Here is a 115,343-nt window from a genome sequence, read left to right on the forward strand (position 1 = left end):
GGCGGCGATCACTACGGCATCCAAGGATTCTTGGGACAAGAGGTTCTCGGCCACATCAATACAGCGGGCGACCGATTGCTCGGCCGCTGAAATGGTGAAGGCAGGGCCGTTAAAGTCCCAAAGGGATGCGATACGTGACGCCATGATGTTGCCAATAAAACTGGTGTATTGGTTCAGTTTGGCGGCATCGAGCACACTGTCCATTGCGATTTTTTCAAGGGCGATATACTCAGCTTGCGTGAGTGTTATTCCTTGTTTTTTAAGGCTGTCTGCCAGTTGGGTGTGTAGATTTACGCGGCCACGGAACTGGTGTAATTCCAGTTCGGTTTCCATCGCTACTAATACAGCAACCTTGCCACCGGGTTTTAAGTTTGCATCGCGTATCGCTTCATCGGCCACTTTGATCAGCAGCAGTTGCTGGGAGATCAGGCGATCATCCTCATTGGGCGGCACTTTAAAGCGCAGGAAGTCAAAATCGAACTGGTCGATATACGCGCCTTGCGGTACAGCAGGCAAACCAAAGTTAGCTAAGATCTCAGGGTGTTTATCTAAGCCTTTCCAGCGTTTAGCGGGCAGTGGGATAAAGGCATGTTGCCGAGCATGAATCGTGTTATCCAGTGCATTTATGGAGGATAAAGGCCCGAAGTGTGATGCTAAGCCAATGATATTTAATGGCGTATGCTGGTAACTTACTGTGGCTGCGGGTTGTTCATTCTTTTTGTTTGTATTGGCAGCATAGGATTCCAGCAATAAATGCGCGTTACAGCCGCCAAAACCAAACACAGAAACACCCGCGTGGCGGCGGTCATTGCCGGCTTTATCGGGCCAAGCATGCAGTTCTGTCGGTAGATTTTTAGCGCTAAATAAGCCCTTAGGCGAGGATATCGGCGCTGATAAGTTAATACTTGGCGGCAGTCGACCCGAGCGCATGGCAAAAATCATCTTCATGATCCCCGGCATGCCCGCGGCTGTGAGTAAATGGCCTAAGTTGGATTTTGCCGAACCGATCAGCGGCACCGCTGAACCCGCGAGTTTGTCCTCAAAAAAGCGCTCCATCGAAGCGAGTTCGACTTTATCCCCAAGCGGCGTGCCTGTGGCATGGCATTCAATCACTTCGATATTGGCAGGCAGTGTGTTTGCGGCACTATAGGCGCGCTCGAAGGCTTGCACTTGGCCCTTGCTGTTGGGGCTTAATACAAACTGGCCTTTACCGTCGTTCGACAAACCAATGCCGCTAACGACGGCATAGATGTTATCGCCATCGCGCTCGGCATCTTCTAAGCGTTTTAAGACTAACACCCCAGCGCCTTCTCCGGCGAATAAGCCCTTGCTATTGCTATCAAAGGGCGCCGAGATACCATGATCTGGATAGGCGTGGAAAATCGAGAATCCCATGTTGATAAAGAAGGGATCGGCGCCTGATACTGCGCCCGCTAGCATCATATCTGCCTTGCCTGTTGTTAGGTAATCGCAGGCGAGTTTGAGTGCATAAACCGAGCTGGCGCAGGCGGCGTCCAGACTTAACTGGGTGCCTCCTAAACCGAGTGCATCGCTGACCAGCTTTGAGGCTGTGTGGGCAACCGCGCCATTGGCGACGTTTAATGCTTGGCTATTGGCATTGAGATCGTTAACCGAGTTGCCAAAATCAGCCAGCTGAAATGCGCTTTGGTTAAGTTTGTTTTGCAGCGCCTTTTCAACGGTTTGGTGATACAGAGGCAAAAATAATTCATTGGAGCGGGCCGTGGGGAACGACAAGGTTCCCATCACGATACCTGTGCGCGCCAGTACGGCATCGCTTGGGGTAATCCCTGCGTCTTGCAGAGCTTTACGACTGCAATCGAGTGCCCATAAAAAGCTTTCATCTAACCCGTCAAAGGCGGACTCAGGCAGTTGATAACCCTTGGCATCAAACTCAAAGTGTTGGATATAGCCGCCTTTATCACAGTAAAAACGGTCAGACTGACCCTGCACACCTTGGTAATCGGCGGGATTGGCATTGAGCTTTTCACGGTTAATTTGGGTGCGAGAGTCTTTTTTATCCAGCAGATTTTGCCAAAAGGTTTGCGGATTATCGGCGTCAGGATACTGAGTCGCGAGACCGACAATCGCAATTTTTGATGCGCTTTTTGACGCACTTTTTGACAAAATCATAGGCACGGTAGTTTTATCAATAGTAGGGGAATGCTGAGAACTCACAGGGGTTCTCCTTTTGGTGATACTGCTGATGATAAAGGGGCTGCGTTAGCACTTAATGGCTGCATGAGCGGCGCGAGCGACAGCGGTACTCTGTGGCTTATTAGCTGAGCTAAACACTTGAGTAAGCTGGTAATCGCATCGGCACCCTTGGCATTGCAAGCAATGGCGACTGTTGCCTCGTTCGCCGTGCTTTGGCCTGCATGGGCATGGCTGATTTTATCTATGAGTGTGCTGGTTTGCCTATCGGCGCCCACTTCGACAAATAGCCTTGCGCCTTGCTCAGTGGCATTTTGAATGAGCGCACTAAAGTCGAGTGGCGAACAAAAGGTATCGGCAATCGCGCGGCCAATGCTGTGGCTATCCACGGTTACGGGCGCAGTTTGCGCTGCGCTAATAAAGCGAATAGGCAGATCTTGCGCCGCCGCTTCCAGCGCCTTAGGTTTCAGTGCCTCAGGTTTTAACGCTTGAGTATAGAAATCTTGTACTTGCCCATGGACTAACAGGGCAGGTGCGGTATGCATTGCCGTGACGCGATTGGCGGCAATCCCGCGCTTACCTAACTTGGCAAGCAGGGCTTTACAGCTTGTTTCGCAGCCTGCAATGACGCAAGTATCACCTTGAGTGATGGCTAAGTAAGCGCGGGGGAACTCTGGCAGTGATGCCTTGATTTCATGGCTATCAGCGCGTACCACAAAGCTGTTCCACACTATGGATTCATTATCCTTAAGCTGCCATGCTCGGCGCACTGCGGTTAGCTCGCCAGAAATGGCATGGTTGAAAATATCGCTATTTTCGGTGGCGTTGATCATAGCATGGGGTGTTTGCCACACATCTAGGCTGGCCCACATGGCTGCTTCGCCCATGGAGTAACCCAGCGCCATTTTTGGCTTAATATTAAAGACTTGGGTCAACAGTTTAGTGAATAGATAACTGGCGCCCACGCCACTAATCGCTTGTTGGCTTAAGCTCATGCTTGCTGCGGTTTTTACATCTGCGGCATAAATCTGCGATGATTGCAGCATGGCGCTTAAATCGCCTTCACGTTCTAGCTGGTGATACAGCGCGGGGAAATACTCATGCAAGTTATTGAACATATTGGCGTAAACCGTGCCAACACCGGGATATACAAAGGTAAGTCCTGCATCCCCTAGCGGCTTAGCGGTGAAACAGCTACCCGCTGGCGTTTTAAAGTGTTGACCATGATGACGCACTGCATCATTTTCAAGCGCCGAAAGCATAGCTTTGGCTTCAAGTTTGAGATCATCACTTGATGCCGCCATCAAGACTAATGCCTGTGTTGCGTTGGCATCATAGCGTTCAAACCAAGGTTTGAGTTGCTCAGCGCGAAAGTCAGCGTGCAAGCCGGCGCCATTTCCCAGAGTGTTAACTAGTTGCAATACTTGCGCGATGAGTGAATCAATATTGTCAGCACTTATCGGCACAAACAGCCGGTTTTCATCAACAAGAGCTTTGGGCGCAATAACTTGTGTGCCTTGGGTCAGCACTAGGCTCTGGCAAATATTTTGGCCTGAATCCAGCAAGGTATCTGCTGGGTTTGATCTTGTTGCCGATAGATTCTTTGCTACAAGATTTAGACACAAAACCCGCGCTTGATGTTGGTCGCTAAACCAATAGCCCGCTTGATGATTGGTGCCGTTTGCCTCTTTAATATCAGTTGCGCCATGAAGCGGCGCTTGTGTTCGCGCCGCGAGGGCGGTTACGCCTTGGCGCAGCGCAACAAATGCCTCGTTGAGAGTGTTGGCGACGAGCTGATGCTGAACGGTTTGTGCAGGGCTGCGCTTTGCCGCCACTAACGCCGCATTTGCAACAGCCGCTGCATTAGCAACACCTGCATTTACAACACCAGTAGTTTCATTACCAGCGGCAAAGCCAGCAATAAACGCGTGGGCGTGAAGACGCAGTTTGGCGGCGCGTAAACCATCGAGCAAATACAGAGACTGGGGTAGATTGCCATTATTGAATTTAAGTTCAACGAGCTTGCCTTGCTCAATGGCTGTTGTTGCTTGGCTTAATAACGCAGTGAGCGACCTTTGCTCATGCACTGACGGTTCATGATCTGTCGATTGGTTGGTATCGGCAGCGCAAATCTGAACTCTTTCACGTTCCGCAAACGTCCCTAATACTTGGGCTGAGTGAGAGTCAAGGTTGACGGCATCGCCAAGAAACACTGCAATACGCAGTGGCTTGGCAAGCTTTTCAGTCATAGCCGTGTCAGCTATCGACGTTTCAGTTTGGCCGCTATGTAGCGTTGCTAAAGTGTGGGCTAAATTCACTCGACTTTTGCCTCCACGCTTTCAATGGCTTTATTCGCAGCGGTTTGATTAGCAGCAACTTTATTAGCTAAGAATGCACCGTTAAGGTTTTTGCTGATGGTGACTTTGGCGTTGTTCATCTCGCAGCTTAAGCGGCCATCTTGATGATACAGCGCAATATTGGCTTCAAGGGCACGGCCAGAGTGTTTTACCACATCGAGCACTAGATACCCTTTATCGCCAAAGGCAAATGGCGCATGGGAAATAAACTCACCAATGCTTGATGGCAAACTCGCCGCGCCATATTTGAGTCTCGCCCATACCAGCATCGCCTGCAGCAGCAAATCTTCCGCAAAGGCTTGTGAGCCTTTAGGGGCCAGATTGGGCACAAAACTCCCGCAGTCCGCTAACGCAACATGGGGTAGGCTCACCTTGGCGACTAAGCTCGCATCGTTAAACTTCACCACCGACTCAATACCTTGCAGTCTTGGGCCGTGGAAAAGCGTGCCGTCGCTGTAAAGGCTGCTCGCGGTTGTGATGACAGAAAGTCGCGTCAAGCTTTGCGTGTCAAAGGCTATTGCTTTGCTGTTAGTGGCTAAGTAATCAATAGCCGCGTCATCAACAGCATCATCAACGACTAGGATAGCTTGATATTGCGGACGACCTTCAAAGCTGATTAAGGCATTGAATTGTCCACTCAAGTACTCGTCAGAATCTTTCGCGGCTTTATCCGTTAACGCAATCGGTGCAAGTTCAAGTTCCAGCGTGATGGGGGCTGCACTTTCTAACACTCCATTTTGTAACACGGCAGTGTCGAAAATAATGCCCTTCAATAGCTTGTAGCTTTGCACTTTGACAGGCTGCTTGAGCACATCAAAGGCGGCTTCACGCATCCACTGAATCGCGCACACAGTCGGTAATACGGGATTACCGTTAATGCAGTGATCTTCAATAAAGATCATTGCCTTAGGGTCCAGTGTGCGCTGCAGTTTTAGCGGTCGCGTGAAAGCGATTGCAGCAAGTGTTGATGCCAAAGCATGCGGATCCGACGCGTCAGTGGTCAGATCCGCTTCAGGCTTTTTTAGATTGCTACCTTCAGTTTCTTGCACTTTATTAGAAGTGTCGTCATGAGGTGCGCTGCCTTGCATGTCAGTACCAACCAGCAATTGTGCGCCTGTGTTGCTCAGTAATTGGCTCGCAAATAACTCAGCACCCGCTTTTAACGGGATCACATAAACACCGCGATCCATAAACATCTTTTTCAGCGCAGGATTCACCATGCCGCCGTCCCACGGACCCCAATCGAAGCTCATCACTTTGGCATTTGGCAGTTGCTGCGCCAGTTGCAGTGCGGCTTTGTTGAGTATGTCGTTGGACATGGCGTAATCGCTTTGGCCAGTATTGCCGTAAAAACCCGCCGCCGAAGAGAATAGGGCAATCAGTTTTAATTTATCTAAATCCAGTGCGGCAAGTAGATTGCTTATACCAGTGACCTTAGTGCCATACACCCGTGCTAACTCATCTAAGGTTTTGTCTTGGATGTGTTTATCGGCGAGTACGCCCGCACCATGGATGATGCCAGTAATAGGCGACAACTCGGTGATCGGCACTATCGTGCTGGCGATCGCATCTGGATTGTTAACATCGAGACTTAAGTACTCGGCGCTCGCGCCCACAGCGGTAAAGGCTTCTAGTGCGGCTGCAATTTCTAGGCTGCTTTGAACTGGCCATACTAAGGCATCCACTTGTTTTGGCGTGGGTTTCTCGCCCAAGCTTTGAATGTGGGCAATAGCTGTGGCTTTAAGTTCACTGTTATTCTTACCCTGTGCCCAAGCGGGAATGGCTTGTTGGCTGCTTCTGCCAGCAAGGATAAAGTGCGCCTTGCTGCGTTTGGCTAAACTTAGCGCACATTCAAAGGTTACACCTTTTGCGCCACCGGTCACCAGTATTTTATCTGCACTCGTCAAGTTTGCCGCGCTGTGGCGGGTATCAGCCTTGCCAGCAACTAAGGTTACACGCTCAAGTGCTTGGGCTGCGCCTTGGCTAACACCGACTTCCAATACGTTATCGGTTGCAAAGAGCTCAGCGATCACTGCATTGGCCAGTTGCTTGGCATCAAGTGCTGGCGCGATATCTAAGGCGCGGCAATGCACGCTTGGCCACTCGTGACTCAAAGTTTTAGTCAGACCTGCCAATGCCGCTTGGTTTAACTCGCTGCGGGCAATTTGGCTGTGGTTAAGATAACCAAAGCCACCGTCGATACGACTGACGCTGATAAAACTACTACCAGTATTGGCGGTTGCTGCTGTTGTTAGCAGGGGTTGTAAGTGCTTGGCGAACAAGAATGCTTGCTCGACCGACGCTTTGGCGGCACTGGACAACACTAAACCTTTAGTATCTGCTGAGGTTTTATGTTGTGGTTGCAGATGAATAAAGCCTGCAACTGTACCTAAGCTTTTGATCTCATTAATCACTGCGCTGATGCTGGCATCGTCAATCGCCGCCAATGTGAAGCTGGCAATGTGGCTATTGAGCGGTGATGCACTGGCTACAAGGCTTTCTGGCGAGCGCACAACCGCAACCGTTAGACCTTGAGCATGCAATTTCTCGGCAAGTACGCCAGCATTGTGACCATCATCGCTAATGATAATGCAGGCATCTTTAGCAAAAACGCGTGTCACAGCTTGTTGCGCTGATAGTTGCGACTCACGTTGCGTTAATTCAGCCGCCGCTGGCAACTTTTTTAGCACCACCTCGCTATGGGGTGGTAAATCGATAGTAGGTTCAGGCTGAACGACAGCGCTAACTGGCGCGGCATTCTGGCTTACCGCGTTTTGGCCTAGCTTGCTTTGCATATAGCTAACGATTTCACCTAAGGTACGACACTCGGCCAGATCTTCAGGATTCAGCTCAGGCAAACCCGGTAGCTCGTCTTGCACTGTGCCTAAAATTTCAACGCGCTTGATGGAATCGATACCTAGATCGGCTTCCATATCCATGCTGAGTTCTAGCATTTCAGTGGGGTAGCCAGTCTTGTCGGCCACTACTGACATCATGGTTTGTTGGACAAGTGCAGCACTTAAGCCGTTATTTGTTGTAGCGGTAACAGTGACTTGCGCTGCTGTTGTAGCTGAAATCGAGCCAACCGCAGGTAGTTTGCTGTTCATGTAGTCAACGATTTCACCTAAGGTGCGACACTCGGCCAGATCTTCAGGATTCAGCTCAGGTAAGCCCGGCAGTTCATCTTGCACTGTACCTAAGATTTCAACGCGCTTGATGGAGTCGATACCTAGATCAGCTTCCATATCCATGCTGAGTTCCAGCATTTCAGTGGGATAGCCTGTTTTGTCGGCCACCACTGCCATCATAGTTTGTTGCACTAACGCAGCGCTTAAACCGCTGGCGGCAGGCGCGGCAGTTGTCACATGAGTTGCTACGATAACTGCGCCCGCTGCAGGCCGCTTGTCATTTTGTGTAAGCTTACTTTGCATGTAGTTAACGATTTCACCCAAGGTGCGACACTCGGCCAGATCTTCAGGATTCAGCTCAGGTAAACCTGGTAGCTCATCTTGCACTGTGCCTAGGATTTCAACGCGCTTGATGGAGTCGATACCGAGATCGGCTTCCATATCCATGCTGAGCTCCAGCATTTCAGTGGGGTAGCCCGTCTTGTCGGCTATCACTGCCATCATAGTTTGTTGCACTAACGCAGCGCTTAAACCGCTGGCTGCAGGAGTTGTTGGCGCTGTTGTAGAAACTATAACTTGGTCAGCCGCTGGCAATTTGCTGTTCATGTAGTTAACGATTTCACCTAAGGTACGGCACTCAGCCAAATCTTCTGGGCTGAGTTCAGGCAAGCCCAGCAGCTCGTCTTGCACTGTGCCTAGGATTTCAACGCGCTTAATCGAATCGATACCTAAATCGGCTTCCATATCCATGCTGAGCTCCAGCATTTCAGTCGGATAGCCAGTCTTGTCAGCCACCACAGCCATCATGGTTTGTTGTACTAACGCAGCGCTTAAACCGTTAACGGCAGGTGCGGCTGTTGCCACTTGAGTTGCCACATTTGCAGCAGTAATAGGCGCTACGATAATTGAACCCACTGCTGGAAGCTTGTCATTTTGTGTAAGCTTACTTTGCATATAGTCAACGATTTCACCCAAGGTGCGACACTCGGCCAAATCTTCTGGGCTGAGTTCAGGTAAGCCCGGCAGTTCGTCTTGCACTGTGCCTAGGATTTCAACGCGCTTAATCGAATCGATACCTAGATCGGCTTCCATATCCATGCTGAGCTCCAGCATTTCAGTCGGATAGCCAGTCTTGTCAGCCACCACAGCCATCATGGTTTGTTGCACTAATGCAGCGCTTAAACCGCTCGTTGCTGTTGCCGCAGGTGTCACTTCTGGCATCACTACAGCAGGCATGACTAATGCAGGAGCGGCAGGAGCGGCAGGCGCAACTTGTACTGTCGCAGCAGGCGCATAAGCAACGGGAGCGGTTTGCACAACAGGCGCAACAGGTGTGCTAACCGCGGGTCTCGTCGCAACAGCTTGAGCCGCTACTGGTGCAGCATTATGTGGCATTGACGTTGCAACAACAGGCGCTGGAGCAACAGGTGCAGGAGCCGGCGCAGTTGCTCGTGGCTGACTTGCAACCGCTGGGGTAAAGTTAATCGGTGCATTGTTTAGCATGGCCAAGGCCGTTTGGCTGCTACTGCTTTGCAGTTGCATAAATTCGGCGTGGCTTTGCAGGGTTTGTGCTTGATGCTGGTGGAACATTTCCATCGAGCGTTGCAGGCTTTCAGGGATTGCAATGCCAAGGCTTGCCATCTTGGCTTGTTCTGTCATCAGTGTCGTGAAGGTATCGCCATATTGCTGCGGGATAGCTAAAAACTGTTGATGCAACTGCGCCGCTTGAGATTGTGCGCTGAAAAATGCCGTTAATGCATCGCCGCTGACGCTTGGGTTCAATTGCGCTGTCGCTTGTTGCTGGTGATTGCTTAAGCCTTGCGTCACGCTTGGGGATGTTTGTTTCATTTCAACAGTTGCCACTTGATTCGCTTCCACTTCTATTATTTTTTCAACCACTTTTTCGACGATGACTTCTTTCTCAACGATTTTTTCGACAACCGTTTCAACGATGCGATCCACATATTGCACTTGGCTAGTCACGCTGCCTGTGGCGAGGGATTTGGCCATCTTAGCTTTGGTCGCAGCACTAATATGGTTAGTGGCGGTGAGTTTGATGTTCATCGCCGATGGCGCTTCACGCTCGGCAATCTCTTGTGACGTGACGGCTTGATAGGGGTCAACCTCAGTTAACGCCACACCGGCTACCGCGAGTTGCACTGCGGCTAAGCGTAATTGACTGTCACTGTCGCCCTTAGGATTCGGGTTCATGCTGACAAGGCAAAGCTCATTTAAGTGTTCAACTAAGGTATTTTCAACTAACTTTTGCAGTATGTTCTTAGGGCCAAACTCAACAAACACACGGGCGCCAGCGTCATACATGGCCTGCAGTTGCTCGCTAAAGCGAACCGATTGCAGCATGTGTTGTTTGAATTCTGCTTTAATGGCTTTGCCATCGCTTGGGTGCAATTGACCCGTACCGTTGGCATAAAGTGCGACTGAAGGCGCGCTGAATTTAGCTTTATCAATGGCTTTGGCAAATGGCTTTTGTGCGTGTCCAACCAATGGGGTATGGAACGCGCCTGAGACAGGCAGGGCAATCGCTTTAAAGCCCAGTTCACTAATGGCTTTCGCGGCCAGCTGAGTTTGCTCTGTGCCACCTGCGATGACTAATTGCGTCGGCGCGTTGTAGTTGGCAATTTTAACGCCATCAAACTGGGCTAAACAGCTATTGATCGCATCGATATCATTCTTTTGCTTAAGAATAATCGCGAACATGGTTCCTAAATCAACTTGAGTCCCAGTATCGCTCGGCACTTGCGCCATGGCATGCCCACGGGCGAAGGCCAGTTCGACGTAATCTTCATTGGAAATCACGCCTGCCGCGCAAAGGGCTGACAATTCACCAAAGCTATGACCCGCCACCATATCGGGTGCAAAACCCGCTTGCGTTAATAGCGAATATTGCGCCATTGAAACCGCGCCTATGGCGCTTTGGGCGAACATGGTATTGGTCAGCGCCGCTTCTTGGGCTTTAACTGCATCGGCATCGAATGCCGGAATAGGGTAAAGGATGTTCGATAACGGTGTTTGATCGTGGTGAGCAAATACCTTATCGCTGGCCGTCACTTGTTGGCGCATTTCAGGGAAATGGCAGGCGAGTTCGCGGCCCATGTTCAGGTACTGTGAACCTTGACCGGCAAACAGGGCGGCTACTTTCTTTGATTCATTCTTGGCCACTAAGGCATGAGAGCGGTAGCTGATACCAGAAGGTAATTGCCACGCCTCGCTTGCACTGGTTTCTAGGTGCCCGCTTTCTAAATGCGCACTGCTTTCTAGATGAGAGATGGCTTGATTTAGCTGAGCTTGCAGCTGAGCGATATCCTTAGCCACAAAACCTAAACGGGCATCTGTGCTTGCCAGTGCGCGCAGCGGATATTGCTGAGCGATAGCGTTTAGGCTCGCAGCGCTGCTCTTATTCGCGTTTGCACTCGTGTTCACGCTTTGGCTCAGCGCAGCTTTTAACTCGCTAAGCAGCGCGTTTTTATTGGCTGCGGCAAATAATAGCGTCTGCGGCACACTGCGCTGACGATATTGCTCATCGCGGCTGTGCTCAGGTTTGTATTCTTCTAATACAAGATGGAAGTTCGTGCCGCCAAAACCAAAGGAGCTTACACCTGCACGGCGCGGCGTTGCATCGGCGCGCTGGAACCATGGGCGAGTTTCGGTATTTAAATAGAATGGTGAGCTTTCGATATTCAGTTTTGGATTAGGCTTGCTAACGTTAATGGTCGCAGGCAATACCTTGTGGTGCAGCGCTAGCGCGGCTTTGATCACCCCAGCAGTGCCTGCTGTGGATTTAGTGTGGCCCACTTGGGATTTTACTGAACCTAACGCGATATGTTGATTTGTGTCGTTGCCTTGGGCAAATACTGATTTTAAGCCATTAAATTCAGCCACATCACCTGCGGCAGTACCCGTGCCATGGGCTTCAACTAAGCCAATGCTGTGCGGGGCAAAACCAGCATCGTCGTAAGCGCGCTCCAATGCTTTAGCTTGGCCCTCAGGGCGCGGCGCATAAATACTCTTAAACTTACCGTCCGATGAGGCGCCAACGCCTTTGATGACGGCATAAATTCGGTCGCCATCGCGCTCGGCATCTTCAAGGCGTTTAAGCGCGACCATGCCGATCCCTTCGCCGATCATCATGCCTTTTGAATCGATATCAAAGGGTTGAATGGTTTCATTGGTGGTGAAGGCAGGCGTTTTTGAGAAGCTCATGTACATGGACGGCGAGTTGTCAGTACAGACACCGCCGGTTAACATCATGTCGCTGCGACCTTCGGTCAGTTCAGTTAGCGCCATACGCATAGCGGCAAGCGAGCCCGCACAGGCAGCATCGACCACACAGTTCATGCCGCCAAAATCAAACCGGTTGGCGATACGGCCTGCAATCACGTTGCCTAAGGACCCTGGGAAAGAGTTTTCTTCCCAGTGGATATATTGGTCTTGGAACTTTTTGATCAGCATTTCGCTGTCTTCATCGCTCAGGCCGCTGCTTTTGAATACTTTTTTAAGCACTGGATATTGCAGGCGCGAGTTCAAGCTCTGACTGATTTTTTGACCACCGCCCACACCTAGGGTGATGCCGATACGATCACGATCGTAATCGGTGGGCAGATTGGCGTCGGCAAGCACTTCTTTGGCGACAATCAGCGACAGCAGTTGCGAGGTATCTGTCAGCTCAAGAATATTGGGCGGCAGACCGAATTCCATTGGATTGAAGTCGACTTCTGGTAAAAAACCACCGCGTTTACAGTAGCTTTTATCGGCTTTGCTTTTGTCGGCATCGTAGTAATCTTCGGCGCGCCAATGGGTATCTGGGATGTCAGTAATGGCATCGATTTTTTCGCTGATCAAATCCCAAAATTTATTTAAATAACGCGAGTTAGCGAAGATGCTGGCCATGCCGACGATGGCAACGGGCATATCTTTTAAACGTTTGTTGAGTCGTTTATCTTTTTTTGACTCAGTCGCAGAATTAGGTACAGAAGGGGTATGGCTCATAAAGAGTCTCCACGGGTCGACCTGGATACGGTGACCTTGTTTTGGGATTCAGCCGCGTTTGTCTTTGGCGTGCCATGGGCACCGGGAAAACGGGCTAAGAAGGTGTGATAGTTGCGAACAAGCAACTTTCGTAAATGAAACGGCCCATGTCTGAGGACATAGGTGATATATCTATTGGTCGCTTGGGTATTACTGTCTTGATAAATATCGAGGTAAATCCAATCACTTGCTGTGTCTACGCCTAATAGTACTGAGCTTGGAGCTTGTTCAGTGAGCTGCGGCGGTATGGTGAGTGAGACCACTTGCACCACAGTATTGCCGTCGGTACTCGGCAATGCGAGCGCCTTAGCCAAGGTTTCTGGATTGACCGTATAGGTTTGGATATCGCTGCCTTGAGTCACAGGCAATTGATTAAAATAGCGTTCGGGGACTTGCGGTGCTTCAAATTCATCGAGCCGCGATATGCCATATCGCTTTAAGCAACGGGCAAGGCCGGAGCGCGACACATTGGGATTAATAAAGGTTTGGGTAACCTGAAGTAATCTATCTAAGGTGAGTTTGAGTTGATAGCGTAATCCCACCACCACATATTCTTCCATCGGCGTGAGCGTGGTATTGAGGTGGTGAGGCGTGTTCGAACTGTTGCTAATGGACTCACGCTTCCGCCATTTACGCACCGTTGCCTCGGTGATATTTAAAATTTTTGCCAGCTGGCTGACGCTCAGATCCGATTGCTGGATAAAGAGTCGCATTTCAGGCGTGGTGGTGGCGTTTCGATGCCGAGGTGCGCTGTCTTTTTTCGCCGCTTGAGTTGTGCTCTTGGGGGCGTAAGACGGCGCTTTAGATTGAGAGTCGCGAGCTGCCATTAATAATAATTATCATCCGACATAATCTATTGGGACTGAGAAGCCATTTTGGCTGAGTCAGCTGTGGCACTCTTGACGAACATAGTGACACTCATCGTAAAACCTGTGCTTATCATCTGTGTCACTTAATGGGGATGCAGATTACCTGAGGTTTCGGGTCGATACAATCATCTGGGACTGGAATTTATTGGCTTTCGTTGAGTAATGGTATTTTCTGTGCGTTATGTTGGGTTTTCGCTGACCGCTTGGGCTTTTTAATACTTTGATAGTGGAAGAATTAAATTTTTAGGGGCGATAAAGGCCGCTTTTTTGAGTTCGCGGGGTAAAATAGCCCAATATTGGCTTACGTCCCTTTCGTCATTAATGAGACTGTGCGGCTAAACCTGTTAATTTGGGCGCAAAACCTTGGCGCAATTGCAGCAAAAATTTACGCTTAGGATGGCGTTCAGGGTCGTTCTAAGAATTGCTCTAATTAGAGAGTTGCTCAGAATTGAACTCGGGCTTAGTTGAAACTATTTAAGATGCATAATGAACTCAGATAATGATGAACCTAGACAAAAATGAACCCAGATAAGAATGTTGCTAAGTGCTCTCCAAAAAGCCAGACAATGATAACCATCAGCCGCAAGGCTTTGTCCTGCAAGGCTCTCAAATGACCGACTCCAGAACATCTAGCAAAAACGGCGTGAATGTGGATCTATTTTTTATTCCACTGAGTGATATTTCATTGCCGCAAACATCACTCGCTCAGTCTTGGTTAAGTGATGATGAACTCGCCAAGGTCGCGCGTTATCGCGATCCCAAGGCGCAAATGAAGGGATTACAGGTCAGGGCAGCGTTGCGGGCCGTGTTATCTCGCTATGCGGATTTATCGCCACACGAGTGGTGTTTTGAATATGGCGCTAAGGGTAAGCCGAGTTTAACGGCAAAATTGCAACAGCAAACGGGGCTTGAGTTTAACTTAAGCCATAGCGGCGATTGGTTATTGATTGGTGTGGCTCAGTTTCATGGTGTTGAGTCTGGTTTATTTGGGGTCGATATTGAAAGATCGCGGCCGAAGACGGATATCTATCCAATCCTAAATCATTATTTTTCCGCCCAAGAAACTGCGGCTTTGTTGACCCTTGTCGATGAAGCGAGTCAGCGGCAGCGCTTTTTCGATTTATGGGCGTTAAAGGAATCCTATATTAAGGCGACTGGCCTAGGTTTAGCGCAGTCGCTTAAATCCTTCGGCTTTCATCTTAAGCCATTCGAGCAATTGGTGGCCGGATCGGTTGAGCTTAGATGCCAAGATGCAGCGTTGATGCCGTTCTGTGGTGTAGCGCCTTTGCTGAGTGTCTATCCTAATATTCCGCTGCAAACCATTGATGCAAGTTCATTGTATTGGCAAACCTATTTTGGGCGTTTGACCGAGGAATACCGTTTTGCCGTGAGCTTAGGGCATGCTGGTAACACCGAGATTTCCATAATGCTAACGGCGCAACTGAGCAACATAGAAGCCTTACTTGCCGATTATGGTTAACTTGTCTTATTCATCTTCGGTTAAACATTGCTGGGTATAGTCACGCCCATAATATTTTGAATTTGAATGAAATAAATGAGGTTTAACAATGAAACGGATTAAGTGCCTAATACCTGCCACTATGATGGTGTTGCTATCTGGTTGTGGTTATTTTGGTGGCGATGAAAAGCAGCAATTGGAGCAGGCTTGGTTAGCCCAAGATCCACAGTTGCAGCAAGTGGTTGAGCAAATTCGTACCAATGGCTTAGATGTTGTGGCTCAAAGCGCGGCAGCAGGCACAGTTTCGGCCTGTGTGGCTGAAAAACTCAGCCAAGATCCGCTGGGTAAGTTAGTCAATGTTGAAGGCTCGCTGGTGGAGTCTGCTAAGGTGGCAGAACTGCTGGGTGACTTACAGAAAGTAATGGAGCAAGACATCAGTTTTGATCAGGTCGCGAGCTTGTTACAAAAGGGCGCCGATGCGGCGGCTTATGCTAAAAGTCTTATCGAGCAACAAGGTTTAGATCAAGCCTTACAAAGCCTTAAGCAAATGGTGACCGCGAGCGAGCAATTTGCCCAGCAAGACTTAGGCGCGCATTTTCAGCAGTTATTGCTTGAGTGCAAAACTTCAGTCCCAACGCCAGAGTCTGCGAATTAATTTTCTTACTTTAATCTGGCCTTTAAAGATTGCACGAGAGAACATGTCGTGCAAATGGCTATCCGTACTTCACTCTTGCTTACAGAACACGACTCGCCAAGTGTCAGAATGGTTAGTGCTAGTGTGATTTTTCCATAAAAACGCCCTGAAGGTTCAGGGCGTTGATTTGGTTATTTCGTGCTTGGTAGTGGGACGATTTCAAAGCTTTCATCGAACTTTACTAAGGTCGACGCTATCTTACCGAAGGCATCTTTATCACCTTCTAACTTGGCAGTACCCTTAGCCAGTAACTCTTTAAGTGTGACTTTTCCGAGTAAAATCCCCGTAATATAGCGTTTATCAATATAAAGATTGGCATCGGCCTCTATCGGTTTATCAACCTTAATATTGCTTAAATTACCGTTGCTTAGTTCAACATAGAGCGTTTCTTGGGTGTCGGGGTTAATCACATTAAGCCTGATTAGCCCAAGTTCAGCAGCTTTGAGGCTATCGACTTTTACGGCGAGGAAGTCAAATAGGGTCGATATTTCCATTTCTCCTAAAATATCTGCTGAGGCCGATTTAGGCGCGCCGGGTTGAATGCCTACGCGTAACTCTTGGGCGCCAGTGAGGTAAATGTTGCGCCAGCCAGCCCCTTCGGCTTGATAACCCAGTTGCTCATAGGTATCGGCAAGTAATTGTCTTGCCTCTTTATTATTAGGTTCTGCCATCACGACCTTATTGAGTGCGGTGGCCACAAAACGGTATTCGCCTTGGGCATAGTCGGCTTTGGCGTGTTTCACTACGGCTTTAGCTCCGCCCATATACTCCACAAATTTTGCCGCTTCATCTTTTGTCGGTAGTGGGTTTAAGTTGGCGGGATTCATATCGAAATAGCCAAGGTACATGTTGTACACGGCTTTGGCATTATGGCTGTAGGTGCCATGGTAACCATTGGTGTACCAAGTATCGCGCACAGCCTTAGGGATAGTGGTTTGAATCGCATCGCCAATATCTTGAATACCCACGCCATTATTGGCTAAACGCAGGGTTTGATTATGCACTAGGCCATAGTTATCCCTTTGCATTCTTAAGTATTGGTTTATATCAGTATTGCCAAATACGGGGGCTGAGTGGGCAGTGAATATAACCTGTGCATCATTACCAAAATGGGTCAGTAATTCGTTGATATCCTTAGACCATTTTATCGCATCTCGAACTTTTGCCCCGCGTAAGGTATAAATGTTGTGCATGCCGTGGTAGGTGAGCTCTGCGGTCCACAATGCTTTCATTGAGGGAATATAGGTGGCCATTTCCGAGGCGGCTTCTGTGCCTGAGGCATCCATAAACACCATGTCGATACCATCAATGGTGAGTGTTTCCCACTTGTCTTTGGCATTTAAGGTGACATCGGGTTTAACGTAGGTCACTTCGCCTTTGGATAATCCCTTAGCAAGTGCGGCATCGACAATGCCTTGATCGTTTCGCTCTAATGTTGCGCCGTATTGATAGGCGGCGCGGCGGCTCATGGCATTACCAGCGAGGACGTTTTCGTCGACAATTTCTTTGGTGATGTTATTGGAACCATAGACTTTGACGTTTGGGAACATGTCTTTGATGGCGCGGGATCCGCCAAAATGATCTCCATGACTGTGGGAATAAATCATTGCGACTACGGGTAAGTCATTGCCCTCGGGCAAGTGTTTAAGCGCAAACTCAAGGGATTGCTTTGCTGACTCTTTGGTCAGCAGTACGTCATAAAGGATCCAGCCTGTTTTACCGCGGATAAGGGTTAAGTTCGATAAGTCGGTGCCACGCACTTGATAAATGCCATCTGTGACCTTGTATAAGCCGTTAGACACCATATTCAATTGGGCTTGGCGATAAAGTGAAGGGTTTACTGTGTCTGGGGTTTTGTCGCCAATAAAGCTGAAATCGGCACGTAAAATGGCTGCTGTTGGTTCATCTAGTTCAGCAATAAGATTTTTAGAAAACTCTTCAAAGGCTTTTTTATCGGCAAAATTAAGGCTTGCTGCCGTGGCTTTGTTTACCGCAATGGTTTGCTCGGTGGCAGGCTTTCCCTGATAGTGCAGGCTAATATGTTCATGCTCGTGTTCCGCGGCCACGGCGCTTAAAGAGAAGCTTGCGATAATACTCATTGTCATCAAAGATTTTTGCATTATTTTACCTACTAAAAAGTGGGATAGTGTCGTTGATGGTTTGAGTATAGCCAGCTTGTGTATTTAGATAACTCGAGTTAGCTTGGGTTGTAATATTCATATAGTGAATGAGTGCGCTCCCTTATGCCGACACGAAAGCCATTAGATTTAAATTTATTACGCGTGTTTATGGTGGTTTACCGTACTCGTTCATTCACCCAAGCGGCGCAGGAGTTAGATTTAACTCAGTCTTCCGTGAGCAATGCGATAAGCCGGTTCAGGGCTTGGGTCGGGGAGTCGCTGTTTAATCGAGTTGGACGGGGAATTGAGCCTACATCGGTGGCACGGGAGATGTACCGTAAATTTGAGCAGCCCATGGCGGATATTGAAACCGTATTACTGGGGTTTGAGCATTTTGATCCCAACTCGAGCCAGCGGCGCTTTTATGTATATGCTAATGAGTCGGTTATCGAAGCGCTGCAATCAGGCGTGCAGGCTTTATTACAGAATGCGGATATTGAAGTCATTTTCCGCGAGTCGCCGCCGCAGGAGGATGAGCTATATCGCGATATTTTGCTTGAGCGGGTCGCCGTTGCCATAGACATTAAGCCCGCGCAGCAAAGTTTGCTCTCGAGCAAATTACTCTTCACCGAAACCCTCGTTTGTATCGTCAGTTTGCAGCATCCTCGTATTCAAGGTGCTATCACCCATGGGCAGTATTTTGAGGAGAAACACGTCTTTTTAAATATGCGGCGTTTTAATTTGACTGCAGGGGATTTGTTTACCGAAGGCGTGTTACCAAGGCGCAAAATGTACAGTGAGCAATCATCTTTATTGAGTATGTTTGCAACTGTCGGCAAAAGTGAGACGATAGGCATAGCGCCTTTGCGGTACGCCAGTCAGTACGCTGAGATGTTCGGCTTACAGATTTTACCTATGCCCCTGAAAACAAGGCCAATTGATTTGTATATGGTGTGGAGCAGTAAATATACCCAAAACCCGAGCCACCAATGGCTACGGCGTTTATTGCTCAATGCGAGTGCAAATACTGTGAATAAAAAAGCTCTGAATCTAGCGAGCAGCTAGGGCTAGCGATTCAGAGCTTTGTTGCAGTTTTTAAATTTTATTTTCTATCTCAGATTGTTAATCTAATCGCCTAAGAAGGTCATTACTGTCTTGCGAGTCTGTGGCTTTCACCAGGTTGCTCGAAGTCACTGCGATAAGGGTTGATATCTAAACCACCGCGACGCGTGTAGCGGGCGTAAACTGTCAATTTAGTGCAATGGCAAAAACGTTTTAAATCGACGAAAATTCGCTCGACACATTGCTCGTGGAATTCGTTATGTTGGCGGAAAGAAATCAAATAGCGCAGCAGTTTCTCGCGATCGATTTTAGGGCCTTGATAACGGATCATCACGCTGCCCCAATCGGGTTGCGAAGTGATCAAACAGTTGGATTTCAGCAGGTTTGAATTAAGTGTTTCCGCGACCGTTTGCTTATCGTCTGTACTGTTAACTAAGTAATCAGGATTAAAACTATAATCGCTGACTTCAATATCGAGATCGTCAATACAAGTGCCTGGTAACTCAATAATACGCTGAATACCAAAGCTTTTGGGCTCGATAATCTTAACGCTAACATCACCTTGAGCACACTGACTTAAGTCTTGCACTAAGGTTTTTTGCAGTGAATCTAGGCTATCAAACTTGGTTTGATTAAAGCTATTGAGATACAGTTTGAACGATTTCGACTCAATCAGATTCAGGCTTTCATAACTTAAATGAAATTCAGCTATGGCCACCATAGGCTTACCTTTGGCATTTAACCAAGACAGCTCATAACCCGTCCAGATATCGGCACCATGAAACGGTAACGTCCCAGTGAGTGCAATAGCATTACGGTTTAGTGAGCGTGGAACCCCTTGCAGCAGCGACGCATCATACTCGGCTTGGTAGTCGGTGGCTTTACCTAAAGTCAGGCCAACAAGCGCTTGCGCATCACTATAGGGATCGTGATTCTGTGTCATCAATACTGTTTCCATGTCAAAATAGGCGCACATTATACCTGAAATTGGATTGTGCTTAAGTGTCTTGTCTGCCCGCACTCGATAAATTTTTGCAAAACTATCATCAAGCTTACTTAACGAGTTTAGGTGAACTACCGCGTTATTACCCACAGGGTGAGCCTTCTGTGTGTATTCAAGGCGAATTTCAACCGGATCTTGAACAGGCTGTTTCTTGGCAGCCAGTGAAACGCAAAGTTGAAGGCAGTTTCGCCAATGTAGAGCATGCACTGGAGTTAACTTTATGGCCAGAGATCAATGATTTTTACGGTCATTATTTCTCCGCACCAGTATTATTTGACTCTAAGTGGGGCACGGGGGAGTTACTGCAAGTCTGGAATGATGACGATTTTAACTGCCTGCAACAAAACTTGATTGGTCATCTGATGATGAAGAAAAAACTGAAACAGTCACCGACTTGGTTTATCGGTCTGTTAGATGAGGGAGATAAAATGCTCACCATCAATAACAGTGATGGTAGCGTATGGATTGAAATCCCTGGTGAAGTGCAATCTGAGCAATTGTCCTCGAGTTTGACTGCGTTTATTGAAGCATTATCGCCACGGATAGCACCACCCGTTAAACATGAAGAACTACCTATGCCCGCATTAGAACATCCTGGTATTTTCGCCAGTTTTAAACGTATGTGGCAAAACCTTTTCGGTAAACGTTAACTTCTGTGAGCGACATTTTTATTATCAACCTAAGTATTAACTCAACCTAAGCGTGGCTTATCTTAGGTTGAGTTTTGCAAGGGATAAACAGATGTTATTGATGATCCCAAGACAGATTCGACACTATGCGGCAAGGCTCGCAGCGAAAATGAAACATATCCAATAAAGGTTCATCGAGTTTCCAATCATGACTGCCACAACGTGGGCAAGGTCGCGTTTTTTCTGAGGCCAAATCTTGGCCGCCAACGCGATATAAGTAGTAATAGGTCGGGATCTGAGTGAGATATTCGATACGACCGCGCAAATCCCAACCTCTGCGAAATAAATCACTGTCAGAACTCGATAATTCCTCTAGCGCGGCAAATTCTGCCTTGGTGGCCGCTGCCATTTGCAGCTCGTCGCAGGCTTGCCATTCGCTCTGCCAACGGATAATACGTTTATGATCGCCATTAAAGGTTGCGGGTATACGGTACAGGGGAATGGGCAATAAATTGTCGCCGCTGCGTAGGGGCGAGCACATATGCACAAAACTGGTATATAGCAGTTGCCAGCTGGGTGTTTCGGTATTACTTACTTCAGAATTGATATCCTGACCAATAAACTTTTCCCGCGGCGCGAGTAGTTTAGCGTCGGTTAATTCTACTAAGGCTTTTTTGACCCAAGGGCTGTGATATTTGTGCGCTAAACTGTTTTTCTCTGGCATCAATAAACGCACTCTAAACTCACCGTCATTAAAGGCGACCGCAAATTCTCGTCCTAAGATTTGGCCATTAGCTCGATAGGCTTCAAGGAGCTGATTGATGGCCTTCTCGGCGGCAGATATCGTGGTGTCGGCGAAGCATTCGAAGCGCAGTTCAGTGACAAACATTAAGCTGTTTTTCCTTGGATTTCTAATAAGTTGATGCGTTGTTTAAGTTCAAGCAGTTCGTTTTTTAATTGCATTATTTCTGTTTTTTGCTGCTCAGCATGACGTTCAAAATACGCCTGTTGCATCTGCAGGCGCTCGGCGAGCACTGCAAGGGTTAAGGTATCGTTAGTTGCGGGAGTGTCAGTTGTAGGGCTGATAGTTTGCAACTCAGCTAAACGCTCGCGATCCGCCTTAGGCATAGATTTAAATTGCTGTAAGCCTTGGATCAATATAGGTAAAGGTAGGCTACTACCTAAACGGGTTTTAATTAAGGCAAGGCTCGGTACTTTACCGCAGGCTTCGAGCGAACGTGCGGCCGCTAATACTTGGTCAAGGGGACTCATAATTAGCAAAATTCCTTAATTTGTTGAATTGTTTAAACCAATTTTAAAATAATAATTAATTTTTTCATTTAAAAACAGTGTGTTGTCTTGTGGCATTTATTTTGCTTATTGTCCAGCCGAAATACCATTTTTTAAGCTTCAATAATAATTACACAGGATGTCACATGATGAACCATAAATTGAATAACAAACTTATCGCCATCACTTTTTTAGGGCTCGCAAGCTTAGGTCTTAGCGGCTGCGTGGTCAATGTCGGTGATGGAGAATCGGGCTGGGATAGCAGCGAATCTTGGGAGAAAGTGCAGGATAAAAATCGCACTAACTTAACCAAGCTGAGCTTAGGTATGCCTAAAGACCAAGTGATGATCTTAATGGGCACCGCTGATTTTAGTGAAGCCTATATTCAACAAAGTGCTCAACAAGGTGAAGCCAATAAAGAAGTCTTAGTGTTGTTTTATCGTACCCAGCGTAATAATGGCGATGGAAAAACCACTAAGGATGAATGCACGCCTATCGTGCTGAGCAACAATGCCTTAGTGGGTTGGGGTGAAACGGCTTACGGTAAAATCTGAACCAACGAGTCTTATCGTTTACGTAGCTGAGTGTCTAATTGCTCAATGGGCTCAGTCCAGAGGGCATCGGCTTCTAAACCTTCAATGATAAAGCTCTTTTGGGCTGGGGTCCAAAAGGGCGCTTGGCTTAAATGGATGTGATGGTCGATATCATGGGTTGCAATAAACTGCGCTATGGCCTCGTCGCTACTGTCTAAACCGAGTTGCTCAAACAAGTGGCTTAAGTCTACTGGAGTTGTATCCATCATTATTTCCTTTTCAGTATAGTGCCTTCGTTTAGAGTAAGCGCCTGATTGAAAAATGCAATCTATGATTAAAATTTGCACTTTTTAGTTTCCTTGGTAGATTAACAGTTACGCATAAAAAAGTGTGAGCTAAGTCAAGGAATGCTAACGATGGACAATGAAATTCTGGAGGACTGCCGCGCAGTCTATTTGACCGCGGAAGACTTACGCATTGCCGCTTCTATTCTCTATAACGCTTACCATGATGATCCTTTTTTTGTCGATTCACTCTTTACCTCAGACAAAGCCGCTTATGAGCAAAAATTGCGCGCCGCAATCAGGGAAGAACTAAATACGTTATGGCAACAAAAACAAGCCCTCATTGGTTTATTCGACCATGAAAGACTCTTTGGGTTAGCCTGTGTAGTTACTCAAGAAGTGCCTTTAGGGGAAGGGCGTTATTGGCATTGGCGCTTAAAGATGTTGTTAGGTACAGGTTGGCAATCGACTCAAGCGCTAATGAACAAAGAGTCCAGTATTATTGAACTTTTACCCAGTAAGCACTGCGGTATTTTGCAGTTTATTGCTCTTGCACCAAATGAACAGCACAAAGGACTTGGACATAAGTTAGTACAAGCTGTGGTGAGTTGGTGTGATGAGCAGCCTGATTTGGATGGCATTGGTGTGTTTATCGCTCAGGAGAACCACTTGCAACTGTTTACTCAGCATGACTTTGTATCCATAGGCGAGCTGAGTATTGGCAGTATTCATGGCCAACTTTTATTCTATTCGGTTCAACAAGATGACTAACTCTTATAAACGTTTCGCCGATTTTTATCCTTTCTATTTATCCCAACACCAGCACCCGATTTGTCGGCAATTACACTTTGTTGGCAGTTGTTTAGTTCTGCTGCTGATTGGCATTGCCTTGGTTTCACAAGCCTGGTGGCTATGTTGGTTCATTCCTATTGTTGGTTATGGTTTTGCGTGGGTGGGACACTTCGTATTTGAGAAGAATCGACCCGCGACATTTCAGTATCCTTTTTACAGTTTGATGGCAGATTGGGTGATGTTTGCGCAGATGATTCGCCGCTTTTTTAAACGTTAAAAAAACTGCTCGAGTGAGATGCCCATGCCCGTGTGAGAGATCGCTTACAAACGTTGTAGGACATAATGTTTTCTTTTTGATTGTTTTTTGTCCTATAATATTTAATTTTAAATAGAATCATTGGGTTGTATTTGTTTTTCTTTGGTTGGTCCGTAATTAATTTTGTAGTCCGTTCTTTGAGCCGAACAAAAAAGTTAGGGTTAACGTAGAATTCACTCATGGCCAAAGCAAATGGATAGCAAGGAAAGCGAAACAGGCCAAAGGGACGCAAGAAGCAACGAATTAAGATTTCAAGGTTGAAATCGCTGACGGTAGGAAAACTGTCATTCGCCTCGGATAGGCTAAGGAAAAGCAGGATTGCTTTTCAAGGATGATTAGGGACAGTGAGTTGTATCGTCAGGATGATGAATTTCAGGAAGAATACAGGACACGCTTAAGGATTAAGCATGAACTCGAAACAGGATGTGTCGAGATAAGGATAAAGTATAAGGGTGAACAGCTTGTACTAATCTATGGAAAATAAATTTTGCAGGATGCAATAGGAATACGTCATAGGAAGTGACAGGCTCTGTAAAAAGGATTTACAGGTCAAGGGACTGAGTGTTATCTCACGTAAGTTTGATACACAGGGACGAAAAGGGATTACAGGGACGACGCAGGACGCAAGCAGACGCATGGATGGTGCAGGGAGCACAAATCGAGCAGGACGGCTTACAAAGGATAAATGGGGCGCACTTTAGTTGCGCCCTTTTCTTTGGTTCATTTTCAGCATTAATCTGGCTTTGCCAAGCTATAACGCTATTCACACAGACTTTATCTTAACTCTGCTTAAAGACTTCTCACCGTAAAGCATGTTCACCAGTCCTACTTCTCTTATTGCCCAATGATTTACTCTCTGTGTTGTCTGTGTTCTGGTCATGCGCCGAATGCTTGTCGAATTTTGAGCGATAGCGGTTTATGCATAAGTCCTCAGGGGAGACATCTAGCGTTTTGCTTACTTTTGATTCGAATTGCCATCTTCCGTGTAAGAGATCTCCTACAAGTATGTAAGTAATTTGTAGGTTCAAAGGATGGTTATGTCTTGGGGGTTGTTATTATTTATATTCATATCAGTAGGTTAACCTGTTTGTTATCAGTTGAGCTCACCATTTTTGTTAACATTTTAAATAATCCACAATGAGTACTTTCGTTGGTTGGCGTAGAATTCATCTTGTAGAAGGAATTGCGGGCAACAGGATGTTGGCGATCAGGATGATCGAACAGTGACTAAGGAATGTGACTTAAGGAAAGATAGGGATATAGGCCTTTCAGGATGAAAGAGAGCCAATACCAAGGAAGGGAGACTATCAAGGATTGATAGACTCATTGCATAGGATGGCAATGGCACAGGGAGTGCAATTGAATGGATGCAATACCCGTTTCATGGATGATGATGGAACCGCTCAGGAAAGAGCAAGCTTGGGACTGGATGACCAAGAGATAGGGAAGTACATGAGTACAAGGACCTCAAGGATTGAGCAGGGATGAAGCAGGACGCAGATTGACGCATGGATGGTGCAGGGAGCACAAAAATAGCGGGATAGCTTAACAGAGAATAGGAGGGCGTGGCTTTAGGGCCGCGCCCTTTCTTTTTTAACTTTTACAGTGAGTTATTTTGTAGCACCAGAGAATGACTGATTATTCTCAATTCTGGCTCACATTTTATTTGAGCCAACATTGTCGATAAAAGCTTAATGGCATTTGCCTGAGTTACAACCACTTTGCGTACCACACCCGCCAAACTTACCCTGTGACGTCGGCGCTTCATGCCATTCGGGCTCTGGGAAGATAGGCCATTCAATCTTTTGAATTTTCTTGCCTTGCATCCAAATATGGCCACGGTATTGGTTAATGCCGTCGGTGCTGAATTCAAATAAATATTTCGCCTTCCAGCAGATCCCCGTCGTGCCGCCAATGCTAGGGCGGGCAGTTTCCATAGCAATGGCTAACAGTTGCACTTTTTGTCGCCAACATTCTTTTTCGGCAAAAATACGGCTCAACTCTGCCATTTGGCGTAGTTGCCAAAAGAATGCGGCAATCACGACGAGGCCAATAATTAACAGTAAATCTGACATCATTTGCTAGCTGCCTTAAACAAACCACCTATGGCTTGTGATAGTTGAACACTTCGATTGGGATTTCTTAATTCGCCTAGTAGTTGATTGCGCAAACTAGGAATTGCCACAATATCAGCAAAGACCTGATTAAAAAAGGCTTGGGGCTGCAGTGCCAGAGCTTCTAAGTAAAGACTGCGACTTGAATCTTGTTTTAATACCGACCAGTTACGTCCGGCAATGCTGATGAGGGCATTGGTATCTAAAGAGGATTGGCCGTGTAGATGCGCAAACGCTTTTTGGCTGTGTTTGGCGCTAGAAGCCAAAGCGCGAAGGAAATAGGCTTGGTGTTCTGGCGCTGCGTCTTGAAGTTTCGCGAGAATCTTATCGGCGAGAGTGTCGCTAATCAGTAAGTGTTCAAGACATTGGCATAGGGCGATTTGCACTTCAATGGCGGCTGTATTAAAACTCGATACCAAGTGCTGCTCATGATCAAATTCTTTTGCGCGTACACACACATCGGCTATGCCTTGCATCCCAATATGTTGCCATTGTGATGGGGCAACTTGGCCTGACAGATATTGCACGGCAAACTCGTATTGTGATGAAGCGCGTTGGCCAAGTTGTTTACGAACGAGTGCGTTAAATACGGCCAGTTTTTCCTGGCTTGGCTTGAAATTAAAGGGATTATTTGCGAGTCGTTCTTGCTGCTCATCACTGAGCGGCTGAGTGGGATCTTGCCCTAGTGCCGCTAATATCATTTCGATAAATTGTGAGCGAGGCGCGGGCGACAGTAATCCTTGCTCATCTAACGCCAGTTTTAGAAACCAAATAAAGTGCTGCTGGCTAGCATCCCAAAAGACAATAGCAAATTGTGCATGCCCTTGAATGGGATAAGGATAAGGGGCTGACAGAGATTCGATTTGGTGAAACGCGAGCATATCAATATGTTGCACCCTACGGCCAAGATCATACACTTGGAACTGGGTTTTGGCTGTGGTTAAAAACTGGCTTAAAGTTGTAATTTCAGTCATTTGGCTGCCATATCAATCAAAGAGGCTCAATAAATTGGCGCCATTATAGGGGGAAGTGCGTCTGGATGGTATGATTGCGGCACTTTAATCGACCTATTCGGCCAGTGAATTGTGGGAAGTTTTCGAATCACACAGGGCTAATATGAGAATGGATCTGAAAGCTATGTTATACAGTCAAACCCAAGCTAAATTGGCTCAGATTACTCACGCGCTGCAAGCGGCCGAGTTGTGGTCTGAGCAAGCGCCTTCTGCCGCAGCAATGGCAAGCACAGCACCTTTTGCCTGTGATCTTATGCCCCTTGAGCAGTGGCTGCAGTTTATTTTGCTGCCTAGAATGCAGACTTTAATCGAAACGGGGGCGCCATTGCCGACGCAAATTGCGATTGCCCCTATGGCTGAACATGTTTGGCAGGATATGCTCCCGCGCCAAACTTTAATTAGCGTATTGAATGAATTGGATATGTTGTTAAATGAATCAAGATGATATCTGGCTTGAAACGCCTGAAAATGCAGTGAATGTATCCCAAGAGGATGATTCAGAAGAGCAGGCGCCTGAGATTGAAATTCTTTATGAAGATGAGCACTTAGTGGCAATTCATAAACCCGCAGGCTTATTGGTCCACCGCAGTTATTTAGCGCGTCGGGAGCGATTTTTTGCCATGCAGCTGACCCGTGACTTAGTGGGCTGTCATGTGTTTCCTGTACATCGTCTCGACAGGCCGACATCCGGCGTGCTCTTGTTTGCCAAGAGTAGTGAAGTGGCTAATGCTCTGTGTGAGCAATTTGCTTCCCATACGATTGAAAAACAATATTTGGCTTTAGTGCGCGGTAATATGTATGAGAGCGGTATTTTAGATTATGCGCTTAAGGTTGAGTTGGATGAATTAGGCGATAAGAATGCCGATCCTAATAAAGCGGCGCAGGAGGCTGTGACGGCGTATGAGCCGTTACTCAATACTGAAATTCCGTATCAGTCAGGCCGATATCCCACTAGCCGGTTCGCACTGGTACGCTTGAGTCCTAAAACGGGGCGTAAGCATCAGCTTAGAAGGCATATGGCACATTTACGCCACCCCATCGTCGGTGATACCACCCATGGCGACGGTAAGCAAAATACGTTTTTTCGTGAGCATTTCGGTATTAATCGCCTGTGGCTTATCGCGAAAAAACTCACCTTTACACACCCAATAACTCAAACTCGGCTCAGCATAGAAACCGAGCTTGAGTCCGAGTGGGAAACTGTGTTTGCCGAGCTAGGTTGGGATGAGGCGACCTTGAGTCAGCAAGCTGAGTTATTCATCGCCCAAGAGGCGTGAACAGCAAGCGGCCAATGCTTGATATGGTGATATCAACTTAGCCGCGTGAATAAAATTAAGTGCATTCACTTTGCTTTGTTATTGAAACTAAAGTCATCGAATTAAAAACGAGGTGGATTGCTTAATCGAGGAGTTGTGGCGTTTGTGCTGTTTGTGGCCGCAGCTCTTGCATCATGACAGCTAAGGTTGAGAATCCAGACGTGAGTGCAAGTGGCGATATGAGATTTTGCTGGGCGGAGTGGAAGTAGTTTTTACGTCGAATATGGGTTGTTTTGTGGTGCTGCTTGAGGTGTTTTTGGCGGGTGGACTGTCGCATTAGATATTTTCTCACGCTCAATGGCTTGATTTATAAAAAATTTGCGCCTTAGCTTGCTCATACGCTGAACAATAAAGTAAGGTCAGCCTAATAAGGTTTGCAACGCGATGTGGAGTGTATCATGAAAAAGGTGAATCTGGTGTTTGGCACTGTATATGGTAGTGCACAATTTGCCGCTGAAACCCTAGAGAAAGAAATGCAAGTTTTAGGTTACGATGTCACATTGTGGCAACCTAATGAGGTAGCAAGCTTTATTCCTCCTCAGGATGAATTGTTAGTGGTGGTGACTTCGACGACCGGACAAGGGGATTTACCCGATGATATTCAGTCTTGGTACCATAATCTTAAACATTTAGCTCCCTACTTACCTGAGCTTAGATACAGTGTGATAGCTCTAGGTGATTCAAGTTATGAGACTTTCTGCGGTGCAGGTAAGTCTGTAGATGCACTCTTGAGTGAACTTGGCGCTAAGCCGCTGGTGGAATTACTCGAAATTGATGCCTGTGAAACCATGGAACCTGAGGTTGAAGCGATAAAATGGCTAGAACGCTGGAATCAAGTCGTCAAAACCGAGCTCGTCGCTTAGGTAGTTTCGTCAATCTACAGTGGTTTAAATTTGCCCAGCGCTTAAGCCAAGCGCTGCTTATTCCTATTGCCATTTTACCCGCCGCTGGGGTTATGCTCGGCTTAACCGTTAGTCCAATTCCTTTTATGCCCGAAGAGCTGACAGTGCTGATGCTGGCGGTGGGCAAACTCATTTTCGCCATTATGCCGATGTTATTTGCCGTGGCTGTCGCTATTGGTTTTTGTCGCGATCAAGGCATTGCCGCCTTTTCGGCAGTGTTTGGTTATGGGGTGATGACGGCAACGTTAGCCGCACTGGCTGATTTGTATCGACTTCCAACCCAACCTTTATTAGGAATGGATACCTTAGATACTGGAATTGCAGGTGGCATGATGCTCGGTGGTATTACTTGCCTCGCAGTCCGTTGGAGTCAATATATTCGCTTGCCTGCGATTTTCTCTTTCTTCGAGGGACGTCGCAGTGCATCTTTACTTATTATTCCCCTAGCGATGAGCCTAGGTTATGTACTCGCCCATGTGTGGCCACCCTTAGCTTTATTGATTGAGCGCGTATCCGACTGGGCGGTTTATCAAAAACCGGCCATCGCCTTTGGCGTGTATGGCGCATTAGAGCGGTTACTTATTCCCCTTGGCTTACATCATATTTGGAATGCGCCTTTTTACTTAGAGGTGGGCCAATACCAGTTATTGGGGTATGAAGTCGTTCGTGGTGAGGTGGCGCGCTATTTAGCGGGCGATCCGCAGGCTGGAAACCTTGCCGGTGGTTATCTGATTAAAATGTGGGGATTACCGGCTGCTGCACTGGCAATGTGGCGCTGCGCTGACCCCTCTGAGCGGAATCGCGTGGCGGGCATTATGCTCTCGGCGGGGGCGGCCAGTTGGTTAACTGGGGTGACTGAACCTATCGAATTTGCTTTTATGTTTGTGGCGCCGATTCTATTTATTATTCACGCCTTACTCACTGGGCTCGCTTATTTTGTCTGTATTATGCTGGATATTCACCACAGCATAGTATTCTCCCAAGGGCTGGTGGACTTTACGCTGCTATTTCCATTGTCCCGTAATGCCAGCTGGTTTATTTTCCTTGGGCCTTTAACCGCCATAATATATTACCTGTTGTTTAGACTGAGTATTTTAGCCTTTAATTTGAAAACTCCCGGTAGGCTTGAGCATAACGACAGTAAAGGACCCAAAGAAAGTTTACGGGCGATTATTGCGGCGCTCGGCGGGCGTGAAAATATCGTTGAACTTAATGCTTGTTTGACACGGTTACGCTTGAGCGTACACAAGCCCGAGTTAGTCAATAAGGTGCGTTTGAGTCAGTTGGGCGCTAAGGGCGTGATCGTTATGGGCAAAGGTGTGCAGGTGGTTTATGGCACTAAGGCCGAAACCTTGCGTAAAGTATTGCAGCGTTACTTAGATACTCGGCGCTAGGATTGTGTTTTTACAAAATTAACTGCTTAATTTTTACATTTTATTGATTCAAGCCTCTGAAATATCATTTTTATTTTCGCATTATAGGGTTTTCATACTGTTCAGCATGATTTGCTATGGCAAACTCGATGTAGAGACAATATAGGAGAGCCAACTTTGCAACAAATGACTGAAACTCGCGGTAATACTTCGCCATCCATAGAACGTAAAATCTTACTGACGGATTGCGCTGATGCCCAAGGCCTCATCGCTAAAATCACCAGTGTTTGTTTTACTCATAAACTGAATATCATCAAAAACAGTGAGTTTGTGGATAATGCCCAAGGGCGTTTCTTTATGCGAACTGAATTAGAGGGCATTTTTAACAGCGAACTGTTATTGCAGGATCTGCGTGACGTACTGCCTACGCAAAATCATATGACGTTAGTTAGCGCGGGTAAAAAACGCATTGTGGTGTTAGTTACAAAGGAAGCGCACTGTTTAGGCGATTTGTTAATGAAAGCTTATTATGGTGGTTTAAGTGTCGAGATTGCCGCTGTGGTGGGTAACCATGATGCACTACGTGAATTGGCAGAGAAGTTTAACATCCCTTTTCATCTGGTGAGTCACGAAGGCTTAGACCGAATTCAACACGAGCAAGCACTGTTGGCCGCAGTATCACAATATGAGCCAGATTATCTGGTGTTGGCTAAGTATATGCGGGTGCTAACTCCAGATTTTGTGGCGCAATATCCTAATCGTATCATCAACATTCATCATTCTTTTTTACCTGCTTTTATCGGCGCCGCACCCTATCGCCAAGCCTGGGAGCGCGGGGTGAAAATTATCGGTGCGACGGCGCATTTTGTGAATAATTGCCTCGATGAAGGGCCGATCATCAAGCAAGACGTGATTCCCGTCGACCACAGTTATAGTGCCTTAGAAATGGCGCGAGCTGGGCGCGATGTTGAAAAGAGTGTATTGAGTAAAGCGCTGCAATTAGTGCTCAACGAACAAGTGGTCGTGTACGGCAATAAAACGATCGTTTTCTAAGATGTAGGTGAGTCGTGGCAATGGCATGACATTCAGCGGCGTTTATTTTAACCCGTGTCTGTCATGAAATCAGCTATCATTATGTTTATTGGAGATTTTATAGTGCTCACATTGGGGTGAACATAGCGGTATAGTGTATTACCCATGCTCGAATTACAGGTCGGAGTGCTGGATGTCAACTCGTCAAAGCCTTATCGTTGGAATGAAAGACTTGCCCGATAGTTTGAATTTATCTTGGGCACAGCTAGATGAGCAGTTTTGTGTGCTACGGATGAGCCAAGCCTTTTATAGCCGTTGCAAACGCTCTGCGGCGCAAATCATTAATCAACCGATTAGCCAATTGTTTAGTGCTTTTAATGCTGAACTATGCGCCGATATCGTGAGGCGACGCGGCCAAGAAATAGGTTTTCAATTACAAGATCATCGCGGCATACGTGTGCATCTCGCGCTGCATTCTTTGCCTGAAATGGGATGGTACTTGATTCTATCCGACATCAATTTTGAAGATCCGCAGATGAAGGAGTTGCACTCGGATTATCGTCGAGCGATTCAAGCCAGCGATGCTTGGCTGCAACACATTGAAGATGTGATTAAATCCTCCCAAGAAGAAGTATTTAAAGTCGCAGTTTCTAAGGCGATGTCACTCACTGGCAGTCGATATGGCTTTATTCTGTTGCATAACGAAAAGTTAAAAACACTCACACTCGCCGCGCGTTCTGAGTATCCCCACGCAGAGGCGAATCAAGCCGATTTTGTTGAAGATAATACCCAAGTGTCAGAACTTGAAAGCCGCGTATGGCTCGAATGTGTGCGAGATTATAAGCCGATCATCCAAAATCAAACCGATTCCCAAAGGCGCTTAGGGGATTTGCCCTTAGATAAACTGCTACTTGGAGGGCGTTACTTGGCGGTACCGATTTTATTTCGCAGTCGCTTAGTGGGCATGCTGTGTGTGGTTGACCGTAACGAGCCTTATAGTCGTAATGATGCGAGATCATTACTGACTTTTGCCAGCATTTTATGGCACAGCATTGAACTACCACGCACATTGCGCGCGGTATCCAGGCAGTCCAAAATCATTAAAGCGCAAAAAGAGCAATTATCTCAATCGTTAACCCAGCTTATTAGTGCTATTTCTGAGGCATTAGAACTGAAAGATGCCTATACCGCAGGGCATCAAAAGTCGGTGGCGCAATTAAGTTATTTGATTGGTGAGAAATTAGGTTTAGACCCGCTGCGTTTAGAAGGGCTGAAGATTGGTGCCTTAGTTCATGATATTGGTAAGTTAGCGATTCCATCACAGATTTTGACAAAACCGTCAAAACTTTCAAAAGAAGAATACGCATTAATACAGACCCATCCGCTCCATGGCGCTGAAATTATTGAGGATGTGGAGTTTCCTTGGCCCATTAAAGAGATGATTTTACAGCATCATGAGCGGCTCGATGGCTCAGGTTATCCCGCGGGCTTAAAGGATAAGGCGATTTTATATGAGGCAAAAATTATTGCCGTCGCCGATGTTGCCGATTCGATATTGTCCCACAGGCCTTATCGCCCATCGTTAGGGCTGGAGAAAATGACTGAAGTATTGCGTGCGGGCAAAGGGACTCTTTTTGATCCTGAGATAGTCGAAACCTGTTTAGCGATTTTGATTAATCGAGAGTTGAGTATTAGCGATCATATCGGCGCTGCGCCGCTTGAACCTTTAGTCACGATTTCACTCGACCATGAGTTAGTTGATATTAAGCGTTTACTTACGACTGCCCATGCTAAGGTGGCCGTGGTATTGGATGAGCAACATAAGATACTTGGGGTGATCACGAGTCGCTTACTGGAACATTGGTTTAGCCCATTACTTGGCACTGCGGCTGAGCGTGAACTGGATAGGGCATCTTTACATAAAAAAGCCCATCAGATCATGGAGCATTCAGTGCCTATTATCAGTGAGGTGGCCACATCGGAAGATGCATTACTGCAGTTGAATTTACTAGACTCAGAATATCTTGTGGTGGTGAACAAAGCGCAGCAGCCATTGGGGATTATCGGCTGGCGGGCCATTGCAATGACGAGAAATGCATTCCGTGAAGTAGAGCGTTTGATTTAAGTGTCTTATTAAACACTTTATTTTTAAGCCTGATAATGACAGCGCAACCGTAGGCTAAATTTTACCGACAATAAAAAAGATGCCCTTAGGCATCTTTTTTATGGAACTCATGTTATCGAACAAATGCTGTGACTGTTAATCAACAATACGCAGTAATTCGTTGATACCCACTTTACTGCGGGTTTTTGCATCGACTTTCTTAACGATAATAGCGGCATAGAGGCTGTACTTGCCACAGGCTGATGGTAAGTTGCCAGAAACAACCACAGAGCCTGCTGGCACACGACCGTAATGCACTTCGCCGGTTTCGCGATCATAAATTCGAGTACTTTGGCCGATATACACGCCCATAGAAATCACTGAGCCTTCTTCAACCACAACGCCTTCAACAATCTCAGAACGCGCACCGATAAAGCAGTTATCTTCGATGATAGTTGGGCCCGCTTGCAATGGCTCAAGTACGCCACCAATGCCCACTCCGCCAGATAAATGCACGTTTTTACCGATTTGTGCACATGAGCCAACCGTTGCCCAAGTGTCAACCATAGTGCCTTCATCAACATAGGCGCCTAAGTTCACATAGGATGGCATCAACACGGTATTTTTACCGATAAATGAGCCTTTACGTACTGTTGCCGAAGGCACTACACGAATGGCTTCCGCCTTAAAGCGGGCTTCATCATATTCGGCAAATTTTAACGGCACTTTGTCGAAGTATTTGGTTTCGGCGCCATCGATAACCACGTTATCGAAAATACGGAAGGACAGTAATACCGCCTTTTTCAGCCATTGGTGCACATGCCATTGTCCGTCGATTTTCTCGGCGACACGGACTTCACCTTTATCGAGCATATTGATGACATTTTGCACATCGCTGCGCACACCTGCGTCAACTGTGCTTGGTGTGATGTCGGCGCGCGCTTCAAAAGCCGCCTCAATACGTTGGCGTAAAGCCTCCATTTACTTCTCCCACTGGTCTCGTTAATTAACTGATTCGATATTCTTTGCACTCAGGGCACTGATTAAAGCATCCCTGAGGGTATTCTCTTGGGTTTCGTTAAGTTGCAAGCCATCATTAGTCTGCAGCATAAAAAAGTCTTCGGCTCGCTCACCAATGGTGGTGATTTTGGCCGCGAGTAATGTTGTGTTGCAACGGTAAAAGATATCCCCGACTTTTGCCAGTAATCCTGGCGAATCTAAGGCGATAAGCTCCATCATACTTGTACCATGACGACTGCTTTCGAGGAAACTCACTTGTGTCGGCACATTAAAAGGTTTCATCTTGCGCGATAGTTTTCTAAAGCGCGGCAGTTTTGGACTGTCGCTCGACAGGGCTTTCTCAAGCGCCTTACGGATACTTTGGATGCGTGAAAGCTGGCTAACGGGCTCACCATCCTGCTCTAAGATCACAAAGGTATCGAGGGCATAATTGTCTTTTGAGGTCATGATGTTGGCATCATGGACGTTGATATTTTTATTGTCGAGTACCGCCATCACAGTTGCGAACAATTTAGGTCTGTCTTGGCAATAGACAAATAGCTCAGTACCACCACGGGTGGTGTGTTTGGACACTAAGACTAAGGGCTCATCCTGTTGTTTGTGCTTTAAAATCGCTTCGGCGTGCCACGCGACTTGATTTGGCTGGTGGCGTAAAAAGTAATCGGCCTTAAAACGTTGCCACAGGGCATCGAGATCTTTCTCTTTCAATCCGCGGCGCAGCAGTTCTTTTTTCGCCTTGGCTTGGTATTCACGCACTCTGGCACGAATATCGACGGGTTTTTCTTTACCGCGGGCGAGCACTCTTTGGGTCGAAAAGTACAAGTCGCGTAGCAGTGAGCCTTTCCAGTTGTTCCAGGTTTTTTCGTTGGTGGCGCAGATATCAGCGACCGTTAAGCAGTACAGATAGCTTAAATGCACGGCATCGCGGACTTTATTGGCAAAGTCGGCCACCACATCGGGATCGGAAATATCACGGCGCTGGGCGGTGACAGACATCACCAGATGATTTTCAACCAGCCAAGCGACTAGACGGCCATCGTGATCATTTAATCCATGCAGCTTACAAAAGGCGAGGGCATCGCTGCTGCCCAGTTTACTGTGATCGCCACCGCGACCTTTGGCGATATCGTGGAAGATAGCGCCTAATACGAGTAAACCTTTTTTAGGCAGTTGGTTGATGAGAATCGAGCCTAAGGGAAATTCTTCTTTTTGTTCGGCTTGAGAAAAACGCTCAATATTGAGCAGCAATCTGTGGGTATGTTCATCGACTGTGTAGGCGTGGAACAGGTCAAACTGCATCTGACCTTCAATATTTCGCCATGCCGGTAAATAGGCCGATAACACGCCGTGTTTGTGCATTAAAGACAAGGCAACAATGCCGCGAGGATGGCGCAAAATTTCCATAAAGGCTTGGCGGCAAAGCGGGTTTTCTTGCAAGGCTTGCGGCTGGGCGCGTCTTGCACGGCGCAGTGAACGCAGTGTTGGCGCGTAAATGCCTTTGATGTTGGAGTTTTTAGCGACCAACAAAAATAGCCGCACAATTTCTTCGCCGCTATCGAACAGATCATCGCTTAGCGCTTCAATAAAAGTGCCGCGGCGCTGGTAGTGTTTATCTATCGATTGAATTTCTAAAGCTTTTGTGTGGCCCAGTGTTGCCCGTTTAAACAGCTGCAGCAACATTTCGTTTAGCTCCATCACTCGGCGTACCGTGCGATAGTAACGTTTCATCATTTGCTCAACAGCAAGCTGGGTGGCGTCTTCATACCCCATAAGTTCGGCAACTTGGCGTTGTACATCAAAGAGTAAGCGATTTTCATCGCGACCGACCACCATGTGCAGGGCAAAGCGTATCTTCCACAAAAAGTGCTGGCATTCGAGCAGCTCTTCTAGTTCACCAGGCTCTAAAAAGTCGTATTGGACTAATTCTTCGAGGCGAGCGGCGCCAAAGTGACGCATGGCTACCCAAGCAATGGTTTGAATATCCCTAAGACCACCGGGACAACTCTTGATATTGGGTTCTAAATCGAAGGCACTGGCTCTGGCATGGCGGGCATTTTGCTCATCCCGTTTTGCGATAAAAAAATCGCTTGAAGTCCAAAAGTCACTCTGACGAATCGCATCATAAAGTTGATCGAATAAAAATTCGGGTCCTTCAAGTAATCGTGCCTCTAACAGATTGGTGGCTATGGTGATTTCTTCACGGCCGAGGATAATCGTGTCGTTTAACGTACGGACACTGTGGCCGATTTCCAGATTGGCATCCCACAGAAAGGCAATAAACTGACTGAGTGCCGCTTCGGCGGCGGGTGACAAGATATCATTAAACAGGAACAGCAAGTCGACATCTGAGTGGGGATGCAGCTCCCCACGGCCATAGCCGCCCACGGCAATCAAGGCAATATCATATTCCCTTAGACCGTGCTGTTCCCAAGCTTGCTTGACAAGGGCATCGACAAATTGACAGCGCTGCGTGACGAGCTCTTCAATCGGGGTTTTAGCCTTAAAACTGGCCAAAAGAATCTGATTCTGTTCGATTAATGATTGTTTAGCGAGCAGAGCTATATTCATCGAGTCCCTTGTTTTTATGCTTGTTAGTATGGCCTATCGCTCGTGATTGATGATACGTGGGAAATCCTCATCCTCACGCAGGGTAAGTACTTCAACCCCTTTTTCAGTCACCAGTAAGGTATGTTCCCACTGGGCTGAATTTTTACCATCGGAGGTCGTTACCGTCCACTTATCATCGCGATCGAGTATGGTCGTGTGGCGACCAGCATTGATCATAGGTTCAATGGTGAAACACATGCCTGGGCGTAATACAGTGTTATCGCCGTTACGGTAATGCATAACCTGAGGTTCCTCATGGAAACCCGAGCCAATACCGTGGCCACAATAATCTTGCACGATGGAATATTTCTCAAGGCCTGTTTTACTTGCTTTGATGAATTTTTCGATAGTATTGCCAATTTCACCCAGTTTTAAACCTGGACGCACCTTACGAATAGCCAAATACAAGCTTTCTTGCGCAATGCGGCACAGACGTTTGTCCTTCGCGCTCACTTCACCGATTAAAAACATCATCGAGGTATCGCCGTGATAACCGTCTTTAATCACTGTGATGTCGATATTGAGGATATCGCCTTCTTTCAATGGTGGGTTGTCGTTTGGAATGCCGTGGCAAATCACATGGTTTACAGAAGTACAAATGGATTTAGGAAAACCATGGTAGTTAAGCGGCGCCGAAATCGCACCTTGCTCTTCGGTATATTTGGCGCAGAGGTCATTGAGCTCATTGGTGGTCACGCCCGGTTTAACATGCGGCGCGATCATTTCTAATACCTGTGCGGCTAGTTTGCCCGCAGCACGCATTTTTTCAATTTCTTCAGCGGTCTTGATGACTATACTCATTGCGTTTTCTCTTGTGTCTTTAATGTCTGTTGGCCACGCAACCTAATGCAAAAATTTGTGCTTTAGGGCTATTTATGGTATAAAGCGCGCCGTTATGTTTAAGTCTTGATGAATTGTCCAAGCCAGCTTTTGCGCTGCTTTGATACTTGCAAGACTAAAGATGGCGGCCATTATACATGGCTATTTGTCTAAATACTAAATCACACACGTGTCGACACATTCTTCGGGGTGCCCTCAGTTGTTATATAAGGGGTCGAAGACATGGGATACGTGGAGGTCTAACCCCCTAAATTTTAAGGTAATAGAAATGACTACAGTTTCAATGCGCGATATGCTTCAGGCCGGTGTCCACTTCGGTCACCAAACCCGTTACTGGAACCCAAAAATGAAGCCATTCATTTTCGGTGCTCGCAACGGTGTTCACATCATCAACCTTGAGCATACTGTGCCAATGTTCAATGAAGCGCTAGCTTTCATCAGCAACGTAGCTTCAAAGAAAGGTAAAGTATTATTCGTTGGTACTAAACGTGCTGCTGGCGAAGCGATCAAAGAAGCTGCTCTGTCTTGTGACCAGTACTATGTTGATCACCGCTGGTTAGGCGGTATGCTGACAAACTGGAAAACCGTTCGTCAGTCAATCAAACGTCTGAAAGAACTGGAAAGCCAATCAGTAGATGGTACTTTCGACAAGCTGACCAAGAAAGAAGCGCTGATGCGTACTCGTGAGCTTGAAAAGCTGGAAAAATCTTTAGGTGGTATTAAAAACATGGGCGGCCTGCCAGACGTATTATTCGTCATTGGTGCTGACCATGAGCATATCGCTATTAAAGAAGCTAACAACCTGGGTATCCCTGTTGTTGCAGTTGTTGATACTAACTCTGCGCCAGATGGTGTTAACTACATCGTTCCTGGTAACGACGACGCTATGCGTGCTATCCGCCTGTACACTTCTTCTGTTGCTGCTGCTGCAAAAGCTGGCCGTGGTCAAGATTTGGCTGTTCAAGCTGAGCAAGACGGTTTCGTAGAAGCCGAATAATAATAAGGCGGGATGATTATCATCACCCTTATTAACCAAGATTTTTGATTGGTTAACAGGGGCCATTCGGCCCCTGTTTTATATCTGCAAATTAGTCGATTTTTTATAGAGGATTTAACAATGGCAATTACTGCTGCCCAAGTTAAAGAACTGCGCGACCGTACTGGCGCAGGCATGATGGATTGTAAAAACGCTCTGACAGAAGCTAACGGCGACATGGAGTTAGCAATTGACAACATGCGTAAGTCTGGCGCTGCTAAAGCTGCTAAAAAAGCGGGTAACATCGCTGCTGACGGTACAATTTTGATCAAGAATGGCGAAGGTTTCGCTGCGCTATTAGAAGTTAACTGTCAAACTGACTTCGTTGCTAAAGATTCAAACTTCTTAGCATTCGCGAACGCAGTATTAGATGCCGCTGCTGCATCTAAAGTGACTCTTGAAGATTTAAAAGCACAGTTCGAAGATGCACGCGTTGCATTGGTAACTAAAATCGGTGAAAACATCAACATTCGTCGTGTTGAGTACATCGATGGTGCAAACTTATCTTCATACCGTCACGGTGAGCGCATTGGCGTTGTTGTTGCCGGTGAAGCTGACGAAGAAACCTTAAAGCACATCGCAATGCACGTTGCTGCTTCTAAGCCTGAATACGTGAACCCAGAAGATGTTCCTGCAGAAATCGTTGCAAGAGAACAAGCTCTGCAAATCGAAATGTCAATGAACGAAGGCAAATCGGCAGAGATCGCTGAGAAGATGGTTCTTGGTCGTATGAAGAAGTTCACCGGTGAGATCTCTCTGACTGGTCAAGCTTACATCATGGAACCAAAGAAAACTGTTGGCGAAATTCTGAAAGAGAAAGGCGCTAAAGTCACTAACTTCATTCGTTTAGAAGTGGGTGAAGGTATTGAGAAGAAAGAAGAAGATTTCGCGGCTGAAGTTGCTGCTCAAATCGCTGCTTCTAAAAAGGCTTAATCGCCAACGCTAAATACCCCCAAGACCGCGGCAATAGCTGCGGTCTTGTTATGACCAGGATAAAAATTATGAGCACCAATCCAAAACCCGCATTTAGACGCATTCTTCTTAAATTAAGTGGCGAAGCACTGATGGGCGACGAAGGCTTCGGCATCGACCCTAAAGTATTAGATCGCATGGCTCAGGAAGTGAAAGAGCTGGTTGAGCTGGGTATTCAGGTGGGTGTGGTTATTGGTGGTGGTAATCTGTTTCGCGGTGAAGGCCTAGCAAAAGCAGGCATGAACCGTGTGGTGGGCGATCACATGGGTATGCTGGCAACGGTTATGAACGGCTTGGCAATGCGAGACGCCCTGCACCGTGCCTATGTTAATGCTCGTCTGATGTCAGCTATCCCGTTAAAGGGTGTGTGTGATGATTACAATTGGGCTGAAGCGATCAGCTTGCTAAAATCTGGCCGAGTGGTTATTTTTGCTGCCGGTACAGGTAATCCTTTCTGCACGACCGATTCTGCGGCCTGTTTACGCGGCATTGAAATCGAAGCTGAAGTCGTATTGAAAGGCACTAAAGTCGACGGTGTATACTCCGAAGACCCAATGAAGAACCCTGATGCCGTTAAGTATGATGAAGTGACTTATGCGGAAATTCTGGAAAAAGAATTAAAAGTAATGGACTTAGCCGCCTTTACTATGGCGCGTGATCACGACATGCCTATTTTAGTCTTCAACATGAATAAACCTGGCGCTCTACGCCGCGTTATCATGGGTGAAGAAGAAGGCACGCTGATCAGAGCGAAAAAAGTTATTTAATGACCAAGAAGGACATTTAACGTGATTGAGAACATTAAGAAAGATGCGCAAGAGCGTATGGGTAAATGCGTTGACGCGACTAAAAACCAAATGGCAAAAGTGCGTACCGGTCGTGCCCACCCAAGCCTGCTGGATTCCATTCAAGTCTCTTACTACGGCACTATGACGCCACTAAACCAAGTGGCTAACGTGGGCGTTGAAGATTCACGCACTCTGTCTGTGACTGTGTTTGACCGTAGTGCTATCCAAGCCGTTGAAAAGGCTATTATGAGCTCTGATTTAGGTCTGAACCCTATGTCAGCTGGCGCGACATTACGTATTCCATTACCCGCGCTGACTGAAGAACGTCGTAAAGACTTCATCAAAGTGGTGCGTAACGAAGCTGAAAACGGTCGTATTGCTATCCGTAACGTGCGTCGTGATGCTATTTCTGAAGTGAAAAAGCTTGAAAAAGCTAAAGCTTGTACTGAAGATGATGTGCGTCGCAGTGAAGAAGAAGTGCAAAAGTTCACCGATGCTCACATTAAAAAGGTCGATGAGATTTTAGCGGCCAAAGAAATTGAGTTGATGGAAGTCTAATCTCAGTTCGATAAGCTAGAGTTGATGCGCCGTGTAGGGGTATACTACACGGCGTTTGTCTATTTTAAAGGGCTGTATTAGATGTCATCCACAGTGGAACTTGATCCGCACCCTAGGACGAGTGAGAGTGATTTATACACTCAAACGACCTTGCCGGGACAATTGCCCGAACTCGTGAAACAGTCGTTACCTAAGCATGTTGCTATTATCATGGATGGCAATGGGCGTTGGGCACAAACCCAAGGTAAACCACGAGTGATGGGACATAAGGCTGGTGTTAAGGCCGTTAGAAGAGCCGTAAGCACGGCAAGCCAATTAGGCATTGAATCGCTAACCTTATTTGCATTTTCTAGCGAGAATTGGCGTAGACCCGATAAAGAAGTCAGCTTGCTGATGGAGTTGTTTTTTACCGTATTACAGCGCGAAATTAAATTGCTGGATAAGAATCAGGTTAAGCTCAACATTATTGGCGATATCAGCCGCTTTTCGGCGCGATTACAGAAGCAAATTGCTGCTGCTCAAGAGAAGACATCTCGCAATACTGGCTTGGTTCTGAATGTTGCGGCTAACTATGGTGGCCGTTGGGACATACTTCAAGCAGCACAAAAATTAGCGGAAAAGGTCGAAACTGGCGAAATGACCAGCAGTCAGTTCACCGAAGAAGCCTTAAGTGCACATTTGTGCATGCAAAATCAGAGTGAAGTTGATTTAATGATCCGCACGGGCGGGGACTGTCGCATCAGCAATTTTGTGCTGTGGCAGGCGGCCTATGCAGAATTGGTGTTTACCGACACCCTTTGGCCTGATTTCGATGAACAGGCTTTTCATGAAGCGATAGCCATTTTTGCAAGTCGCCAGCGCCGTTTTGGTCTGACTGGAAGTCAGATTGATGAGATGCGTGCATTGTAAAACCTCATGAGGGATTTTTTTTGCTAAAACAACGAATAATAACAGCAACTTGGTTAGTTCCATTAGTTTTGGGGGCGATATTTTTGCTCCCTGCCAGCTACTTCGCCTGGGCCTTAGTTGCCGTCTTCCTTATTGCAGCAAAGGAATGGGGAAGAATTATCGATAATCAGTGTGATGTCACTCAGTGGAGCTTTACCTTCACAGTCGGCATTCTATTGGTGGCAATTAATCTGATTGTGCCAATTGATGCAGTTTGGTTAAGCCACCAGTTACATCCTATCTATTTGGCCATTCTCTATATTGGTGCATTCTGGTGGTTAGCATCACTATTATTAGTGGTAACTTATCCTAAAAGCGCTAAGTTCTGGCAAAAGAATCCTATGTTTAAGTCCATGTTTGGACAGTTAACCTTAGTGCCTTGCTTTGTTGCTCTTATCGCGCTCAAATCCATTAGCTCACAAACTTCACCCTATTACGGCCCAGTATTAGTACTGTTAGTGATGTTGATTGTGTGGGCCGCAGATTCTGGGGCTTACTTCGTCGGTAAAGCGATAGGTAAAACGAAACTGATGCCTGCAGTGAGCCCTGCTAAAACCTTGGAAGGCCTAGTTGGTGGTTTAGTGACGACTATGCTCGTGGTTGCAGGTGTTATGTATTATTCGCCAGAGCAAGAACTGGGTTTAGTTGTGGCAGTGACCTTATTTGTTGCTTTAGTGTCAGCGCTGGGCGATTTATCTGAGAGTATGTTTAAGCGTGCGGCCTGTATTAAAGATTCTGGCACTATTTTGCCCGGTCACGGCGGCGTGCTCGACCGCATCGACAGCCTGACTGCAGCCTTGCCGGTGTTTACCCTGATCTACATTGCATTCTGGATGTAACGCTATGCAAAATATGGTGATTTTGGGTGCTACCGGTTCAATTGGTGCTAGTACCTTAAGCGTGATTTCGGCTAATCCATTGGCTTATAGCATCTACGGATTGGTTGCCAATGCGAGCGTTGATAAGATGCTGGCTTTGTGTGTAGCCCATAAACCGAAAGTTGCGCATATGGTGGATGAAGAGGCTGCGAAACAGTTACGCGCCGTTTTACCCGCTGCGCTCAATATCCAAGTCACTACTGGCATGAACGATTTACTCGGTTTAGTGACGGCTGCCGATGTGGATACTGTAATGGCAGCGATTGTCGGGGCGGCAGGGCTAGTACCAACCCTTGAAGCCGTGAAGGCGGGAAAGCGAGTATTACTGGCCAATAAAGAAGCTTTAGTCATGTCGGGTGAGTTGTTTATTGAGGCGACTAAGCGCTCTGGTGCTGTGCTCTTGCCCGTGGACAGTGAGCATAATGCTATCTTTCAATGTTTACCCCTAGAAGTGCAAGCTAACCTCGGCCGTTGCGATTTAGCTGCGTCGGGTATATCCCATATTTTGTTAACCGGTTCTGGCGGGCCTTTCCTGCGGTCGGATCTTGCGACACTTGCGGCCATGACGCCTGCCCAAGCCTGTAAACACCCTAATTGGTCCATGGGACCTAAAATCTCTGTTGACTCCGCCACTATGATGAATAAGGGTTTAGAGTTCATTGAGGCGCGGTGGTTGTTTAATACTCAGGCTGAGCAACTTAAAGTGGTTATTCATCCGCAAAGCGTGATCCACTCTATGGTGCAGTACCGTGATGGTTCGGTTATCGCCCAAATGGGTAACCCAGATATGCGCACACCGATTGCCCATTGCATGGCTTATCCGCAAAGAATTCATTCGGGCGTTGAACCTTTAGATTTTTTCAAAGTCGGACAGTTAAGCTTTTATGAACCTGATTTTGAACGTTTCCCTTGTTTGGCTTTGGCTATGGAGGCGTGTGCCCAAGGCCAAGAGGCAACAACCGTATTAAATGCTGCCAATGAGGTCGCTGTTGAAGCATTCTTGCAGGGGCAAATTGGTTTTACGCAAATTGCAAAAGTGAATGAGGCTTGTTTAGTCACTGTGCCTAAACGTCCTATGGGCAGCATAGAAGATATTTTAGCCTTAGATGCGCAAACCCGCGTCTATGCGTGTGAGACATTAGCAAGCATCGCTTAGCAATAGCTGAGTGATTAAATTTATAACGTAAGGAGTGGGATGTTAGATTTTTTATGGAACTTAGGTTCTTTCATCGTTGCACTGGGTCTGTTAATTACTGCCCACGAATACGGCCATTTCTATATCGCGCGACGTTGTGGCGTGAAAGTCGAACGTTTCTCCATTGGTTTTGGTAAGGCTATTTGGCGCCGTGTTGGTAAAGACGGCACTGAATATGTGTTAGCCATGATCCCCCTTGGCGGCTATGTCAAAATGCTCGATGAGCGTGTTGAAGACGTTCCCGATGAATTAAAAGATCAAGCGTTCAATCGTAAAACCGTATGGCAACGTATTGCGATTGTGGCCGCAGGTCCAATTGCTAACTTTATTTTTGCCATCGTTGCTCTGTATTTTATGTATCTGATTGGTGTGCCATCACTTAAGCCTGTGATCACCTCGACGACCCCCGGGACTGCTGCTGCGCAAATTCAAATCACAGAGCCAATGCAAATAACGGCCATTTCCGGTCAGGCTGTGCGTAACTGGGAAGAAGTGAATTTAGCTTTAGTCGGCCACATAGGTGATGAAAGTCTGAGTGTATCGCTAACGCCATTGAATGGTTTGCAAGGTTTAGACTCTAGTGCGCGGTCTTATACCTTAGATACGCGTAATTGGCGTTTTGATCCTGAAAAAGAATCCCCGATTACGGCATTAGGGTTAGGGATTTATCGTCCCGAAATCGTCCCCACCATTGCTGCGATTAGTCCTGACAGTGCCGCTGCGAATAGTGAGCTAAAAGTCGGTGACACCTTAGTCGCAATAAATGGTAAAAATTATACCGATTGGCAGGCTTTTGTTGACATTATTCAACATTCTGCCAATGTGCCTGTGAGTTTAACTGTGCGTCGCAATGGCGAACAGTTTAATGTGGCAGTGACACCCTTAAGCAGTAAAAATGCCGATGGCCAAGAGATAGGTATGCTCGGGGTGAGCCCGACCCAAGCACAATGGCCAGACAATATGCGTTTACAACTTGAATATGGACCAATCGATTCTTTCGGCATAGCAGCAGATAAAACATGGCAACTTGTTGCTGTGAGCTTTAAGATGATTGGCAAATTATTTACCGGCGATGTGTCGGTGAAAAACCTGAGTGGACCCATTTCGATCGCACAGGGTGCGGGCAGTAGTGCAAACTATGGCTTGGTCTATTTTCTCGGGTTCCTCGCGCTCATCAGCGTCAATTTAGGCATCATTAACTTGCTGCCTTTACCTGTGCTCGATGGGGGACACCTGCTGTATTACTTTATTGAAGTAATAACTGGTAAACCTGTACCTGAAAAGGTGCAGGAAATAGGATTCAGATTTGGGGCAGCAATACTGCTGATGTTGATGAGCGTTGCGCTTTTCAATGATTTTGCCCGACTCTGAGCAAGGACAGACTAATAATTAGAAGTGCTCTATGAGATTGAATAAACTTTTTGCCTCGATGTTATTCGTCGGTGCGTCGTTTTCAGGGACTGTGTTGGCTGATACTTTCCAACCGTTTGAAGTGACCGACATCCAAGTTGAAGGTTTGCAACGAGTTGCACTCGGTGCTGCCTTGTTAAGCTTACCAGTAAAAGTAGGTGACACTGTTGATCAGTTAAGAATCCAGCAAGCGATTAAAAGCTTGTATGCATCGACTAACTTTGAAAATGTCTCCGTGAGCCGAGATGGCGGCGTATTAGTGGTGAAAGTCACTGAGCGTCCGACTATTAGTGCCGTGACATTCGATGGCAACAAAGACATTAAAGACGAACAGTTACAGGAAAGTCTGGACGGTTCTGGCGTTAAAGTCGGTGAGTCCCTCGATCGCACTATGTTGACCGGTATTGAAAAGGGTCTGCAGGATTTCTACTACGGCGTGGGTAAATACGGCGCGAAAGTGGAAGCCCAAGTGATTAACTTACCCCGTAATCGGGTTGAGCTGAAATTTAAGTTTACCGAAGGTTTAGCGGCCGAAATCCGCCAAATTAACGTGGTCGGTAATCATGAGTTCACCGATGCTGAGTTGATTGGCATGTTGGAACTTAAAGATTATGTGGCTTGGTGGGATCTGTTTGGTGAGCGTCGTTATCAGAAGCAAAAACTGCAGGCCGATCTCGAGACCATCAAAACCTATTATCACAATAAAGGTTATATCCGCTTCGAAGTCACCTCGACTCAAGTGGCCATGACGCCTGACCGTAAAGGTTTATATATCACCATCAACGTAGATGAAGGTGAGAAGTATAAAGTTAAAGAAGTAAACCTGACGGGTGATTTGATGGGCCGTGAAGAGTTGATGAAATCAATTCTGCCAATCAAAGCAGGTGATATGTACAACGGCGGTGATGTGACTTTCACCGAAGAAATGTACAGCAAATATTTAGGCCGCTTCGGTTATGCTTACCCTGAAGTGAAAACCTACCCTGAAATTGATGATAAGACTAAAGAAGTCACCTTAAACATCAATGTTAAACCGGGTAAACGTGTTTACGTACGGGCGATTAACTTCACTGGTAACACAGTGACTAAAGATGAAGTGATGCGCCGTGAGCTGCGTCAGATGGAAGGGGCTTGGTTAAACTCAGCGCAAGTTGAGCAATCTAAAGCGCGTCTTAACCGTTTGGGTTTCTTCGAAACCGTTGACACTGAAACCATTCAAGTGCCAGGTACCGATGATTTAGTCGATGTTGCGGTTAAAGTGAAAGAGCAGCCGTCGGGCTCATTCAACGCGGGTGTCGGTTATGGTACTGAATCAGGTCTGAGTTTGCAGTTTGGTGTACAACAAAACAACTTCTTAGGCACAGGTAACCAAGCGGGTATCAGCTTGAGCACCAACAAGTACTCTAAAAACGTTAACTTATCCTATACCGATCCGTACTGGACAAAAGACGGTGTGAGTTTAGGCGGGAGCGTTTATTGGAGTGAGTTTGACGCCAATGAAGCTAACTTAGAACGCTATAAAAACAGTTCGTATGGTGTGGCGCTTAACTCGGGTTTCCCGATTAACGAATACAACCGTATCAATGGTGGTATTGGCTATCGTCACAACACGATTTCTGAGATCTCAGCTTATGAGCAGGCACTGCGTTTCTATAACATCTATCGTGATGACGATCCAAACGCGGACTTAAGTTTCGATAACTTCGAACTCAGCCTGGGCTGGTATCGTAGCACCTTGAACCGTGGCACTTTCCCAACAGATGGCTCTTCTCAGCGTCTGAACGGCAAAATGACTTCGCCAGGGTCTGATTTACAGTATTTTAAGACAGACTTTGACACTAACTATTATTTCCCTGTTAACCGCAGTCAGAGCGTTGTGCTCTTGGCCCGTGGTCGATTAGGTTATGGTAACGGTTATGGTCAATTTAATGATAATGACCAAATTCTGCCTTTCTGGGAAAACTATTACTCAGGTGGTAGTAGCTCGCTACGTGGCTTTAAGTCTAACTCTGTAGGCCCTCGTTCATTCTATCTCTATCGAGGTAGTGAACCGTGTGCACCGGATCCATCGGGCGATGGCTGTAGCTTGCCTGGCGATCCTAATAGTATCCAAGTCAGTTCTGGCCGCTCTATCGGTGGTAATGCCCTTGCAACGGCAAGTATGGAGTTGATTGTACCAACCCCATTTTTGGATGAGGCTTACACTAACTCAGTTCGTACTAGCTTCTTCGTCGATGCGGGTAACGTCTGGGATACTGAGTTTGATTACGAGTCATATCAAACACTTCCGGCGGACGAGTTTGCTAAGTTACAAGACTATAGTGATCCAGCTCGCCTGCGCGCCTCTTGGGGCTTGAGTGTGCAATGGTTATCACCTATGGGACCTATGGTGTTCAGCTTGGCGTGGCCGCTTAAAGAATATGAAGGTGACCAAACGGAGATCTTCTCTTTCAATATTGGCAAAACTTTTTAAAAGGCATACACTCGGCAAGTTTTGCTGACAATAACAAGGTAACAAGGAGTTTATTTTGAACAAGATGGTAAATTGCGCGCTGATGACGTTAGTTTTGTTAGGCGCGCCGTTAGTGGCACATGCTGAGAAAATTGCCGTAGTGGATATGGGCGCTGTGTTTGAACAGCTCCCACAACGTGAACAGATCTCCCAATCTCTGAAGAAAGAGTTTGGTGATCGCGTAGCTGATGTCCAAAAAATGCAAGAAGAAATGCGTTCTCTGATGGAGAAGCAGCAACGTGACGGTGCGTTAATGAACGATGCACAAAAAACTGAGCTGGTTCGTAAAATGGAATCGCTAAAATCTGAATATCAGTTAAAAGGCAAAGCATTGGATGAAGACCTACGTCGTCGCCAAGGTGAAGAGCAAAATAAACTGTTAGTTAAAGTGCAAAAAGCCATCAACACTATCGCTGAAAAAGACCAATATGATTTGGTATTACAACGTGGTGCTGTCATTTATGTTAAGCCTAACGCTGACATCAGTGGCAAAGTGGTTGAAGCCTTAAGCAAAGGCAAGTAATAGATGAATAGTGTGACTTTAAAAGAGCTATGCCTGTTATTAGACGGTGATATCCAAGGCGACGAAACGCTAATTATTAATAGTGTGGCGACCTTAGAAAATGCCAAGGCGGGTCAGATCTCTTTTTTAGCCAACAGTAAATACCGCTCTCAGCTTGAGGCAACTCAAGCGAGTGCGGTGTTATTGTCAGCTAAAGATGCGCAGGATTATCAAGGTACTGCGTTAATTGTAAAAGATCCATATGTCGGTTTTGCCCGTGTTGCTCAGTATTTGGACACGACACCCAAAGCGGCGGTGGGCATCCATCCTTCGGCTCAAATTGATCCTTCAGCCCATTTAGGGGAAGGTGTCGCTATTGGCGCGAATGCTGTGATTGGTGCGAACGTCATTTTAGGTGAAAATGTGCAGATTGGTGCCGGTGTTGTGCTGGGACAAGATGTGGTTATTGGCTCAAAAACACGTTTGTGGGCTAATGTCACCGTCTATCACGATGTGCATTTAGGGCAGGATTGTATTATCCATTCGGGTGCCGTATTAGGCTCAGATGGTTTTGGTTATGCTAACGAACGTGGTCAGTGGATTAAAATTCCGCAGACAGGTGGCGTGCGTATTGGCGATCGGGTTGAGATTGGTGCTAATTCAACGGTAGATCGTGGGGCATTAGGCCATACAGAGATCCACGACGGTGTGATTATTGATAACCAAGTGCAAATTGCCCATAACGATATAATCGGCGAAAATACTGCTATTGCAGGCAGTACTACTGTTGCTGGCAGTGTCACTATTGGTAAATATTGTATTATTGGTGGTAGCTGTGCCATCGCAGGTCATTTGAGCATAGCCGATGGTGTGCATGTGTCTGGTGCTACCAATATCACCACTAATATGCGTGAGCCTGGCTTATACTCTTCTGCCACCGTGGCAATGGACAATAAACTTTGGCGTAAAAATACAGTTCGTTTCCGTCAGTTAGATGAACTGTTCCAGCGTGTTAAAACGTTGGAAAAAAATTTAAAAACACCAGATTAATTGCCCCAAGGCAATTTGAGGAACTCGGTTCGTGTCTAATCAAATGAACACTATGGATATTAAAGAAATACTTAAATATCTACCCCATAGATATCCATTCCTATTGATCGATCGTGTGCTTGATTACACTCCTGGTGTTAGTCTGCAGGCGATCAAAAACGTTTCAATAAATGAGCCATTTTTTCAGGGACATTTCCCGATACAACCTGTGATGCCAGGTGTGCTTATTTTAGAAGCGATGGCGCAGGCAACTGGCCTGTTAGCCTTTAAAACGATGAGTAGTGATGTACCACCACTAGGTGTGTTGTATTACTTTGCTGGTATCGATAATGCGCGTTTTAGACGTGTGGTTGAGCCAGGAGATCAAATTCATTTTGATGTCAAAATGATTAAAGAGCGCCGCGGGATTGGCGTTTTCTACGGTGAGGCCAAAGTGGATGGTGAAGTGGTTTGTTCCGCTGAAATCATGTGTGCCCGCAGAGAGATTAGTCAGTGATAGATACATTAGCGTTTGTGCATCCCGATGCAAAAATTGGCAATAACGTCACTATTGGCCCTTGGACCTATATCGGTGCGGGCGTCGAAATTGGTGATGATTGTTGGTTGAGTTCCCATGTGGTGGTCAAAGGCCCAACGATTATCGGCAAAGGGAATCGTATTTTTCAATTCGCCTCCGTTGGTGAAGAATGCCAAGACAAAAAGTACGCTGGCGAGCCGACACGACTGATCATTGGTGACAATAATGTGATCCGTGAAAATGTGACCATTCACCGCGGTACAGTTCAAGATAACAGTGAAACCCGTATTGGGTCGAATAACCTGTTGATGAACTATGTGCATATCGCCCATGACTGTGTGGTCGGCGATAATGTCATCATGGCGAATAACGCATCTATTGCAGGTCACGTGCACGTCGGTGACTGGGCGATTTTAGGCGGTATGACAGGTGTGCATCAGTTTGTGCATATTGGTGCCCATGCATTTACTGCTGGTTGTTCTTTAGTACTGCAGGATGTGCCTCCCTTTGTGATGGCAGCGGGTCAACCGACAGTGCCTCGTGGCTTAAACAGCGAAGGTATGAAGCGTCGCGGTTTTTCTAAAGAAAGCCAGTTAGCCGTGCGTCGTGCTTATAAAACCTTATACCGTAGCAGTTTAACGGTAGAAGAAGCGATTGAAGCATTAGCTGAAGATGCGCAGAACGATGAGCAAGTCAAATTACTGCTTGAGTTTGTAAAGTCATCGAGTCGCGGCATTATTCGCTAACTTGATGACCACATGACAACAAAAGGGCATTTTTATGCCCTTTTGTATTATTGGTTTAAGCCTTTTTTGTGGTAGACGTAGTCGTTAAAAATGCGTTTATTCATCAATGCATTCGACCATAAATGTGCTTAGTCATTAATTGAATCATTAACTTAACATAAGTGTAGGCTTGGAACGATGCATTTTAGGTGCGGTTTACCTCTTCATCCAATGCCATTAATTCATGAGACGTGATTGGTTTATGAGCAATAAAACTCCATTAGTGTTTGCCATGGTTGCCGGAGAACTCTCAGGCGATATTTTAGGTGCAGGTTTAATGGCTGCGCTGCAAAAGACCCATCCCGATGCGCGCTTTGTCGGTATCGGTGGACCCCGCATGGAAGCCCTAGGCTTCAAATCCCTGTTTGCGATGGAAGAACTCGCAGTGATGGGAATCGTTGAAGTGTTATCCCGTCTACCTCGCTTATTAAAAGTGCGGTCATCCTTGATTAGAGAGATCACCGCGCTTAAGCCCGATTGTTTTATTGGCATAGATGCACCGGATTTTAATATAGGCCTCGAGCTTAAACTCAAAGCGCGCGGTATTAAAACCGTCCATTATGTGAGCCCATCCGTGTGGGCATGGCGCCCAAAACGTATATTCAAAATCGCGAAGGCGACCCATATGGTGTTGTCGCTATTGCCATTTGAGAAAGCTTTTTATGACAAGCATCAAGTACCTTGTACCTTTGTGGGTCATACCTTAGCGGATGATATTCCGTTGCGAAGCGATAAAGCGGCGGCGCGCCAGTTACTTGAACTCGATGCCGATGCAGAATATTTAGCGATTCTACCGGGATCCCGTGGTGGCGAGTTAAAGCAATTGGCCGAGCCTTTCGTAAAGGCGGCTTTACTGATTAAACAGAACTTCCCTGATATACGTTTTGTGACGCCACTGGTCAATCAAAAACGCCGTGAGCAATTTGAGCAAGCGCTGAAGGATTTTGCACCGGATCTCGAAATTCATATGGTCGAAGGTCAGTCGCGCGAAGTCATGGCGGCTGCCGATGGCATTTTATTAGCATCTGGCACCGCGACGTTAGAAGCCATGTTGGTCAAGCGTCCAATGGTGGTGGCTTATCGTGTTAGCCCTATGACCTATTGGATTGCTAAGCGCATGATGCAGGTCGAGCGTTTTTCTTTACCGAATCTACTGGCTGGAAAAGATCTCGTCCCTGAGCTCATTCAAGAAGATTGCACGCCAGAGAAAATAGCTGCGGCGGTCACAGTCGAGTTAAATCGAGATTTTACGCCGCTCAAAGCTGAGTTTGATGCCCTGCACCAAGTGTTACGCCGTGATGCGAGCTTAAAAGCCGCTGAAGCGGTAATGGCACTGGTTGAGCCTAAACCAAGTCATGCTAAATCACTGGAGGCTAACTAGTGGCAACTTTTAAAAGTTTAACCGACGCCGATTTGCTGGCCTTTTCGACGGGATTAATTGCTGGTGTGGATGAAGTCGGCCGTGGGCCATTAGTCGGCGATGTAGTGACTGCGGCTGTGATTTTAGATCCAAACAAGCCCATCAGTGGTCTGAATGATTCCAAGAAACTCAGTGAGAAGCGCCGCGAAGCTTTGTTTGATGAGATTTGTGAAAAAGCCCTGTGTTATCACGTGGGCCGCGCAAGTCCTGTTGAAATCGATACGCTTAATATCTTGCATGCCACTATGTTGGCAATGCAGCGCGCGGTTGCAGGGCTTAAAATTGCGCCTGCGTTGGTGTTAGTCGATGGCAATCGCAGTCCGGCATTTGTTGCCCATAATGGCGTCTCACTTACCAGTCACAGTATCATTAAAGGTGATGGTTTAATTGCCAGTATTAGTGCCGCATCGATTATCGCCAAAGTGACGCGGGATCGTGAGATGGATGTGCTCGATGCTGCTTATCCGCAATACGGTTTTGCTAAGCATAAGGGCTATCCGACTAAGGCGCATTTTGAGGCCATCGCCGAACATGGGGTATTTGACCAATATCGTAAAAGTTTCAAACCCGTCAAGGCATTACTGGGACTGTAAGCGCTGATTTTTAGCATTTGACCCAAACAAGCCGAAATAGGTATCTTGAGGTTGTTTGGGTATAAGTTCCCGTTATCCAGCAAAGTCACTGGCTCTGGCTGCGTGACTTTGTTAGTCTGCTTTCTAGTTATTGTTAACCTGCTATTCAAAGATAATCCTAATTATGTCCGATCCTCGTTTTGTGCATCTTCGTGTCCACAGTGACTTCTCTATGACCGATGGCGTGGCCAAGGTCAAGCCTATTTTGGCGCAGGTGGAAGCGCAGGGAATGGCGGCTGTCGCCTTGACTGACCAAAATAACTTTTGTGGTTTGGTGAAGTTTTACAGTGGTTGCCATGGTGCGGGGATCAAGCCGATTATTGGTGCCGATTTTTGGATGCAAGTGCCTGGATTTGACGGTGAATTATGCGCCTTAACCATCATTGCGATGAACAATGTCGGTTATCAGAATCTGACCCAAATCATCAGTCAAGCCTATTTGCGTGGCCAAGTGGCCGGCCGTGTAGTGATAGACCAAGAGTGGTTACTCACTTATAACGAAGGCATTTTGCTGTTATCGGGCGCCAAAGAAGGCGATCTGGGTAAGGCACTGCTCAAGGGCAATGGCACACAAGTCGAATCTTTATGCGACTTTTATCAGACCCATTTCACTGACCGTTATTTCCTCGAACTTATCCGCACAGGTCGCCCCGATGAAGAGCGTTATCTGCATATGGCTGTGGCCTTAGCGCAGGAGAAGGGCATCCCTGTTGTGGCCACTAATCAGGTGGTGTTTCTTAAACCCGAAGATTTTGATGCCCATGAAATTCGGGTGGCAATTCACGATGGCTTTACCCTTGCCGATCCTCGTCGACCTAAAAAATACAGTGAACAGCAGTATTTGCGTAGCGAAGAGGAAATGTGTGAACTATTCGCCGACATTCCTGCGGCGTTGGCGAACAGTGTCGAAATCGCTAAACGCTGTAATGTAACGATCCGTTTATACGAATATTTCCTGCCTAACTTCCCGACGGGCGATATGTCCATCGAAGACTTTCTGGTTGATTGTTCGAAGAAGGGCCTTGAAGAGCGGCTCGAGTTTTTGTTCCCTGATCCTGAGGTGCGCGCCGAGAAACGCGGCGAATACGATAAGCGCCTCGACATTGAACTTAAAGTGATCAACCAGATGGGGTTCCCCGGTTACTTCTTGATCGTAATGGAGTTCATCCAATGGGGTAAAGATAACGGTATTCCAGTAGGGCCTGGTCGTGGCTCGGGCGCGGGTTCACTCGTGGCCTATGCGCTTAAGATTACCGACTTAGACCCATTAGAATTTGACTTACTGTTCGAGCGATTCCTCAACCCTGAGCGGGTTTCTATGCCCGACTTTGACGTCGACTTTTGCATGGATAGACGTGATGAAGTGATCGACCATGTGGCCGAATTGTACGGCCGCGAAGCGGTATCGCAAATCATCACCTTCGGAACTATGGCGGCAAAAGCGGTTATTCGAGACGTTGGCCGTGTGCTGGGTCATCCCTATGGCTTCGTTGACCGAATTTCTAAACTCATTCCACCAGAACCTGGGATGACGCTGGCAAAAGCGTTTGAGGTCGAGCCAGCCCTGCAAGAATCCTATGATGCCGATGAAGACGTAAAAGATCTGATCGACATGTGTCGCAAGCTCGAAGGTGTGACGCGTAACGCGGGTAAACACGCGGGTGGTGTGGTGATTGCACCAACAAAAATTACCGATTTTGCGCCACTCTATTGCGATGCTGAAGGTAAAAACCCAGTAACGCAATTCGATAAAAACGACGTTGAAACCGCAGGTTTAGTTAAATTCGACTTTTTGGGTTTACGCACTTTGACAATCATTGACTGGGCACTGGAAATGGTGAACAAGGTCGAGGTCAAAAACGGTCGCCCACCTGTGCGTATCGAAGCGATTCCGTTAACGGATGCTGCATCTTTCCGCTTGTTGCAAAAATATGAAACCACGGCGGTATTCCAGTTGGAATCCCGCGGTATGAAGGATTTGATTAAGCGTCTGCAGCCCGACTGTTTTGAAGACATGATCGCACTGGTGGCATTGTTCCGTCCTGGGCCTTTGCAATCGGGCATGGTAGATAACTTTATCGAGCGTAAGCATGGGCGCGAGGAAGTATCGTATCCCGATTCTCAGTACCAGCATGAATCCCTAAAAGAACTGCTATCGCCGACCTACGGCATTATTCTGTATCAAGAGCAAGTGATGCAGATTGCACAGGTGTTATCGGGTTACACCCTTGGCGGCGCCGACATGTTGCGCCGTGCTATGGGTAAGAAAAAACCCGAAGAGATGGCCAAGCAGCGCAGTATCTTTAAAGAGGGCGCAATCAATAACGGCATCGACGGCGACTTGTCGATGAAGATCTTCGACTTAGTGGAAAAGTTCGCCGGCTACGGTTTTAACAAATCTCACTCAGCCGCCTATGCGCTTGTGTCTTATCAGACCTTATGGCTAAAAACCCATTATCCTTCGCAGTTTATGGCGGCGGTAATGTCGGCCGATATGGATAACACAGATAAAATTGTGACCTTGGTCGATGAATGCGAGCGTATGGGATTACCGCTCATTCCTCCGGATGTGAACAAAGGCTTGTTCAAATTTACCGTTGATGATGATTTGCGCATTGTTTATGGAATTGGCGCCATTAAAGGCGTGGGTGAAGGTCCAGTTGAATCGATTTTAGAGGCCCGTAAAGATGGCCCCTTCGTGGATTTATTCGATTTCTGTGCCCGTATCGATTTGAAAAAGCTCAATAAGCGCGTGATTGAAAAGCTGATCTGCGCGGGTGCACTCGATACTCTTGGGCCGCATCGTGCGTCTATGATGGCAACCTTGCCAGAAGCGATTCGTGCCGCCGATCAACATGCCAAAGCCGAGGCGATTGGCCAACACGATATGTTTGGTTTGCTCAACAGTGAACCCGAAGATAGTAAGCAGCAGTTTGTCGAATGTACTCCATGGCCAGATAAAATTTGGCTCGAAGGCGAGCGCGAAACCCTAGGCTTGTATTTGACCGGTCATCCGATCAATCAATATTTAAAAGAGCTTAAGCATTACACGTCCGGTCGTTTGAAAGATGTGCATCCCACCGAACGCGGTAAAACTGCTAAGGCTGCGGGGTTAGTGGTGGCAACGCGAGTGATGCTGACCAAGCGCGGCTCGAAAATGGGCCTGTTGACGCTCGATGATAAGAGCGCACGTCTCGAAATCATGTTGTTTACCGAAGCCTTTGAAAAGTTTAATCATCTGCTGGAGAAAGACCGCATCCTCATTTGTGAAGGTGAGGTGAGTTACGATGATTTTGCCGGCGGCAACCGTATGACGGCGCGTAACATTATAGATATCAGTGAGGCGCGCAGCCACTTTGCCAAAGCGCTGGAAATTGATATGGATGGCAGCGAGTTAACGCCATCGGCGTTAGACACTTTCGAGCAAGCCCTAAGCCCGTGGCGTAACGGCGCTGTGCCTGTGGTGATCAATTACACTCAAGCTCAAGCCAAAGGTCAGTTTAGGTTAGCCGATGCTTGGCGAGTGAATCCGACCGATGACTTGATGCTCTCGCTCGAATCGCTCCTCGGGCCAAACAAGGTGAGAATTTTATTCTAATGTTGGTGAATGTCTTAGGTGTAAACAGATGAAGTTAACTTATGTCGGCTAAGTTTGACGAAGCATTGACTGCTGGCGATCTCAGCGCGCATATCTGTGATTTTTTGGCTGCGCAATCCTTAGCGCCTGACAGCAAGTTAGTACTGGCTTACAGTGGTGGGGTTGATTCCGAAGTCTTGGCCTTTGGTTTAAGCCAGTTTGCACGGCAACATCCGGAGTTTAATTATCAGCTAGTGTATGTACACCATGGCCTAAGCGATAACGCTGAGGCTTGGGCACAGCATTGCCTTGAGCGGGGCCAGTATTACGACCTGCCCGTGACGGTTGAGCGAGTCGCGGTTAATCGTGGACCAAGATTGAGCCTTGAAGCCGAAGCTCGAAAAGTCCGTTATCAAGCGATTGAACGGCATTTAAGCGAAAATGATGTGTTATTGACAGCTCACCATGAAGACGATCAGCTCGAAACTATTCTGCTGGCGCTCAAACGTGGTCAAGGCCCGAAAGGGCTGGCGGCCATGGGGCAAGTACAAGCATTAGCACAAGGCAAACAATTGCGGCCGTTATTGGATATCAGCCGTGAGCAGATTGAAGCCTACGCAAAACAGCAGGGCTTAGTGCATATCGAAGATGAAAGTAATCAAGACGATAAGTACGATCGAAATTTTTTACGCTTAGAAATCATTCCCCGCTTAAAAGCGCGTTGGCCGAGTATTGCGACAACTGCGAGTCGAAGTGCGGCATTGTGCGCCGAGCAACAGGCGACGCTGGATTTACAGGTGAGTGAACGTTTACCTTTATGGTTAACCCAAGCGCCTTACCATACTCAAAGTGTATTCAAGCTCGATGGTTTTGCCGAACAGTCAGCCGACTGGCAAGCGTTACTCTTGCGGGGTTTTATTGAATCCCAAGGTTTTGCTTTGCCCTCAAAGGTGCAGCTTAAGCAAATCATCACTCAGCTTCTTAACGCGAAAGACGATGCTAAAGTGCATATTCGAGTGGGTGAGTGTGAAATCCGTCGCTTTGCTAATCAAGTCTATTTATTCAAGAATCAAACTCACAAACGTCACACTCAGCCTGTGAGTTGGACCTTGCCACAGCATGACTTTATTTCTTTATTACAGGGAAATAGTACCGAATTAGTCGTGTCGCCTGCGGGCTTAGCGAATGGTGAGCAGATTAGGCTGATAGTGACAAAACAAGGTCCCAGAGTCCGTTTACCTTGGCCTGATGAAGTCATTAGTGTGCGTTATCAACTTGCGGGGCAATTTCGCTGCCACCCGCATTCTCGGGGTAAGGGGCGAGAATTAAAGAAACTGTGGCAAGAGTTTGCCATTCCGCCTTGGGTACGCGAAAAGGTGGGGTTTGTGTTTTATGGCAAGCAACTGGTGATGGCAATTGGACTGTGGGTTGAAAAGGGCTTTATTGTTGAGTCGAATGGACTTGGTTTACAGGTGTTTGTTGAGGAAGCAAAGGAATTCTAGTCGAGAGTCAATCTTGGAATATTGGTGTGTTCTAGGAAAGCGAGAGGAGAGTGGAACGCAGCGCGTCAGTTTGATTTAGACCTTTATGGGGTACGCGCTGCGAGTGAGTTATCGCATTTCATTTGGCATCCCTGCGCGTGTTAAACCAATTGATTTTGGCTGAGTTTATAGCAGTTACGTCCGGCGGCTTTGGCTTGATAAAGCGCCTTATCGGCAAGTTCATAAAGTTGTTCGGCTTCAATGGTATCGTGTGATTCTGCCGCCCCTAAACTACAGCTCACCCCAAATTGATTGAAACTACTGTGCTGATTGATTACCGAGACAATCCGTTCACATAACAAGCCAGCCGCATGAATATTGCCTTGGACAATAATGACGAATTCATCACCACCAATCCGGAAGGCTTGATCTGTGTTGCGTATGGTTGCACGAATGATGTCACCAAATTCCTTCAGAATATAGTCACCACATTTATGGCCGAATTTATCATTAAGTTGTTTAAAGTTATCAAGATCGAGCACTATGAGAGCGACTGCTCCTTGTTTTCGATGGGCTCTTGCGGTCGCATTACTGAGACTCTGACTGTAATAATGGCGATTGCCTAAGCCAGTGAGCGAGTCAAACATAGCTTGCATCGACATTTCTTGATATTGCAACGCATTTAATAAAGGTTGCAATAACAGCGGTTCAATATCCTGTAAGTTTGAGGTTTGTGATGGCGTAAATGGCGTCACCAGTTGGTACTGAATCGTTAATGGCATTCCTGCACACATGAGCTGTCGTTTGACGCTGATACCATAACGTTTGCCCCAGCTGAATTTGTGCTCACCATAGGTTAAGCGCACGCCTTGGATCGGCAAGTGTTGTCCCAGCACTTTGCCATAGCAGGCAAAGACTGTCCTAGGATCTAAACTGGCGTGCAGTTGTTGGATCACTTGTATTAAGTCCAATGTATTATCATTGGGACTGTAATGTTCTGTTTGATAGCGATATTCGTCGGGATACAGCTCGGTCGCTAGGCCAAAGTCCATAATCATCACTCCAGCAAATGTTAGTGCGATACATCTCTAACCTAGTCTAAGCAAATACCGTGCCGCAATATTTGTTAATAAAATTTGTCTTTGTTAGTCATTCAGTTAAGCTTAAAACTGAGAGTTAGATTTTTTGACACGTCAGCATTTTGACAGGAGTCATAGCGCCCAATGGAACATAGCTTTTTAATCCAAGTATTACTTATGCTCGTGATTGCCATTGTGGCCATTGCTGTGCTGCGCCGTTTGGGCCTACCCGCAATTCTGGCTTATTTACTCACAGGGGTCGTGAGTGGCCCGAGTGGTTTTCACTGGTTTACCCAGCATCAAATGCAATCTGTCGCCGAACTTGGCGTTGTGCTGCTGATGTTTACCTTAGGCTTAGAGTTCTCTGTGCCGCGGCTGTGGGCCATGCGCCGGACCGTATTTGGCTTAGGCAGTGCACAGATGGTGATAACGACCTTGTTGACCATGGGCGTTGCCCTATTGTGCGGCCTGAATTGGGTTGAAGCCTTGGTTATCGGTGCAGCCATCGCGTTGTCATCTACTGCTATAGTCCTTAAATTACTCAATGAACAGGGATGGCTGAGGCGCCGCCATGGCGAACTCTCCGTCAGCGTGCTTTTGTTCCAAGATTTAGCGGTTGTGCCGTTGTTGATCCTATTGCCATTACTGGCCAATGGCGGCGAACCTTTGATGGTCGCGGATATCGCCTTTGCCTTGCTCAAAGGCATATTGGCCTTTTTCCTCTTAATGGCGTTTGGTAAGTGGGCATTGCCGCGGATATTTGATGAGGTTGCGCGTTCTCGCTCCAATGAGCTGTTTGTATTATCGACCTTAGTCGTTGCGCTTGTCACAGGGGCTTTTACTCAGTGGCTAGGATTATCTATGGCGCTGGGGGCATTTATGGCAGGTATGCTGCTGGGAGAAAGCCAGTACCGCCGCCAACTTGAGGCGGATATACGACCGTTTCGTGATCTATTGATGGGGCTGTTTTTCATCTCCATTGGCATGATGCTGGACTTTACCTTAGTGATGCGTTTCTGGTGGCAGATACTGCTGATCTTAGTGGCGGTTGTGCTAGGTAAGGCGCTGATCATTCATGGCATTTTAAGATTAGTAGGCGAGCCTTTTAGAATTGCGATGAGTACGGCTATGAGCTTAGCTCAAGTGGGGGAGTTCAGTTTTGTGGTATTGGCTTTAGCGGTCAACTATCAACTTTTAAATAATGAGATCAGTACCATATTAGTCATGGTCGCCGTGCTTTCCATGGCAATAGCTCCTTGGTTAGTTCGTCATAGTGTGGATATTGCTAAATGGGCGCTGGGGATCCGTCAGGCAAAGCATGTGGATGAAGCTGTGCCATTGATGATGGATGATCATGAGCTGGTGATGATTTTTGGTTACGGCCGAGTAGGACAAACCATTGCCCGTTTTTTAAAAACTGAAGCTGTACCCTATCTGGTATTGGATCTCGATCCAACGCGCGTCACTGAAGCGCGTCGTGCTGGCGAACCTATTTATTTCGGTGATGTGTGTAAACGGGCAATTTTAAAACAAATGGGTGTTAAACAGGCCAAGATGATCGTTATCACTTTTTGTGAGTCACGTAGTTTAGAAGAAGTCTTACCTTTATGTAAGTTATTGGCACCAGAGGCTAAAATTTTAGTTAGAACCAAAGACGACAGTGATCTAGACTTGCTTAAAAAGGCTGGAGCTAATCAAGTGATCCCTGAGTCTTTAGAGGGGAGCTTGATGTTAGTATCGCAGGTACTACACCAATGTGGTGTGCCATTGGCACGGATCCTAAAACGGCTAGAATCTGAGCGGCGCAATCATTATCAATTTTTACACGGCTTCTTTTCCGGCACAGAAACTGATTTTACTTTAGAGTCATTGCATGCGGTGGCATTACCGCGTGGGGCTGATGCGATTGGTAAAACTGTTGCCGATATCCTGTGGGAAACACTGAAAGTAGAGCTAAGGGCGATTCGTCGCAATGGCGCTGAAGTGGAACATCCTGAGCAGGACTGGGTTTTTCGTGCAGGGGATATCTTACTGATAGTGGGTAAACCACGACGAATTGAGAAAGCTGAGGCTAAGCTCCTACATGGCTAAAGGCCTGAGGGTCACTCTTTTGAGATGGATGAAAATGCAGATATAAAAATGCCGACATAGTGTCGGCATTTTTGTCTGGAACTTGTTAACTTAAATTAGACAAAGTCTAATTACAGAATAACTACGTTCGCAGCTTGAGGACCTTTTTGGCCTTGTTCGATGTCAAAAGAAACCTTTTGACCTTCAGCAAGAGTTTTAAAGCCTTCTGAAACGATTGCGCGGAAATGAACGAATGCGTCAGCGCCACCATTGTCAGGAGAAATAAAACCAAAACCTTTATCTTCGTTAAACCATTTAACTACACCAGTAGTTTTAGACATGAATGTCTCCAAAATTTTCAAACAAATAATTCGCAATTATGCGGTATGTTAGCCAGAAATAGAATTATTTACATTGATGATAAGTTATGAGTGGAAAGCTTCATGACAGCAAAAAAAATATTACAGGCGTAGCGAAGGTTTTCAAATACATAATATTGCTTATAAATAGGTCTGAATCACAGGCCGGAGTGCAGATTAACATACTCTAGGGGTTTGTATAGTTTTATTTTTAAATACTTCTCATATTGAAACTGCTTTTTTGCGACTTATTGAGTGCGGAATTAGATATAACTCTTAATATTCAAAGCAATAGGTTTTATGTTTGATTGTTATCTAGTGTAAAAGTTTTTTTATGTTTGCCACGACTGACTTGCGATTAACCTTTCAATCCGTTCCATTAGGTTTAAATGCGGCTTGTATGCTTAGGTAAGGATTCTGTCATGATTCGTTACGTTATTGAATTGTTGCTTATTTGTGGTTAATGGTATTCTCGTCATCCAATAAAAACGTGCTTGAGCTATGGATTCAGGGCGATAACTTTAGATTGAATATAATAAGAATGGAGAATGACGTTGAAAACAGTACTAAAACGGATTGGACTCGGCAGCTTAGTCTTAGTGCTGTTATTAGTGGCGCTGGCCGCCCATGAATGGTTTGCGAAAAAGCCGTTTTTCTTTCGCGCATTTCTAGACCGCAGTGTGGTCAAGATGGCTTTCGAAAGCCCTGAGACCTTAACCTCATTGGGTTTCTTAGAATCGGTAGGGATTACAGGCCATAACGCCGAGTTGGATGACGATAGTCCAGAGGCGATGGATAAGACTTTCGCGCAAGTGCGAGATCTGCGTGAAACCCTATTGAGCTATTCCGATGCGGATTTAGATGAAAATCAACGTATCTCCAAGGATATTGCCCTATATCTTGCCGATTTCGCATTGGTCTCTGAGCCGTATCGTTACCATAACTATCCGCTGAATCAGTTATTTGGCGTGCAAAACGGGTATCCAAGCTTTATGCAGGCGCAGCACCAAGTGCATTCTGTGGGCGATGCAGAAAATTATCTGTCGCGTTTACAAAAGGTGAAACTTAAGTTTGCGCAAACTCTCGAAGGTTTAAAAATTCGTGAGGCTAAGGGGATTATTCCGCCTAAGTTCGTGATTGAGCGGGTGCTCACCGAGATGAATGATTTTGTCGCGACGCCAGTGCAAGACAATATTCTCTACAGTTCCTTCAAAACTAAATTGGCTGACACGGATATCAGTGCCGATGAGCAAGCACGGTTATTGGCAGCGGCGGAAGCGGACATTAAAGGTTACGTGCATCCAGCGTATCAATTATTTATTGATTATTTTACCCAGCTACAAGCCAAAGCTGGGACGGATGATGGTTATTGGGCGCTGCCAAATGGCTCCCTTGCCTATGAGCAACTGCTGAAGTTCTTTACGACCACTAATTACACTGCGGATGAAATCCATGCCAAAGGGCTCGCAGAGGTAGATCGCATTCAAAATGAAATCATGACTATTTTAGCCGCTGAAGGTTACGATATAAGCCAAGGTTTCTCGGTCGCGATTGAAGCATTAGCCGCCGATCCTAAGTTTTACTACGAGGATAGCGATGCGGGTAGGGCGCAAATCCTCGTTGATTATCAAGCGATTCTTGATGAAGTGAATGCGGGACTCGGTGATGCCTTTCGTATTCGACCCGAAGCGGGCATGGAAGTGGTGCGTATTCCTGAATTTAAAGAGAAAACAGCACCGGGTGCCTATTATCAGCAGCCCGCGATTGACGGTAGTCGTCCAGGGCGTTTCTATGCCAATTTATATGATATCAAGGCCACGCCTAAATACGGTATGCGCACTTTAGCCTACCACGAGGGGATCCCTGGGCATCATTTCCAAATTGCGGTGGCGATGGAGTTAGAAGGTATGCCACTTATTCGTAAGATGGCGCCTTTTACGGCGTACATTGAAGGTTGGGCTTTATATAGCGAACGTTTGGCGTGGGAGCTCGGTTTTCAAAAGGATCCCTTTGATAATATCGGTCGTTTGCAGGCAGAGTTGTTCCGCGCTGTGCGTCTAGTGGTAGATACAGGTATTCATCATAGCCGTTGGACTCGCGAGCAAGCGATTGACTATATGAAGAAAAATACTGGCATGTCCGATCGTGATGTCACGGCTGAGATTGAGCGTTATATCGTTATGCCAGGTCAAGCGACAGCTTATAAAGTCGGTATGATGAAAATTCTCGAACTGCGCGAAAAAGCCAAGTTGGCCTTAGGTGATAAGTTCGATCTCAGGGATTTCCACGATGTAGTTCTGAAGAATGGTGCAGTTCCTTTGGATATCTTAGAAACATTAGTCGATCGCTACATTGCTGATAAAAAAAGTGCTGATACAAAAAAGGCTGAGGCTAAAGCCACTGACGCTAAAGCGAAAATTTAGCGTTTGGCGGTAACAGTTAATGCTTGGCTATTAATAGTAAAGCATTGTTTATCAATTGCTTATATCTAAGTAAGGCCAGTTCCATGTCTGCGGATAAGTTTGTTATTTTTATCCTGCGGGCATGGTGGTGCTGTCTATCGTGGCTATCATTCTGGCTTTCGGCCAAGGCTTTCAATACAATCCCACACAACTTATTGATAAATGTCGCGCGGCAATGGCTTGCTATTGCTCGGAGTTGATATTTTTAGTTTCAAGGTTTTTACATGAATCGCTTGTCCCCCCAAGATCCTATCCAATTGACTCGAACCACGATTGAGTCATTATTCACGCCGCCAACCTTAATGCGTGCCCGTGATTATGTGATGAAGGGACGGGTGTTGAGCGCCAAAGCGAACGCCGATTTTCGTCATATTGAAGGTCGTGTCATGGGGACGGAATCCCAGCCCTATCGGCAGGATATTCGCCTTGTCAGCATGAACCATAAGTTGATCATGAATGGCTTCTGTTCATGTCCCGCCACTGGGCATTGCAAACATATTGCTGCCGTACTTTACAGTTTACTGAGTGATAGAACCGTTGAGGATCAACGTATTGCTCAGTGGTTACATCTGCTAGACGAAAGTGATGATCTCACGGTTTCAAATGTCGATTTACTCTACGACGATCGCGTGCTGTACGTGTTATCTAAAGATGATAACGGTGTCTTTCTTGAGCTAAGAAAAGGCAAGTTGGCGAAGAATGGTGGCTATAACAAAGGCTCGAAAATCGCTTTATCCGACGTGCAATATTACATGCCCGCTTGGATTGGCGCTGAAGACGTGCTCATCATCAATCTCATCATGTCAACTCGTCGCCACGGTGCCTCTCGTCTGTATCTTAAAGCTCAGTTAGGTGCCATGGCACTGGAAAAAATGCTCGTCACTGGGCGGTGTTTTTGGGAGGAGAGCCGTTTACCGCTCACCCGAGGTGAAGCGAGCAAGCCCGAATTCATTTGGCTAGATAAGGATGCCGAGCATAAACAAATGCAGTTAAGGCTGCCCAATAAGGACAATTGGGAGCTGATCCCCTGTGAGCCACCGACTTATATCGATTTAGATTATTTTAAAGTTGGCGCATTGGACACAGAGATCAGTGTTGAAAAGCTGTTATTACTCAGTCAGATGCCGCCAGTGCCTAGCTCACAGATTGAACTGGTGAGCCACAAACTGATTAAGCATTTTTCGGTGAAAACGGTACCTACGCCGGCTTTGATTGATTTTGTCGAGCTGCAAGTGCCGCTTCAAGTTAGGTTGACCTTAACCTCGCAGGAGTTACCTGAGTTTGCTATGGCGCAGCCATTAGTGCTGCTGGAGTTTATCTATCAAGATGTGGTGCTCGGCGGTCAGTATCCCGACGAGCCCTTGTCTTTAGTCACCCATCAAGGCAAAACCTATCAAGTCGCGCGTCAACTCGATGCGGAAATGGATGTGATTAATCGTTTGATGGCATTGGAACTGGTGGAGCTTGCGCCTTCTTTTATCCCTAACAGTGGCAGCTATGTCAGTATTTGGGGGTTAGGTTCACTGCCTGAAACGATTGATGCTTGGTTGCACTTTATTCAACAGGAAATCCCGATCCTGGAGGCCTTGGTGGGCTACCAAGTGCATTTTGCCGACAATTTCAGCTTAAATGTCATTGAGACTCCGCTGGCGATTGAGCTGGATGATACGCAAGAGGGGTGGTTTTCTCTGTCACTGAATGCTGATATCGATGGTCAAATAGTGCCTATGTTGCCTTTAATTGCCACTTGGCTTAAGCAGTACGGTGAGCCCGCCGATGATGCAGAACTGCTGTTACCAAGCCCAAATGGTGATTGGTTAAAAGTCAAAGCCAGCGTGATTAAGCCGCTGATCAGCATTATTTTAGAACTGTTCGATAGCCACAAAGGCAACAGCGTGTCTTTGCCTAAATACCGTGCCCACTTATTAAATGATTTTGCCGACAGTGATATTCGTTTGCTTAATGGCGAACGAGTGCGCAGTTTAGCGACTAAGCTCGAAAATTTTAACGGTGTGTTAGAGGTCGCAGTCCCAGACAACTTAAATGCTGAGTTACGTCAGTATCAACAGCAAGGGTTGAATTGGCTCTGTTTCTTAAAGGAATATCAGCTTGGCGGTATTTTAGCCGATGATATGGGGCTGGGTAAAACCATTCAAACCTTGGCTTTTTTACTTAAGCAGCAAGAACTAAAATCCACGGTGGCAAGTTGTTCACCGAGTTTAATTATTTGCCCAACGAGCTTAGTGGGTAATTGGGCGAAAGAAGCCGCGAAATTTGCGCCTTCGTTAAAGCTTGTCGTCATTCATGGTGCTTTACGTAAGCCTTTGCTCGAACGCTTAAATGAGTTTGATATTGTGGTGACGACCTATCCGCTGATCGTGCGCGACAGTGACTATTATCAACAGCAGGTGTTTGAACATATCGTGCTCGATGAAGCGCAGCAGATTAAAAATGCGCAGGCGAAAGTGACTCAAGTGATTAAAGATCTTAAAGCGCCGTTTAGATTGTGCCTGTCGGGAACACCGCTTGAAAATCACTTAGGCGAACTTAAGTCCTTGATGGATTTTAGTTTGCCCGGACTACTTGGTACTAATGCCTTCTTTAACAAATCCTTTAGGCACAAAATCGAACGTTATGGCGATATGGAGCAAGCGCAAATCTTGAGTCAGCGGATTGCGCCTTTTGTGTTGCGTCGAACCAAAGATGAAGTGGTCGGTGAATTACCCCCTAAAACCGAAATTTACCAGAGTTTAGAGTTAGAAAAAGATCAGCGTAATCTCTACGAGAGTATTCGACTGGTGATGGAGAAAAAACTGCGGGATTTATTTGCCACTCAAGGCGTTGGTAGCAGTCATATCGAGTTTCTCGATGCCTTACTTAAGCTACGCCAAGCCTGCTGCGATCCGCGCTTGGTGAAGTTAGAGCAAGCGCAGAAAGTGAAGAATAATGCTAAGTTAGACTGGCTGAAACAGAACTTACCAGAAATGGTGCAAGAGGGGCGTAAGATATTGATTTTCAGCCAGTTCACTAGCATGCTCAGCCTGATTGAAGCAGAGTTGGTGGACCTGGGGCTCGATTACAGTAAACTCACCGGACAAACTCGCCTGCGCCAAGCGCAGATAGATAAGTTCCAAGAGGGCGATACGCCAGTGTTCTTAATCAGCTTAAAAGCGGGCGGCACTGGGCTCAATCTCACCGCGGCGGATACTGTGATCCACTATGATCCCTGGTGGAATCCGGCGGCGGAAAAACAGGCTACGGATAGAGCCCATCGTATCGGCCAAGATAAGCCCGTGTTTGTCTATAAGCTGATTGCTGAAGGTACAGTAGAAGAAAAAATCCAAGAAATGCAGCAGCATAAGCAAAGTCTGGCGGACAGTATTCTCGAAGGTAAAGGCAAGGGCACATGGCAAGGAAGCGCCGATGAACTGTTATCGCTCTTTAGCTAAATCGTGGCCAGTTTTTCTAAATTGATTGAATCATTTGACTGAGGTGAACCATGCAGTACCAAGTCGACACTCATACCCATACTGTGGCTTCGAGCCATGCTTATAGCACGATTCATGACTACTTAGCGGTGGCAAAGCAGAAGGGGATTCGCCTATTTGCTACCACAGATCATGGGCCTGCGATGGCCGATGCACCGCATTTTTGGCACTTTGTGAATTTAAGAGTTTTGCCACGTATGGTTGATGGCGTCGGGATTTTGCGGGGTATCGAAGCCAATATCAAAAATATCGACGGCGAGATTGATTTCTTTGGTGATTATTTAAAGCAGCTCGATATTGTGCTCGCAGGATTTCATGAGCCCGTCTATCCTCCGTCAGATAAAGCGACTCACACAGAGGCCATGATTAATGCGATTAAGAGCGGCAAGGTTGATATCATTACTCATCCGGGAAACCCCGCCTATCCAATTGATATTGAAGCCGTTGCCCGCGCCGCTGCTGAATACGGTGTGGCGCTCGAAATTAACAATTCCTCCTTTGAAGTGTCCCGTAAGGGCAGCGAAGCCAATTGCACTGCGATTGCCAAAGCGGCCAAGGAATTTGGCACGATTTTAGTTATGGGCTCTGATTCCCATGTGGCTTTTAGCTTAGGCGGTTTTGCGCGGGCGCAAGCGATTATCGATGAAGTGGCTTATCCGCCATCACGATTACTCAATCGTAGTCCTTCAGCACTCTTAGCCTTTTTAGCCGCCCGTGGCCATGAAACCGTTGCTGATTTGATCCCCTTATTCAGTGACGATGAGCCATGCTGTTGATTAGTGATGAAAATAGTGGCAACTAAAGTGACGCCACTTCAATGCGGGGCGGCGAGTGCCACAGACGCTAACACTCCTCAAGTGGTGTTAATCACTGGTGCGAAGAGTCAGCTCGCTCAGGCCTTGCTGAGAGTCGCTGCCGATATTGGTGAGCTAGCCCCAAATACCTGCACAAGTACAAGTACAAGTGCAAACTCAGTCGCACCACTTAAGCTTTATGCGCTAAGTCGTAGTCAGTTAGACATTACCGATGCCGCCAATATTGCTGCCGTGTTTACTCAATATCGACCAAGCTGGGTGATCAATTGTGCGGCCTATAATGCAGTGGATGCTGCTGAGCATGATGCAATCGAAGCGAATGGCGTGAATACACTCGGCCCTGAGTTACTGGCTCAGCAATGTTGGCTGTCGGGGGCGCGCATACTGCATGTGTCGAGCGATTATGTGTTTGGTGGTCATGCTGTTCGTGATGTTAGAGAAACTGGCGTTGAGCAGTATCAAAATCCAGACTCAGCTTCAAATCATTTACCAAGGCCATTTGTTGAACTTGATGCTCCCGAGCCGTTGTCAGCTTACGGTACGAGTAAGTTGCTCGGTGAGCAGAAGGTATTGGCCATCTTGGGGGAGCGCGCAGCGATTGTGCGTACCTCATGGCTCTACGGTCAAGATGGGCATAATTTTGTCCAAACCATGCTGAACTTGATGCGCACTCAACCAAGCTTGGAGGTGATAGTCGATCAAATCGGCTGTCCGACGTGGAGTGATGCACTCGCTAAGGTGATTTGGCAATTAGTCATGCAACAGTGCTCGGGCGTATTTCATTACAGCGCCCAAGGCCAATGCAGTTGGTATGAATTTGCCTGTGAAATCCAGCGACAAGCCCTAGCGTTCAATCTGTTAAGTCAACCTGTGGTTATCCAGCCGATTACCAGCGCTCACTATGCTAAACAAGCATTGAATCGCGGCGTGAGTTTGGCAAAAAGACCGAGTTATAGCGTGTTGAATAGTGCCAAAGTGCAGTCCGCTTTGGCTGTCAATACCGCACTGTCTATGCCTGATAACGTCGTATGGCAAGATTGGCGTCAGCAACTGAATTGCATGTTGCGACGCTATCATGACGATAATTAGCGTGACTCACATTTGGGTTTAGGCAGCTTTAATCAGGCGTTAAGCGTTTACGTCATACAGTGATTAACACTTTCGAAAACAATAAGCTCGCCAATAATCAGATTTAAGCGACGGCTTTAGACTATCAATATGAAAACATAGGCTGTGAATACGAATGCAGCTGGACTTAAGCCTCTTCTCAGCGCCAATGGCTTACCTTAGTATCGTAATCACTTTGTGTATCTGTGGTTTTGTGCACCGCGGTTTAAGCTGCGAGTCTTAGTCTATTTTGCTTGATGTATGATGAATTTGTTCTAAATTCCCCTTGGATGACAATGGCATAATGCCAAGATATTTAATGCATTAAGGAAGTTTCAGTGACAGACAAGACGACAATAGCGCAGACATTGACCAAACAAGATCTACAGCAAGTGGTCGCGATTGCCAAAGCGGCGGGCGATGCCATCATGACGGTTTATGGTCAAGATGACTTTTCGGTGAGCCATAAGGGGGACGATAGCCCTGTGACGGCCGCCGATTTAGCCGCGCACCACGTGATAGTGGCGGCATTGGCAAAGCAGTTTGTCGGTATTCCTATTATGTCTGAGGAAGCGGCGGATATCGCGTGGGACGTGCGTCGTCAATGGCAAACCTATTGGTTGATTGATCCTTTAGATGGCACTAAGGAATTTATTAAACGCAATGGCGAGTTTACCGTCAATATTGCGCTTATCCATCAAGGGGTTGCTATCGCAGGTGTAGTATATGCGCCTGTGCTCGATACGTATTATTACGGCGCTAAACATTTAGGTGCGTGGCGCCAACAAGCGGGTCAAGAGAGTCCCTTATTGGGCGCCAACACGCCACGCGAAATGCCGATGATTGTCGGCAGTCGCTCGCACTTGAGCCCAGGCTTAGCGCAATATTTACAACAGTTTGGTGAGCATGACATCTTAAGCGTGGGTAGCTCGCTTAAGTTTTGTATGTTGGCTGAAGGCAATGCCGATCTGTACCCCAGACTTGGCCCAACCAGCGAATGGGATACTGCGGCGGCGCAAGCTGTGCTCGAAAGTGCAGGCGGCACAGTTGTCTGTTATGACTCAGGTGAACCATTAACTTATAATCAAAAACCTGACATTTTAAACCCTTACTTTATTGCCACAGCTCCTGGCTGGGTAAAATAACGATTGCCTTTCACCAATATCACTTGATGAAAGGGTAAGCTAAACACTGGAGTAGTAATTCATGATGCGCATGGGCGTCGATTTAGGCGGAACAAAAATAGAATTAGTCGCACTGAGTGATGAGGGCAATGAGCTATTTCGCAAACGTGTGACGACGCCACGTGACTATCAGGGCACGCTTGCTGCGGTGGTTGATTTAGTTAAGGAAGCGGAAGCGACTCTTGGCGAGAAAGGCACTGTCGGCGTGGGTATTCCAGGTGTGGTATCGCCCTATTCAGGTTTAGTCAAAAATGCTAACTCGACGTGGATCAATGGTCAGCCCCTCGATGTACATTTAGGGGAATTGTTGCAGCGTGAAGTGCGGGTTGCCAATGATGCAAACTGTTTTGCGGTATCAGAGGCGGTCGATGGGGCAGCCGCTGGCGCTTCTGTGGTGTTTGGCGTGATTATTGGTACTGGTTGTGGCGCGGGTGTGGCAATTAACGGCAAAGTTCACGGTGGTGGTAATGGTATCGGCGGTGAATGGGGTCATAATCCTTTGCCTTGGATGACCAAGGAAGAGTTCAATACCACCCGATGTTTCTGTGGCAATCCCGATTGTATCGAGACCTTTATCTCTGGCACTGGCTTTGTGCGTGATTATAATGCGGCTTTGACGGCAGCAGGTACAGTGCGTGCTCCTGCCAAATCAGGTGCCGATATTATGTTGTTAGTCGATGGAGGTGACGCCATTGCGGTTGCTGCGTTTGATCGTTATATGGATAGACTCGCTCGTTCACTCGCCCATGTGATCAATATGCTCGATCCCGATGCCATAGTGTTGGGCGGCGGAATGTCGAATGTCGCGGCGATTTACCCAAGATTACCAGCATTGCTGGCCCATTATGTGGTGGGGCGTGAGTGTCATACGCCTGTGGTGCAGAATCTATACGGTTGTTCATCGGGTGTGCGCGGTGCCGCTTGGTTGTGGGAAAAGTGATCCATTATTGAAGATATAAACTCAACCAGTGAACTCATTACGCTATGAAATCAACGTCTAGTGATATCAGAGTCTTGTAAATAATAGCCCAGTAAAACGCTGGGCTAGCTTTATGTGCGATGTATTCCCCCCGTATTTTGATGCTATGATTGCGCTCCTTTGGATTGCTTGGCATGGACATCATGTTTTGGGTTAAGAAAGTTGTTTCACAGGGGATAATGCCGATTCCCTTTATCCTATTGTTATTACTGATTTCTTTTCTAGTATGGCGCCGTCGCAGTATGGCGAAATACTTAGTATCCTGCGCTTTTTTTCTCTTACTGTTTTTAAGCAGTCAACTGAGTGTGAATACCTTAGTGCGGCCATTAGAATCAGCTTACCCGATTAATTCCTCGCCCATCGCAGGCGCTTGTTTTGTGATGGTATTAGGTTCAGGGCATGCTGATATAGTAGGAGCGACTGCGGTGCAATCCTTATCAGACGTCGCCCTTACAAGGTTAACTGAAGGCATTCGGCAACTTAAGTTGGGTCAAGAGTGTATGTTGATTGTCAGCGGCTGGGGCGGTGAACTCACTCAATTTTCCCATGCTGAAATGATGGCTAAAGCCGCGGTAGAGCTAAGTGTTGATAAAAGCCGAATTATTCAATTTCCACTGGCGCGCGATACGATAGAAGAAGCGCAATACTTAAAGTGGGAGTTAGGGGAGGAGCCCTTTCGCTTAGTCACATCGGCCACTCATATGCCAAGAGCGATGGCTATTTTCGCCGCTAAAGGCTTACACCCCGATGCTGCTCCAACGGATTTTATTGGCCGAGATGATTTTTGGTGGCGGTTAACCGCCGATAATTTAGTGGCTTCTCAACGGGCGATTCACGAATACATTGGCCGTTTGTGGTTATGGATAAAGGCCGTCAGTTAAAGGTGTAGTTTGCCGAGTTCAGTCTAAAGATAGTGAGTTTTAACAGGAAGATGAACAATGACAATTGAGTCAGAAATAGTATCAGTGCGTCCTTTATCGAAACGAAATGGGTTAACCTTAACTTGGCTGGGAGGCTTAAGTCTGGTGCTGGGTTTGGGACTGTTTCTGACGTGGCCGGCCTTGTTTGCTGTCGGTTTGATGTTTTTTAGTTTGGGCGCGATTTCATTAATTCTCGGTTTAGCCAAGGTGTATGAGCCGGAAACGACTCTAGCATTAGATGACAAGGGGCTGACCTATTTTCATCGCCGCGGCAAAGTGTCTATCGATTGGAATAATATTCAGCGGGTCGATATTCCGCGGGTAACTAATGGTTTAGATACTATAGAGTTATCTTATTTAGGCATTAAACTGAAACATTTAAATCCCATTCTCGATAATATTTCCCTGCGTCTAGCAACAGGATTATTAACTGAACAGCGACCTTTGCTGGTGACAGCCGCCTCTCAAGATGCAGACTTAGCGACTTTAGAAACTTATCTCGGCGCTGAGTTTGGCCCTTTAGTGATAGAAGGGGATCGCTATCGTGGCGTATTAGCTATGTTTGGGCATCGCTGCGTGATGTTAGATACGCGTTTAGGGTATCACTTGTATATTCCCCATGACAGTTTAGATAGGGAACCTAAGGACTTTATCAAGTTACTTAGACAACGTATCGCGCAATGTAGCCGCTCAGCTGGTTAAGTCTACAATCTCAATTGAAGATCATCAGCAATAAAAAAGGGGACCCTAGGGTCCCCAATGAGTTGCAGAGATTAAAGTTTGGGTTGTGCAGGGGCAACCCAAAGGTACTAGTGTGCTACCTCTGCGTGTACCTTATCTACACCGTAGGTTTTACCTTCAGCATGACAAGTTGCGCAAGATTCTACTGGTAAGTTAGGATCTGTCATTGCGTCAGCTTCAACCACAGCACCGTTACTTCTAAAGTGAGCGACAGCCGCTGCATCAGAGTGAGCGTGACAGCTACGGCATGATTCAGCTACTGGGCTAATGTAGTTGCTACCCACTTTGATTGAACGTTTCTCAGAGGCTAAACCACCGTCAGTCGCAAACAGTTTTGCATCATCTTTGTGACATGCAGAACATGCAGTTTCTGGTGATGGATAACCGACTAATTCACCATTGGCATCGCGGAAGATCCCTGCGATAACATCAAAGTTACCACTGTGGAAACGGTGAGCGACGGTGAATAAGTCTTTGTTATTGAAAGTGACTTCTGGATTAATGACTTTGCTACCGTCTTCACCTTTAGAAACCACTGTTTTATGGCCTGATGCACCCGTTGTATCGTTGTGACAGTTCATACATTGATCAAAAGTGTAAGTTCCGTGTCTGGTGCCCTTGATATAATCTAAGGTGCCGTGACAGGCGTTACATTTTGCTTCTTCTACGGTAATTCGAGCAGGATCTGTCATTCGAGCTTTAACTACTGCAGAAGCATCTAAGCTATAGAATTTAACAGGAGCAGTGTTACCAATTGGATTTGTTGGGCCAAATTCAAGTCCTGTGGCATTACAGCTACTCACTTTACCTGCTTTGATACAGACGTTGGCTTCTGAACTGACGTAGATAGTACCTACAGCTTGGGCATCGGGAATATCTTTTACGAAGGTTAATACACCATCGGCCAGCGTACCATTTTCAAGCTTAAGAGCGATTGCTGTTGGTTTGACATCTCTCCAAGCATAAACAGTACCATCAGTAGTTACGTTACCCAGTAATAAGCCGTTAGCCACAAACATACCAGTAGGGTTAGTTGTCGCGTTATACACTTTTAAATCGGTTCCGTTAGGAATTGCAGCGCCATTCATGGTCACATTGGCTTTTAATGTCAATGTTTTCATTCCAGGTGCTGCTGAAGTCACTACTGCAGCACTGGTAAAGTCAACTTTGAATAGGCTTGCATACTCAGCGCGTTTACCGACACTGTGTACAGCTTCAGGTGTTAAGCTACCGCTGCCATGGCAAGATTTACATTGAGTATCATCAGCTTGGGCTAAACCAAATTCTGAATGGTTTTCGCCAGTGGTGAAGTTCACATTGATATGACAACCCACACAAGCTTGTGCATAAATATTGGTGTTATAACTTGGTGCACCGTCATGACAAGATTTACATTCTTTCAAATCAGATGGGAAACCAACTTCACCGAAATATTCTTTTGCTTCGCCACTTAAGCTGTCACTGATGTGATGACCTGCGTGGATCCTGTGGATCATGGGAGCAAAATCAAATACCCAACCTTCGGCCAGTTGTGCGTCACTTGGAACGAGATCAGGGTTATGGCAAGTTACGCAGTTTTTAACATCTTGGTAGTTATGGTGGGCTTCAATCTTCGCGATATGGCCGTCTACTTCACCGTGACAGTTTTTACATGCCGCACTAGATACTGTGTCTTTACCCGATACACCTAATTCATCTGTTGCAGGGATAAAATCAACGGGTACAGACAAAATCTTGTCAGATAGGACTACACCAGTACTATCGGCGATGTTGTAAGCACGTAAAAAGACTCTGTGTACTGCGTTTGGATTATCATTTGGATTAATGATTGGCGCTGCGCCACCATAAGTCCAAGTTGCTGTGTAAGTGCCTGGCGTCGCTGTATCTTCGGTTAAAGTACAAGCGTTTTTAGTTCCGTTCAGGCCGTTTAGAGTACAAGTTAACGAAGTGCCAGCGGCATTTGCCGTGGCATTATTTTGCCACTCAATCGGCGCGCCAGTACCTGAGGTGTTTTCATTTGCTGTTAAAGAATAAATTGCAATTTTATCCAGTCCTTTGAAAGGGACTACTTTGCCTGCATTTTTACCCGTAACAGTAAATTTAACACTGAAGCCTTCACTGCTGGTTACTTTAATGTCAGCAGGACTTAACGTGAATGCCAGATCTGTAATGGATTGAGCTGTCGTTGCGAAGGAACCCGCAGGGGCTCCGGGTGTACCTGGTGTTCCGGGAGTGCCTGGTGTTCAGGGTGTACCTGGTGTGCCAGGTGCCCCATCTTGACCATCGCTTCCGTCCCCGCAGGCGGTAAGACTTAAGGTACTGACGAGAGCCAGTGCCAGTAGAGATTTATTGTAGTTTTTCATCATCGCGTCCCTTTTTCTATCTATAAGACTGCGTGTGCAGTGCCTCTAATATAGGAGGATTCATCTACTTATAAAGTGGTATTTGCAAATTTGTATCTGATATGTGAACGATGATTTAACACCTGCGAATGGTAATTCTAAACTTTGCATTTTGATATTTTAAATAGTGAAATTAAGCTGCTAGCCTATGATGTGCATCACAATTTCAATCTTTAAACTTAGGCCGAAATGATGAATTCATTTTCGGTTAAGCAAAATGAACGATGTTAAGAGAGCCTGAATCTTAAGTCGTTATCTTAAGGTTTTGAGCACAAAAGCAATGGGATAAGAGGGCGAGGATAGGGGGACGATATGGCATTTTAAAGTGATTGAATTGTGCCTTGGATAAATAGAAGCCATAGCCCAGTAAACCCACTTAACCCACTTAACATCCATGACGTAAGCTAGGTTGATGAACTTAGTGTGTAATCTATTTTTGTATTAGTGTGTTGGTTCGAGTGCGGCAAGTAAGGAGCGCACGACGAGATCACACTGGCTTTGGCTGTAACGCCGATGAATTGCAGGTTTCTCAATCAGATAATAATGTGGCGCCATCATAGTTTCGTGGAGTCTATTAAGCTCTGTGTCGCTAAGGCGCTCGAGATGTAATCCGGGCATATGTTTAACTGTGTGCATATCAATGCTAGAACAAAAAGCCACACTCTTCATGGTTAATAGATGGGCATACCATTCTTCCCTGTCTATCACTTTCTCTACGGTAGGCAGTAAGATACCTTGGCGCTGGCAAAATAATTCTAAGGGATCGATTTTACTGTTAAAGCCCTTGAGTTCTTGAAATAGAAACGGATGGCGACAAATTTGCTCTAAGGTAATATTCGTCTCAACGTCCCAAAGCGGATGTTGCTTGGCTGCAACGATATAAATGCCATTGATTGAGCCAAGTTTGGTGTAACTTAATTCTTTATTTTCAGCACTTTCAAACGTAATCCCAAAATCAAGCGCACCTGCGTGGATCAACTCAGCGCTATTTTCCTGCCATTTATGTAAGCGTATTTGTCCTAGCTTTTGGGCAAGTTCAGGAGTGCTTAACTGAGGCGCTAAAAAGCTTAGCAGGCCATTACAAGCAGCGATATGCAGCGGTAAGTCGGTATTGATGGCCGCATTTTGTATCTGGATTGCAGATTGTTCGAGGTGATAAACCGATTCAGTAAACTGGCAAATAGCAACATAGAGACTTTCTGCTAAAGGCGTCGGTTTAAGCCCCTGTTGACGACGATAAAATAGTTCATCATTAAAGGTTAGGCGTAATGCATTGAGGCAGCGGCTTATTTTGGGGGCAGAAACATCTAGCGCTTTGGCCGCGCTATTTGCGTGCCCAGTGTCGAAAATACTTTTAAATACAAGCAAGGTAAAAACATCGAGTTCACAGATCTGTTTTAGTAATAAGTTGCTCATTTTGTATTTTGCCCTGTATGAGTCTTAAATGTTTTTGCGGTGCTATTAGGGGAGTTCTGTGTCCTTGCGATTACCCGAACCACCGCGATCAAATATCATGGGTACTAACTACTAAGATTAACATTCAGCATGCGGATTAACTGTGATCCCTCTCGGCAAAATAACAATTATTTAACCATTGTAAAGAGGAGCGTTGGGGGGAGTTAGGTGAGTAGGCGCTATGTTTAACATCGAGCGATAAGGAATGATTGAGCTAAAAGAGTGAGTCAAAGTCTGCTCACCTAAGGCGGCGAGCAAATGATAGTGATGCATTTCGGATTAACGAGATTCTATGACGTCGTTTTGCACGGACGGTAAGTTGAGTGGATCTGCTGTTGGTGTATGGCCTATTGCATGGGAATAAATGGTTGGTGCATCTTCTTTAATCCGCATCCCGATAAATTGGCCACCCTCAAGGATTTGCATTGAGGTACTTGCCACTTCGCCGTCGACAACACCATTACGTTGGATCACTAAACGCTCACAAATGAGTCTGCCTTTGAAGTGCCCATCGACGATAAATTCATGGCACTTTACTTCACCTTGAATTATACCGCCTTGTTCTATGGTGATATTGGCCTCAGAAAGCAGCTGACCTTGGATATCACCGCCAACAAGCACGTCGCCTGTTAATTCGATATTTCCCGTGAGTTTAGTGCCTCGAGCAATAAAGCTAAAAGAGGTACTTTTTTTAGGCGGGAAAAACAGTTTTTTTACAAACATCATCATAAATTAACTTAATTCGAGAAGGGATTAACTGAGTTCAACAGAGGCGCGATACTAGCTTAAAATCCATGAGAAGCACAGCTCTGCATGTGTTAATGCAATTACAGTATTTCTATCAAGTTGGTCGTTTTATCTCAATGGCTTTGCTAGGGCAAGGAGCTACGCAGGCACCGCATCCAGTACAAAGACCAAGGTCTATTTTGGGGCTCGGAGCCTGACCAATACTGAGCACAAAACTGATGGCTCTTGGTTCGCAGGCATCCTTACAACTTTGGCACCAGATCCCTTGAAAGGTTAAGCAGCTTTCTTGAATATGGGCTTGGTATTGCCAAGGTGCTTGAGTCAAATCGAAAATATTTTCAGGGCAAGCCTTAGCACACAGGGTACAAAATGTGCACTCATTGTCCTTAAAGGAGACTTCAGGAAATCCGCCATCACCTTTGATGATAATGTGAGTTTCACAAACCTCAAGACAGGCGGAACAACGAGTACACGCATCGGTAAACTCGATATCATCACGTACCCAAGGCGGCCTTATCGCATTATCTTTACGCCGGCGAAAGAGGCTGCGACGGCTGTGATTAATACTTTGAGTCATGTTGCTCCTCGGGTGGTTAATGCTGTAAAGCGATGGTATTTAGAGGGTAAAGAAAAATGGCTTGGGAGATTTCCACAAGCCATTCAAGTTATTAGCCGTTATAACCATTGGGATTGGTTGATTGCCAATGCCAGCTACTGTTGGCCATATCTTCTAGGGTATGAGTCGCTTGCCAGCCAAGATCTTCCCTTGCGTGGGTTGGATCGGCGTAGCAGGCGGCAATATCCCCTGGGCGACGTGGCGCAATTTGGTAGGCAATGGTGTTACCACAGGCTTTTTCAAAGGCCTTCACCATGTCTAATACACTATATCCTTGGCCTGTGCCTAAGTTATAGGTCACTAGACCAGGTTTAGTGGCCAATTTTGCAAGCGCTTTTAAATGACCATTGGCTAAATCCACGACATGGATATAGTCACGCACGCCGGTACCGTCGTGAGTCGGATAATCATTACCAAACACGCTCAAGGCGGTGCGTTTACCCACGGCAACCTGCGCAATAAAGGGCATCAAGTTGTTAGGGATATCGTTAGGATCTTCGCCGATTAAGCCACTGGCATGGGCGCCAACCGGATTAAAATAGCGCAGACGGGCGATATTCCAGCTCGGATCGGCATTGTGTACATCTGCCAGTATATGTTCAACCATCAACTTAGACTGACCATAAGGGTTTGTTGCCCCTGTGGGAAAGTCTTCGGTGATCGGTAAACTTGCGGGATCGCCATACACAGTTGCCGATGAGCTGAATACGAGATTTTTTACCTTAAACTCTGCCATGACTTGGCAAAGGATAAGCGTACCCGTAACGTTATTCTCATAATACTTCAGGGGTTTTGCGACGGATTCTCCCACCGCTTTTAATCCTGCAAAGTGGATAACTGAATCAATAGCATGATCGTTAAACACTTTCTGCAATAACGCTTTATTGAGAATATCGCCTTGATAGAAAGTAACCGATTTACCAGTGATCCGCTCGACTCGGTTTAAGGCTTCTATGCTTGAATTAGACAAGTTGTCCAATACAATCACATCATTACCAGCATTGAGCAGTTCTACTACTGTGTGGGTGCCAATATAGCCAGCACCACCGGTCACTAAAATCGTCATTACTTAATTCCTTTTACAACGGTTTTTAAATAGTGTGCAAAATCTTCACCGATTTCGCTGTGGCGCAGGGCATATTCAACGTTAGCACGCATATAACCTTGCTTGTTACCACAGTCATGGCTCTTACCTTCCATGTAGTAAGCATTTACGGTTTCTTGCTTCATTAACATCGCAATCGCATCCGTTAATTGAATTTCATCGCCTGCGCCCGCAGGGGTTTTAGCCAGTAGTGGCCAAATGCTGGCTGGTAACACATAACGGCCTACAACGGCTAAGTTAGACGGCGCTTCATCCACGGCTGGCTTCTCAACCAGTTCGACTAATGGCTCAGATTCACCCGGTTGTAAATCATGACCATTCACATCGGCAATACCGTATTGGTTGACGACGTTATGTGGCACGCCTTCCACCATGATTTGACCGACTTGGGTTTCATCAAACAGGGCAACCATAGCGGCTAAGTTATCGCTACGAAGGTCACAGCTGGCTTCATCTATGATCACATCCGGTAGCAATACGGCAAATGGTGCATCGCCGACGACAGATTTAGCACACAAAATCGCATGACCTAAGCCTTTAGCTTGAGATTGGCGCACGCTGATCACTGTTACATCTTTAGGACAAATGGATTGTACGGCTTCAAGTAACTGACGTTTAACGCGGCGTTCTAATTGGGCTTCTAATTCGAAACTGGTATCGAAATGGTTTTCGATAGAGTTTTTACTGGCGTGGGTCACGAGTACAATTTCTTTGATCCCAGCCGCGATAGCTTCACTGACTACGTATTGAATCAATGGCTTATCGACAACAGGTAACATTTCCTTTGGAATTGCTTTGGTCGCTGGAAGCATACGAGTGCCTAGGCCTGCGACAGGAATAACGGCTTTACGAATTTGATGTTGTTTCATTGCGAACCTTTTAGGTCAAGGAGATGCGGTTAATGGCCAATATTGTAAATGACCTGCACAGAAAAGCTATTTAGAAACGCTGAAAACTTAGGATATTTAAGTATTTTTACAGCGAAGTCGACGTAAGTTTTAGCAAAGGTAGCACAGTGCATCTAATCCAGCATGGGTGATGTGCACTTGCATGGCGTTTTTAATACCCTTGTAATATTTGCTTTACGTTTACGTCACAGTAGTGGTGCAAGAATAAAGTGTGAGGGAGTTAACAAATTTAAAGGCTTAGATCACTATGGTTCCATGAGCGCTAGCCACTAAGTGAAGACTATGACGAAAGGAACAGAGTACATCGCTCACAGAGCTGATGACACAGGGTTTATCAACTACCCGCAAGAAGAACATGAGATTTGGAGCCAGCTTTATGCCCGTCAAGCGATAAACCTGCCTGGCCGTGCCTGTAAGGAGTATTTGCAAGGGCTAGATGCCTTGGCTATGCCAAAGAATCGTATTCCGCAACTTACTGAAATTGATACTGTATTGCAAGCGACCACCGGCTGGAAAACGGCAGCCGTACCTGCGCTTATTTCCTTCGGCCGTTTCTTTGAACTACTGGCCAATAAAGAGTTTCCTGTGGCGACATTCATTCGCCGTAAGGAAGAGTTTGATTACCTGCAAGAGCCTGATATTTTTCATGAAATCTTTGGTCATTGCCCTTTGCTCACCAACCCTTCATTTGCTAATTTTTCACATATGTATGGCCAATTAGGTTTAAATGCCAGCAAAGAAGAAAGGGTGTTTTTAGCGCGTTTATACTGGTTTACGGTTGAGTTTGGCTTGCTACAGCCTAAAGATGGCCCCTTGTGTATCTATGGTGGCGGTATTTTAAGCTCACCTGGTGAAACTTTATATGCAATGGAAAGTGACGTGCCAGAACGTCAGCCCTTTGATTTATTGAATGTGCTACGAACCCCATATCGCATCGACATTATGCAGCCGATTTATTATGTGATTGAGCACATTGATATGCTTGATGAAATTGCCCAAATGGACATCATGAGTTATGTCACTAAGGCACGTCAGTTAGGTTTATTGGCTCCTAAATATCCTCCCAAAGCCAAGGCGAGCTAGTCTCGGTTCAATGGATGGTTTGATGTGTCATTTAAGTCGCCATCTAATTTAGTCATGTGATTTAAGTAATTAATAAGTAATGAGTAAAGTGCAACTGAATGTCTCTATTGATGTTGCCAACAGGAGTATGTATGACTGCGTTATCGAATATGAAATGTGAAGCGTGCCAAGCCGATGCACCAAAAGTGACCGATGAAGAATTGGCAGAACTTATTCGTATGATCCCTGACTGGGGCGTGCAAGTGCGTGACGGCGTAATGCAACTTGAGCGCGTCTACAAGTTTAAAAACTTTAAACTGGCGATGGCATTCACGAATAAGCTGGCGGATTTAGCGGAAGAAGAATTCCATCATCCAGGCATTTTTACTGAATGGGGCAAAGTGACTGTCACTTGGTGGTCGCACTCCATTAAGGGGCTACATAAGAATGACTTCATCATGGCCGCCAAGACAGACCAGTTACTAGGTTAATTATTTAATCAATTTAATCAGCATCTTAATGTGTTTTATGATGCTGATTTTTTCTTCCTGTTACAATTCAACTGTAAACTAGGCTTGCCACTTTCAGTTTAACCTTCTAACGTATACGGGCTCTGCTATTTCCCCTCATCGCTGACGTTTTCGTCAAAGGTAACGATTTGCCTAGCAAGCGTTATTTTTGTTGTAAAGCCTAAGGCGAAAAATAGCTCTGCACGGTTTATCCCCAAAATTCAAATCAAAAAAGGGAATATCAGTCATTATGCGCTTGGAAGTCAGCTGTCAGGATCGTGTTGGTTTAGCCAAAGATATCTTAGTCGTGTTAGAGCGTTATGGTATTAATTTAATTGCTATTGATGCCAGTAACCAAGGATTCCTGTACTTACAATTTGCCGAAATCAGTTTTGAAACCTTGAGTGCCTTGATGCCGCAGATCCGCAAAGTGGAAAGTGTGCACGATGTGCGTACGGTGTCATTTATGCCCTCAGAGCAAGAACATTACGCCCTTAAAACCCTGCTCAAAACCTTACCCGACTCCGTTTTTTCTATCGATGCCAAGGCACGTATCCGTATCGTTAATGAGTCCGCCTTGCTCAATATCGGCATGGGTGAGCACGAAGTGCTCGAAGAGTCGTTAAACCATTGGGTACAAGGTTTTAACTTCAGCCGTTGGCTGAGTGAAAGCCAAGTATTGCCACAAGCGGCGCGGGTGCAAATTGGTCCGAATGAGTATCTTGCCGAAATGCTGCCGATTTACCTACCCGATGAGGATGAAAAAACCATCTTGGTTGGTGCTGTGGTGTCGCTGAAATCCCCTGCGCGCGTTGGAAAACAGTTTAACGCGCTGCAGAACCAAACCACTGGCTTTGAAAATGTATTAGCCAGCAGTGACAAGATGAAGGAAGTGCTTAAGCAAGCGCGGCGTATGGCCCAGCTCGATGCACCTTTGTTGATCACGGGTGAAACGGGTACTGGCAAAGAATTAATGGCCAGAGCTAGCCATGATGCGGGGATGCGCCGTGAAAAACCTTTTATCGCCATCAACTGCGCCGCTCTACCCGACAGCGCTGCCGAAGAAGAATTATTCGGTTACGTCAGTCAGGGCAAAGTCGTCAAACGAGGCTTTTTTGAAGAAGCTAAGGGTGGCACAGTATTTCTCGATGAAGTGGCGGAAATGTCTAGGGCAGCTCAAGTTAAGCTGCTACGGCTATTGCAAGATGGCACTTTTAGACGCATAGGGGGCGATGAAGAAGTGCGTGCTGATGTGCGAATTATCTGTTCGACTCAGAAAAATTTAGCTGAACTATGCCAAACCGGCGAGTTTAGGGAAGATTTGTACTATCGCATCCATGTGCTGAGTTATCACATCCCGTCATTACGTGAGCGTAAAGTCGATATCATTCCACTGACGGAAATGTTCCTCGAACATTACAGTCAACAGTTGTCTAGCCCTGTTCGGCGGATTTCGGCCCAGTGCCGCGATCATTTGCTCACCTACGCTTGGCCAGGTAACGTACGCCAATTAAAAAACGCGGTCTTTAGAGCCGTGTCTATGTGGGATGGCTCGGCCGAGTTGACGGTAGAACAGCTGAAATTGCCGTCATACGCCGAAGGTTTTGGTTACTTTGATAATGAGTTTGAGGGCAATCTGGACGATGCAATGAAGCAGTTTGAAGCGAGTCTGTTGCGTCGATTATATCCGGCCTATCCGAGCACTCGCCAGTTGGCGAAAAAGCTAGGTGTATCACACACAGCTATTGCTAATAAACTGCGTGAATACAAGATAGCCAAGCGCCGTTAGCCAGAGTCTCGTTGGGTTGACACAGTCAATGTAACAGTATCGTTCCACTTATGTTGCCGACTTTTCAGGCATATTGCTTACCGAGATATTGATAAGCGGTAACTAGGTTATAAACGTAATGATTAGTTTACAAAATGTGAAATAATTGACCTAAATGTGATTTTGGTCACGCTATAGGAATCTTGAGCTGCATCGGGTATTTCTACGCGCAACAAATACGTTAAAGCAAGTAAAAGAGCATGCCTCGTTGGCGCGAACTGCGTAACATGTATGCCCTTAATGAGTCAAAAAGTTCGATTTAAATCGCCGAATATAAGCTGGGTGACGTCGCGTGTTTTCCAGCACAATAAAATTGTACACCTAGCCGAAGAGCACTGGAGCCAATATGAAACTTGCAAGTTATAACAATGGTCGTCGTGATGGTCAGTTGATGTTAGTCAGCCGCGATCTCACTAAAACGGTTGCCGTTCCTGCCATTGCCCACACTATGCAGCAATTACTCGATGGTTGGGATTTACTGAGACCGCAATTGCAAGAATTGTACGATGCGTTAAATGAAGGCATGTTAGATAACGCGCAAGCGTTCGACGAAGCTAAGTGTTTGTCGCCATTACCGCGTGCTTACCAATGGGCCGATGGTAGCGCTTATGTGAATCACGTTGAGTTAGTCCGTAAAGCCCGTGGCGCAGAAATGCCAGAAACCTTCTGGACAGATCCGTTGTTTTATCAAGGTGGCTCAGACAGCTTTATTGCCCCTAAAGCGGATATCCCATTGGCGAGTGAAGACTGGGGTATCGATTTCGAATCTGAAATTGCGGTTATTACTGATGATGTGCCTATGGGCGTGAGCACTGACAATGCAGCTAAGCACATTAAATTGTTGATGCTAGTTAACGATGTGTCATTGCGTAACTTGATCCCTGGTGAGTTGGCGAAAGGCTTTGGTTTTTTCCAATCTAAACCATCGAGCAGTTTTTCGCCTGTGGCTGTGACACCGGATGAATTGGGTGTCCGTTGGGAGGATTCGAAAGTGCATTTACCGCTGATCACCTATTTAAATGGTGAATTATTTGGTCGTCCGAATGCAGGCGTTGATATGACCTTTAATTTCAGTCAGTTAGTTTCGCATATTGCAAAAACCCGTCCATTGGGCGCAGGCGCGATTATAGGCTCTGGTACTATTTCTAACTATGACCGTAGCGCAGGTTCAAGCTGTTTAGCGGAAAAACGTATGTTAGAAGTGATTGCCGAAGGCAAAGCCACTACGCCATTTATGCGTTTTGGTGACACAGTGCGTATCGAAATGCTCGATGATAATGATGTAACCATTTTTGGTTCTATCGATCAAAAAGTGGTTGAATACAAAGCCTAAGGCTTTCCCTTAAAGGGCGACACCGACTCAAACTAACGGGGCTTAATTGCCCCGTTTTTATACTGACTTTTATAAGGAAATGAAAATATGAAACTTTACGGTTATTGGCGTTCCAGTGCAGCCTATCGGGTTCGTATTGCCCTTAATCTCAAGGGGATTTCAGCCGAACAGTTTTCAGTGCATCTCGTGCGTGATGGCGGCGAGCAACATAAAGCGGCCTACATTGCACTTAATCCTTTAGAGTTAGTGCCAACCTTAGTGGTGGATGATGAGCTGGATGTGGATGCTTTGTCGCAATCTTTAGCGATTATCGAATATCTTGATGAGATACATCCACAGTCGCCATTATTGCCTGCATCGGCTCTTGAACGTGCCCACGTGCGCGCTATGGCACTTACGGTCGCCTGTGAGATCCATCCATTAAACAACTTGCGGGTATTGCAATATTTAACGCAAACCTTAGGTGCTGATGACACCGCCAAAAATACTTGGTATCACCATTGGGTCGCAAGTGGTTTTACGGCCTTAGAAACCTTGTTAACACGGCATAGCGGTCGTTATTGCTTTGGAAATGCAGTGACATTAGCTGATTTGTGTTTAGTGCCGCAGGTGTATAACGCCCAGCGTTTTAATGTGGATTTAACGCTTTATCCCAATATCATGCGCGTGTGGGCCGAGTGTAATCAGCTAGAAGCCTTTGCCAATGCTGCGCCAGAGCGCCAAGCGGATGCGGTGTAACGAATTGCGCGGATACGGTTTTTACGAATAGAAAGAATGGATGATGAGGCTTGCTTTGCGAGTCTTATCTCAGCGATGGAGTTTAAATGCTTTTCAGTAAAAAATGTCCGTATTGCAAAGGTAAACTCGGCGCTAAGGATGTGCCGATTAAGGAAGGACGCTGCTGTCATTGTGATAAGCCGATACTGTACAAACTCAATGTAATAAAATGGATGCTACTGTTCATGCCCATCTTTACTGTTAGCGTTAATCTGCTAGACAAAGATGTCTATGGGTTTTGGATTTGTTTTGCGGTAATGGCACCGATTTATAGTCTCGTTTATTTACTCTGTCATGAGGTCGTAAAGTGCTCAGAAACCGATGGCGAAGTGGAGTAAGCCTAATGTCTTTCCCGTGTTTTTATCTGATATTGAAGCGGGCGATACTGTTATGAGTGGTGCTAGGGGTAATGTCATGAGTGTTGCTACGAATAATGTTATGAATGATGCAATGAGTGAAACAGCGCTAGAGCATCAATTACTCGAATGGATAGCTCAAGACTGCGAGCGGGTGAGGGCGCTTGAACTCGCGCTTCAATGTGCCAAAGTACACTCAATGCCGCAGTGGTGTCTGGCGGCGGGATTTGTCCGTAATTTAGTCTGGGATCGTTTGCACGAATTTGAGTTGAGTCCACTGAACGATATCGATCTGATCTATTTTTGCCCTTTAGATATTAGCCCTGAGCGGGATCTGGCGATTGAAGCCTATCTTCATCAGCTTGCCCCTGAGTTACCTTGGTCGGTTAAGAATCAGGCGCGCATGCATAGTCGCAATCAAGACATGGCTTACACATCTTGTATTGATGCTATGGCACATTGGCCAGAGTTAGAAACTGCGGTTGGGGTGTGTTTAAAATCTCATGTTGAGACAGATACTCAGGTAGATACAGAGACTGATCATCATTCCACATATTACGGTATTGAGCTGGTGATTCCCTTTGGGCTGAACTCCCTGTTTGCCCTCAAATTGAGCGCCAATCCAAAGCGATCATTACCCGTGTTTCATCACAGAGTCGCGACTAAGGGCTGGCTAACTCGCTATCCTTTGCTTACGTGTTGTTATTCAAGCTAATCTTCTCACTTTCTTATTCGTTCAGTCTAAAACTGACTTAACCGCCTCACACTGTCATTCCATGCAATCTAGTTATCTAACATGATAGGTATCATCCTCAAGCCGTTTTTATTTGTCCATTTTTTGTTTTTATCCTCATTCAACTCGTCTCTATAATTTGAAATTAATGTTCAAATAACCTCTTAGTTAAGTGCTTTTTATTGTTACTAAAATGTTTATGGTGTTATTGGTCACTACCTCTTGCGGAAGTCATTAGTGATGGCTAATACAACACTTGGCTCACAGAAAACAAAGGAGTATTATCAATAAATGTTTGAATTTCGTGATTCAGCTCCCATGTGTAGTACCTATAAGTGAGTATTGCTCACTCACTTTGATTTGGATCAATAAATCAGCCGCATATCTCTGGCAGTGTAGGCGTCAATTGTTAAGGATGTAATACAAAACAAAAACCTATGTTGTACATATGGAGTATGATGATGAATAAAAACACTGTTTCTACACTGGTCGCTGCCACCCTTTTAGCCGCTGGTTTTTCTGCCTCTGTATCGGCTCACCAAGCGGGTGACATTATCGTTCGTGCGGGTGCTGTGGTTGTTGCGCCAAATGAATCAAGTGATGATGTTGCGGGTAACGGCGAGTTCCAAATCAGCAACAACACTCAAGTGGGTTTAAACTTTGGCTACATGCTGACAGATAACTTTGGGGTTGAGTTATTAGCTGCCACACCTTTTAGCCACGATGTTTCTTTAAAAGGTGTAGGTAAGATTGCAGAAACTAAACATTTACCACCCACTTTAGTGGCACAGTACTACTTTGGTGATGCGCAATCTAAATTACGTCCATACGTGGGTGTTGGTGTTAACTATACTAATTTCTTCGACAATGAGTTCACCAACGATTTAAATGGTGCGTTAACTGACTTGAGCATGAGCACTTCGTGGGGCTTAGCGGCACAAGCAGGTGTTGACTATCAAGTTAACAAAAACTGGTTAGTGAACGCTTCAGTGTGGTACGCACAAATTAGCAGTGACGTGAAGTTTAAATTAGCGGGCGACACTGTGGTTATCGACACTGATATCAACCCATGGGTTTATATGGTCAGCGTGGGTTACACTTTCTAATCTACGGATCAGATAAGCGTAAAAAAGGAGCCTTAGGCTCCTTTTTCGTTTCTGCACTTTTTATTGCGCTATGTTCTGTTCCACTTAGGCTAAGCCGATTTAGCGCTTTGGCTTTTTAGCTTTCCAGTGGCGAGTGTTATAGATAAATTCGGGTAATAACACAGTAAGCCAAGCGACGAGGCGCCAGCGTTTGGTCACATAGACGCGGCGTTTGCCTTGTTTCATTGCCTTGATGATTTGCGCTGCGACTTGTGGCAATGGTGCAAGCCACATTGCACTTTGCTGCATAGCGGCTTTATCGAGCAAACCAAGTTGGATATCGGTAATCGTAATCGGTAACTTAAGGCGCTGAGCATGCATACTTAAGCCCTCAAGGTAATTCTGGCCAAAGGCTTTTGAGGCGTGATAGGCCACACTCGGCCCGCCGCGAAGGCCCGCAATCGAGTTGATTGCCGCCAGTTGTCCATAACCTTGCTCGCGAAATAGTCTAAATGCCGTATTGCAGATGGCAGCAAAACCTCGCACATTGACATCGATAATGTCTTGCTCCGGTAGCCAAGGCAACTCGGGGTCATAGCTATTGAGGCCTGTATTGACTAAGACTAAGTGCGCGCCGCCAAGAGTTTGCCAGACTGATTCAAGTTGGTTGATGATGGCTTGAGGTTGTTCAATTTGAAGTGCAAAAACTTGTACTTTTGTTGGCAAGGATAAGGCAAAATCGCGCAGTGATTCTGGATCTTGGGCGAATAAGACTAATTCAACCTGTTGATCTGCCAATTGCTTTGCAAGTTCACGACTTAATTGTGAGCTAGCTCCCACAATGATTGCAGTTGCTTGGGTCATAGATTTTTCGGCAACGAAATGGTGGCTTATGATAGAAAGTTATGTTCACCAAGACAAGATTTATAGCTTGGGCGTATGGACATCTAGAAGTCTTTATGTATGATTAGGAGAAACAAAATGAACAAATGGTTGCGTTTAAGCGCGTTGAGATTAACAGCCTTAGCATTAATGGCCATCATGGGGGTGTTATCCGGTTGTGCGACACCTAATGCTATCGTTGAGATAAAAGGCGAGACCTTATATCGCGAACGGATAGCCTTATCTGCCGATGCTAAGGTCATAGTGCAACTGCTTGATGTCTCAAAAATGGATGTGCCAGCCATAGTGATGGCGGAGCGCGTGCAACAAGGTGCTGCGACACCCGCGCCATTCAGTTTTGCGATTGGTAGCGATCAGTTCCAACCCGGTCACACTTATGCCATAGGGGCCCGGATTATGTTGGGTGATAAGTTATTGTTTATTAATACTCAAGCCTATCACATTGATCTCAATTCCACTGAGCCAATGACGATACTGCTAGAGAAAGTCGGTGGCTAGTTAGCCCGCTCAGAAGTGAGCTGACATACGCGCCGAATCCGTTAGTATTTACGAACAGAAGAGGCGCGGTATGCCGGTTAGAATTCCAGATCATCTGCCCGCAGCAGGGGTGTTAGAGTCAGAAAATATTTTCGTTATGTCCGAGACGCGGGCGGCGAATCAAGATATCAGGCCGATGAAGGTGCTGATTTTGAACTTGATGCCGAACAAAATCGAGACAGAAACCCAGTTATTGCGCTTACTGGGCAACACGCCTTTACAAGTCGATGTGGATTTACTGCGCATTCACGACAAAGAATCCAAGCATACTTCCATCGACCACATGAATACTTTTTACCGTGACTTTGAAGCCGTGCGCCATAAAAATTATGACGGTCTTATCATCACAGGCGCGCCGCTTGGGCAAATCGATTTCGAAGATGTGGTTTATTGGGATCATATCCGTGAAATCATCGACTGGTCCCAAGAGCATGTCACCTCAGTGTTGTTTTTATGCTGGGCAGCCCATGCGGGCTTGTATCATCTCTATGGTTTAAATCGAAAAATATTGCAACAGAAGCGTTCTGGCGTATTTGTACATAGGCGCACTTGTCAGCATTTCCCACTGCTACGTGGTTTTGATGATGAGTTCTTTGCACCCCATTCGCGTTTTGCCGAGATGGATGTGGAAGAAATTAGACAACACCCGCAGTTGCAAGTGTTAGCCGAATCTGATGAGGCTGGGGCCTATTTGGTGTTAAGTCGCAATAACCGTAACTTGTTTGTAATGGGTCACCCTGAATATCAAAAATCGACCTTAAACGATGAATACCATAGGGATTTAGCCCAAGGCTTAACGCCAAATGTGCCACAAAACTATTATCGAAATAATAATCCAGAAGCCGAAGCCATTGCCCGCTGGCACAGCCACGGTAGTTTGTTGGTCAGTAATTGGCTCAATTATTACGTTTACCAGTTAACGCCTTATGACTTAAGTGATATGACGGCGATGACGCCGTGGGAATCGCGCTAAGGTTTTTTTTAGCCTTTTATGGTGATGTGGTCACATGGATGTGACCTAAGCTGATACCCAAAAGCCCTTAATTTATCTCTCCCTTAGATTCTGTTGTCCACACTTGACTGTGCTTAATCCCTGCCTCGCTGTAAATCCTTACTGACAATTTTCACCCGATAAAATCGACACATTAGACCAAGGAATACTTGCTTTACGTTCGCGTAAACGTCAGAGTGGTTTTATTGTCGATTTTATTAAACGTCCCAAGGCTAGCACTAGGCCTTGTGGTCAATTTGGGTTGGAGCCTGCATGAGTACTGAACCGTTAAATCAAGATATCGTTATTGTTGCCGCTAAACGCACCCCTATGGGTGGTTTTCAAGGCAGTTTGTCATCTGTTGCATCACCGACTTTAGCCGCGACAGCCATTAAGGGCTTGTTGGCGGAGACTCAATTAGCGGGTGAGCATGTTGATGAAGTCTTGATGGGCTGCGTATTACCCGCTGGTTTAGGTCAAGCGCCTGCGCGTCAGGCAACTTTGGGTGCGGGATTACCCTTATCCGTTGGTGCGACCACAGTGAACAAAGTCTGTGGCTCAGGCATGAAGACGGTAATGTTAGCCCACGATTTGATTAAAGCGGGCAGTGCAAAAGTCGTGATCGCTGGCGGTATGGAAAGTATGAGCCAAGCGCCGTATCTTTTGGATAAAGCTCGCGGCGGCATGCGCATGGGCCACGGCAAAGTGCTCGATCATATGTTTTTAGATGGTCTTGAGGATGCTTATACTGGCGGCGCCATGGGAACGTTTGCCCAGAAAACCGCCGATGAATTTGGTATCACCCGCGAGCAGATGGACGCCTTTGCGCTAAGTTCGCTCGAAAAAGCCAATGCCGCGATTAACTCGGGCGCCTTTAAGGCCGAAATCACGCCTGTCACAGTCAGTGATCGTCGCGGTGATGTTACTGTCGACACCGACGAGCAACCCGGTAATGCCCGCCCTGAAAAAATTCCTACGCTGCGACCAGCCTTTACCAAAGATGGCACTATCACAGCGGCTAACTCTAGCTCTATTTCCGATGGCGCAGCGGCATTGATGCTGACCTCGCGTGGCGAAGCTGAGCGTTTAGGCTTAACAGTATTAGCCACCATTAAAGGCCACACGACCCACGCCCAAGAGCCTTCACTCTTTACCACTGCACCTGTCGGCGCTATGGCGAAATTGCTGGCTAATGTGGGTTGGTCAACGGATGAAGTCGATTTATTCGAAATCAACGAAGCCTTCGCTATGGTGACTATGCTTGCCGTGTCTGAACTGGGTTTAGATGTGGCTAAAGTTAACGTCAATGGCGGCGCCTGCGCCTTAGGTCATCCTATTGGTTGCTCGGGTTCACGTTTGCTGGTGACCTTAATTCATGCTTTAAAAGCCCGCGGTCTTAAGCGCGGTGTTGCCTCGCTGTGTATCGGCGGTGGTGAAGCAACAGCGATGGCCATTGAGGTCTAATTGCAAAGGTTTTAGTTAAATCAACAAGACGGGGCTGGCAAGGGCAATCACTTCCCTTGAGGATAATCATAATATCGCACCGCCAGCCCATCACTCTACAAGGAAAGGATTGCAACATGACCACACAAGTAAAGCATTACATTGACGGCGAGTTTATCCAAGGTACGGGCACATCACAGATTATTGTCACCAATCCCGCGAATAACTCGCCGATTGCTGTGATTAATGCTGCCACTAGCGAAGAAGTTCACGCTGCGATTGCTAGCGCCAAAGCGGCCTTTAAAACCTGGAAAGAAGTGCCAGTGTCTGAACGCGCGCGCGTCATGTTGCGTTATCAACATCTGCTAAAAGAACATCACGACGAATTGGCGACCATTCTTGCAAAGGAAACTGGTAAAACCTTTGAAGATGCCAAGGGCGATGTATGGCGTGGTATCGAAGTTGCTGAACATGCTTGTAACGTGGCGTCATTATTGATGGGCGAAACCGTCGAGAACGTCGCGCGTTCAATTGATACTTACAGTTACACTCAACCACTCGGTGTGTGTGCGGGTATTACGCCATTTAACTTCCCTGCGATGATCCCGTTATGGATGTTCCCATTGTCGATTGCCTGCGGTAACACTTTCATTTTAAAGCCTTCTGAACAAGACCCTATGACGCCGCAGCGCCTGGTTGAGCTGTTTGTTGAGGCGGGCGCACCTAAAGGCGTATTGCAATTAGTGCACGGTGATAAAACAGCCGTAGATATCCTGCTGGCAGACCCTGCGATTAAAGCAATTTCCTTTGTCGGTTCTGTGGCTGTGGGTCAATATATTTATAAAACGGGTACCGATAATTTAAAACGCGTGCAAGCCTTTGCGGGCGCGAAAAATCACTGCGTTATCATGCCAGATGCAAACAAACAGCAAGTGATCAACAACTTAGTCGGCGCTTCTGTGGGCGCGGCGGGTCAGCGTTGTATGGCGATTTCGGTTGCTGTGTTTGTTGGCGCCGCTAAAGAGTGGATCCCAGAATTAAAAGAAGCCTTAGCCAAAGTTCGCCCAGGTTTATGGGACGATAAAGAAGCGGGTTATGGCCCGGTTATCAGCCCAGCCGCTAAGGCGCGGGTGCTTAAACTTATCGCTCAAGGTAAAGCCGAAGGCGCCGAGTGTTTACTCGATGGCAGCGATTTTACCGTAGAAGGTTACGAGTCGGGCAACTGGATTGGCCCAACCATGTTCGATAAAGTCACCACTGAGATGAGCATCTACAAGGAAGAAATCTTCGGCCCTGTTCTGTGCTGCATGGAATCGGACTCATTAGAAGCGGCTATCGAATTAGTCAATGCTAGCCCTTATGGCAACGGCACGTCTATCTTTACCGCTAGCGGTGCAGCTGCCCGTAAATATCAACATGAAATCGAAGTCGGCCAAGTGGGGATTAACGTGCCGATTCCTGTGCCATTACCTTTCTTCTCATTTACCGGTTGGAAGGGCAGTTTCTACGGCGATCAACATGCTTATGGCAAGCAAGCGGTGCGTTTCTATACCGAGACCAAGACCATCACTTCCCGCTGGTTCGAGTCTGATATCGCCGTAGCTTCAACGCCAAATATGAGCATTAACCTACGCTAAGCTCGGTGATTAATCGATAAACCACGGCGTCTTTACGGCGCCCAATTTATTCAATAAAAAAGTGACCACAGAGTCATAGGAGAGCCAAATGGATTTTAATTTCAACGATGACCAACGTCAGTTTGCCGATCTTGCGCGCCAGTTTGCCGCGGAAGAATTAACCCCGTTCGCCGCCAAGTGGGATGAAGAACATCATTTCCCCAAAGACGTGATCCAAAAAGCCGGTGAGCTAGGTTTTTGCTCTCTGTATTCGCCAGAATCCGAAGGTGGCATGGGCTTATCGCGCCTCGATGCCTCGATTATTTTTGAAGAACTTGCCAAGGGCTGCACCGCGACCACGGCCATGCTGACCATTCACAATATGGCGACTTGGATGGTGACGACTTGGGGCACTGAAACTCTGCGTCAGACTTGGTCTGAGCCGTTAACCACTGGGCAGATGTTAGCGTCATACTGTTTGACTGAGCCGGGCGCGGGTTCGGACGCTGCATCTTTGCAAACCAAAGCGGTGCGCGACGGCGATGAATATGTGATTTCAGGCTCGAAAATGTTTATCTCGGGTGCGGGCGCCACTGAGCTTTTAGTCGTGATGTGCCGTACAGGTCAAGCTGGGCCTAAGGGAATTTCGGCCATTGCCATTCCGGCGGATGCCGCTGGTGTTATCTACGGTAAAGCCGAAGATAAAATGGGCTGGAATGCACAGCCGACCCGTCAAATCACCTTTGAAAACGTGCGCGTGCCAGTAGCGAATTTGCTCGGTGAAGAAGGCCAAGGTTTTGCTTTCGCGATGAAAGGCTTAGACGGCGGTCGCATCAATATCGCTACCTGTTCTGTGGGGACGGCGCAGTCGGCTTTAGAGCGCGCAACTCAATATATGAATGAGCGTCAGCAATTTGGTAAACCGTTAGCGGCTTTCCAAGCGCTGCAATTTAAGCTTGCCGATATGGCGACAGAATTAGTCGCAGCCCGCCAAATGGTGCGCCTTGCGGCCTTTAAACTCGATAGTGGTGATCCTGAAGCCACGGCTTATTGCGCTATGGCGAAACGCTTTGCCACTGATGTGGGGTTTCAAGTCTGCGATGCGGCGCTGCAAATTCATGGTGGATATGGTTATATAAGGGAGTACCCGCTGGAACGTCATTTCCGTGATGTGCGTGTGCATCAGATTTTAGAAGGTACTAACGAAATTATGCGCTTAATTATCGCCCGTCGTTTACTCGATGAAAATGCAGGACAAATCCTGTAATTCAACTCGCAATATGCGTGACTTACAGGTCGGCGATAACTGAAAAGGAGTCTATAAAGATGGAATATTTAGTTGAACGTATCGAAGGCCACACGGCGATTCTGACTATGAACAATCCGCCAGCCAATACTTGGACTGCCGAGAGTTTACAGGCGCTTAAAGCCAAAGTGCTTGAGCTGAATGCCAATAAAGATATTTACGCCTTAGTGTTAACGGGCCAAGGGCAAAAGTTCTTCTCCGCTGGCGCCGATTTAAAACTGTTTAGCGATGGTGACAAAGGCAATGCGGCAACGATGGCAAAGCATTTTGGTGAAGCCTTTGAAACCTTAAGCCAATTCCGCGGTGTGTCGATTGCCGCGATTAATGGCTATGCCATGGGCGGCGGCTTAGAAGTCGCGTTGGCCTGCGATATTCGTATCGCCGAAATTCAAGCTGTAATGGCATTACCCGAAGCGACGGTCGGTTTATTACCCTGTGCGGGTGGCACTCAAAATCTGACCGCATTAGTCGGTGAAGGGTGGGCTAAACGGATGATTTTATGCGGCGAGCGTATCGATGCGACTCAAGCATTGAATCTACGTTTAGTGGAAGAAGTGGTCGACACAGGCGAAGCGCTTAATGCGGCAATCGCCTTAGCCGTCAAAGTGGCGAATCAAAGCCCAAGCAGCGTGACTGCATGTAAGACTCTTATTCAAGCGGGGCGCACTATGGCGCGTAGCCAAGCGCTACCGATTGAGCGTGAGTTATTTGTCGGATTATTTGATACTGAAGATCAGGCCGAAGGCGTGAATGCGTTTTTAGGGAAACGTAAAGCTGAGTGGAGAAACCGCTAATGACGAATGTAGTAGATAATGACGTGGTCGAGCATGTCGCAAATCAGGTCACGACCACACAAAATGTGGTGTTTCAAACCTTAGCCACTGCTTCTGGCAAATTGGTTGGGGTGGTCACACTCAATGTGGAAAAAGCCCTCAACGCCTTAGATTTAGTCATGGTGCGCGCTATGACGGCGCAGCTTAATCTGTGGAAGAAAGATCCCCTTATTGCTTGCATCGTATTAGATGGTAGCGGTGAGAAGGCATTTTGTGCCGGGGGTGATGTGCGCGCTTTATACCATGCTTCCATTGCCGCTAATGGGCAAGTGACTGAGGAAGCAAAGGTTTTCTTCGAAGAGGAATATCGCCTCGATTATCTACTGCATACCTTTGGCAAACCTGTGTTGGTGTGGGGCGATGGCATTGTCATGGGCGGCGGCCTCGGTTTGATGGCGGGCGCGAGCCACAGAGTCGTTACCGAAACTTCTCGTATCGCTATGCCTGAGGTGACTATCGGCCTGTATCCCGATGTGGGCGGCAGTTATTTCCTTAATCGTATGCAGGGCAAGATGGGATTGTTTTTGGGATTGACCGCCTATCAACTCAATGCCGCCGATGCCTGTTATGTGGGCCTTGCGGATCATTACCTGAACCGCGACGACAAAGAGCTGATGTTTGATGCCATGGCAACCTTAGATTGGAGTGATACGCCAGCTCTTAATCATCAACGTTTAGATAGCATGATCAACGAGCTGTCTAATCAAGTGGATATTCCTAAGGGCGACAGTGTATTAGCCGAAAGCCAAGACATAATTGACAGGCTTATGGCGGGCAGTCTGCAGGATATTGCAGCACGCATGTCAACTTTGGTATCGGAAGAAAAGTGGTTAATGAAAGCGCGGGACACCTTCCTTGCGGGTAGCCCTATCAGCTGGCACTTGGTTTATATCCAAGGGCAGTTAGGGACTAAGCTAAGCTTAGCTCAATGTTTCAAATGGGAGTTAACCGCGAGTGTTAACGTGTGTGCCCACGGTGATTTCTGCGAAGGCGTTCGTGCACTCTTGATTGATAAAGACAAGAAACCGCAATGGCGTTTTAAGGATGTTAACTCAGTACCCACAGCGGTACTTGAGCAAATATTGGCTTCCCCATGGGGCGAGGCGCATCCCTTTAACCAACTGAGTTAAGCGTTTAAGGGCCGAGTTGGCTAAGCGCTGTGTTTATCTGCTTAGCCAAGCTCGCTTTACTCTGTGATAAAGTCAGCATAATCAATTTGATAGTATTATCACAACACTAAAAAGAACAACACAGGAGTGATGGCATGAGTACAGTAGCCTTTATCGGTTTAGGTAATATGGGCGGCCCAATGGCGGCCAATTTATTAAAAGCAGGCATGACGGTTCGCGTCTTTGATTTAGTCCCCGAGGCTATGCAGCAATTGGCCGAAAAAGGCGCCTTAGTATCAAGTACCGCCTGCGGCGCTGCGGCGGGCGCAACTGTGGTGATTACTATGCTGCCTGCGGGCAAGCATGTAAAAAACTTATATTTAGGCAATGGAACAGACAAAGGCCTACTTGAAGTGGTTGCGGGTGATACCTTGCTCATCGATTGTTCAACCATCGATGCGCAAAGCGCACAATTAGTGGCGGCCGAAGCGGCTAAAAGCGGCATCGAATTTATGGATGCACCAGTTTCTGGCGGCACGGCAGGCGCGGCAGCGGGTACTTTAACTTTTATTTGTGGTGGCTCGGATAACGCTTTTGAACGTGCGCAACCCGTACTTAAGGCTATGGGTGTGAATATCTTCCACGCAGGCGGTCCAGGTGCGGGGCAAGTCGCGAAAATCTGCAATAACATGCTGTTATCTGTGTTGATGGTCGGTACTTCCGAAGCCCTGCAAATGGGCGTCGATCATGGTCTCGATCCCAAAGTGTTATCCGACATTATGAAGGTCAGCAGTGGCGGAAACTGGACGCTAGAGAAGTACAATCCCTGCCCAGGCGTGATGGAAACAGTGCCTTCTTCTAAGGGCTATCAGGGTGGCTTTATGGTAGATTTGATGGTCAAAGATCTCGGTCTGTCACAAGAAGCTGCATTATTGAGCAACTCTAGCACGCCAATGGGCGCTTTAGCCCGCAGCTTGTATGTTAATCATGCAAGACAAGGCAATGGTCGCCGAGATTTTTCCAGTATATTTGAACAATTTGCACCACTTAAAAAATAGACACAGATAACAAGGGATCACCAGATGGATTTAAAAGATAAGGTTGTCGTCATTACTGGCGGCGCGGGTGGCTTAGGCTTAGCAATGGCGCAAAATTTTGCGCAGGCGGGTGCTAAGATAGCGCTTATCGATGTGGACCAAGAAAAACTCGAGCGAGCCTGCGCTGAGCTTGGATCGGACACTGAAGTCCAAGGTTATGCCTTAGACATTACCGACGAAGAAGATGTCGTCGCGGGTTTTGCCTATATTCTCGAAGATTTTGGTCAAGTGAACGTGTTAGTGAACAACGCCGGTATTTTGCGTGATGGCATGTTAGTCAAAGCCAAAGACGGCAAGGTCACTGATCGTATGTCTTACGAGCAATTCCAATCGGTGATCAATGTGAACCTGACCGGCAGTTTCCTCTGTGGCCGTGAGGCCGCAGCGGCCATGATTGAATCGGGTCAAGCGGGGGTGATTGTTAACATCTCTAGCCTTGCTAAGGCGGGTAATATGGGCCAATCAAATTACGCGGCCTCAAAAGCGGGTGTTGCGGCTATGTCCGTCGGCTGGGCGAAGGAGTTAGCGCGCTACAATATCCGTAGTGCAGCCGTAGCACCAGGTGTGATTGCGACCGAGATGACGGCGGCAATGAAGCCAGAAGCGTTGGAGCGTTTAGAGAAACTCGTGCCTGTTGGCCGCTTAGGTCATGCCGACGAGATAGCTTCTACCGTACGTTTTATTATTGAAAACGATTATGTTAACGGTCGTGTGTTTGAAATCGATGGTGGTATTCGTCTTTAGAGCGATATCTTATTGATTTGCATAAAAACCGAGCTTAGGCTCGGTTTTTTTATAGGGTAAATAAAGATAATGGTTCTTATGCCCTAGCTTTCGGATTTATTTAGATTTCACTGTTGGAGTTGACATTTAGTTGTTAACCTTCAACAATCGCTCTCCCGTTTTTTTACATAACTTTACAAACATGTTGATCACATGTAATGGAGCTTGAAATCCGGATGTCTTGGCAGGAAAAAGCCCACTGGCTTGAGAAAATCACTAAGCGCATGATGTTGATCGTGGGTATCTTAGGGTTGGTTGTGATTTATTGCGGTTTCTTTTTTCTGCTCTTTAGTGGCCGCTCTGTGGCCGTGATCCCATGGTTTTTTCTTATCTCACCTTGGGTGTGTATTTATTTTGGTTTAACGCAAGTACAACAAGTGCAAGTGGTAAATTGGTTCTTAAAAAAATTTAAAAAATAACTAATTTACACATAACTCATTTCTGCAAGTTCATATTTTGTTTCGGTTTGTGCAGTTGGCAAACATTGGGGAGAAACAATGAAGCTACATGGATATTTATGGATGCTGGGGGGCTTATTTTGTTTAGGTGCTTGCGAGCGCTCGAACAAAGAGACGCCGCATCTTAGTGATAATGGCGCGCGCATAGTTGCGCCCTATGGTAGTTGGCAGTCTCCGCTATCGGCGACTGAAGTTTTTGAGCAGGCCGATAATGTGGCTGAGTTGCAAAGCGTTGATGGTGCTATTTATTTCTCTGAATCTGATGGTGAAAAACAAGGCAAAGTCGGGATCAAACGCCTCGACCAACGTGGAAAAATTACCGACATAGTACCGCCTGCGTTTAATGTTAAATCCGCCGTTCATGAATACGGTGGTGCCGCCTTTTTGGGGATTGGTCAGAGTCTGTTTGCCACTAAGGCACAGGACCAACTGTTTTATCGTTTTGCCCCTAATCAACCCCCTTTGCCTTTAACGCCAAATGGTACTCGCCATGCAGATTGTATTGCTTACCCCAAAGGGTCGAGGATTATCTGTGTGCGCGAAGATCATCGTCAAGCGGGTGAGCCTAAGGCGAGTCTTGTTACCATTAATCTTAATTTTGCCGGTGAAGGCGATACTTTTGTTTCGGGCCATGACTTTATTTCTTCGCCAGCCATCTCGCCCGATAACAGCCAACTGGCGTGGATCACGTGGGAACATCCCTATATGCCATGGGATAATAGCGTGCTCTGGCTTGGGGATCTGGACCGTAAAGGACAATTACACAATATTCGTAAGGTAAACACGCCCGCAGATTCTTCGGTGTCGCAGCCGTTATTTAGTCCTGATGGACAATTGTATGTCGTATCGGATATCAGTAACTGGTGGAATATCTATCGAGTCACGGCACAAAATACCTTAGACCCAGTGCTAAAGAAAAAGGCCGAGTTTGCGGTGGCTGATTGGTATTTAGGCAATCATAATTATGCCTTTGAATCCGAAAAAACGATTATTGCCAGTTATATGCTTGGTAGTCAGGCCGTTTTAATTCGACTGCATCTAGATTCAGGCCTGACCGAATCTTTGGCCGTCGACTTTGGTGAAATCACCCAAGTGATCCGAGGGGAAGATGCTGTTTATTTTGTCGGCGCTAAGGCGACGCCAGAGAAGGGCATTTATAAAGTGATCGGTCGTGGTACTGAGTTGGTGTATACCCCTAACTTACCAAAACTTAATCCCAATTATATCTCCCGTGCTAAAAATATTACTTTTAAAACAGGTGCTAACCAGCAAGCTTACGGTTATTTTTATGGTCCGGTTAACCCCAACTATACTGCGCCTAATGATACCCGTCCGCCCTTGATTGTAATGTTACACGGCGGACCTACGGCGCGGGCGAGTCTGGCTTATCGCAGTGATATTCAATTTTGGACCAGCCGAGGCTTTGCGGTTCTCGATGTTAATTTCCGTGGCAGCAGTGGTTTTGGCCGTGCTTATCGTCAAAGTATCTACGGAAAATGGGGCCAAGTTGATGTGGAAGATGCGGTCAATGCGGCCCGTTATTTAGTTGATAAGGGTTGGGTCGATGGACAAAAACTGGCGATTCGAGGTGTGAGCGCTGGTGGGTTAACTGTGATGTCGTCATTGGCATTTTATGATGTATTTCAAGCGGGGGTGAGCTATGCGGGGATCAGTGACTTTGAACAGCTCGCCAAGAGTACCCATAAATTCGAGACTGGCTACTTAGATCTGCTCATCGGCCCCTATGGTGAAAATCAAGCCCGCTATAGGGAACTGTCGCCCCTGCATCACCTTGAAGGATTGAATGAGCCTTTATTAATTTTTCAAGGATTACGTGACCAAATCGTACCACCACAGCAGTCGCGGCAGATTTATGAGGCGTTAAAAGTGAGAGGCGTACCCACGGCTTATATCGCTTATCAGGATGAACCCCACGGCGGTTGGAAACCTGAGCACAAGGCCGCAGGATTAGAAACTGAGCTGGCATTTTATGGGCAAGTGTTTAACTTTACCCCTGCGGGTAAGCTTGCAACACTGGTACTGGATAATGCCGCGGCGCTAAAGCCAACCATAGTGAGAAGCCAATAACGCGGTATTTACCGTTATTGAACTTGGCCATCACTATTGCGATTGGCTTTTACTGCAACACTCAGAGCCAGCATTTTGCTGGCTCTTGTGATTTTCATGGCTGCCATGAGTCTCGTGACTTAGGCTGTCGATAATGGCGCAGTGGGGCTGATCGCCGCCTTGGCATTGGGTCACCATGTGCTGTAATTGCGCCCTAAGCTGCTGTAACTTATTGATTTTATGCTCGACATAGGCAAGGTGAGTTTGGGTAAGCTGCTTAACGTCCTCGGCATTACGGCTTTCATTGCCCTTAAGACCAAGCAAGGATTTGCAATCCTCTAGGCTAAAACCTAAGTCGCGACATTGATGCACAAACTTAAGTCCTTCAATATCTTGATGGCGATAAACTCGATAACCCGCCTCATTGCGCTCGCCGCACACTAAGCCAATATCATGATAATAACGGATACTCTTAACACTTAAGCCCGTTTGTTTCGCTACTTCACCTATCTTCATTTTGACCTCTATTTTTCCAACTGAATGGTATCACCCATTTCGCCCAGCAATTAATTGTCGATGTGATCACATTGAGCAAATTCATCCTTGACTCTCCAGTGATGGGAGACTTTATCTTAGACCTATAGTGTGAAACATCAAGTGAGGGATCTCCCATGTCTATGACCAGACTCTATGTCGCCAATATGAATTGCGCTGGCTGCGTCGCAAAAATTGAAAAGGCGTTTGCCGCCCAAGAGGGCGTCGAAGCGCGTGTGAATCTCGCCGATAAGCAAGTGACGGTAGAAGGCAAGATGAGCGCAGATACCGCCTTGACTGTGATGGCGAATGCGGGTTATCCGGCGCAGGTCGTTATTGATGCTAAAGTCGCCGCCGAAGAAAAACGCCTTGAAGATGCCGCCGAGTATCGACTGCGGATGCGCCAAGCTATAGCCGCGCTCGTTGTGGGTGTGCCTATGATGCTGTGGGGATTACTGGGCGGTGAAATGATGATCAACAGCCCAAATCTGCAGTTAGGTTGGGGCATCATGGGACTGGTCACTTTGGCTTTACTCATCACCACAGGTGGCCATTTTTATCAAGGAATGTGGCGGGCGCTCAAAGCCAAAACCACTAACATGGATACGCTGATTGTGCTGGGTACCAGTACCGCGTGGGCCTATTCCATGTTGGTAGTCATTATGCCGAGCGCATTCCCTATGGATACCCGCCATGTGTACTTTGAGGCGAGTGTGATGATTCTAGGTTTAATTAACTTAGGTCATGGACTCGAACTCAAAGCGCGGGGCAAAACCAGCGAAGCGGTGCAGCGACTGCTCGGGTTGCAATCCACTACTGCGATTCGTATTACGGATAAGGGTGATGAAAAGGTTGAGATAAGTCAGTTGAAACTGGGTGATAAGCTGCGTTTGCGCCCCGGTGACAGAGTTGCCCTTGATGGTGAGGTCGAAACAGGACAATCCCTACTTGATGAAGCCATGCTCACAGGTGAGCCTATTCCCGTGCTTAAAAATCGCGGCGACAGTGTGAGTGCGGGCACAGTCAACGGCAATGGCAGCCTAGTTTACCGAGTGACGGCGGGACAACAAGATACTAAGCTCGCCAAAATCATTGCATTGGTGCAACAGGCACAAACGTCAAAATTACCCATAGGTCGATTGGCCGATAAGATCTCCGCGGTATTTGTCCCTACTGTGGTGGCGATAGCACTACTGGCGGCGGCTATTTGGTATTTTGCAGGTCCAGCGCCCGCCTTAAGCCATGCGTTAGTGGTGCTGACGAGTGTGCTCATCATAGCTTGTCCCTGTGCGTTGGGGCTGGCTACGCCTATGTCTATCATGGTGGCTGTGGGCCGCGCCGCCCAAATGGGCGTGTTAGTCAAAAATGGCGAAGCGTTGCAAACCGCCAGTAAAGTTGATTGTGTGGTGCTGGATAAAACCGGCACTGTCACCTTAGGTAAGCCGCAAGTCACTGACTTTGTATTAGTACAAACACTGAGTGATGCCGACAAAGAAACCTTGCTGGGCGAAATTGCAAGCCTTGAGCAGCACTCTGAGCATCCGTTAGCGGGGGCGATTGTCAGTTATGCCAAGGAATCACTGACTCAATTGCCCGATACACAGGCGTTTACGAACCATCAAGGTAAGGGGATTGAGGGCAAGGTCGATGGCGTATCGCTGGCGATAGGTAATCTCGCCTTGATGACGGCATTGAATATTGTCAATTCCGATGGCAGTGCCTTAGATCCTAACGCGACATTAAGTTTTGCGAACCAAGGTAAAACCCCAATTTATATCGCTAAAGCGGGCAAGTTAGTGGCCACTATCGCACTTGCCGATCCGATTAAACCCGATGCCAAAGAAGCCATTGCGGCCATGCTGCAAAGGGGCATTCGCGTGGTGCTGTTAACGGGGGATAACCCACAAACGGCGCAGGCGGTGGCCGACCAAGTGGGTATCACCGAAGTGATTGCTGGTGTATTGCCCGAGCAAAAACAACAGTATGTGCTGGATTTACAAAAGCAAGGGCATGTGGTGGCTATGGTAGGGGATGGTATTAATGATGCGCCAGCTCTGATGAGTGCCGATGTGGGGATCGCGATGGGATCGGGCACTGAGGTGGCGATTGAAAGTGCGGATATCACCTTACTGTCGCAGCAATTGATAGTGATTGCTAACTTATTGGCATTGTCGCGGGCGACGATTACCAATATTAAGCAGAATCTGTTCGGCGCCTTTGTGTATAACAGTTTGGGTATTCCGGTTGCGGCGGGCGTGCTTTATCCACTTACTGGCATGTTATTAAGCCCTGTGATTGCGGGTGCGGCCATGGCTTTGTCTTCACTTACTGTCGTCACGAACGCCAACCGCTTAAGACGGCAGAAGTTATAAGTTGTCGATACCTAAGCTAACTTAAAATGTTGAAACGGGTATCTTGAGCTAACTCTGGGCTATGTCCACATTAACACTTACCACATAAGTCCTTAGCAGATAGTCCCTAAACAGATACTCCTTTAGCATCGCCAAGCTTTGCGACGCTAAGGGTCATCCGATTGTCATTCTGCTCGAATACATTGAAAGCTAAGCCAATAAGGTAAAATTAATTACGCTTCTCATACAGGCATAGTGCGGCGATCTCGGCATTCCCTCTGGCTTTCTAGCCGCCTTTTTAGTTGATAATTTAGCCCAAACTGCTATAGTGCCACGTTTATTTTTACCCCTTCGGCATAGCGTTATTTGGTTTATGCTTATTTAAAGCGGCGCCAACGGGCTCGGCCAACATTACTCGATTTGGAAGTTCATTTTGATCACAACAGCAAATATCACCATGCAGTTCGGCGCTAAGCCACTGTTTGAAAACATCTCAGTTAAATTTGGCGGTGGTAACCGTTACGGTCTTATCGGCGCGAATGGCTGTGGTAAATCGACCTTCATGAAGATCCTGTGTGGTGATCTAGACCCTAGCAGCGGTAACGTCTCGTTAGATGTGAATGAGCGTCTGGGTAAATTAAGCCAGAACCAGTTCGGTTATGAAGAATTCAACCTGATCGATACCGTGATCATGGGCCACCGCGAACTGTGGAAGGTAAAGCAAGAACGTGACCGTATTTATTCTTTACCCGAAATGAGTGAAGAAGATGGCATTACCGTCGCCAACCTAGAGATGGATTTTGCTGAGATGGACGGTTATACCGCCGAATCCCGTGCAGGCGAATTACTGTTAGGTGTAGGTATCGGTATTGAAAGCCATTTTGGTTTGATGTCTGAAATCGCTCCGGGTTTAAAACTGCGTGTATTGTTAGCACAAGCCCTGTTCTCTGATCCAGACGTGCTGCTGCTTGACGAACCTACCAACAACTTGGACATCGACACTATCCGTTGGTTACAAGACATGTTGAACCAACGTAGCAGTACTATGGTTATCATTTCGCACGATAGATATTTTTTAAACTCAGTCTGTACTCATATGGCTGACTTAGACTACGGCGAACTGCGCGTTTACCCAGGTAACTACGACGAATACATGCAAGCAGCGACTCAAGCTCGCGAGCGTTTATTGTCTGATAATGCGAAGAAAAAAGCCCAGATCTCTGAACTGCAAACCTTCGTAGCACGCTTCTCGGCTAACGCTTCTAAGGCGAAACAAGCCACCTCTCGTGCTCGTCAAATCGACAAGATTAAGTTAGATGAAGTAAAAGCCTCTAGCCGTGTGAACCCCTTCATTCGTTTCGAGCAAGAGAAGAAATTATTCCGTAATGCCTTAGTGATTGAAAACCTAACGAAAGGCTACGACACTCCGTTATTCAAAGACTTAAACTTAATTGTTGAAGTGGGCGAGCGCATTGCGGTATTGGGTGAAAACGGCGTCGGTAAAACAACCCTGTTACGTACCCTGATCCATGACATCCCGCAGGATGCAGGTACTATCCAATGGTCTGAAAACGCTAACATTGGTTATTATGCACAGGATCATGAGTCTGATTTCGCTAACGAAATGACCTTGTTCGAGTGGATGAGCCAATGGCGCAAGCCAGAAGATGACGACCAATCGGTACGTGGCATCTTAGGCCGTATGTTATTTGGATCTGACGACATTAAAAAGTCAGTCAAAGTGCTGTCTGGTGGTGAGAAAGGTCGTATGTTATTCGGCAAGCTCATCATGCAAAAAGCCAACATTTTAGTGCTCGACGAACCGACCAACCACATGGATATGGAATCGATTGAATCACTGAACAACGCGCTGGAAATGTACGAAGGGACCTTGATTTTCGTGAGTCATGACCGTGCATTCGTATCGTCTCTGGCAAACCGTATCCTCGAAGTGACTCACACAGGTGTGAATGACTTCAGAGGCACTTACGATGAGTTCCTTGCCAGCAAAGGCATTGAAGTCTAAGGTTATTCGCTCATTTAGCTGCATGTGTAAATACATGCATTTAAATACATGCATTTAAATACAGTGCAGCTAAATGCAACATCAATAAAAACGCCGCAATTCATTGCGGCGTTTTTGTATCCATTGGCTGTCTTTTTATCTAGCGATTAGCTTTTCGCCCACTCGATTTTAGTGCATTGGTGGCACTCGTTAGGGCGCTGACTCTTGCTGCACATAAATCAAATTGTCGGTATTAAAGCCGCGGGCTTTAGACATTTCAACAAACTTTTGCAGCACCTCGGGTGGCACAGTCGGGGTTTTAGCCAATAGCCACAAATAACCTGTGTCGGGTCCCGATATAAAAGCGTATTGATAGTTTTCATGATCTAATTCGAAGACCACATACGATCCATAAAATGGCCCAAAGAAGGAGACTTTCAAATAGCCTTCTGAATCCCCATTCACAAAATAGGCCTTTCCTTCGGCTTCTTTCCATTCGTCTTTAGCCGCGGAAAATCCACGGTTAATGACTCTAACACCGCCATCCTCTTTCAGGCTGTATTCTGCGCTAACTTGGCTTAAGCCTCTTTCGAATGAATGATCTAATCGTGCAATTTCGTACCATTTACCTAAGTATTTATTTAGCTCAAAATCATTCACGGGTTGAACCAGTTTAGGCATGCCTAAGCAACCGCTGAGCAAAAATATACTAATGACTAACAGTAGCTTTCTCAATTTGACCTCCTGATCTTAAGTCTTAGTCGCACGTCTTAAGTGCAATGTTCAATCAATCCTCTGTTGAGCTTACACTATTTTCTTCACATTATTTCAGCTACTTGGCAAAGTGTTGTTGGTTAGCCGCTCGTAATCAATACGTTGCGCTGACTGATAAAGCCTTGGCTAATGCCGGCCAGAAGAATTAAGCCGACACCGATTAATTGCATGGGACTCAAGGTTTCACCAAATATCCACCATGCTAACGTCACTACGATAACCGGTTCCACATAGGCGAGGGTGCCAAAAGTGACAGCAGGCAATTGGCGTAGGGCTTTTACCGCCAGCAAAATGGCTAAAAATCCGGGGAAGAATCCAATCGCAATTAACCAGCCCATTTGCGGCAAACTTGGCGTCAGCGGTGCATTTATCACTAAGGGCAGTAGGCACAAAGCGCCGACACTAAGCTGTACTAAAGTGCTTTGATAGGGCGAACTCAGACTAGGTTTTCGGTTGATTAACATAAAACCGCAGTAGGTTAATAAAGCGAGTAGGGCATAAAAATAGCCTAATAATTCAGTGTGATTGCTCGCTTGCTGCGGCCCTGTGGGGATCATTAACATAAAACCCATTAGTGCGACGACCACGCTTGCCATGCTTAAGCGGGTGAGTTTTTCGGCAAAGAAATAATGGGCGAAAATAGTCGACACCACAGGGGCTAAGTAAATAATCATGATCACTTTGGCCATTTGGGTGTACTGAATGGCTTCAATGTAAAACGCCATAAAGCCCGCGAGCATAGCGCCATTTATATACCCAAGCTACCTCAAGATACGAGTTTCAGAGCGCCTAGGGTGCTTCAATTCAAGGCGCATCAATGACAAAATGTCGGCTACCTTTTGAATTGATGCAACACGGAAGTGGAGTGCCCTAAGCGCTCCGTCCCGGCGGTTTTTAACGCACTTTTTGCTGTGTTGGTTATTTTTAACTTAGTCCACTAGGTCCGCAAATAACCGCCTTGCCTAAAGTGCGTTAAATTTCCGCTGAATCCTGCATTTTGAGGTTGTTTGGGTATAAGTTGCGTTTACTCGGTCTATGGCGAATCTGATGGCCTTTACCTGTAAGCAGCATATAAGCCAATAGAAATAGAGCACCTAGCAGTAAGCGGTAGAAGGTAATATGCTCGGCGGGCAGGGCGGCAAAGCGCGCTAATACACCGATAGTGCCCATAAGAATGGCCGCCAATAGGGCAAAAATGATAGCTAAAGCTGAGCTTGGCATAGGCAACCTGTAACTGAAGAATTTAAGGGCGACACCGTCCTGTGGACGGCGTCGATTTTGCCTTAAAAACTCACCTTAGGCTATGTCGATGTATTAACTTAAATAATGCTTTTACGTGAACGGAAATGGTTAAAGCTATCTTGGCTGTAGGCCGCCTTAATCCGTTTTAACGCGGCGTAATTGTGGTCAAAGTACACATCTGTAGGAATGGCCTTATCTTTGAAACTGATAAAAGCGCCCGAGGTGTTGGGGATGTCATAGTTTCGGCTGGCATCAATCCAATCGAGTGCACGATTAATGCGGGTAAACACTTGGCTATCCTGCAATTGTTGCTTCTCTTGCAGGGCGTTATTCCACCAAGTTTGATATTGAATCGTGTATTGTCTGTCCTTGTAGGGGAAGGCGCTGCGGCTCTTTTGCTCTTCGCCCATAGTGCGATAATAATCACCAGTTATAGCGCCAAGGGTAACATAGGTAAATAGCCCCAATTGACGATTGCCTTCAAGCACATAGCGAGAGGTTAAGCTTTCAAGCAGTGGCTTATAACCGTCCCTCAGGCCCGTTTGATTCACTAAGCGCGAGGTGACTTTATGGGGCGCGGGTTCATCTACATCCGCTGGATTAGGTGAGCGGCTTATGCCTTGTAAGTCAGCTTGCAGATGATGAAAAGATTCCCTTTCCCAACTGGGCATTAGGTTTTCACCGTAGGCTTTGGTGAGTCCGCCCATACCCTCGATGCGAATATCATTGGGGACTAGGCCAAATTCATTAAATTGTGTCTGGATAAAGTGGTTTAGGCTGGCGGAATTGCCCTCCCAAAAACCATACATCAAGCAGTTATGCGTAATCGACTCAGTGTCTATGTCGGGTGTTTTGTGTTGTTCTACGGGTAAATGTTTGGCATTAATCTTGAGATTAGTGCCAATCAAACAGCCAGTGCTGTCGGCATTTATGATGGCTTCCCAGCGCTGTAAAATGTCTTTGGTTGGGGTGTGCTCAATGAGTTCATGGGTTTGTTTATCGTAGCAATTCCATTCTAATTCAAACTTGATAAGGCAAGGCGGTAGTGGAAAGGTTTGAACAAAAAAGCGGGTCACTATGCCGTAACTTAACCCACCGCCACCCTTGAGCGCCCAGAGTAACTCAGGTTTATTGGCAACAGAGACGACTTGGGTTTCACCAATGCCGAGGACGATTTCTGCCTGTAATAGGGATTCGCAGCACATGCCGTATTTGCGGGTCCAAGGTCCTGAGCCGCCTCCCATAATAAATCCCGCTAAGGCAACGCTGCCGCTCGTACTATGGGGGATCATCACGCCTTGTTTGGCAAGGGCTGTGGTGAGATTGATAAAACGATTACCTGGGCCAATGGCCGCAATACCTGTGATGGGATCTAAAGTGAGGCTATCCATCTTCAGCAGATCTAACACTACGGTATTCGTTTCAGTGCTTTCACCTTCGTGATCATTCCCACCCGAGCGCACGCTGATCGGCAAGTTATAATCGATGGCCGCTTTATAGGCGATTTTGACTTCTTCAGTTGACGTGCATTTGATGATCGCCAGTGGTTTTTTTTGTAATCTGCGGTTGAACAGTTGGCAAGCCTGTTGGTAGGCAATCATTTGTTTACCCGTGCTGACCGAGAGTTGCTGCTCACTATAATAATGGCCACCGGTAATAATATTATCGGCCGGAATGTGTGCGCGAACTTCATTGATGAAATTAATAAAGTTTTTGGCTTGAGTGATCACTAAGTTTTCACTAATACGCACTTCAGCACTTAATTCTTCTTCGGTCGATTGAATAATCAGACAATCCCGTTCGAGTTCATTTGCAACGGTGACTTTAATATTAGAGCGATAGGCTGTCAGCGATTTAAACACTTCAACATTGAGTGTAATATCCGCTTGATTACTCGCCGTGTAATTAACTAAATAACTAAAATTAGGCCAAGTGTTATAGTTACATTCAATAATATAGGCTCGGCGTTCGTGGGGTGGAATAATCTTAGGCAGTTGTTGATTATAAGTGTTGCTATCCGTAGTGGTTTTTATGAATTGATATTCAGTGTCATTAAATATGACCAGCAGCACTTTTTGTCTTTTAAGTGGGATAAAGTTTTCACCACGAATATTATGTGCATCTTGATGCTGGTAAATGTAAAGGTTATTTTCGCTAATCGATCTTTGTTGCGCTGGATTACGGTAATAGTCAACGATTTCAGTTCGGGTTAATAATCGATTAAGCAAGGTGATGCCAAATATTTCACCATCGAAATGTGTATCGCGATGATTCGGTAAAGACACGTTTTCAATTAAAAATTCATTGTCGGCAACCAGTGACAGGTTATTGAGTTGTGTATGGGTAATTTCACCATCCACATAACAACTGATTTCATGGTATTCATGGCAGATAGACAATAAGTGCCACTGACCGTCGTTAAGTCCACCTAAGGTTGATATTGCTTCAACCCGCAGTAAGGTGGTATTAATCACGCATTCAATATGCCCAAGTGAATTAATATCCACCGCGAAATAGGTATCTTCTCGATCGGTTTTATAATGGAACACACGCCCACCTGCGCTGGTTTTCAACCAACACTGGTAAGTGAATATGGCAAGGGGTGACGTGCTCACGGGTAAGCTTTTTTCAATCACTGCCCGTATATTTCTTGATGCCTCAAGCTTGTCCATATTCATGAGTCCTTTCGTGTGCTTTGCGTGTTTTCCTCAATGCGCTAAAGCGCCTACTGAGGTCATTCATCCCGTTGTTGATCCATCGCGGATAACTAAGCCGCGGGCAAATAAGTCGCCAATTAATAGGTATTAAAGCGATGTATTGATCCTGTCACGGCCATCAGCTTTGGCGCGATACAATGCGGTATCGGCGGCGCATAGCATGGCGAGTGAGGTACGGAACTGGCCATTAATTTCGCTCGCAATCCCTTGGCTCGCGCTCACAGAGACATAATCGCGCAGCCCTTGCTCGGTAAAGCGCAGGTCATTAATCCCTTGCTGCACTTTTTGGGCAATCGTTAGTGCCATTTTGGCATTGTGGCTTGGTAGAATTAGTGCGAATTCTTCGCCGCCGTAACGCGCTGCCAGGCCAACTTCTATCGGCACTATGTCAGCAATCACTTTGGCAATCTTTCGTAGACATTCGTCCCCTTGGATATGGCCGAATTGGTCGTTGAACACTTTGAAGTAATCCACATCGATAATCACCACGCTGATCGGGCGCAACTTACCTGTGCATTCTTCCCAATAGTGATGCAGCATTTCATCAAAATATCGGCGGTTCGCCAGCCCAGTCAGTGAATCTGTGGCGGCCAATTTACGTAGCTTTTGATTTTCCGCTTTGTGCTGCGTCAAATCGTGCATCATCATCACAAACAGAGGTTCATGGCTGGGGATGTAGGAAATGGAAAGCTCAACATCTTTTGCTTTGCCTGAGGCTGTAATGAGGGTGATTTCTTCGGCGGAGTGCTGCACTGGGATACCGCAATTTTTGCCTAATTTAATATCATTGCTCAGCAGATTGTCGTAGCGAGCTTGGTGGTGTTCAGTCAAAAAGTTGCGCCAATCTTGTCCCTTCAAACTGGCCTGCGGGCACGTCAGTAAGTCAGCACCTTTGCTATTGCTAAAGTAAATGTAACCTTGGGCATTGACGATAATCACCGGCTCAGTCAGATGCTGAATAAATTGTTGAATCGTTTCAATCGAGGCATGTTCGAAGAAGGTTAACGGCAACGAAGGTTCGACCAAGCCTTGCTGCGCAGTGCACTGTGAACCATTGCCTTCACCCACAAGTGATAATGGATGTTGTGAACGTGTCAGTTTAGGTGAGCTTGTCATTGTTATCATTCTCCGTGAACCTAATGTCATCTGCGCTAAGCGCTTTTCTGATGATGACTTTATTCTTCGCAAAGAAAAGATACCTTCTGCTTACCTTCCGATTTAATCTATTGTTTATAAAGGTTTTAAATTTACTCTTCTCACGGTAAATTCTCAGGTTTAGCTGAAACGTGCGAGGTTTTTGGGCATGGCTAAGTTGAAAGAGCGGTACCCATGAGTGGATTTTTGGCTATTAAGCGGCAAGCGCAAAGGATTTTAGTGTCGAAATTTAACTGCAGATAAAGAGTGAGGAACGGTTCGTTTACCCTAAAGGTTGATTTGGATGTAGAGCTTCGCTACTCGATTTTCCTCTACACCATTTACCACCTTGCTGAAGTTTGAAAGCGCACATCGCATCCCAACGACCACTGATGCCACTGTACTGGCGGCGAAAATCTTTAGCAGAGCTGAGCCAAGCATCTGATGCAATCCCTAACTCATTGAGCAGTTTTGGTCGCTGATTATCGATAAAGCCTTTTTTATCATGGCGAATGGCGCGGCCAGTCCAATCGATAAGTTCCAGATAATCCGCAAAATGAAAAGGGATGCCCGTTTGTTGACTAGAGTGTGTCGCCGCATCGAACTTGGCGAGAGATTTGTTTATCGTTTGAGGCTTATTTTTTGCGGATTGGACTGATGCTTGCGGTGAGATGATGGTGTTATTTACCTGCTTGAGTGCACTAATTCTTTCTTGGATCGAGGTGAAATCAGAAGATTGCAAAGAATCGGCAATGCCAGCTCGAATAGGATTCAAATCAACGTACATCATACACGCCAGTAATGCTTGCTCATCTAACAGTGCTTGGGATTTAAAACGGCCTTCCCAGAAGGCACCTTTGCACTCATCTTCTCGATTTGCGTTACGGGCAATCTCTTCATTTAGGCATCGCATAAACCAAGAGATACTGCTTAATCGCTCTTGCCACTCGGCAATTAAGGCATCGAGTAACATGCGTTCACCGTCGATTAATGCATCACCATTCATATATTTAGTGGCAATAGCATGGCCTTTGGTGATTTGACACCAGCGACTGATAATGTCTCTTTGCGTTAACGATTTAGCCTTCTCCACGTCAATCTTAAGCACTAAATGATAGTGATTGCTCATCACCGCATAGGCGCAGATATCGATACAAAAGATGGTGGATAATGCTTTGATTTTATCGACAATCCAGCCACGTCTATGCTCATAACTGCGGCCTGTGAGTTTATCCTCACCGCACAGAAAAGCCCTTCTGACACAGCGATTTATCACATGATAGAAGGGCGTTGTATTAGCATCGATAAGCATTCTTCTGGCCGAGGTCATCATCCGCTCCAAACAGACGCAATCAAGATAATGTAAAGGCTAGTATAAGAGGGGATAAAGCACAAAAAGACATGGCTGTCCCCGTTTTTAGTTTTTACTAGCAACCAAAGATAGTGCTGTTATGGGAAAACGGAGTATAAGCGGATGTCTTGTGAGAAATGCTCTGCCGTAGCAGCAGAGCATTTTGAGCTCATTTCAGGAGGCGTTTATCTAGAAAATATATGGCTGTCCTGAAAGAATTCTTAGGGTGTGAAAGTAGATTGTAAAAGTTTTTTGATAAGCAGAAAAAGGGGACACATTAGCAAAAGCTACCGTCCCCGATTTATTGCGGTTTTGATTAATTTGGGTCGTTGATGATTTCTGGATCAGGACTCAGTAGCATTAGAGTATTGGTACTATTTGTTAATATAAACTGGAATTTTGTTGTGCCTGGTGTGTGGTCCAGATCAACCATTTGCAGCAGTTTACCATCACTGCTTAAGGTTACAGCATCAATAATCTGATCGAATGGGGTTAAAAATCCTGCGCCTACGAACTTTAGATCTTTTCCTGTTTGGTCATCAAGTAGATAAGTGATAGTACTAGCGGCTGTGACTGTAACATCGCCTTGGCATTCAGCGCCTTCGGCATCAGTATAGCTAAAAACAGGTTCACCATTTTCTAGTGTGACGGTAACTTTAATATAGTGCGCTTGACCATAAGTATTTTGCATATAATATTTCCTTGTTGGTTGTTAAAATTTAATATCTTTAATTGACGCTGCTTTAAGTTGCTTAAGTAATGTAGGGGAAGTCTCTAACTCTCCTAAACAATCTAAGGCTTTTGCATAAGGGTATAAGTATTGAGGGTCTTTATCTTTTTTTTGAATGGACTCTAGTCTTCTCTTTGCGCTTAGACAATATTTTTTCATTGAGTTAAGGTCGTTTATATTTTTTGATTGTTTAGCTATTAATAGTTCAGTTTCAGCTAGGCTAGCATAGTGTTTATAATCATTTGGAGCATCTTTAATTAAGTCTTTGAGTGACAAAAATGCTTTATCTAAATATACTAGTGCCTTTTTAGGTTGTTCAAGTATTTGGTAGTAATAAGCTGAGTTTTTAAGGTGGGTGGCCTTAAGTTGTTGGTAACGTTTACTCTTTATAAAGCTTTCACTTTCGCTAGCTAGTTCTACATCTAATGTTTCAGGTGTGTATAGAACTCGTTTATCTTGAATATTTGCATTAAGTAACATTAGTTGGAGTTTTAGATAGTATAGTTTTACTTTCCATGAAGTATTTTGGTTATCTAAATTTAAAGCTTGTTGTATAACTCGTTCGCCTTGTAATGCATTATCGAAAGCTAGGCTTAGTTGTCCTTGATATTCATATAAAAATGAAAGTCTCTGATATCCAATAGATAGCCTGTCAAGTAAATATCCGTCTGCATCTTTTAACTTACGTTGGGCTTCTAATTCCGATTGCAGTTGTAAGTTAATTGTAATTGCAGAGTTTAAATCCCCAAGAGACACTGCCGCACTCGCTAACCAAGATCGTGCATTCGCAATATCCGCAATCAGCTGGCTATCTTGAGGCGCTTTAGCCAACGCCAGCAATTTAAGCCTTAATGACTCTTCAAAATCTTGCTGCGCTTTGGCAAATTCCTGCTGTTTCATCGAAAC

Annotated in this window: 90 protein-coding genes and 3 pseudogenes (2 of these 93 cut by a window edge); 60 read left to right on the plus strand and 33 right to left on the minus strand. The window is 46.4% G+C overall.

Going from position 1 to position 115,343, the window contains the following annotated elements; all coding sequences use genetic code 11:
• The 4 genes in view from HUB64_RS12395 to HUB64_RS12410 are tightly spaced (at most 41 nt apart) and all read right to left on the minus strand, a layout consistent with a single transcriptional unit that may run on beyond the window.
• Nucleotides 1-2,151 carry the beginning of a beta-ketoacyl synthase N-terminal-like domain-containing protein gene (locus HUB64_RS12395; RefSeq protein ID WP_173497915.1) on the minus strand. It extends 3,753 nt beyond the left edge of the window, so 2,151 of the gene's 5,904 nt are visible here — the first part of the coding sequence; the start codon lies at nucleotides 2,149-2,151; its stop codon lies off the left edge, out of view.
• Nucleotides 2,152-2,192: 41 nt separating this feature from the next.
• On the minus strand, nucleotides 2,193-4,490 hold the full coding sequence (locus HUB64_RS12400) for a PfaB family protein (protein ID WP_173497093.1): 2,298 nt from the start codon (nucleotides 4,488-4,490) through the stop codon (nucleotides 2,193-2,195).
• Nucleotides 4,487-12,664: a type I polyketide synthase gene (locus HUB64_RS12405; RefSeq protein ID WP_173497094.1), complete on the minus strand. Its 8,178-nt coding sequence runs from the start codon at nucleotides 12,662-12,664 to the stop codon at nucleotides 4,487-4,489. Before HUB64_RS12405 ends, HUB64_RS12400 begins: the two co-directional genes overlap by 4 nt.
• Complete coding sequence (locus HUB64_RS12410; RefSeq protein WP_173245884.1) at nucleotides 12,661-13,530, minus strand: helix-turn-helix domain-containing protein; 870 nt, start codon at nucleotides 13,528-13,530, stop codon at nucleotides 12,661-12,663. Before HUB64_RS12410 ends, HUB64_RS12405 begins: the two co-directional genes overlap by 4 nt.
• Nucleotides 13,531-14,182: 652 nt before the next feature.
• On the opposite strand from HUB64_RS12410, the gene HUB64_RS12415 reads away from it, so the two are divergent.
• Both HUB64_RS12415 and HUB64_RS12420 read left to right on the plus strand, forming a co-directional pair.
• Nucleotides 14,183-15,052: a 4'-phosphopantetheinyl transferase superfamily protein gene (locus HUB64_RS12415; RefSeq protein ID WP_173497095.1), complete on the plus strand. Its 870-nt coding sequence runs from the start codon at nucleotides 14,183-14,185 to the stop codon at nucleotides 15,050-15,052.
• Nucleotides 15,053-15,140: 88 nt separating this feature from the next.
• Nucleotides 15,141-15,686 (plus strand): hypothetical protein, encoded by a 546-nt coding sequence (locus tag HUB64_RS12420; RefSeq protein ID WP_173497096.1) that lies wholly within the window; start codon nucleotides 15,141-15,143, stop codon nucleotides 15,684-15,686.
• 170 nt (nucleotides 15,687-15,856) lie between these two features.
• On the opposite strand, the gene HUB64_RS12425 is transcribed toward HUB64_RS12420, so the two are convergent.
• Complete coding sequence (locus tag HUB64_RS12425; protein WP_173497097.1) at nucleotides 15,857-17,845, minus strand: alkyl/aryl-sulfatase; 1,989 nt, start codon at nucleotides 17,843-17,845, stop codon at nucleotides 15,857-15,859.
• A gap of 123 nt (nucleotides 17,846-17,968) precedes the next feature.
• Here HUB64_RS12425 and HUB64_RS12430 point away from each other — a divergent pair, with 123 nt between their 5' ends.
• The gene (locus tag HUB64_RS12430; protein WP_173245870.1) at nucleotides 17,969-18,910 is read left to right on the plus strand and encodes a LysR family transcriptional regulator; all 942 of its coding nucleotides are present in this window, start codon (nucleotides 17,969-17,971) and stop codon (nucleotides 18,908-18,910) included.
• An 82-nt stretch (nucleotides 18,911-18,992) separates the two neighbouring features.
• Here the strand turns inward: HUB64_RS12430 and queF are convergent, their stop codons facing one another.
• Nucleotides 18,993-19,850, minus strand: a complete 858-nt coding sequence (gene queF / locus HUB64_RS12435; protein WP_105249734.1) for an NADPH-dependent 7-cyano-7-deazaguanine reductase QueF — start codon at nucleotides 19,848-19,850, stop codon at nucleotides 18,993-18,995.
• Nucleotides 19,851-19,909: 59 nt separating this feature from the next.
• On the opposite strand from queF, the gene syd reads away from it, so the two are divergent.
• A complete protein-coding gene (gene syd, locus HUB64_RS12440; RefSeq protein ID WP_028760624.1) occupies nucleotides 19,910-20,560 on the plus strand; it encodes a SecY-interacting protein in 651 nt (216 codons plus the stop codon).
• Between the two features lie 94 nt (nucleotides 20,561-20,654).
• On the opposite strand, the gene HUB64_RS12445 is transcribed toward syd, so the two are convergent.
• Together HUB64_RS12445 and HUB64_RS12450 are read right to left on the minus strand one after the other, a co-directional pair.
• Entirely contained in the window at nucleotides 20,655-21,428 is a 774-nt protein-coding gene (locus HUB64_RS12445; RefSeq protein ID WP_173497098.1) for a Zn-ribbon-containing protein, read from the minus strand.
• Nucleotides 21,428-21,811 carry a hypothetical protein gene (locus HUB64_RS12450; RefSeq protein ID WP_131523814.1) on the minus strand — a complete coding sequence of 128 codons (384 nt, stop codon included), beginning with the start codon at nucleotides 21,809-21,811 and terminating at the stop codon, nucleotides 21,428-21,430. The genes HUB64_RS12445 and HUB64_RS12450 overlap by 1 nt, the downstream gene beginning before the upstream one ends.
• Before the next feature lie 164 nt (nucleotides 21,812-21,975).
• On the opposite strand from HUB64_RS12450, the gene HUB64_RS12455 reads away from it, so the two are divergent.
• The gene (locus tag HUB64_RS12455; protein WP_028760621.1) at nucleotides 21,976-22,383 is read left to right on the plus strand and encodes a DUF3192 domain-containing protein; all 408 of its coding nucleotides are present in this window, start codon (nucleotides 21,976-21,978) and stop codon (nucleotides 22,381-22,383) included.
• Nucleotides 22,384-22,394: 11 nt separating this feature from the next.
• Here HUB64_RS12455 and HUB64_RS12460 read toward each other — a convergent pair whose 3' ends face one another.
• Nucleotides 22,395-22,628, minus strand: coding sequence for a DUF2789 domain-containing protein (locus HUB64_RS12460; protein WP_028760620.1), 234 nt, complete (start codon nucleotides 22,626-22,628; stop codon nucleotides 22,395-22,397).
• 150 nt (nucleotides 22,629-22,778) lie between these two features.
• On the opposite strand from HUB64_RS12460, the gene HUB64_RS12465 reads away from it, so the two are divergent.
• Nucleotides 22,779-23,417: a GNAT family N-acetyltransferase gene (locus HUB64_RS12465; protein ID WP_131523813.1), complete on the plus strand. Its 639-nt coding sequence runs from the start codon at nucleotides 22,779-22,781 to the stop codon at nucleotides 23,415-23,417.
• The gene (locus HUB64_RS12470) at nucleotides 23,410-23,715 is read left to right on the plus strand and encodes a DUF962 domain-containing protein (RefSeq protein ID WP_168823197.1); all 306 of its coding nucleotides are present in this window, start codon (nucleotides 23,410-23,412) and stop codon (nucleotides 23,713-23,715) included. Before HUB64_RS12465 ends, HUB64_RS12470 begins: the two co-directional genes overlap by 8 nt.
• Before the next feature lie 1,730 nt (nucleotides 23,716-25,445).
• Here HUB64_RS12470 and HUB64_RS12475 read toward each other — a convergent pair.
• Complete coding sequence (locus tag HUB64_RS12475; protein ID WP_105249728.1) at nucleotides 25,446-25,832, minus strand: DUF3301 domain-containing protein; 387 nt, start codon at nucleotides 25,830-25,832, stop codon at nucleotides 25,446-25,448.
• Nucleotides 25,829-26,842 carry a DUF3549 family protein gene (locus HUB64_RS12480; RefSeq protein WP_107946951.1) on the minus strand — a complete coding sequence of 338 codons (1,014 nt, stop codon included), beginning with the start codon at nucleotides 26,840-26,842 and terminating at the stop codon, nucleotides 25,829-25,831. Before HUB64_RS12480 ends, HUB64_RS12475 begins: the two co-directional genes overlap by 4 nt.
• Before the next feature lie 163 nt (nucleotides 26,843-27,005).
• Here HUB64_RS12480 and HUB64_RS12485 point away from each other — a divergent pair, with 163 nt between their 5' ends.
• Together HUB64_RS12485 and truC are read left to right on the plus strand one after the other, a co-directional pair.
• Nucleotides 27,006-27,326 carry a YqcC family protein gene (locus HUB64_RS12485; protein WP_173245855.1) on the plus strand — a complete coding sequence of 107 codons (321 nt, stop codon included), beginning with the start codon at nucleotides 27,006-27,008 and terminating at the stop codon, nucleotides 27,324-27,326.
• Nucleotides 27,313-28,158, plus strand: coding sequence for a tRNA pseudouridine(65) synthase TruC (truC, locus tag HUB64_RS12490; RefSeq protein WP_173497099.1), 846 nt, complete (start codon nucleotides 27,313-27,315; stop codon nucleotides 28,156-28,158). Before HUB64_RS12485 ends, truC begins: the two co-directional genes overlap by 14 nt.
• Before the next feature lie 121 nt (nucleotides 28,159-28,279).
• On the opposite strand, the gene HUB64_RS12495 is transcribed toward truC, so the two are convergent.
• Nucleotides 28,280-28,474, minus strand: a complete 195-nt coding sequence (locus tag HUB64_RS12495) for a hypothetical protein (protein WP_105249725.1) — start codon at nucleotides 28,472-28,474, stop codon at nucleotides 28,280-28,282.
• A 121-nt stretch (nucleotides 28,475-28,595) separates the two neighbouring features.
• On the opposite strand from HUB64_RS12495, the gene HUB64_RS12500 reads away from it, so the two are divergent.
• The 4 genes from HUB64_RS12500 (at nucleotide 28,596) to HUB64_RS12515 (ending at nucleotide 33,629) form a co-directional block, all read left to right on the plus strand.
• On the plus strand, nucleotides 28,596-29,060 hold the full coding sequence (locus HUB64_RS12500) for a flavodoxin (protein WP_113938961.1): 465 nt from the start codon (nucleotides 28,596-28,598) through the stop codon (nucleotides 29,058-29,060).
• The gene (locus tag HUB64_RS12505) at nucleotides 29,012-30,493 is read left to right on the plus strand and encodes a PTS transporter subunit EIIC (protein ID WP_173497100.1); all 1,482 of its coding nucleotides are present in this window, start codon (nucleotides 29,012-29,014) and stop codon (nucleotides 30,491-30,493) included. The genes HUB64_RS12500 and HUB64_RS12505 overlap by 49 nt, the downstream gene beginning before the upstream one ends.
• Nucleotides 30,494-30,658: 165 nt before the next feature.
• Nucleotides 30,659-31,525 carry a formyltetrahydrofolate deformylase gene (gene purU, locus HUB64_RS12510; RefSeq protein ID WP_173497916.1) on the plus strand — a complete coding sequence of 289 codons (867 nt, stop codon included), beginning with the start codon at nucleotides 30,659-30,661 and terminating at the stop codon, nucleotides 31,523-31,525.
• A 172-nt stretch (nucleotides 31,526-31,697) separates the two neighbouring features.
• On the plus strand, nucleotides 31,698-33,629 hold the full coding sequence (locus HUB64_RS12515; protein ID WP_168823188.1) for an HD domain-containing phosphohydrolase: 1,932 nt from the start codon (nucleotides 31,698-31,700) through the stop codon (nucleotides 33,627-33,629).
• A 135-nt stretch (nucleotides 33,630-33,764) separates the two neighbouring features.
• On the opposite strand, the gene dapD is transcribed toward HUB64_RS12515, so the two are convergent.
• Genes dapD through map form a run of 3 tightly spaced genes read right to left on the minus strand, consistent with a single transcriptional unit; the run spans nucleotide 33,765 to nucleotide 38,060 of the window.
• Complete coding sequence (gene dapD / locus HUB64_RS12520; RefSeq protein WP_028760609.1) at nucleotides 33,765-34,589, minus strand: 2,3,4,5-tetrahydropyridine-2,6-dicarboxylate N-succinyltransferase; 825 nt, start codon at nucleotides 34,587-34,589, stop codon at nucleotides 33,765-33,767.
• A gap of 21 nt (nucleotides 34,590-34,610) precedes the next feature.
• A complete protein-coding gene (gene glnD, locus HUB64_RS12525; RefSeq protein WP_173245849.1) occupies nucleotides 34,611-37,196 on the minus strand; it encodes a bifunctional uridylyltransferase/uridylyl-removing protein GlnD in 2,586 nt (861 codons plus the stop codon).
• A 33-nt stretch (nucleotides 37,197-37,229) separates the two neighbouring features.
• A complete protein-coding gene (gene map, locus HUB64_RS12530; RefSeq protein WP_226058787.1) occupies nucleotides 37,230-38,060 on the minus strand; it encodes a type I methionyl aminopeptidase in 831 nt (276 codons plus the stop codon).
• A gap of 283 nt (nucleotides 38,061-38,343) precedes the next feature.
• Here map and rpsB point away from each other — a divergent pair, with 283 nt between their 5' ends.
• The 17 genes from rpsB to tilS all read left to right on the plus strand — a co-directional run bounded on the left by rpsB (nucleotide 38,344) and on the right by tilS (nucleotide 58,357).
• Nucleotides 38,344-39,072 (plus strand): 30S ribosomal protein S2, encoded by a 729-nt coding sequence (gene rpsB / locus HUB64_RS12535; RefSeq protein WP_028760607.1) that lies wholly within the window; start codon nucleotides 38,344-38,346, stop codon nucleotides 39,070-39,072.
• A gap of 120 nt (nucleotides 39,073-39,192) precedes the next feature.
• The gene (tsf, locus tag HUB64_RS12540; RefSeq protein ID WP_028760606.1) at nucleotides 39,193-40,044 is read left to right on the plus strand and encodes a translation elongation factor Ts; all 852 of its coding nucleotides are present in this window, start codon (nucleotides 39,193-39,195) and stop codon (nucleotides 40,042-40,044) included.
• A 68-nt stretch (nucleotides 40,045-40,112) separates the two neighbouring features.
• Nucleotides 40,113-40,850, plus strand: a complete 738-nt coding sequence (gene pyrH, locus HUB64_RS12545) for a UMP kinase (RefSeq protein ID WP_006080981.1) — start codon at nucleotides 40,113-40,115, stop codon at nucleotides 40,848-40,850.
• Nucleotides 40,851-40,871: 21 nt separating this feature from the next.
• Nucleotides 40,872-41,429, plus strand: a complete 558-nt coding sequence (frr, locus tag HUB64_RS12550; RefSeq protein WP_012088724.1) for a ribosome recycling factor — start codon at nucleotides 40,872-40,874, stop codon at nucleotides 41,427-41,429.
• A gap of 81 nt (nucleotides 41,430-41,510) precedes the next feature.
• Nucleotides 41,511-42,338, plus strand: coding sequence for an isoprenyl transferase (locus HUB64_RS12555; protein ID WP_028760605.1), 828 nt, complete (start codon nucleotides 41,511-41,513; stop codon nucleotides 42,336-42,338).
• 20 nt (nucleotides 42,339-42,358) lie between these two features.
• Nucleotides 42,359-43,216 carry a phosphatidate cytidylyltransferase gene (locus tag HUB64_RS12560; protein ID WP_105249720.1) on the plus strand — a complete coding sequence of 286 codons (858 nt, stop codon included), beginning with the start codon at nucleotides 42,359-42,361 and terminating at the stop codon, nucleotides 43,214-43,216.
• 4 nt (nucleotides 43,217-43,220) lie between these two features.
• Nucleotides 43,221-44,411: a 1-deoxy-D-xylulose-5-phosphate reductoisomerase gene (gene ispC, locus HUB64_RS12565; RefSeq protein WP_173497101.1), complete on the plus strand. Its 1,191-nt coding sequence runs from the start codon at nucleotides 43,221-43,223 to the stop codon at nucleotides 44,409-44,411.
• Between the two features lie 39 nt (nucleotides 44,412-44,450).
• The gene (gene rseP, locus HUB64_RS12570; protein ID WP_028760602.1) at nucleotides 44,451-45,821 is read left to right on the plus strand and encodes a sigma E protease regulator RseP; all 1,371 of its coding nucleotides are present in this window, start codon (nucleotides 44,451-44,453) and stop codon (nucleotides 45,819-45,821) included.
• A 31-nt stretch (nucleotides 45,822-45,852) separates the two neighbouring features.
• Nucleotides 45,853-48,333, plus strand: coding sequence for an outer membrane protein assembly factor BamA (gene bamA, locus HUB64_RS12575; RefSeq protein WP_028760601.1), 2,481 nt, complete (start codon nucleotides 45,853-45,855; stop codon nucleotides 48,331-48,333).
• Between the two features lie 64 nt (nucleotides 48,334-48,397).
• On the plus strand, nucleotides 48,398-48,895 hold the full coding sequence (locus HUB64_RS12580) for an OmpH family outer membrane protein (protein WP_028760600.1): 498 nt from the start codon (nucleotides 48,398-48,400) through the stop codon (nucleotides 48,893-48,895).
• 3 nt (nucleotides 48,896-48,898) lie between these two features.
• On the plus strand, nucleotides 48,899-49,924 hold the full coding sequence (gene lpxD, locus HUB64_RS12585) for a UDP-3-O-(3-hydroxymyristoyl)glucosamine N-acyltransferase (protein WP_105249717.1): 1,026 nt from the start codon (nucleotides 48,899-48,901) through the stop codon (nucleotides 49,922-49,924).
• 31 nt (nucleotides 49,925-49,955) lie between these two features.
• On the plus strand, nucleotides 49,956-50,420 hold the full coding sequence (gene fabZ / locus HUB64_RS12590) for a 3-hydroxyacyl-ACP dehydratase FabZ (protein WP_173497102.1): 465 nt from the start codon (nucleotides 49,956-49,958) through the stop codon (nucleotides 50,418-50,420).
• Nucleotides 50,417-51,187 (plus strand): acyl-ACP--UDP-N-acetylglucosamine O-acyltransferase, encoded by a 771-nt coding sequence (gene lpxA, locus HUB64_RS12595; RefSeq protein WP_173245840.1) that lies wholly within the window; start codon nucleotides 50,417-50,419, stop codon nucleotides 51,185-51,187. Before fabZ ends, lpxA begins: the two co-directional genes overlap by 4 nt.
• A gap of 241 nt (nucleotides 51,188-51,428) precedes the next feature.
• Nucleotides 51,429-52,607: a lipid-A-disaccharide synthase gene (lpxB, locus tag HUB64_RS12600; RefSeq protein ID WP_168823178.1), complete on the plus strand. Its 1,179-nt coding sequence runs from the start codon at nucleotides 51,429-51,431 to the stop codon at nucleotides 52,605-52,607.
• Nucleotides 52,607-53,239 carry a ribonuclease HII gene (gene rnhB, locus HUB64_RS12605; RefSeq protein ID WP_173245837.1) on the plus strand — a complete coding sequence of 211 codons (633 nt, stop codon included), beginning with the start codon at nucleotides 52,607-52,609 and terminating at the stop codon, nucleotides 53,237-53,239. Before lpxB ends, rnhB begins: the two co-directional genes overlap by 1 nt.
• A gap of 163 nt (nucleotides 53,240-53,402) precedes the next feature.
• Nucleotides 53,403-56,876 carry a DNA polymerase III subunit alpha gene (gene dnaE / locus HUB64_RS12610; RefSeq protein ID WP_173497103.1) on the plus strand — a complete coding sequence of 1,158 codons (3,474 nt, stop codon included), beginning with the start codon at nucleotides 53,403-53,405 and terminating at the stop codon, nucleotides 56,874-56,876.
• A 41-nt stretch (nucleotides 56,877-56,917) separates the two neighbouring features.
• A complete protein-coding gene (gene tilS, locus HUB64_RS12615) occupies nucleotides 56,918-58,357 on the plus strand; it encodes a tRNA lysidine(34) synthetase TilS (protein ID WP_173497104.1) in 1,440 nt (479 codons plus the stop codon).
• Between the two features lie 140 nt (nucleotides 58,358-58,497).
• Here the strand turns inward: tilS and HUB64_RS12620 are convergent, their stop codons facing one another.
• The gene (locus tag HUB64_RS12620; protein WP_173245828.1) at nucleotides 58,498-59,388 is read right to left on the minus strand and encodes a GGDEF domain-containing protein; all 891 of its coding nucleotides are present in this window, start codon (nucleotides 59,386-59,388) and stop codon (nucleotides 58,498-58,500) included.
• 171 nt (nucleotides 59,389-59,559) lie between these two features.
• On the opposite strand from HUB64_RS12620, the gene HUB64_RS12625 reads away from it, so the two are divergent.
• Nucleotides 59,560-61,506: a monovalent cation:proton antiporter family protein gene (locus HUB64_RS12625; RefSeq protein ID WP_173497105.1), complete on the plus strand. Its 1,947-nt coding sequence runs from the start codon at nucleotides 59,560-59,562 to the stop codon at nucleotides 61,504-61,506.
• A gap of 110 nt (nucleotides 61,507-61,616) precedes the next feature.
• Here HUB64_RS12625 and HUB64_RS12630 read toward each other — a convergent pair whose 3' ends face one another.
• The gene (locus HUB64_RS12630) at nucleotides 61,617-61,826 is read right to left on the minus strand and encodes a cold-shock protein (protein WP_006080998.1); all 210 of its coding nucleotides are present in this window, start codon (nucleotides 61,824-61,826) and stop codon (nucleotides 61,617-61,619) included.
• A 566-nt stretch (nucleotides 61,827-62,392) separates the two neighbouring features.
• Here HUB64_RS12630 and HUB64_RS12635 point away from each other — a divergent pair.
• The 8 genes from HUB64_RS12635 (at nucleotide 62,393) to HUB64_RS12670 (ending at nucleotide 73,501) form a co-directional block, all read left to right on the plus strand.
• The gene (locus HUB64_RS12635) at nucleotides 62,393-64,267 is read left to right on the plus strand and encodes a DUF885 family protein (protein WP_254451414.1); all 1,875 of its coding nucleotides are present in this window, start codon (nucleotides 62,393-62,395) and stop codon (nucleotides 64,265-64,267) included.
• Between the two features lie 263 nt (nucleotides 64,268-64,530).
• Nucleotides 64,531-67,755 (plus strand): DEAD/DEAH box helicase, encoded by a 3,225-nt coding sequence (locus tag HUB64_RS12640; RefSeq protein WP_173497106.1) that lies wholly within the window; start codon nucleotides 64,531-64,533, stop codon nucleotides 67,753-67,755.
• A gap of 50 nt (nucleotides 67,756-67,805) precedes the next feature.
• Nucleotides 67,806-68,570 (plus strand): phosphatase, encoded by a 765-nt coding sequence (locus HUB64_RS12645; protein WP_028760589.1) that lies wholly within the window; start codon nucleotides 67,806-67,808, stop codon nucleotides 68,568-68,570.
• Between the two features lie 6 nt (nucleotides 68,571-68,576).
• Nucleotides 68,577-69,698 carry a dTDP-4-dehydrorhamnose reductase gene (gene rfbD, locus HUB64_RS12650; RefSeq protein WP_173497107.1) on the plus strand — a complete coding sequence of 374 codons (1,122 nt, stop codon included), beginning with the start codon at nucleotides 68,577-68,579 and terminating at the stop codon, nucleotides 69,696-69,698.
• A 356-nt stretch (nucleotides 69,699-70,054) separates the two neighbouring features.
• Nucleotides 70,055-70,861: a 3'(2'),5'-bisphosphate nucleotidase CysQ gene (cysQ, locus tag HUB64_RS12655; RefSeq protein ID WP_173497108.1), complete on the plus strand. Its 807-nt coding sequence runs from the start codon at nucleotides 70,055-70,057 to the stop codon at nucleotides 70,859-70,861.
• A 61-nt stretch (nucleotides 70,862-70,922) separates the two neighbouring features.
• On the plus strand, nucleotides 70,923-71,840 hold the full coding sequence (gene mak / locus HUB64_RS12660) for a fructokinase (RefSeq protein ID WP_173245814.1): 918 nt from the start codon (nucleotides 70,923-70,925) through the stop codon (nucleotides 71,838-71,840).
• A 218-nt stretch (nucleotides 71,841-72,058) separates the two neighbouring features.
• Nucleotides 72,059-72,760, plus strand: coding sequence for a YdcF family protein (locus HUB64_RS12665; RefSeq protein WP_173248661.1), 702 nt, complete (start codon nucleotides 72,059-72,061; stop codon nucleotides 72,758-72,760).
• 57 nt (nucleotides 72,761-72,817) lie between these two features.
• Complete coding sequence (locus HUB64_RS12670; protein WP_173245811.1) at nucleotides 72,818-73,501, plus strand: DUF2982 domain-containing protein; 684 nt, start codon at nucleotides 72,818-72,820, stop codon at nucleotides 73,499-73,501.
• A gap of 107 nt (nucleotides 73,502-73,608) precedes the next feature.
• On the opposite strand, the pseudogene HUB64_RS12675 reads toward HUB64_RS12670, so the two are convergent.
• The 6 genes and pseudogenes from HUB64_RS12675 to galU all read right to left on the minus strand — a co-directional run bounded on the left by HUB64_RS12675 (nucleotide 73,609) and on the right by galU (nucleotide 80,734).
• A pseudogene (locus HUB64_RS12675) lies at nucleotides 73,609-75,906 on the minus strand (OmcA/MtrC family decaheme c-type cytochrome).
• A gap of 477 nt (nucleotides 75,907-76,383) precedes the next feature.
• The gene (locus HUB64_RS12680; RefSeq protein ID WP_028760582.1) at nucleotides 76,384-77,358 is read right to left on the minus strand and encodes a LysR family transcriptional regulator; all 975 of its coding nucleotides are present in this window, start codon (nucleotides 77,356-77,358) and stop codon (nucleotides 76,384-76,386) included.
• Nucleotides 77,359-77,676: 318 nt separating this feature from the next.
• The gene (locus tag HUB64_RS12685; RefSeq protein WP_113938943.1) at nucleotides 77,677-78,126 is read right to left on the minus strand and encodes a polymer-forming cytoskeletal protein; all 450 of its coding nucleotides are present in this window, start codon (nucleotides 78,124-78,126) and stop codon (nucleotides 77,677-77,679) included.
• Nucleotides 78,127-78,238: 112 nt separating this feature from the next.
• A complete protein-coding gene (gene napF, locus HUB64_RS12690) occupies nucleotides 78,239-78,721 on the minus strand; it encodes a ferredoxin-type protein NapF (RefSeq protein ID WP_131523786.1) in 483 nt (160 codons plus the stop codon).
• A gap of 91 nt (nucleotides 78,722-78,812) precedes the next feature.
• Complete coding sequence (gene galE / locus HUB64_RS12695; protein WP_028760579.1) at nucleotides 78,813-79,826, minus strand: UDP-glucose 4-epimerase GalE; 1,014 nt, start codon at nucleotides 79,824-79,826, stop codon at nucleotides 78,813-78,815.
• The gene (galU, locus tag HUB64_RS12700) at nucleotides 79,826-80,734 is read right to left on the minus strand and encodes a UTP--glucose-1-phosphate uridylyltransferase GalU (protein WP_028760578.1); all 909 of its coding nucleotides are present in this window, start codon (nucleotides 80,732-80,734) and stop codon (nucleotides 79,826-79,828) included. Before galU ends, galE begins: the two co-directional genes overlap by 1 nt.
• A gap of 321 nt (nucleotides 80,735-81,055) precedes the next feature.
• Between galU and phhA the strand changes: the two genes are divergently transcribed.
• The 8 genes from phhA to ompW all read left to right on the plus strand — a co-directional run bounded on the left by phhA (nucleotide 81,056) and on the right by ompW (nucleotide 88,477).
• Complete coding sequence (gene phhA, locus HUB64_RS12705) at nucleotides 81,056-81,856, plus strand: phenylalanine 4-monooxygenase (RefSeq protein WP_173497109.1); 801 nt, start codon at nucleotides 81,056-81,058, stop codon at nucleotides 81,854-81,856.
• Between the two features lie 131 nt (nucleotides 81,857-81,987).
• Nucleotides 81,988-82,326 carry a 4a-hydroxytetrahydrobiopterin dehydratase gene (locus tag HUB64_RS12710; protein WP_106650051.1) on the plus strand — a complete coding sequence of 113 codons (339 nt, stop codon included), beginning with the start codon at nucleotides 81,988-81,990 and terminating at the stop codon, nucleotides 82,324-82,326.
• 268 nt (nucleotides 82,327-82,594) lie between these two features.
• Nucleotides 82,595-84,133, plus strand: a complete 1,539-nt coding sequence (tyrR, locus tag HUB64_RS12715) for a transcriptional regulator TyrR (protein WP_173497110.1) — start codon at nucleotides 82,595-82,597, stop codon at nucleotides 84,131-84,133.
• A gap of 385 nt (nucleotides 84,134-84,518) precedes the next feature.
• Nucleotides 84,519-85,505, plus strand: coding sequence for a fumarylacetoacetate hydrolase family protein (locus HUB64_RS12720; RefSeq protein WP_173497111.1), 987 nt, complete (start codon nucleotides 84,519-84,521; stop codon nucleotides 85,503-85,505).
• Between the two features lie 87 nt (nucleotides 85,506-85,592).
• Complete coding sequence (maiA, locus tag HUB64_RS12725; RefSeq protein WP_173497112.1) at nucleotides 85,593-86,243, plus strand: maleylacetoacetate isomerase; 651 nt, start codon at nucleotides 85,593-85,595, stop codon at nucleotides 86,241-86,243.
• Between the two features lie 86 nt (nucleotides 86,244-86,329).
• On the plus strand, nucleotides 86,330-86,620 hold the full coding sequence (locus tag HUB64_RS12730; protein ID WP_028760572.1) for a hypothetical protein: 291 nt from the start codon (nucleotides 86,330-86,332) through the stop codon (nucleotides 86,618-86,620).
• A 76-nt stretch (nucleotides 86,621-86,696) separates the two neighbouring features.
• Nucleotides 86,697-87,353, plus strand: coding sequence for a nucleotidyltransferase family protein (locus HUB64_RS12735; RefSeq protein ID WP_254451457.1), 657 nt, complete (start codon nucleotides 86,697-86,699; stop codon nucleotides 87,351-87,353).
• Between the two features lie 476 nt (nucleotides 87,354-87,829).
• The gene (gene ompW, locus HUB64_RS12740; RefSeq protein ID WP_173497113.1) at nucleotides 87,830-88,477 is read left to right on the plus strand and encodes an outer membrane protein OmpW; all 648 of its coding nucleotides are present in this window, start codon (nucleotides 87,830-87,832) and stop codon (nucleotides 88,475-88,477) included.
• A 99-nt stretch (nucleotides 88,478-88,576) separates the two neighbouring features.
• Here the strand turns inward: ompW and HUB64_RS12745 are convergent, their stop codons facing one another.
• The gene (locus HUB64_RS12745; protein ID WP_028760569.1) at nucleotides 88,577-89,320 is read right to left on the minus strand and encodes an SDR family oxidoreductase; all 744 of its coding nucleotides are present in this window, start codon (nucleotides 89,318-89,320) and stop codon (nucleotides 88,577-88,579) included.
• A gap of 117 nt (nucleotides 89,321-89,437) precedes the next feature.
• Between HUB64_RS12745 and HUB64_RS12750 the strand changes: the two genes are divergently transcribed.
• The 11 genes from HUB64_RS12750 (at nucleotide 89,438) to HUB64_RS12800 (ending at nucleotide 101,620) form a co-directional block, all read left to right on the plus strand.
• Nucleotides 89,438-89,857, plus strand: coding sequence for a YbaY family lipoprotein (locus tag HUB64_RS12750; RefSeq protein ID WP_173497114.1), 420 nt, complete (start codon nucleotides 89,438-89,440; stop codon nucleotides 89,855-89,857).
• 70 nt (nucleotides 89,858-89,927) lie between these two features.
• Nucleotides 89,928-90,869, plus strand: a complete 942-nt coding sequence (gene metA / locus HUB64_RS12755; protein ID WP_173245787.1) for a homoserine O-succinyltransferase — start codon at nucleotides 89,928-89,930, stop codon at nucleotides 90,867-90,869.
• A gap of 291 nt (nucleotides 90,870-91,160) precedes the next feature.
• On the plus strand, nucleotides 91,161-92,351 hold the full coding sequence (locus HUB64_RS12760) for an acetyl-CoA C-acyltransferase (RefSeq protein ID WP_173497115.1): 1,191 nt from the start codon (nucleotides 91,161-91,163) through the stop codon (nucleotides 92,349-92,351).
• Between the two features lie 116 nt (nucleotides 92,352-92,467).
• Complete coding sequence (locus HUB64_RS12765) at nucleotides 92,468-93,967, plus strand: CoA-acylating methylmalonate-semialdehyde dehydrogenase (protein ID WP_105249702.1); 1,500 nt, start codon at nucleotides 92,468-92,470, stop codon at nucleotides 93,965-93,967.
• A gap of 88 nt (nucleotides 93,968-94,055) precedes the next feature.
• Entirely contained in the window at nucleotides 94,056-95,213 is a 1,158-nt protein-coding gene (locus HUB64_RS12770) for an acyl-CoA dehydrogenase family protein (RefSeq protein WP_113938930.1), read from the plus strand.
• A gap of 59 nt (nucleotides 95,214-95,272) precedes the next feature.
• Nucleotides 95,273-96,046: an enoyl-CoA hydratase gene (locus HUB64_RS12775; RefSeq protein WP_173245775.1), complete on the plus strand. Its 774-nt coding sequence runs from the start codon at nucleotides 95,273-95,275 to the stop codon at nucleotides 96,044-96,046.
• Nucleotides 96,046-97,215, plus strand: a complete 1,170-nt coding sequence (locus tag HUB64_RS12780) for an enoyl-CoA hydratase/isomerase family protein (protein ID WP_173245772.1) — start codon at nucleotides 96,046-96,048, stop codon at nucleotides 97,213-97,215. The genes HUB64_RS12775 and HUB64_RS12780 overlap by 1 nt, the downstream gene beginning before the upstream one ends.
• A 134-nt stretch (nucleotides 97,216-97,349) precedes the next feature.
• Nucleotides 97,350-98,252 carry a 3-hydroxyisobutyrate dehydrogenase gene (gene mmsB, locus HUB64_RS12785; RefSeq protein WP_131523779.1) on the plus strand — a complete coding sequence of 301 codons (903 nt, stop codon included), beginning with the start codon at nucleotides 97,350-97,352 and terminating at the stop codon, nucleotides 98,250-98,252.
• A gap of 24 nt (nucleotides 98,253-98,276) precedes the next feature.
• The gene (locus tag HUB64_RS12790) at nucleotides 98,277-99,035 is read left to right on the plus strand and encodes an SDR family oxidoreductase (RefSeq protein WP_011846385.1); all 759 of its coding nucleotides are present in this window, start codon (nucleotides 98,277-98,279) and stop codon (nucleotides 99,033-99,035) included.
• Nucleotides 99,036-99,250: 215 nt separating this feature from the next.
• Nucleotides 99,251-99,493 carry a hypothetical protein gene (locus tag HUB64_RS12795; RefSeq protein WP_028760560.1) on the plus strand — a complete coding sequence of 81 codons (243 nt, stop codon included), beginning with the start codon at nucleotides 99,251-99,253 and terminating at the stop codon, nucleotides 99,491-99,493.
• 78 nt (nucleotides 99,494-99,571) lie between these two features.
• A complete protein-coding gene (locus tag HUB64_RS12800) occupies nucleotides 99,572-101,620 on the plus strand; it encodes a S9 family peptidase (RefSeq protein WP_173497116.1) in 2,049 nt (682 codons plus the stop codon).
• A gap of 33 nt (nucleotides 101,621-101,653) precedes the next feature.
• Here HUB64_RS12800 and HUB64_RS12805 read toward each other — a convergent pair whose 3' ends face one another.
• The gene (locus tag HUB64_RS12805) at nucleotides 101,654-102,115 is read right to left on the minus strand and encodes a Cu(I)-responsive transcriptional regulator (protein ID WP_254451415.1); all 462 of its coding nucleotides are present in this window, start codon (nucleotides 102,113-102,115) and stop codon (nucleotides 101,654-101,656) included.
• A gap of 155 nt (nucleotides 102,116-102,270) precedes the next feature.
• Between HUB64_RS12805 and HUB64_RS12810 the strand changes: the two genes are divergently transcribed.
• Together HUB64_RS12810 and HUB64_RS12815 are read left to right on the plus strand one after the other, a co-directional pair.
• On the plus strand, nucleotides 102,271-104,505 hold the full coding sequence (locus tag HUB64_RS12810) for a heavy metal translocating P-type ATPase (protein WP_173497117.1): 2,235 nt from the start codon (nucleotides 102,271-102,273) through the stop codon (nucleotides 104,503-104,505).
• A gap of 412 nt (nucleotides 104,506-104,917) precedes the next feature.
• Nucleotides 104,918-106,510, plus strand: a complete 1,593-nt coding sequence (locus HUB64_RS12815) for an ABC-F family ATPase (protein WP_173497118.1) — start codon at nucleotides 104,918-104,920, stop codon at nucleotides 106,508-106,510.
• A 189-nt stretch (nucleotides 106,511-106,699) separates the two neighbouring features.
• Here HUB64_RS12815 and HUB64_RS12820 read toward each other — a convergent pair whose 3' ends face one another.
• From HUB64_RS12820 to HUB64_RS12855, 8 genes and pseudogenes are all read right to left on the minus strand, one after another.
• Nucleotides 106,700-107,224, minus strand: coding sequence for a lipocalin family protein (locus HUB64_RS12820; protein ID WP_168823132.1), 525 nt, complete (start codon nucleotides 107,222-107,224; stop codon nucleotides 106,700-106,702).
• A 119-nt stretch (nucleotides 107,225-107,343) separates the two neighbouring features.
• Nucleotides 107,344-108,015, minus strand: a pseudogene (locus tag HUB64_RS12825) (DMT family transporter); the annotation flags it as partial.
• Between the two features lie 268 nt (nucleotides 108,016-108,283).
• Nucleotides 108,284-108,484, minus strand: a pseudogene (locus HUB64_RS12830) (EamA family transporter); the annotation flags it as partial.
• A 98-nt stretch (nucleotides 108,485-108,582) separates the two neighbouring features.
• Complete coding sequence (locus tag HUB64_RS12835) at nucleotides 108,583-111,177, minus strand: FAD-binding protein (protein ID WP_173497119.1); 2,595 nt, start codon at nucleotides 111,175-111,177, stop codon at nucleotides 108,583-108,585.
• Between the two features lie 132 nt (nucleotides 111,178-111,309).
• Nucleotides 111,310-112,338: a diguanylate cyclase gene (locus HUB64_RS12840; protein WP_168823125.1), complete on the minus strand. Its 1,029-nt coding sequence runs from the start codon at nucleotides 112,336-112,338 to the stop codon at nucleotides 111,310-111,312.
• 301 nt (nucleotides 112,339-112,639) lie between these two features.
• Nucleotides 112,640-113,686: a transposase gene (locus HUB64_RS12845; protein ID WP_173497120.1), complete on the minus strand. Its 1,047-nt coding sequence runs from the start codon at nucleotides 113,684-113,686 to the stop codon at nucleotides 112,640-112,642.
• Between the two features lie 337 nt (nucleotides 113,687-114,023).
• Entirely contained in the window at nucleotides 114,024-114,398 is a 375-nt protein-coding gene (locus tag HUB64_RS12850; protein ID WP_011789962.1) for a DP-EP family protein, read from the minus strand.
• 21 nt (nucleotides 114,399-114,419) lie between these two features.
• A protein-coding gene (locus HUB64_RS12855) for a winged helix-turn-helix domain-containing protein (protein ID WP_173497121.1) crosses the window boundary here: on the minus strand, nucleotides 114,420-115,343 show its 3' portion. Its footprint extends 2,343 nt past the window's final position; only the last 924 of its 3,267 coding nucleotides appear in the window; the start codon falls outside the window, past its right edge; the stop codon is at nucleotides 114,420-114,422.

Origin of the sequence: Shewanella sp. ISTPL2 (assembly GCF_013283205.1) — a bacterium.
Classification (GTDB): domain Bacteria; phylum Pseudomonadota; class Gammaproteobacteria; order Enterobacterales; family Shewanellaceae; genus Shewanella; species Shewanella oncorhynchi.

What these genes read in the sequence shown, in the direction of transcription:
- lpxD (WP_105249717.1), top strand. Translation starts at nt 48,899, where the DNA reads ATGAATAGTGTGACTTTAAAAGAGCTATGCCTGTTATTAGACGGTGAT.
- HUB64_RS12840 (WP_168823125.1), bottom strand. Translation starts at nt 112,338, where the DNA reads ATGACAAGCTCACCTAAACTGACACGTTCACAACATCCATTATCACTT.
- phhA (WP_173497109.1), top strand. Translation starts at nt 81,056, where the DNA reads ATGACGAAAGGAACAGAGTACATCGCTCACAGAGCTGATGACACAGGG.
- HUB64_RS12620 (WP_173245828.1), bottom strand. Translation starts at nt 59,388, where the DNA reads ATGGACTTTGGCCTAGCGACCGAGCTGTATCCCGACGAATATCGCTAT.
- HUB64_RS12420 (WP_173497096.1), top strand. Translation starts at nt 15,141, where the DNA reads ATGAAACGGATTAAGTGCCTAATACCTGCCACTATGATGGTGTTGCTA.
- HUB64_RS12730 (WP_028760572.1), top strand. Translation starts at nt 86,330, where the DNA reads ATGCTTTTCAGTAAAAAATGTCCGTATTGCAAAGGTAAACTCGGCGCT.
- HUB64_RS12645 (WP_028760589.1), top strand. Translation starts at nt 67,806, where the DNA reads ATGCAGTACCAAGTCGACACTCATACCCATACTGTGGCTTCGAGCCAT.
- HUB64_RS12680 (WP_028760582.1), bottom strand. Translation starts at nt 77,358, where the DNA reads ATGAGCAACTTATTACTAAAACAGATCTGTGAACTCGATGTTTTTACC.
- HUB64_RS12805 (WP_254451415.1), bottom strand. Translation starts at nt 102,115, where the DNA reads ATGAAGATAGGTGAAGTAGCGAAACAAACGGGCTTAAGTGTTAAGAGT.
- mak (WP_173245814.1), top strand. Translation starts at nt 70,923, where the DNA reads ATGATGCGCATGGGCGTCGATTTAGGCGGAACAAAAATAGAATTAGTC.
- HUB64_RS12475 (WP_105249728.1), bottom strand. Translation starts at nt 25,832, where the DNA reads ATGATGTCAGATTTACTGTTAATTATTGGCCTCGTCGTGATTGCCGCA.
- rseP (WP_028760602.1), top strand. Translation starts at nt 44,451, where the DNA reads ATGTTAGATTTTTTATGGAACTTAGGTTCTTTCATCGTTGCACTGGGT.
- HUB64_RS12735 (WP_254451457.1), top strand. Translation starts at nt 86,697, where the DNA reads ATGAGTGTTGCTACGAATAATGTTATGAATGATGCAATGAGTGAAACA.
- HUB64_RS12780 (WP_173245772.1), top strand. Translation starts at nt 96,046, where the DNA reads ATGACGAATGTAGTAGATAATGACGTGGTCGAGCATGTCGCAAATCAG.
- ispC (WP_173497101.1), top strand. Translation starts at nt 43,221, where the DNA reads ATGCAAAATATGGTGATTTTGGGTGCTACCGGTTCAATTGGTGCTAGT.
- lpxB (WP_168823178.1), top strand. Translation starts at nt 51,429, where the DNA reads ATGAGCAATAAAACTCCATTAGTGTTTGCCATGGTTGCCGGAGAACTC.
- queF (WP_105249734.1), bottom strand. Translation starts at nt 19,850, where the DNA reads ATGACACAGAATCACGATCCCTATAGTGATGCGCAAGCGCTTGTTGGC.
- HUB64_RS12465 (WP_131523813.1), top strand. Translation starts at nt 22,779, where the DNA reads ATGGACAATGAAATTCTGGAGGACTGCCGCGCAGTCTATTTGACCGCG.
- dnaE (WP_173497103.1), top strand. Translation starts at nt 53,403, where the DNA reads ATGTCCGATCCTCGTTTTGTGCATCTTCGTGTCCACAGTGACTTCTCT.
- HUB64_RS12485 (WP_173245855.1), top strand. Translation starts at nt 27,006, where the DNA reads ATGTTATACAGTCAAACCCAAGCTAAATTGGCTCAGATTACTCACGCG.
- tilS (WP_173497104.1), top strand. Translation starts at nt 56,918, where the DNA reads ATGTCGGCTAAGTTTGACGAAGCATTGACTGCTGGCGATCTCAGCGCG.
- dapD (WP_028760609.1), bottom strand. Translation starts at nt 34,589, where the DNA reads ATGGAGGCTTTACGCCAACGTATTGAGGCGGCTTTTGAAGCGCGCGCC.
- rpsB (WP_028760607.1), top strand. Translation starts at nt 38,344, where the DNA reads ATGACTACAGTTTCAATGCGCGATATGCTTCAGGCCGGTGTCCACTTC.
- rfbD (WP_173497107.1), top strand. Translation starts at nt 68,577, where the DNA reads ATGAAAATAGTGGCAACTAAAGTGACGCCACTTCAATGCGGGGCGGCG.
- HUB64_RS12625 (WP_173497105.1), top strand. Translation starts at nt 59,560, where the DNA reads ATGGAACATAGCTTTTTAATCCAAGTATTACTTATGCTCGTGATTGCC.
- glnD (WP_173245849.1), bottom strand. Translation starts at nt 37,196, where the DNA reads ATGAATATAGCTCTGCTCGCTAAACAATCATTAATCGAACAGAATCAG.
- tyrR (WP_173497110.1), top strand. Translation starts at nt 82,595, where the DNA reads ATGCGCTTGGAAGTCAGCTGTCAGGATCGTGTTGGTTTAGCCAAAGAT.
- tsf (WP_028760606.1), top strand. Translation starts at nt 39,193, where the DNA reads ATGGCAATTACTGCTGCCCAAGTTAAAGAACTGCGCGACCGTACTGGC.
- HUB64_RS12810 (WP_173497117.1), top strand. Translation starts at nt 102,271, where the DNA reads ATGTCTATGACCAGACTCTATGTCGCCAATATGAATTGCGCTGGCTGC.
- HUB64_RS12640 (WP_173497106.1), top strand. Translation starts at nt 64,531, where the DNA reads ATGAATCGCTTGTCCCCCCAAGATCCTATCCAATTGACTCGAACCACG.
- HUB64_RS12405 (WP_173497094.1), bottom strand. Translation starts at nt 12,664, where the DNA reads ATGAGCCATACCCCTTCTGTACCTAATTCTGCGACTGAGTCAAAAAAA.
- HUB64_RS12555 (WP_028760605.1), top strand. Translation starts at nt 41,511, where the DNA reads ATGTCATCCACAGTGGAACTTGATCCGCACCCTAGGACGAGTGAGAGT.
- pyrH (WP_006080981.1), top strand. Translation starts at nt 40,113, where the DNA reads ATGAGCACCAATCCAAAACCCGCATTTAGACGCATTCTTCTTAAATTA.
- HUB64_RS12450 (WP_131523814.1), bottom strand. Translation starts at nt 21,811, where the DNA reads ATGAGTCCCCTTGACCAAGTATTAGCGGCCGCACGTTCGCTCGAAGCC.
- HUB64_RS12495 (WP_105249725.1), bottom strand. Translation starts at nt 28,474, where the DNA reads ATGCGACAGTCCACCCGCCAAAAACACCTCAAGCAGCACCACAAAACA.
- galE (WP_028760579.1), bottom strand. Translation starts at nt 79,826, where the DNA reads ATGACGATTTTAGTGACCGGTGGTGCTGGCTATATTGGCACCCACACA.
- HUB64_RS12580 (WP_028760600.1), top strand. Translation starts at nt 48,398, where the DNA reads ATGGTAAATTGCGCGCTGATGACGTTAGTTTTGTTAGGCGCGCCGTTA.
- HUB64_RS12845 (WP_173497120.1), bottom strand. Translation starts at nt 113,686, where the DNA reads ATGACCTCGGCCAGAAGAATGCTTATCGATGCTAATACAACGCCCTTC.
- HUB64_RS12480 (WP_107946951.1), bottom strand. Translation starts at nt 26,842, where the DNA reads ATGACTGAAATTACAACTTTAAGCCAGTTTTTAACCACAGCCAAAACC.
- HUB64_RS12710 (WP_106650051.1), top strand. Translation starts at nt 81,988, where the DNA reads ATGACTGCGTTATCGAATATGAAATGTGAAGCGTGCCAAGCCGATGCA.
- HUB64_RS12425 (WP_173497097.1), bottom strand. Translation starts at nt 17,845, where the DNA reads ATGCAAAAATCTTTGATGACAATGAGTATTATCGCAAGCTTCTCTTTA.
- mmsB (WP_131523779.1), top strand. Translation starts at nt 97,350, where the DNA reads ATGAGTACAGTAGCCTTTATCGGTTTAGGTAATATGGGCGGCCCAATG.
- purU (WP_173497916.1), top strand. Translation starts at nt 30,659, where the DNA reads ATGACTGAAACTCGCGGTAATACTTCGCCATCCATAGAACGTAAAATC.
- bamA (WP_028760601.1), top strand. Translation starts at nt 45,853, where the DNA reads ATGAGATTGAATAAACTTTTTGCCTCGATGTTATTCGTCGGTGCGTCG.
- truC (WP_173497099.1), top strand. Translation starts at nt 27,313, where the DNA reads ATGAATCAAGATGATATCTGGCTTGAAACGCCTGAAAATGCAGTGAAT.
- napF (WP_131523786.1), bottom strand. Translation starts at nt 78,721, where the DNA reads ATGACTCAAAGTATTAATCACAGCCGTCGCAGCCTCTTTCGCCGGCGT.
- HUB64_RS12665 (WP_173248661.1), top strand. Translation starts at nt 72,059, where the DNA reads ATGCCGATTCCCTTTATCCTATTGTTATTACTGATTTCTTTTCTAGTA.
- HUB64_RS12630 (WP_006080998.1), bottom strand. Translation starts at nt 61,826, where the DNA reads ATGTCTAAAACTACTGGTGTAGTTAAATGGTTTAACGAAGATAAAGGT.
- HUB64_RS12430 (WP_173245870.1), top strand. Translation starts at nt 17,969, where the DNA reads ATGCCGACACGAAAGCCATTAGATTTAAATTTATTACGCGTGTTTATG.
- ompW (WP_173497113.1), top strand. Translation starts at nt 87,830, where the DNA reads ATGATGAATAAAAACACTGTTTCTACACTGGTCGCTGCCACCCTTTTA.
- HUB64_RS12505 (WP_173497100.1), top strand. Translation starts at nt 29,012, where the DNA reads ATGGCTAGAACGCTGGAATCAAGTCGTCAAAACCGAGCTCGTCGCTTA.
- HUB64_RS12835 (WP_173497119.1), bottom strand. Translation starts at nt 111,177, where the DNA reads ATGGACAAGCTTGAGGCATCAAGAAATATACGGGCAGTGATTGAAAAA.
- galU (WP_028760578.1), bottom strand. Translation starts at nt 80,734, where the DNA reads ATGAAACAACATCAAATTCGTAAAGCCGTTATTCCTGTCGCAGGCCTA.
- metA (WP_173245787.1), top strand. Translation starts at nt 89,928, where the DNA reads ATGCCGGTTAGAATTCCAGATCATCTGCCCGCAGCAGGGGTGTTAGAG.
- HUB64_RS12800 (WP_173497116.1), top strand. Translation starts at nt 99,572, where the DNA reads ATGAAGCTACATGGATATTTATGGATGCTGGGGGGCTTATTTTGTTTA.
- HUB64_RS12685 (WP_113938943.1), bottom strand. Translation starts at nt 78,126, where the DNA reads ATGATGATGTTTGTAAAAAAACTGTTTTTCCCGCCTAAAAAAAGTACC.
- HUB64_RS12790 (WP_011846385.1), top strand. Translation starts at nt 98,277, where the DNA reads ATGGATTTAAAAGATAAGGTTGTCGTCATTACTGGCGGCGCGGGTGGC.
- HUB64_RS12500 (WP_113938961.1), top strand. Translation starts at nt 28,596, where the DNA reads ATGAAAAAGGTGAATCTGGTGTTTGGCACTGTATATGGTAGTGCACAA.
- HUB64_RS12720 (WP_173497111.1), top strand. Translation starts at nt 84,519, where the DNA reads ATGAAACTTGCAAGTTATAACAATGGTCGTCGTGATGGTCAGTTGATG.
- HUB64_RS12770 (WP_113938930.1), top strand. Translation starts at nt 94,056, where the DNA reads ATGGATTTTAATTTCAACGATGACCAACGTCAGTTTGCCGATCTTGCG.
- HUB64_RS12410 (WP_173245884.1), bottom strand. Translation starts at nt 13,530, where the DNA reads ATGGCAGCTCGCGACTCTCAATCTAAAGCGCCGTCTTACGCCCCCAAG.
- HUB64_RS12445 (WP_173497098.1), bottom strand. Translation starts at nt 21,428, where the DNA reads ATGTTTGTCACTGAACTGCGCTTCGAATGCTTCGCCGACACCACGATA.
- HUB64_RS12750 (WP_173497114.1), top strand. Translation starts at nt 89,438, where the DNA reads ATGAACAAATGGTTGCGTTTAAGCGCGTTGAGATTAACAGCCTTAGCA.
- HUB64_RS12460 (WP_028760620.1), bottom strand. Translation starts at nt 22,628, where the DNA reads ATGGATACAACTCCAGTAGACTTAAGCCACTTGTTTGAGCAACTCGGT.
- HUB64_RS12415 (WP_173497095.1), top strand. Translation starts at nt 14,183, where the DNA reads ATGACCGACTCCAGAACATCTAGCAAAAACGGCGTGAATGTGGATCTA.
- HUB64_RS12635 (WP_254451414.1), top strand. Translation starts at nt 62,393, where the DNA reads ATGACGTTGAAAACAGTACTAAAACGGATTGGACTCGGCAGCTTAGTC.
- HUB64_RS12470 (WP_168823197.1), top strand. Translation starts at nt 23,410, where the DNA reads ATGACTAACTCTTATAAACGTTTCGCCGATTTTTATCCTTTCTATTTA.
- HUB64_RS12850 (WP_011789962.1), bottom strand. Translation starts at nt 114,398, where the DNA reads ATGCAAAATACTTATGGTCAAGCGCACTATATTAAAGTTACCGTCACA.
- HUB64_RS12670 (WP_173245811.1), top strand. Translation starts at nt 72,818, where the DNA reads ATGACAATTGAGTCAGAAATAGTATCAGTGCGTCCTTTATCGAAACGA.
- HUB64_RS12775 (WP_173245775.1), top strand. Translation starts at nt 95,273, where the DNA reads ATGGAATATTTAGTTGAACGTATCGAAGGCCACACGGCGATTCTGACT.
- HUB64_RS12760 (WP_173497115.1), top strand. Translation starts at nt 91,161, where the DNA reads ATGAGTACTGAACCGTTAAATCAAGATATCGTTATTGTTGCCGCTAAA.
- HUB64_RS12765 (WP_105249702.1), top strand. Translation starts at nt 92,468, where the DNA reads ATGACCACACAAGTAAAGCATTACATTGACGGCGAGTTTATCCAAGGT.
- HUB64_RS12515 (WP_168823188.1), top strand. Translation starts at nt 31,698, where the DNA reads ATGTCAACTCGTCAAAGCCTTATCGTTGGAATGAAAGACTTGCCCGAT.
- maiA (WP_173497112.1), top strand. Translation starts at nt 85,593, where the DNA reads ATGAAACTTTACGGTTATTGGCGTTCCAGTGCAGCCTATCGGGTTCGT.
- HUB64_RS12455 (WP_028760621.1), top strand. Translation starts at nt 21,976, where the DNA reads ATGATGAACCATAAATTGAATAACAAACTTATCGCCATCACTTTTTTA.
- HUB64_RS12745 (WP_028760569.1), bottom strand. Translation starts at nt 89,320, where the DNA reads ATGACCCAAGCAACTGCAATCATTGTGGGAGCTAGCTCACAATTAAGT.
- HUB64_RS12795 (WP_028760560.1), top strand. Translation starts at nt 99,251, where the DNA reads ATGTCTTGGCAGGAAAAAGCCCACTGGCTTGAGAAAATCACTAAGCGC.